Genomic DNA, 87,325 nt, shown 5'->3' with positions numbered 1-87,325 from the left:
CTCTAGGGTTCGCTTCCGATTGGTGTTCTGCGTAAGGGAATCGGGCGGGCGCGATTAGCCTTGTCTTGAAGGGGTGGGGTGCGGGAATTTGTCCGCGTTTCCGAAACTAGGAAAAATCTGTTTGCTGACGGAAGGTTGGGCCGCGCTTCCGCGTCGGGGCTTCGGGTTGTCCTCCTTACGTTGTGGTTTCGCCTTTCCGGCGACTTCCATTTTTGCTGGCGCAGAAAAAAGGAAGCAAAAACTGCGCTATTGGTGCTGCCGCGCGGAAGAGGCCCCAAGAGCCCGAAGGCGGCTTTCTCTGGTTTGATAGATGTCTGCTGCGCAGACTCGATCAAAGCTGCGCGTCCGCTCGCCGGACACGGGCTCGAGGGTTCGCTTCCGATTGGTGTTCTGCGTAAGGGGGTTGGGCTGGCGCAATTGATCCGGTTTTGGGGAGGAGTGGGGGCGGAATTGGGGCTGCGCATTCGTGGTGCGAGAATGCGCGAGAGNCGCAATTGATCCGGTTTTGGGGAGGAGTGGGGGCGGAATTGGGGCTGCGCATTCGTGGTGCGAGAATGCGCGAGAGCGAAAAATCGCCATTAAAAATGGTGCTGCGTACTCGTCTTACAAAAAGTAACCGCGTCCCGCCCAACAACAGTTCCACCCGCAACACCCCCCGGCCCCCCTCCTGGAGCGCCTCGGGTGCTCCGCACCCGACAGCGGCTCTCATCGGTCTCCCGGTCATGGCAACTTCCCTCGCGTCCCCCCACCCCTCTTCACCACGCCGAACGAGCCCTGGATCGAGCGTTAGAAGCCGACCGCGAAGGGGCGGCGGCTCCTGTTCCAGCGGGAGCCGGACCGCGTTAAAAGGAAAGGCTCCGCTCCGGGAACCGCACTATATCTTTAGACAGAGGGAGCCGCCCCAAGCGGATCGGATTCTTGCGCTCGATCCCCCGGGCGGCCGCGTCCCCTCCAGGGCCCTTTTTTTCGTCCTTTTTTTGGGCCGGCAAAAAAAGGACCCCGCCGGGAGGGCATGGAGCGAGTGCGGGGCAAAGCCCCGCACGGCGGCTCTCCAAAAGCGGAGGTGGCTTCAGCCGCCTCACTGGCTCTCGCGCCGTGCCGCACCCGCACCACAGAAACGCACGCTCCTCTATCGCGTGACGCCCCCCGCCCAGACGTAGCAGAATCCGGCGCGCGGCGGCAGAATGAAGCTCGCATCCAAACCCAGCAGGCTGGGCTTGTACGGCTCGGCGGAGTCGAGCGTATTGTACGGATTGTCGTCCGGATAGAGGTCGCGGCGGTAGGTGACTACCGTGCAGTCGGGGTCGAGACCGGCCAGCGAGCGGGCCTTGGCAAAGGCGTCCTGGATGTAGCCGATCTGGTCGATGAGGCCGATGGATAGGGCCTGGTTCGCGGTGAACACACGGGCGGTCTTGACCGTCTCCAGGTGCGCCGGGGTCAGGTGGCGATGCTCCTGGACCAGGGCGTAGAACCGGGCGGCCATGTCGTCGATGATGCCCTGGAAGAGCGCCTCCTCCTCGGGGGTGGTGGCCCGGAAGGGCGAGCCCATGTCCTTGTCGCGGCCGGATTTGGAAACCTCCACGTCCACGCCGACCTTGTCCATGAGCCCGTTCAGCTTGGGCCGCATGAAGACCACGCCCACGGACCCGGTGATGGTCGTGGGGTGGGCCACGATCCAGTCGGCGGGCAAGGCCGCGTAATAACCGCCCGAGGCGGCCACGTCGAACATGGCCACGACCACGGGCACGCCGGTGCGCTGCTTGAAGGCGGTCAGTTCATGGTAGAGCACGTCCGAGGCGGTAGTGGTCCCGCCGGGGGAGTCGATGGCCACGACCACGGCCCCCACGTCCTCGTCGGCCTCGGCCAGCTTGAGATCGTTGACCATCTCCTGCACCGGGCTGGGCTGGGAGCGGAGCATGCCCCGGGCCGGTTCGGTGGTCAGGAAGCCGCGCAGGTGGATGAGCGCGATTTTTCCTGGTCCCTCGCCGTCCACCACGTATTCCTTGAGGGGTTCGGTGGCCTGGGAGGCGAATATCTTGATTTTGGGCGCGCAACCGGGCAGCGCCAGGAACAGGGCCAGAAGCAGGGTGGACGGGAGTATGAATCGGGTCGGCATGGAATCCTCCGGGATGTCGGTTTACGGGAACATCCTACCGAGGCCGGGGGCTCTTGCCAAGGCACAATGAGCGGCCCGACACGCCTCTCTTCCCTCCATGCGGGAGATGCCGCCGGGGCGGGGGGCGCGGCGAACGGCTACATGACCAGGGCGAACCCCAGACCGGCGGCCAGTTCGCCGAGGATCACGGCGCAGCCCAGGAAATCGCCGTTGGCCCCGCCGACTTTCTCGGCCAGGCGGAACAGGCCGAACAGAAGCAGGGTGACGATGATCGTGGAGGCCAATGTGGCGGCGAGCCCGATCATGATCCACCCGGCGGCGAACGTGATCAGGGTGGCGGCAAGGGCCACGCCCAGGGTGGCTCCGTCGATGTAGAGTTTGCCCAGGCCGGGGCGGACCAGATGGCGCACGTGGTAGGCGAGCCAGACTGCGGCCGCCCGCCCCAGGACGAAGGCCCAGGCCACGGCCCAGTACTGGCCGTGGGCGAGCATGGTGTGGAACAGGATGACCTGCCCGGCGAGGGCCATGACCAGGCCCATGGCTCCGAAGGCTCCGGTGCGGCTGTCCTTGACCACCTCCCAGAACCGCGCGGGGTCGGTGTGGGTGGTCACCGCGTCGCAGACGTCGGCCAGGCCGTCCATGTGCAGCCCGCGCGTCAGGTAGATGGAGGCCGCGACCACGAGCCAGGCCTGGACCCACGGGGAGTCGGCGAACAGGCCCAGGCGCAACGGCAGGGCGATGATCAGGCCGAGGACCAGTCCGGCCAGGGGCATCCAGCGGATGCACCGGTTCATGGAGGATTCCGGGATGACCCGCGCCGGAGCGAGACGGGTCAGGAAGCCTAGGGTGTCGAAGAAATCGTGCGGCACGTTATGCCTCCCAGGCCAGTTCCACGGGGTCGCCCATGGACAGGCCGAATCGTTTCGCGGCGGACCGCTGGTTCACGGCCAGTTCCAGAAAACCCTGGCTTCCTTCAAGCAAGCCGGGTTCGCCCTCGGGCATGTCGGCGTATTTGATTGCGTAGGCCAGGGGGCCGCCCGACGGGGATTCCATGTGCAGGCCGTCCGGGGTGCCCAGACTGCCCGCTTCCAGGTTGAGCACGCAGTTGCCGAAGCGGTCGATGTGGACCACATGGCCCAGGGCCCGCCCGGCCTCCACTTCGGGATGGGACCAGGTCTGGGTGACCAGGTCCGCGGGATCCATTTCCGGGCCCACGCCCTCGGGCCTGCCGCCCAGGGCGAGCCAGGCGGCCAGGGGCGCGAACACATCCCGCCCGTGGAAGGTGTGCGAGATCTTTTTGGGCGCGTCCATGGCCCGGGTCAGGTCGAAGGCGCGCACCTCGGACCAGGTGCGGTTCAGGGCCAGGGAGAGCAGCCCGTTGTCCGGGGCCACCAGCATCCGGTTGCCGATTTCCAGGCAGGCGATGCGCCGGTCCGTACCCACGCCGGGATCGACCACGGCCAGGATGACCGCGTCCTTGGGGAAATGCTCGTAGCTGGCGGCCAGGAAGAACCCGGCCTGGGCCACGTTGAACGGAGCCACGCCGTGGGAGATGTCCACCACCTGGCAGCCCGGTGCCTTGCGCGCCAGGACCGCCTTGATCTGGCCCACATAGGGGTCGGTCAGGCCGAAGTCCGTGATCAGCCCGATGGTCCGGGGCGGGCGGGTTTCCGTCTTTTCGGAGGAGAAGATCATCTAATACACCTTCCTCGATGAGAATCCCTGGCCCTGGACGTGGAAGCCCGAGCCCATGATGAAGAAGGCGTTCGGGTCGATGGTGTAGACCTGTTCCTCCAGTTCCTTGAGCTGAATGGACGAGATCATGGTCATGATCACTTTGCGCGGCTCGCCGGTGTAGCCGCCCGTGCCCTCCAGGATGGTCACGCCCCGGTCCAGGTCGGTCAGGATGGCCGCGTTGATGGCCGCGAAATGGTCCGAGACGATCATGACCATCTTGCGCTCGGAGAACACGCCGAGCACGTACTCGATGCCGAAGGCGGTGACGAAGGTCATGGCGATGGAGTAGAAGACGATGTTCATGTCCAGGTAGACGAAACCGCCGATGAAGCCGAGCATGTTGAACCAGAACTCGAAGGAGCCCATGGACATGTTGAACTTTTCCTTGCAGATCACGGCCAGGATGTCGGACCCGCCCGTGGAGCCGAGCGTTCTCAGGGCGATGCCCACGCCCGCGCCCATGATGCCGCCTCCGGTGATGACCGCCAGCCAGACGTCGTTGATGTGCAGGGAGTAGGGGATGGCGTCGATAAACACGGACGAGGCGACCATGCCGTATAAGGAATAGAAAAAGAACCGTTTGCTGACGAAGACCCAGCCGAGCACGAACACGGGCAGGTTCAGGGCGAAGTACCATTGGCCCGTGGTCAGTCCGCCGAAGGCGTAGTAGCACAGCAGCGCGATGCCGGACATGCCGCCGGTGAGCAGACCGTGGGGTACGGCGATGGCCTTGACCGAGAAGGCGATGAGGAAGGAGCCGAGCGTGAGCATGGCTATGTTCCACGGGACCCCGAAGGTCATGGCGCGCAATTTGTCCTTGAACGTATTGGTCATTGTCGATCTCCGCCCCAGATTCTAGCGGGTTTTCCCCGGAGTGAAAACCAAAAACCGTGCGTGGCGCATTACTTGCGAAGCCCGGAGATTCCCGGTAAATGAGATGGATTTTCGCCTGAACAACCTTAGAGGATAATTCCCATGACGCTCAAGGATCTCGTACCGGAAGAGGAATTGGTCAAGCTGCAGCGGGAGCTGCACGACCGCTTCGGCCTGAATGCCGATATCATGGACGGGGAGGGCCACCGGCTCTTCGGCTCCACCTGGGGCAACGACCTGTGCCGGGCCATCCGCGACGACGACAAGGGCTTTTCCTCCATTTGCGCCACGGCCGGGCAGATGTTCACCCAATTGCTCAAGCAGGGAAAGCCGTTCGTGGAATATTGCGATGCGGGCATGATACGGGTCAGCGTGCCCGTGGTGGTTGATGGCGAGGTCGTGGGCGCGGTGGGCGGTTGCGGCCTGGTCCCGGCCGACGAAGAAGTGGACGAGTTCGCCGTCGGCATGATGAGCGGGCTGGGGGACGAAGACATTGCGGAAAAGGCCAAGACCGTGAAGAGCGCCGACGAGGCTCGCCTGGCCGAGATCCAGGCCTTTATCGCCGAACGTCTGGAGAAGCTGTTGCCCTAGCGTCTGGCCCCGGTTCCCTTGAGCCGCCGCAAGGCTCCTTTTCGTCCGCCCGCCCCTTGCCGGGGCATTTTTCCCTTGGCGGCGGGTCGTCCGCCGCAAAAGAAATAATTGCTCGGTATAATGACCCGTGACTAGGGGGAGGAGAACCGGCGGCAATGAGCGGAGGGGGGCTGATGGCTCACAAGGTAAAAAAGCGGGGCTTGTCCCGCGGCGCCGGGGGAGTGCTCTTTCCCGTCGTTGCCGTATGGTTGCTCGTCCTGTGCCTGGTCGGGCCTGCCTGGGGCGGCCCCCGGGCGTTGCTGATCAGTTCCTACCATCCCGGTTTCCCGACATTCTTTCGCCAGATTGAAGGCGTGTCCTCGGTGTTCCGCCCGGCGGATGTGGCCTTGGATGTGGAGTTCATGGACTCCAAGCGGTTCGGCGCGCCCTCCGACGTCCGCGCCTTTCATGACCTCTTGGTCTCCAAGCAGGCCCGGCTGCCGCGCTACGAAGTGATTCTGACCGCGGACGACAACGCCCTGCACTTCGCCATCGACAACCGCTCGGAGTTATTCCCGGACACCCCGGTGGTCTTTTTCGGAGTCAATGATCAAGGCCTGGCCCATGCCCTGGACATGGACGCTTATTTCACCGGGGTCGTCGAAGCGGTCTCCATGGAAGACACCCTGCGGGTTGTATTCCGGCTCCAGCCCAAGGTGCGGACCGTGTACGCCGTGGCCGACGACACCCCCAGCGGCGGGGTGGACCTGTTGACCTGCGTGGCCGCGCGTCCCCGGTTTCCGGATCGGAAGCTGGCCGTCCTGTCCCTGGCCCAGCTGACCTGGGAGGGGCTGGCGGAGCGGTTGCGCGGGCTGGACCCGTCCTGTGCCGTCTTGCTGCTCTCCGCTTTCCGCGATGCCGCCGGCGAGACCGTGTCCTTCGAGGAAGGGCTCAAGCGGATTCTCGCGAGCGCGCCGGTTCCGGTCTACAGCCTGTGGGAGCACGGTCTGGGGCAGGGCGTGCTCGGCGGCCGGATCATTTCCCATTTCGAGCAGGGGCGGCGGGCCGCGCACATGGCCTTGGACATCCTGGGCGGCACGCCCGTCCGGGACATCCCGGTGGTCGAGGGCGGCGATGCCAATCGATACGTTTTCGACGCCCGGGTTCTCGACCGGTTCGGCATCGACCCGGACGCTCTGCCCGAGGACAGCCAGCTTTTGCACCGGGCGCCCTCCCTATGGGAAACCTACCGCCTGGAGTTATCCTTGGGATTGGCGGTCCTGGCCGTTCTGCTGGCGCTGATCGGTTTGCTGTCGGCCTACGTGACGCGGCTGCGCCGGGCGCGGATCCGGTTGCGGGAGAGCGATGAACGGTTGCAGATGTCCCTGGAGGCCACCAGCGACGGGCTGTGGGATTGGTCCATAGACGCGGACAAGATCTATTTCAGCCCCGGATATTTCACCATGCTCGGCTACGAAGTCGGTGCCTTCCCGGCAACCTACGAGTCCTGGGTCTCACTGCTCCATCCCGACGAGCGGGAGGCGGTTTTGCGCGAGGTCTCCGCCCGTATCCAGTCCGGCAGGGAGTTTCGCTCCGAGCTTCGGCTGCGCAACAAGAGTGGGGGCTGGACCTGGATTCTGGCCCGGGGCAAGACCATCGCCTGGACCCGGGCGGGGCGGCCCCGGCGCGTGGTCGGCACGCATACGGACATCACCGACCGCAAGCGGTTCGAGGAGAAGCTGGTCCAAGCCAAGGAAGCCGCCGAGACGGCCAACCGAGTCAAGGACGAGTTCATCGCCAATATCAGCCACGAGGTGCGCACTCCGCTCAACGGCGTCATGGGCATGCTCCAGTTGCTGCAGGCGGCGGGCCTGCCTCCCGAACAGCGGGAGTTCGTGGACATTGCCCTGCATTCCTCGCGCAACCTCCTGCGCGTGCTCAACGACCTGCTCGATTTCAGCAAGATTCAGGCGGGCAAGCTGGACATCCGGGAAGGCCCCTTCGACCTGGTCGAGCTGGTGGGGAACAGCCTTGATTTCTTCCAGTTGCAGGCGGGCGAGAAGGCGCTGGAACTGCGCGCCGACATCGACCCGTCGGCGCGCGGGCGCTATCTCGGCGACGCGGGCCGGCTGCGCCAGATCCTCTTCAATCTGGTGGGCAACGCGGTCAAATTCACGGAGCAGGGAAGCATCATCGTGGAGGTGTGCGAGCTGTGGCATCCCGCGCCCGGCCGCAAGCGGCTGCTCTTCACCGTCCGCGATACCGGCATAGGCATCGCCGAAAAGGACCTTTCGCGCATCTTCGCCCCGTTCTCCCAGGTGGACGGCTCCCTGACCCGGACCTACCAGGGAACGGGCCTGGGGCTGCCCATCGTCCGCAAGCTGGTAGAGCTCATGGGCGGCAATTGCGAAGTGGACAGCGAGCCGGGCAAGGGCACGTCCATCCGTTTTTTCCTGGTGGTCGGTACGGGAACGGAAGCGGACGCTCCGGCCTTTCAGTCTCCAGCTCCCGGCCCGAGCCGTTCCCTGAACCTGCTCCTGGTGGAGGACGAGCGCGTCAATCGGATCATGGCCCGCCGTCTGCTGGAGGGCATGGGCCACACGGTGACCGAAGCCGGAAACGGTCGGGCCTGCCTGACATTATTGCTCGAACAGCCCGGATTCGACGCCGTGCTCATGGACATCCAGATGCCGCTGCTGGACGGCCTGGAGGCGACCCGGGCCATCCGCACGGCCCCGGAATTTGTCCACGTCGCCAACATCCCGATCATCGGCCTTTCGGCCCACGCCTCCCGCCAGGACCGCAACCGCGCTCTGGACGCGGGGATGAGCGAATACCTGGTCAAGCCCTTCGAGCGGGTGGACCTGGAGCGGGCGCTGCGGCGGATGACGAACCAGGCATGACCGCCGCAGTCCGCGCAGAAGCGGCCCTGTCCGGGGGGACAAGGCCGCATTGCGGGACGGGCTCCCGACGTTGTTTTCCCTTGAGAGGCGGGGACTATCCGAACCGGCACTCCGGCTGCTTGCGCCCGATGGGCGAGAACAGGAATTGCCAGAGCTGGATGTCCCGGGCGCGGAAGGCCCCGGCGCAGGATTGGAGGTAGTACTCCCACATGCGTTTGAATCTGTCACCGTAGCGGCCGCGCAGGGCGGGCCAGGAACGGCGGAAGTTGCGCAGCCAGCTCATCAGGGTGCGGTCGTAATCGGGGCCGAAGTTGTGCAGGTCCTCCATGACGAAGTGTTTTTCCGTGGCCCGGGCGACTTCGGCGATGGATGGCAGGCACCCGTTGGGGAAGATGTAGGTGGCGATCCACGGGTCCAGGCCAGGTCCGGAGGTGTTGCTGCCGATGGTGTGCAACAGGAACAAGCCGTCCGGCTTGAGGCAACGGGCCGCCGTGTGCATGAAGGTGTCGTAGTTCTTGGGGCCCACGTGCTCGAACATGCCCACCGACACGATCTTGTCGAAGGGCTCGTCCAGGAGCCGGTAGTCCTGTTCGCGGATTTCCACGGGCAGTCCGGCGCAGAAGTCGCGGGCGAATTCGATCTGCTGTTTGGAGATATTCACGCCCACCACGGCGCAGCCGCGTTCCTCGGCCATGAATCGGGCCAGGCCGCCCCAGCCGCAGCCGATGTCCAGGACCCGGTCGCCGGGCTGAAGGTCCAGCTTGTCGCAGATGAGACGCATCTTGACCCTCTGGGCCGCTTCCAGGTCGCGGGCTACCTCCTCGTCGGATTGGGCGTCCGGGCTGCCGTCCCTGCCCTTGTAATAAGCGCAACTGTACTGCATGAACGGGTCCAGGAAGCCCTGGAACAGGTCGTTGCCCAGGTCATAGTGGCGCTTTGCCACCACCTTGGCGCGCGACAGGCTTTGCAGGTTGCAGACCAGGGCGGGCAGGGCCTTGACCACGAGCCGCCATGAATCGCGCAACCTGTTTTCCGCGCCGGTTTTGAGGACGCGGCAGATGAACTCGTCCACGCGGTCGCAGTTCCACCAGCCGCGCATGTACCCTTCGCCCAGGCCCAGGTTCTTTCGGAGCAGGATGTCGTGAAAAAGACGTTCATCCGAAACCCGGATGTCCCAGGGATGGTCGCCATCCACTGCCACGCCGGCCTCGGTCAACAGGTCGGCCAACACCTCTTTGCTTGCATACATGTCGAATAACTCCTTACGCATGCGCCCGGCCCTACCTCCCGCCGGGCATGTATTTACGTTTGCGACAAACGTAGCATCTCGCCCTACGGGGCGACAAGGGGGATCGCAAAAAAATGGTGTGCGATTGGGAACAGGCCTGAAAAGACATACTCTTCGTGCAAAAAATAAGGTTGGAACGAGAGCGATAGGCTTTTCGGGGCCGTCATTTCCGGTCATCGCCCTCCGTTGCCACCGTCCGGCGAGCGCCACCCATATATATTGGACAGGCAGGGACAAATACCTTACAAGACCATTCCGATGCCCGAGGAGGGGTCTTAGCCCTTGCCCGGAGAAAAATTCCCATTTGAATGGAAATCATGAGTAAGATCGACAAAATACGCAATTTCAGCATCATCGCCCACATCGACCATGGCAAGTCCACGCTGGCGGACCGCATTCTCGAGATCACCGGTATGGTCGGCGACCGCGAGAAAAAGGACCAGTACCTGGACAAGATGGAGCTGGAGCGTGAGCGCGGCATCACCATCAAGGCGCAGACCGTGCGTATCCCGTACACCGACCACGACGGGACCAAGTACATCCTCAACCTCATCGACACGCCCGGCCATGTGGACTTCTCCTATGAGGTCTCGCGTTCCCTGGCCGCCTGCGAGGGCGCGCTCCTGGTGGTGGACGCCACCCAGGGCGTGGAGGCACAGACCCTGGCCAACGTGTACCTGGCGCTGGACCACGACCTTGAGGTCATCCCGGTGCTGAACAAGATCGACTTGCCCAGCGCCGAGCCCGAGCGCATCGCCCGTGAAATCGAAGAGGTCATCGGTCTGGATTGCTCCCATCCGATCATGGTTTCGGCCAAGACCGGCAAGAACGTGGAAGAGGTCCTGGACGCGGTCATCAACCTGCTGCCGCCGCCTTCCGGCGATCCGGACGCGCCCCTCAAAGCGCTCATCTTCGACTCCTGGTACGACTCCTACCAGGGCGTGGTGGTGCTGTTCCGGATCATTGACGGCACGCTGAAGAAGGGCGACCGCATCAGAATCTTCTCCAGCGGCAAACGGTTCGAGGTCACCCGCCTGGGCGCGTTCATGCCCGAGGCCAAGGACATCAAGGCAATGGGACCCGGCGAGGTCGGCTTCCTGTGCGCCTCCATGAAGGAACTTGGCGATGCGCCCGTGGGCGACACCATCACCCTGGCGGACAACCCTGTGGCCGAGCCGTACCCCGGATTCAAGCCGGTCAAGCCCATGGTCTTCTCCGGCCTCTACCCGGTGGAGCCGAGCGAGTACGAGACCCTCAAGCAGGCGCTCGAAAAGCTCCAGCTCAACGACGCGGCCTTCACCTACGAGCCCGAGACCTCCCAGGCGCTGGGCTTCGGCTTCCGCTGCGGCTTTCTGGGGTTGTTGCATATCGAAATCATCCAGGAGCGGCTGGAGCGGGAGTTCGAGGCGAGGCTGATCACCACGGCCCCGTCGGTCATCTACGAGGTCCTGACCGTGACCGGCGAAGAGTTGACCATCGACAACCCGTCCAAGCTGCCGGACCCGACCCGCATCAAGGCCATTCGCGAGCCCTACGTGCGCCTGGAGGTGCACGTGCCCAACGAGTTCGTGGGCGCGGTGCTGGCCCTGTGCGAGGAAAAGCGGGGCATCCAGAAGAATATCGCCTACCTGACCTCGACCCGCGTGGTCATCACCTACGAGATGCCGTTCGCCGAGGTCATGTACGACTTCTTCGACAAGCTCAAGTCCTCCACCAAGGGCTACGCCTCCCTGGACTATGAGGTCATCGACTACCGCGAGGCAGACCTGGTTCGGCTGGACATTCTGATCAACGGCGACCCCGTGGACGCCTTCTCCTGCATCGTGCACCGTGAGAACTCCGCCCGCATCGGCCGCTCGCTCGCGCTGAAGCTCAAGCGCAGCATCCCGCGCCAGATGTTCGAGGTGGTCATCCAGGCCGCCATCGGCAACAAGATCGTTGCCAAGGAACGCAACGCCCCCTTCCGCAAGGACGTCACCGCCAAGTGTTACGGCGGCGACATCACCCGGAAGCGGAAATTGTTGGAGAAGCAGAAAGAAGGAAAGAAGCGCATGCGCCGCATGGGCAACGTGGAAATCCCTCAGGAAGCGTTCCTGTCCGTATTGAAAGCCGACGAGGACTAGTCGGCGCTGCCAACAAGGAATCCCATGACTCAAAGTTCGCTCAAATCTTTTCGTGATACCCTAGAGGCCGTCGTCGTGGCCTTGTTTCTGGCCTTCATCATCCGGGCCTTCATCGTTCAGGCTTTCAAGATCCCGTCCGGGTCCATGCTCGACACCCTGCAGATCGGCGATCATCTGCTGGTCTCCAAGTTCGCCTACGACGTGCGCCTCCCGTCCGATATCTGGTTGGACACCACCGACGGCAAGGTGCTGATGAAAACCGGCGATCCGCAGCGCGGCGACATCGTGGTCTTCCTCTTCCCGGAGGACGAATCCAAGGACTTCATCAAGCGCGTCATCGGCCTGCCGGGCGAGACCCTGGAAGTGCGCGACAAGGTGGTCTACATCAACGGCCAGCCGATCGACGAGCCCTACGTGTTGCACACCAAGGCGGACACCCTGCCCGTGCGCGACAATTTCGGTCCGGTGGTCATCCCGGAGGGGCAATACTTCGTCATGGGCGACAACCGCGAGGGTTCCTACGACTCCCGCTGGTGGGGCCCGGTCAAGCGGAGCAAAATCGTGGGCAAGGCCCTGGTCATCTACTGGTCCTGGGGATCGTTGACCGACATCCGGTTCAACCGCATCGGCACCCTGCTGAATTAGGTCCGGCCGTCCCGGGAAGGAAAAAGCCGCTCTCCGGAGCGGCTTTTTCGTGCGGGCTTGCCAACCGGGCTCCCATGCCTTACTTGGACCTTGCGTGCCCACGACGCGGGAGCGATCAATGAATAGCGCCATACGGACCATTTTGGTGGACGACGAACCGCCGGCCCAGGACGAACTGAACTATCTGCTTTCGATCCACGACGACATCGATGTGGTCGGTACGGCGGGCAATGCGGCGGACGCGGTCGGCACCATCGTGGCCAAGCGGCCGGACCTGGTCTTTCTGGACATCCAGATGCCGGGGCGCGACGGGTTCTCCGTGTTGCAGGACCTCTTGGCCATGGAGCACCGCCCCCTGGTCATCTTCGTCACCGCCTTCGACGAGTATGCCATCCGCGCCTTCGAGGAGAACGCGGTGGACTATCTGCTCAAGCCCGTGGACCCCAAGCGGCTGGCCGGCAGCCTGGATCGGGTGCGCGCGCGACTGGCGGCCAGCGAAAAACGCGATCCGAGCGAGGTCCTGCGCAAGCTGCTGGCGGGCGCCGGGCTCAACAAACCCGGGTTGACGCGCATCAGCGTGGAACACTCGGGCCGCAATATCCTTCTTTCCCCCCAGGAAATATTCTATTTCAATTACGAGAATCGCCGGGTCCACGCCGGGACGCGCGGCGCGGTCTATCCTTGCGCCGGGGAGCTGACCCTGGACCGCCTCGAAGAGCGCCTGGCGGGCTTTCCCTTTTTCCGGGCCAATCGCTCCCAACTGGTCAACTTGGCTTTGGTCCGCACCTATGCCCCGTGGTTCAACGGCAAGTACGTGCTGACCATGCGTGACGAGGCCGAGACGGAGATCTCGGTCAGCAAGGCCCGGGTGCGGGACTTCAAGGACGCCATGGCCTTGTAGGAGTATGCGGTGAACACTTATGAAATCATCCTGACCCTGGCCGAGCGGTTCGGGCTCATGGTCGGCGTGGTCTTTCTCTTTCTGACCACCATGCCGGTCCGGCGCATGCACTTCACCAGCGAGAATTCGCGCCTGCGCACCACCCTGGTGACCATCCTCTTCGGCATGCTCGGCATCCTCGGCACCTATACCGGCAACGCGGTCTTCGACTCCGTGGCCAACCTGCGCGCCATGGTGGTCATCACCGGCGGCCTGTTCGGCGGGCCGGTGGTCGGCATCGGCGCCGGGCTCATCGCCGGAGTGCATCGCATCGTCTTCGATCTGCACGGCTTCAGCGCCTACCCCTGCGGCATCTCCACGGCGCTGGAAGGCTTCGCCGCGGGCATGATCGCCTGGAAGTACGGGGAGCGGGCCATGAACTGGCGGATGGGGTCGGCCCTGGCCCTGGCCGGCGAATCCATGCACATGGGGCTGCTCCTGCTCCTGTCCAAGCCGTTTCCCGAGGCCTGGGAGCTGGTCAAGCTCATCGCTCCGCCCATGCTCCTGGTCAACGCCTTCGGCGCGGCCCTGTTCGTGGAGGTCATCAACCTCTTTTCCCGCGACCTTGAACGGCGCGAGTCCCTGCACGCCCAGATCATCCTGGACATCGCCAACATGGCGGTCAGCTACCTGCGCCTGGGGCTGTCCCTGGAGACCGCCGCAGCCACGGCCGAGATTATTTATACCCGGGTGGGCGTGGCCGCCGTGGCCATCACCGACACCCGGGACGTGCTCGCCCACATCGGGGCGGGCGACGACCATCACCTGGCCGGGTGCGAGATCCGCACCAACGCCACCCGGCAAGTCCTCAGCACGGGCCGGCCCACCTTTCTGCACAGCGCCGAGGACATCGGCTGCAACGAACCCGACTGCCCCATGACTGCGGCCATCATCGTGCCGCTCAAGAAGAACGACGAGATTGTCGGCACGCTCAAGTTCTACGGCAGCCGCGAACGGCCCCTCAACGCCACTCTGTTTGAAGTGGCCAACGGGTTGGCCAACCTCTTTTCCACCCAGGTGGAGCTTGAGGACATCCAGATTAAGGAGCAGATGCTGGCCCACGCCGAGATCCGTCGGCTGCACGCCCAGATCAACCCCCATTTCCTGTTCAACTCCCTGAACACCATCACCTCGTTTTGCCGGACCAACTCCGAGCGCGCCCGGGAACTGCTCATGGACCTGTCCCTGTACATGCGCCGGAACCTGGATTTGAGCCGGGGGTTCATCCCCCTGAGCGAGGAACTGGAGCAGGTGCGTTCCTACCTGGCCATCGAAAAGGCCCGCTTCGGCGACCGCATCCGGGTGGAGTCCGAAGTGGAGGAGGGGTGCGGGGACTGGCCCATTCCGCCGCTGATCATCCAGCCCCTGGTGGAGAACGCCATCCGCCACGGCGTGCTCGGCCGCGAACAGGGCGGCACGGTCAGGCTCCGCGCGCACCGCGAGAACGGTTTTCTCGAAATCCGCGTGTCCGACGACGGCGTGGGCATGGACCGGGAAACCTTGGACCGGGTGCTCAACAAGGAGTGCGCCGACTCCGTGACCGGGGGCATCGGCATGCGCAACTGTCTGAGTCGCATGGAACACATTTACGGCCGCCAGTATGCCCCCAGGGTGGACAGCACCCCGGGCCGGGGGACCACCATCACCCTCCAGATACCCCGGCGTTCCTGACCGCTGAAACAAGGGATACGGTTTTTCAGACCGGAAAACGGTCGGTTCGAACAAAAACCGTCGCATCGCCTTTCCCGAACCTCCTATAGAAAAGTTGCCGCCCGGCGGCGTAACTTTTCATCGGAGGTTGTGAAACATGCTATTTTTCTTTGGTTGCATAGCTCTGCTCATTGCCGGTTACTTCGTGTACGGCACGTTTGTGGACCGTATTTTCGGTTCGGATGAGGACCGCGTCACTCCGGCCATCGCCATGGCCGACGGCATCGACTACATGGTCATGCCCAAGTGGAAGCTCATCTTCATCCAGGTGCTCGACATCGCGGGCATCGGCCCCATCTTCGGCCCCATTCTCGGCGCCCTGTACGGCCCGGTGGCCATGATCTGGATCGTGATCGGCTGCATCTTCGGCGGCGCGGTCCACGACTATTTCTCCGGCATGCTTTCGGTGCGCAACAACGGCGCGTCCATCCCCGAGGTCGTCGGCGAGTACCTCGGCATGCCCGCCCGCCAGGTCATGCGTCTGTTCTCCTTCATCCTGCTCATGCTCGTGGGCGTGGTCTTCGTCCTTTCCCCGGCCCAGCTCCTGAACGGCCTGACCGGCATCAACACCGGCCTGCTGGTGGCCTGCATCTTCGGTTACTATTTCCTGGCCACCATCCTGCCCATCGACAAGATCATCGGCCGCATCTACCCCCTGCTCGGCTTCCTGCTCCTGGCCATGACCACCGCCCTGTTCGTGGCGCTGATGTTCTCCGGCCACCAGGTCCTGCCGAATCTCGATTTCAGCAACATGCACCCGGCCGACAAGCCCATCTGGCCGCTGCTTTTCATCACCATCTCGTGCAGCGCCATCTCCGGTTTTCATTCCACTCAGTCGCCGCTCATGGCCCGTTGTATCGAGAATGAGCGCCAGGGACGCGCCGTGTTCTACGGCTCCATGATCATCGAAGGCATCATCGGCCTGATCTGGTGCGCGCTGGGCATTTCCTTCTACGACAATCCGCAGGCTCTGCAGGCCGTCATCTCCGCCGGCTCCCCGTCCGCGGTCGTGGCCGAGGTCTCGCATTCCCTGCTCGGCACCATCGGCGGCGGCCTGGCCATCCTGGCCGTCATCGTCCTGCCCATCACCAGCGGCGACACCGCCTTCCGGTCCACCCGCCTGATCGTGGCCGAGACCTTCAAGGTCAAGCAGAACGTCGCCGCCAAGCGGTTGATCATCTCCGTGCCGCTGTTCGTCATCGGCTACGTCATCTCCACCCAGAACTTCTCGACCATCTGGCGTTACTTCGGCTTTTCGAACCAGTGCCTGAGCGCCCTGGTCCTGTGGGCGTCGGCCGCTTACCTGGCCCAGCGCGGCAAGCTGCACTGGATCGCCACCCTGCCCGCCGTGTTCATGACCGCCGTCTGCCTGAGCTTCATCGCCAATGCCAAGATCGGCTTCGGCCTGTCCTACGACACCTCCGTGATCATCGGGCTCGTAGGCGCCGCCGTGATCTTCGCCTGCTTCCTGTTCAAGTACGTCTTCTCCGGCAAGACCCCCGCCGAGACCTCCGCCTAGCCCCGCAACGGCTTTACAGGCATTGCAATAGAAACGGCCCGCTCCATGTGGAGCGGGCCGTTTCGCGTGGCGCGGTTAGTTCGATGCCGTCTGCCGAAGGATGTGCCTGGCGAATTCCGTTCCCCGGGACCGGGTTTCGGCGGTCATGTCGCCGGGTTCCGTGCATTCGCCTATGTGCAATTCCCCGACAAGCCTGGTTTGCAGGGCGGCGGCCGTTTTTTGAAAGGCCGCGAAGACAAGCTTGTTGTTTTCATATATCCCGCCGCCGGTAGCCAGCAAGGCGACGGGTTTGCCCCGCACCAGAGAGTTCTGCTCCGGTTCGCCGTACCGGGTGATGAGCGCGTTGGTCCGGTCCACCAGCGCCTTGAGTTGGGCGGTCATGCCCCAGTAGTAGACCGGGGTGGCGAACAGGATCATGTCCGCATCGATCATTTCCCGCAGAACTTCCACGGCATCGTCCTGTTGAACGCAGGCGATCCGGTCGGGAACCTTCCGGCATGCGTTGCATCCGAGACAGCCGCCGATCCGCTTGCGGGCGACGTGAATCCGGCGCACGCCATGTCCCTGCTTCCTGAATTCCGATTCGACGGCTTCCAGCATCGTCGCCGTATTCCCTTTGGCCCTTGGGCTGCCAAGCAAAGTCAATATGTTCATTCTATCTCCTTGCCGCGTTGCGGTCTGTGTGGGTGAGAATCGATTGACGGCAAGACTAAGGCTGTCTATTGGATATGTTAAATGAATTGTTTTTTTTAAAATGATGAAGAGAGATCATCATAATGCAATTGCCGACCGAATATTTGCGCACCTTCCTTGCCGTTGCCGCCACCCGGAGCTTCACCCGCGCGGGCGCTCAGGTGAACCGTTCCCAGTCTGCGGTAAGCGTGCAGGTCCGGAGGTTGGAGGAAGAGGTGGGCAGGCCTTTGTTCATACGGGATGGAAAGACGGCCCGGCTCACCCCGGAGGGGAAATTGTTGATCAGCCATGCGCGGGATATCGTTCAGCGCCATGACGATGCCGTCCTGTCGCTCACCGATGCGCGGCTCGAAGGGGTTATCCGCTTCGGTTCGCCCGAGCATTACACCATGGGACTGTTGCCGAGGCTGCTCGCCGGGTTTGCGCAGAACCACCCGGACGTCATCGTGGAGATGCATTGCTGGACGAGCGATATGGTCAAAAGGGGACTTGACGAGGGCGAGCTGGATATAGGCCTGTGCACCGACGCCTATGCGGGCGGGCAGGTTGTTTGTCGGGATCGGCTGGTCTGGGCGGCGCGGCCCGGATTCGACCTGAATCGGCCCGGCCGCCTTCCCTTGGCCGTGGAGGAGGGGTGCGTTTTTCGCGACTGGGCGTTGCGCGCCCTGGCGGAGGCTGGGCTGCCCTATCGAATTTTCTACGTGAGTCGGGGGGTGTCCGGCGTTCTCGACGCGGCCCGGGCGGGGCTGGCGGTGACGCCTGCCATAGAGCGGACGCTCCCCCACGATCTGGTGGGTCTCGATACGCGGCACGGCCTGCCCGCGTTGCCGCCGTCAAGCGTTGTCCTGCATACGCGGAACGCTCCCGTCTCGGCTGCTGTGGCCTGCTTCAGGGAACACCTCGTCGCCGCCTTTCTCGAAGAGGACGAGTCCGCCCGCCGATAGCGCCTTCGCGGCCGTTTTTACGCGCGGCGGGAAGAGCATGGGAAGCGCGCGGCGCGGTTATCGCTGGATGTCCAGTTCGCGTTTCTTGGTGTAGATGAACCGGACCATCTCGTATTCGAAGGGCGAGCCGGTGGAGTGGTAGCTGAAGGCGGTGTTGGCGCGGATGTTCAGGCCCCGGAGGATCAGGTCGGTCAGGTCCAGGGGGCGGGTGTCGTCCATACCCGCGGCCTGGTAGATCATCTCCACCTCCACGTAGAGGATCAGGATGTCGCCGCCGAAACCTACCGTGTCGCGCACGCTGGACGGGCCCATGACCGGCATGACGAAGTACGGGCCCGGGCCAAGTCCCCAGTAGCCCAGGGTCTGGCCCACGTCCTCGTTCTGGCGCGGCAGCTTCTTGTTGCGCGAGGCCAGGTCGCGCACGCCGAGCAGGCCGAATGTCGAGTTGATCAGGAAGCGCGTGAAGGAGATGGCCGCCTTTCGCATGCGCCCCTGGAGGATGCTGTTGAGCGCGGTGGGCATCTCGTTCAGGTTGTTGTAGAAATTTCGGACCCCGGTGCGAATGGGCTCGGGGATGAAGACCTTGTACAGGGTGGCCGCCGGGTACATGACGTACTTGTCCAGGCTGGCGTTGACCTCATACAGGTTGCGGTTCATGGGCTCCCACGGATCGTAGACGTTCAGGAAGCGCAGGGAGGGGGAATCTTCCGTGGGCCAGTGGTGGACCGTGGTCCGGAATCCGGCGGGGTCGGGCCCGGCCAGCGGATCGGTCACGTTCATCACCTTGGGGCCGCATCCGCCCATCAGGGGGAGGACCAGCGTGGCCAGCAGGAGCAGGACGGCCGCGCGCATGCTCACAGGCGCACCTTTTCCTTCAGCGCCCGGACAAAGGTCGGGTGCATCATGTTTCCGCAGTGCCCGCCGTGCTCGAAGAGCACCGCCCGGCCGTGGCTGAAAACCGTTTCCAGGAATTGTTCGTCCTTATAGCTCAGGATGACGTCGTCCTTTGTGCCCACCACCACGACCTTGTCCGTCTTTTCGAGCCAGCCCCGGATGGACTCCAGGCTGGACTGCCGAATGACCTGGGCCCGGGTGATGGTCGGATTCCGGTAGCGCAGGTAGGGCAGCATGTACTCGTCCAGGTATTGTTCGAAGGAGATGTCGAAGGCCTGCCGGGCATAGTCCAGGAGCGGAGTGGCCGTTTTGAGCGGGTATTGGTCCGGCGGCACCAGGTATTCGGCCTGCAGGCAGACGTCGGAACTGAAGATCATGGACGCGGACGAGACCCGGAAGGCGGCCCCGATGAGCGTCTTGAAGTCGCGCTTGCTCAGGCCGATGTCCGTGATCATGTCGTACATGAAATCGTCGTCCAGGTCGGTTACCTCGGCGTGCAGGTAGTAGTCCGAGAAGCGGTCGATGAAGCCCGCGATCTCACGATGCACCGTGGTACGGCCCAGGTTTTCGTCGGTTACCCAGGAGTCCAGCCGGGTCACCGAGCGGTACAGGGAGACCGGCGGATTGATCATGAGCACGTGCCGGAAGTCGAATTCGTGCGTCTCGGCGTCCCGCTTGGCCAGGAAAGCCGCGTGCAGGGCGCCCAGGCTGTACCCGGCAACGCTGTATCCGGTGATCTGGCATTCCTTGACCAGCTCCTCGCGGATCCAGCCCATGACCCGATTCAGGTCGGTCACGTCGTAGGGGACGTATCCCGGCACCGCGTGCTGCGAGGCGCTGACGACGAAATTCATGTGCGTGGGCGAGGACAGGGCGACCACGTGGTATCCGGCCTCGTGGAAGACCTGGGTCAGGAAGGACATCTTGCCGGAATTGTGTTCCGCTCCCGTGCCCGCGATGACGAAGATGAGCGGGGCTGCGTGGTCCTGCAGCGCCGTGGTGAAATTCATGTCCCGGCTGTATTCGAAGACCTCCGGCACCTGTCTGCCCTCAATGCGGATGGCCCGGACGTCCGGCAACACCGGGGCCGCGAACTGGTAGCGCGCCGTGGCGGGCGTGCCCAATACCGTGGCCCGGTAGGGGTCCGTGAAGGGATAGGCCTGCTCCTCCGCCGCCGCCACGGATGGCAGCAGGAGGAGAATGAGGAATATGTAGGCGTGGACTCTTCGCATGGGGCTCCATTGTCAAGCCGTACAGGACGGGCAATACGGCCTATTAGCTTGTCGCTCCAGGAAAAGCAATGTTTCCGCGGATACCCGGAGTTCCGGGGGGCGGGAAAGCGCTTTCCCTTTCGCCGGGCACCCACATCTTTCAGCGCAGCAGGTCCTGATGGACGGTCAGGAAATCCTCGATGGTCCGGGCCATGTCCTGCCCGGCCTGGTACATCAGCCAGTGTCCGGCTCCCTTATAGCGGGCGAGCCACGCGCCGGGGATGAGCGCGGCGGCGTCCAGGGCCTGGTCCGGGGGCGTGACCCGGTCCGCCTCGCCCACGATGATCAGGGTTTGCCGGTCGAGCGCGGCCAGGCGGTCGCGGGTGCCCGGCCAGGCGTCCAGGGCCCGGTATTGCTGTCGGATCACGTCCGGGGAAGGCGCGATTGCGGGCGCGGGCAGGCGGGAATAGATGTCGGGATGGGCGGTCCTCCACGGCTCGGGGAAGAGCCGGGCCAGGAAGTCTTCCGGCGCCAGGGTGCCCATGTCGTCCAGAGCGGCCATGACCGGGGCCGGGTCCACGGCCGTGCCGTAGAGGATCAGCTTGCCGACTCGTTCCGGGTGGGTCAGGGCCATTTCCTGGGCGATGATCGACCCCATGGACCAGCCCATGACGTCGGCCCGCGCAAGGCCGAGCGCATCCAGCAGGGCCAGGGCGTCCGAGGCCATCAGGTCGATGGTCAGGGGCGTTCCGTCCGTGCCGGAATACCCCATGCCCCGGTTGTCGAAAAGAATCACGGTCCGGCTCCGGGCCAGTTCGGCCACCAGGGGGCCGTCCCAGACGTCCATGGTCCCGGCGTAGCCCATGATGAGCAACAGGGGCGGGCCGCTGCCCAAGGTGCGGTAGGCCAGGGACACGCCGTCGGCCTCGACGATGCGGACCGGCGTGTCCTGCGGCCCCCGATGGATGGCGCAGGCGCAGAGGAGGGACAGCAGGGCCGCGCAGAGCAGACGGAGAAGTGGTCTCATGGAGCGTCGCATGGCGTCAGGCCGGTTGCGCTTCGCCGGGCGCGCGTTCCGGTTCGGCCAGGGGTTCCACCTCCACCCGGTTGCAGTGGAATGCGCACGTATTGCCCATGTCCGTCAACCGTTGGCTGGTGAGCTGGTTGGAACCTTGACCGGGCACGGCGTTGGGCCAGTGCAGCCCCTCGGCCACGAGCAGCTCCGGGCGGGTGTCCTCGGTGATCTCGGCCCGGGCGGTGTTCGAGCCGCGTGCGTTGAACACGCGGACGGTCGTGCCTTGGGCGATGCTCCGCGCGGCGGCGGTTTCCGGGTGGATGAGCACCCGGGGGCCGCCGACCCGCTCCCGGATGGCCTCGACCTCGTTGAAGGCGGAGTTGAGCAGCAGGGGGTGGGGCGGGGTGATGTATTCGAGCGGGTACGCTTCGCCGCCCTCGGGGTCGCGCACGGGCGTGCCGTCGGGCAGGGGGTCGAGCCCCTGGTCGGCCATGGCCTGTGAGAAGAATTCCACCTTGCCGGACGGGGTTCTGAATCCCCCGGCAAAGGGGTTGGCCGGGATGTTCAGGCGTACAGGGTCCCCCCGGCGCAGGGCGTCGAGGTCCACGCCATTCATGTAGGGCGAGTCGGCTTCGGCCAGGATGCGTTCGATGCACTCCTCCTCGGTCAGGGAGAAGACCTCCTCCGTGTATCCCATGCGGGCGGCCAGGGCCTGGAAGATGTCCAGGGTGGGGCGGCTGTCGCCCACGGGCTCGATCACCGGCCGGGCGATCTGGATGTAGTTGTGGCCGTAGCAGCGGTAGATGTCGCCCACTTCGAGGAAGCTTGCGCCGGGCAGGATGACGTCCGCATATTGGGCGGTGTCGGTCATGTACAGCTCCTGGACCACGGTGAACAGGTCCTCGCGGGCCAGTCCGGCCATGACCTGCGCCGACTGGGGGGCCACGGCCGCGGGGTTGGACAGGTAGTTGTAGAAGAGCATGACCGGCGGGTCGGCAAGTTCGGTCAGGGCGTGGCCCAGGTGGACCATGTTCACGGTACGCGTGCCCTCGGGGCGGAGATCATCGCGCAGCAGACTCGCGGTCTTGCCGGGCGCGCCGCCCAGCGAGCGGGTGATGCCGCCGCCGGGCTTGGCGAAGGCGTTGACCAGGGCCGGGAGCAGGGCGATGGTCCGCATGGCCATGCCGCCCGCCAGTTGCCGGGCCGGGCCCCAGCCGGTGCGGATGTACGGCGCGCGGGCCGTGCCGTAGGCGCGGGCGAAGGCCGTGATGTCGGCCTCGCTCAGGCCGCAGGTCTCGGCGGCCCGGGCGGGCGGCCATTCCTGGGCGCGCTCCCTGAGCCGGTTGAAGCCGACGGTCTTCGAGCGGATGAATTCGTGATCGACGAGATCCTCGGCGATGAGCACGTGCATGACCGCCAGGGCCAGGGCCGCGTCCGTGCCGGGCCGGAGCATGAGGTGGGTGTCCGCCTCTCTGGCCGTGGGGTTGCGGTAGGGGTCGATGACCACGATCCGCGCGCCGTTTTTGCGCGCGCGGGTGAAGTGCGGCCAGGCGTGGACGTTGGTGACCAGGGTGTTGTTGCCCCAGATGACGATGAGGTCGGATTGGGCGGCTTCCTGGATTTCAGTGCTCGGGCCGCCTCCCAGGGAGGCCTTGAAGCCCGCCGTGGCCGCCGGGCCGCAGATGGTCTGGTCCAGGCGGCTGGCGCCGAGCTTGTTGAAGAAGGCGTTGCCCGAGTTGCGGTGGACCATGCCCATGTGTCCGGCATAGGAGTAGGGCAGTACGGCCTCGGGCCCGAATTCCTCGGCCACCCGCTTGATGTTGTCGGCCACTTCGTCCAGGGCCTCGTCCCAGGAGATCGGCGCGAACCGGCCGCTGCCCTTGGGGCCGGTGCGCCGAAGCGGCGTGGTCAGCCGCGCCTCGCCGTGCACATGTTCCGGGAACCGCGCTCCCTTCTTGCAGATGAATCCCTGCGTGTAGGGATGGTCCGGATCGCCCTTGACTTGAGTGATCCGGCCGTTCTCAACCCGGACCAGCAGGCCGCAGGTGTCGGGACAATCCTTGGTGCAAACCGCGCGCTTCCACATGATGCGCCTCCGTCGTGGCATTGAAAAAGTGTCGGATACGGCCCCGCAGGGAAGGCGGCGGGACGCCCACGCAGGATTGCATGAATCGGGAATGATTACCAGCAGGAAAGTGGGAACACCCTGGTTCGGGCCGGCCGTAAGGATGGAGATAGTGTTTGAAGTTTTCCACCGGCGTGTCTATGGTTTTCATGTGGAGTTGGGCCGTTGAGCCCATGTTTCAGCCCAATACGCCAAACAAACCGGAGGGAAATCCCATGGATACCCTGAACGTCTGTTGTCCTCGTTGCGGAGAAGTTATGATACGCCTTGAAGGGGTTGATGATGCCTTCCACCATCCGGGCATCCCTCCGCTTTCTCCCCGGCCGACAGACAAGGCTTCACTGGGGCGCGGCTTGCGGAATTTGCCGGAATCCGTCGGGAATACGTGGCGTGAAGTATATTATTGTCGATACTGTAAAAAACCTTATTACCAGTCATGAAGGGGGAACGGGACGAGACTTTGCAAGATGAGCTGAAGCCGGTTGACGGAGAGATCGAACGGCTGATTCTCGCCAGCCTGAGAGTAGCCAAGCAGGATCGGCAGCACCAACTGACGCATCTTCAGACCTTCTCCACTGTCTTGATCGCGGCGAATCTGGCAGTCATCAGCCTCCTTGGCGGTTTTTTCAAACCGTCCGTTGGGACCGGGGACTTCGTCTATTGCGCCTATTACGCATCCCTGGTTTTTTTGTTGGCATCGCTGCTGATCGGCTTGGCGGTTCTGCGCCCGCGGTACCGGGCCACTTCGCTGAAGGAGGCCACGGACAATCCCTATGAACAGCACCTCCGGCAGGAGGCTTTGCTGTTGGGGCGGCAACGCTGGCTCGGCGTGGCGTACTGGTGCCTCTGCGGCGGTCTGGCCTTGGGGGGTCTCGCCCTTGTTTCGCCGTAGCCGGGCCGGGCCGCCCGGTCGATTTCGCATCGCGCCATCCCGAAGTGGACACCCGGTCCCTTTGCGCGTATTCCAATGAAAATCTTGAATTTCTCTACAGATGACGGATTGCTATGGATAAGCAGAATCTTTTCGCTGGGATACCCGAGGTGTTGGATGAACGGCGGTTCGCCCACGGGGGGAACCGGCGGCGCATGGCCGAGACGGCAGGGTGCGCGCCGGAGGATATCCTCGATTTTTCGGCCAACGTGAATCCCCTCGGGCCGCCGACGTGGCTCGGGCAGGTGGTCGGCCAGGCCCTCCAGGAGGTGGACGCCTATCCGGATCCGGACTGCACCCGGCTGCTCATGGCCGCGGCCGAGCGCTACAAGGTTTGGCCCACGCAGGTGACGGCGGGCAACGGCGCGTCCGAATTGCTTTTCGCCATCGCCGCCCTCAAGGGATTTCGCCAGGCCATCATCCCTTCGCCCACATATGTGGATTATGCCCGGGCGTGCCGGGTCCATCGTTTGCCCGTGGTGGAACCGCCGCTCGCCGACGACTTTACCGTGAACTTCCCGGCCATGGGTACACTCCTGGCCACGCCCTCCCTGGTCTTCCTGTGCAGCCCCAACAACCCCACCGGCACCGTGGTCTCGGCCAACGACCTGCGCGAGGTGGCGGCCATGTTTCCCCGGTCCACCTTCGTGGTGGACGAGTCCTTTGCGGAATTTTTGCCCGAGGGGGCGGACCGGTTGACCCGCGACCGGCCGTCCAACGTCATCTGCGTCCTCTCCCTGACCAAGACCTACGCCATTCCCGGCCTGCGGCTGGGGCTGGCCTTCGCCGACCCGGACGTGATCCTGCGCATTCACCGCAATATGCCCGCTTGGTCCGTGAATACCCTGGCCCAGAAGGTCGGCGAACGCTGCCTGAAGGACGCGGCCTACCTGGCCGAAACCCGTGAGCAAACCAGGTTGCTGCGCGAATCCCTGGCTTCGGGGCTCCGGCAGGTGCCGGGCCTCAGGGTCCTGCCGGGCGCGGCCAACTATCTCTTCTGCCGCGTGGATCGCGTGGGTCAGGATGCCGCCATGCTGCGGGACCGTCTGCTCCGCGAGTATCGCATCGGCATTCGGCTGTGCGGCAACTACACCGGCCTGGACGACAAGTGGTTCCGGGTGGCCGTGCGCGGCCGCGCGGACAACGAGACGCTCATCCGGGCCATGGAGGGGGTGGCGGGCACGGCGCGCGGTCCGGTGGTCAAGCGCACCCGTCGGACTCCGGCCCTGATGATCCAGGGGACCAGCTCCAACGCGGGTAAATCCGTGCTGGCGGCCGCCTTCTGCCGTATCCTGTTGCAGGACGGTTTCGACGTGGCCCCGTTCAAGGCCCAGAACATGTCGCTCAACTCCTACGTCACCGACCAGGGCGGCGAGATGGGCCGCGCCCAGGTGACCCAGGCCATGGCCTGCCGCCTGAACCCGGATGTGCGCATGAACCCGGTGCTGCTCAAGCCCGGCTCGGACATCGGCTCGCAGGTCATCGTCATGGGGCGTCCCGTGGGCAACATGAGCGTGCGCGAGTATGTGGAGTACAAGCCGCGCGCCTGGGAAGCGGTCAAGGCGGCCTACGACTCCCTGGCCAACGAGCACGACGTCCTGGTCCTGGAAGGGGCGGGCAGCCCGGCCGAGGTCAATCTCAAGCACCACGACATCGTCAACATGACCATGGCCGAGTACGCGGGGGCGCGCGTCCTGCTCACCGGGGACATAGACCGGGGCGGAGTCTTCGCCTCCATCGTCGGGACCATGAGCTTGCTTACGGCCGGAGAGCGCAGCCGGGTGGAGGGCTACGTCATCAATCGTTTCCGGGGCGACGCCTCGCTGCTGGACCCGGCCTTCGGCCAGATGTTCGAGCGCACGGGCAAGCCGGTGCTCGGCACGGTGCCGTATATCCACGCCCTTGGCCTGCCCGAAGAGGATTCGGTCTCGTTCAAGGACGGGTTCCGGCCCGAGGGCGACAAGCTTCCCGAGGATCGGTGCGTGGACATCGTGGTTCTGGACCTGCCGCGTATTTCGAATTTCAACGACATCGACCCGCTTTACGCCGAGCCGGACGTGCGCGTGCGCGTGGTGGCCGACGCCCGCGACGTGGGAACGCCCGACGCGGTGATCATTCCCGGCTCCAAGTCCACGGTGCCGGACATGCGCGCCCTCAAGGGCACGGGCATGGCCGCCGTCCTGCGCGAACTGGCCGAGGGCCGCACGCGCATCGTCGGCATCTGCGGTGGATTCCAGATGCTCGGCCGCATAGTGGACGACCCCTATGGCCTGGAGTCCGAGACCACCCGCGTGGAGGGTTTCGACCTCTTGCCGGTGCAGACCACCCTGAGCCCCGAAAAGACCCTGACCCGGACTTTCGGTACCCATTCGGCCTCGGGCCTGACCGTGCACGGCTACGAGATCCACCACGGCCGCACCGAGCCGCTGTCCGACGATCTGCGCGTGGCCCTGCGCGACAACGCGGGCGAGCCGTTGGGATACATGCGTCCGGACGGGCGGGTGCTCGGCACCTATCTGCATGGATTGTTCGACGCCGACGGGTTCCGCCGCTGGTTCATCGACCAGTTGCGCATGGACAAGGGGCTCTCGCCCCTGGAGGCGATCCAGACCGTCTTCGGCCTGGAGGACGCCCTGGACAACCTGGCTTCCGTGGTGCGCGAGGCCGTGGACATGGACGCGGTCTACCGGGCGCTCGGCCTGTCGGGCGGATGTGCCCAGGCCCCGCTTTTCCGCCGTCCGGGAAGGTGATCTCGCCGCGGGGTCAGGCGTTCGCATGGCGCGGTGAACCGGCCATGGTGCAGGTATTCTTGCCCTTGGATTTGGAGACGTACATGGCCTGGTCCGCGTTTCGAATCAGGGTTTCGGCGGAATCGCCGTGCTCCGGGTACACGGCCACGCCCACGCTGGCGCCGATGGTCGTCGAACCGGCCTTGAGCTGGATGGGCTCGTGCAGCACGGACACGATCTTCTCACCCACCAGGGCCGCAGCCTCCACGTTGGCCACCTCGTGTAGCAGCACGGCGAATTCGTCGCCGCCCAGCCGGGACACGGTGTCGGATTGGCGCACCGTGCCGGACAGCAGGGTGCCCACTTGCTTGAGCAGTTCGTCGCCCGCGTCGTGTCCCATGGTGTCGTTGACCGACTTGAAGCCGTCCAGGTCGATATAGAGCAGGGCCAGCCTGCGTTCGTGCCGGGCGTTCAGCGTCAGGGCCGCCTCCAGACGGTCGAAGAAGAGCTTGCGGTTGGGCAGCCCGGTCAGGGCGTCGAACAGGGCGGCTGCCTCGAGTTGTTTCTGGTACAGTTGGCGCCGGGATATGGCCAGGGCCAAATGCCAGGCGCCGAAGGTCATCAAGGCGAAGAGCAGGCCGCCGCTCATGAGCAGCTTGAAGAGCAAAGAGTGGGCTTGTTCGTCGAGGATGGCGGGGGGGACCAGGGAGACGAGGACCCAAAAGCGGGGCGATTCATGCCTCGCTTCAAAGATGGTTTCGGTCGGGTCGTGCAGATGCAGGCTGAATGCCTGCATCTCCGTCAGGGGGCGTTCGACGGAAAAGGTAAACAGGCCCGGGCCGGTGCGGAACTGTCCGTGCTCTTCGTCCAGTATCCGTTTCCACTCCAGGGGTAGTTCCTTGTCGAAGCGGACGTCGCGCATCTCCGGCCACATGAATCCCCATTCCTTGCTCTTGTCCGGGTTCAGGATCCAGTAGCCCTGGCAGTTGATGAGCATGCACCCGCCCTCGGCCGGGTAGCTCGCGCGGTGGATGCGGTCCAGCAGGGCCTGGGCGTTGTAGTTGATCAGGATGATGCCCCGCTTGCGGCCCGAAGTATCGAAGACCGGGGTGCCGATGCGCAACACGGGCCTGAACGGGCGTTCTATCACTCCGTTTTCCACGTTGAGGTCCAGGGGGGAGAGGTAGATGTCTCCCCGGGCCAGGGGGATGCAGCGCTTGAAGTAGTACCGGTCGCTTTTGTCCTGAAGCTCCGCCAGGGGCACGACCCGGGACTGGCCGTCGCGATGGTTGACGCGGACCCGCTCCACGCCCTTGGCGTCGATGTAGCGGATCTGATCGTAGTTCGGGCGGTTTTTGGCCAGTTGCTCGTATTCCCGGCCCATGTCCCGGATCGCCTTCCGGTCGCCGGTGTCGAGATGCAGGGTGAGTTCGTTCTGTTTGGACAGGTACAGGATGTCGGCCACGATGCGGTCCAGCTCCCGGGCCATGGCCGAGCTTTGCAAGGCTATCGCACTGCGTTCCGAGAAACGGATTCTTTCGAGGAAGTCTTCCCGCTCGGTGTGGTAGATGAGCATCCCGCCGCCGAAGAGCAGGGCTCCGACGACCAGTGTGAGAACAAGAAATATGCGCATGCCGCCAAGGACGACCAGGTGGTTTTCCTCGTCCTTCGCGCCCTCGGCGTTTCGGTGTTTGATCTTGAAAGTCATGTGCCCGTTCCCGTGGCCCGCTCCATTTTTCCCCCTTATAACTGTGCCTTGGAAATCAGAAAAGTCAAGTGCCGAGGCGGTGTTGCCCCGCTGGCCAGGGTTCGAAACGGGTGGCTTTCGGTCGTCGATATCGTATCCCTCTCGTTAAAACAGGCTATTTCGTATGTGCTCGCCGTTTGATGGGGCTGTCGGGAAACCGCCGGGCGCGGCGCGCCGGGCACGGTTTGAATTGCGCCATGCAAGGAAAACGTGTATCCAGCCGGGACGAATACATGTCATTTATGCAACACAGAGCATGCGCTGCACTGCCAAGGAGGAATTCATGTACGTCGGACTGAAAATGCTTCGCGACTTCGTCAAGGTCACCCCCCAGACGCTGGTCAAGGACGCCCAGAAACAGCTTGAGGACAACAAGCTCTGGATGCTCCTGGTGGTGGACGACGAAGGCAAGCTGGTCGGCTACGTGCGCAAGGAAGATGTTTCAGCGGCCCTGCCCAGCATCATGACTTCCCTTGAGAAACATGAGATCACCTACCTGATGAGCAAGCTCACGGTGGAGAAGATCTACCGTACGGACATCAAGACCGTGGCCCCGGAGACGGAGATCGAGGGCGCGGCCGACATGATGTACGAGATGAACCTTGCCGGGCTGGCCGTGGTCGATGCCGACGGTGAACTCATCGGCTACATCAACCGCAACGTCATGCTCGACGTCCTGGCCGAGCAGATGGGCTACCGTGAGGGCGGCAGCCGCCTGACCCTTGAGGTCGAGGACCGTTCCGGCGTGCTTTACGAGGTCGCCGGGGTCATCGCCAACATGAAGATTTCCATCATTTCCACCGGCACCTTCTTTTACAACGGGCGCCGTGTCGTGGTCGTCCGTATGGACGCCGAGGACCCGTCCCTGGTCGCCGCCGCGCTTGAGGACCGGGGCTATAAGGTGGTCACTGCCGTGGATTTCGAGGAGGAGTGGACCTAGGTCCGATCGGCCTGGTCCGGGCGCGTTTCGGCTTTTACCGGCGGACCGCACGAAGGCCGGCGGGAACCTCGGGTTTCCTGGCCGTGATAGAACGGGGCCAGCTTGCCCCCCTTGTCTACAAAGGCGTTGCTTCGCTTGAGGCCGCGCCTTTTTTCGTGGCGCGGGAACCCCGCGCGCCCCGGACCGGTTCTGGAAACGCTCCCCTCGCATGGACGGCTCGCCGGAATTTCCTGTGGAAAGCGGGACGCGGAGAGTGGTGGAAAAAACAGCGCATCTGTCGTAGCGTGACAAGAACAGAGCCGGGCGGACCGTTCCGTACGCGACGGCGCGACGACAATTTTCCAACGGGATTCGGGGGCGCATCCATGTACTATACCGAATATGAAACGGAGCCGCGCGAGAAGCGGATGAAGCGCAAGTGGAAAGGCGTGAAGGACGTGCTCATGGCGGCGGAGCGGTCTTCGGGCGAGTTCCAGGCCCGGCTGCGGAGCCTGGGGGCGTGCGCCAAGGATTTCAAGGACTGGGACGACTACGCCAAGATCCCGCCTCTGCGCAAGAAGGATGTCGTCAAATGGCAGCGGGAGCATGGCATAGGTTGGTTTTTGGCCGTCCGGCCCGGGGAGCTTTCGCGCATCTATCAGTCGCCCGGCCCGATCTATGATCCCGAGGGCCGCGAACCGGACTACTGGGCCTGGTCCGAGGGCTTTTTCGCGGCGGGCTTCCGGCCCGGAGACCTTGCGCAGATGACCTTTTCCTACCATATGACCCCGGCCGGACATATGTTCGAGGAGCCGTTGCGGGACATTGGCTGCGCGGTCGTCCCGGCCGGTCCGGGCAACACCGGCGAGCAGATCGAGCTGCTGACCCGATTGCCGGTCAACGCCTTCATCGGCATGGCCAGCTACCTGAAGATCATCGGCGAAAGGGCCGTGGCCACCGGGCTCGATCCGCTGGAGGATTTCCATCTGGAGAAGGCCTATGTGGCGGCCGAGCCGCTGTCGGAAAGCCTGCGCGCCGAGTTGGAGGCGATGTTCGGCATCACCGTCCGCCAAGGATACGGCACGGCGGATGTGGGCTGCATCGCCTACGAGTGCCGGGAACTCGGCGGCATGCACCTGTCCAACTACCGGCACGTGGAGATATGCGACCCGGACACCGGCCTGCCCGTGCCCGACGGCGAGGTGGGCGAGGTGGTCGTCACCCCGTTTTTCACCGATTATCCGCTGGTCCGCCTGGCCACGGGCGACCTGTCGTCCATGGACCTGGGGCCATGCGCGTGTGGGCGCACGGCCAGAAAACTTGCCGGATGGAAAGGCCGGGCCGACGATACGGCCAAGGTCAAGGGCCAGTTCGTCTACCCTGGTCAGGCCGCTGTGGTTTTTTCTCGATTCCCGGCCATTTCCGGCTGGCAGATTCAGGTCAAACGTGTTAATGACAACGACGTAATTGTGGTTGTGGCCGAAACGGCGCAACCTTTCGATACGGAAAGCTTTGAGGCCGACTTCCAGGCCTCGATGAAATTGCGACCTGTCGTCGAGACCTGCGTTCCCGGCACGCTGCCGGAGGATGCCCCCCGTCTCGTCAATGAAAGAACTTTCGATTAAACCCGGCTGTCAGGGCCGGGATTGCGGTCCTAATCGAAGTGGGCGGTGCCATGCGAGCACCGCCCTTTTTCTTGTGGCGCGGCTTGCGATAGCGGGTGTCCGCACGCTTCCCGGGGGGGCTCATGCACGCGGGGGACACTGCGGTCGCTCTCCCCTCGGGAGATGCGTATCCGTCCCCTCCGCCCAAGCTTGGCGGCGCGCGGGTGCGAAGGGGTGAGCTTGTGAGCCGCTGCCCGGGTGCAGGCTGGGCCCCGAAGGCGTTCCAGGGTGGATGGGGGCTTTCCCGTTTGAAAGCCGAAGGACGTAGCGGGGAGGCCTTTCCGATCGGAAAGCACCGGCCGCCCCGTTCGGCCCGCGTTCTGGCCGATCGGCCTTTGGGAGTGGTCCCGTCAGCCGCAAGACGCAAAAAAAGCCCGGGACCGAAGCGTATTGCAATACGCGAGGGTCCGGGCTTTTTCCGCGACGTGGCGGATGGCGTCGTTGCGGGCTAGCAGCCGCAGGAGCCGGTGCCGCAGGAGGAGCATCCGCAACCCCCGCCGCCGATCTGGTTTTCGGAGGAGACCTGGAAGCCGTAGGGGGTCATGTCGATGGACACGGCGCCCGAAGCCTGGACCAGTTCTTCGTTGATCAGGAAGGTGAAGTCTCCCTGCTCCACGGACTTGTCGCCTTCACGCAACTCGTCCAGGGCCAGGGACAGGCGCGGGCCGGAGCAACCGCCGTCGGCCAGATGCACCCGGATGGGCTGCACATCCTTATCCTCGAAATATTTGGTCAGTTCGTTCAGAGCCGATTCGGTAACTGTAATCATGTCGTTTTCTCCTGGGGTGGGTTTCGTTACCCAAGACAATAAGGATACTCTATTCGATGTAAAGAGAAAAACGATGCAAGATCTTTGGAAACCACCTCAACCTGCCGAAATCCCGCCCAAAAAAATCCGAAATTTTGTTCCGACGACCCGTGCGACGACCACCCGGCTTCCGGACGGAGGCGGGCCGAACGGCGGGAAGCTTCCCCGCAAGACGCGAAAAAAAGCCCGGGACCGAAGCGTATTGAACATACGCGATGGTCCGGGCTTTTTGTTATCCATCCGGGGCGCAGGGGTGTGTACGGCTCGAAGACTCGCCGACAATTCTCCCGGCGCGGCGGATCGCCGCTTGTCGCCGGCTAGCAGCCGCAGCCGCCGGAACCGGCGGAGGAGCAGGAACTCGATGAGGAGCAGGAGCAGCTGTCGCCGCCGCTGACCGGGTTCTGGGACTCCACGACGAATCCGTAGTAGGTCATGTCGATTTTGATATCGCCGGTCTGAGCCAGCAGGTCCTTTTCCACGAGGAAGGTGAATCCACCGGCCTCGGACACCTCGTCCTTGTCGTTAGGCTCATCCAGAGCCAAAGTCAGGCGCGGGCCCGCTCAGCCGCCCGCCGCGAGGTACACGCGGATGGGGGTCGCTTCCTTTTCCTGGAAGTAGCCTTCGAGCTGCTTCCGGGCAGCATCGGTGACTTCAATCATTATAATGCCTCCTAATTTGGGTCGGGGAATGAAGAGGTAAGATCAATAACATCCTTTGTCAAATCGAAACTGTCCATGGTCGGCGGCGGAGTTGACCGTACATGGGGGATGGGCTAGTTTTCTACGTTCCTTCAACCGCCAAGCCCTGTGAGGCCGAGATGATGAAAGACTGCGGTACCATATTGTCCGAAAAGGAGATGAGCCGGACCCTGGAACGGCTGGCCATCGAGATATACGAGCGCCGGGGCGACGACGCGTCCCTGGCCATCCTGGGCATCCAGCGCCGGGGCGCGGATCTGGCCGAACGGCTGAAAAAGCTGCTGGACGAGCGGCTGGGCCGCAAGATCCCCCTGGGCAAGCTGGACATCAACCTGTACCGCGACGATTGGACCACCAATCTGGAGTTGGCCCCGACCATCAACTGTTCGGAGATCGGCTTCGAGGTGGAAGGCACCTCCATGGTGCTGGTGGACGATGTGCTCTATTCCGGCCGGACCATCCGGGCCGCGCTGGAGGCCATCCTCGACTACGGCCGCCCCAAGCGGGTGGAGCTGTTGGTCTTGGTGGACCGGGGACACCGCGAGTTTCCTATACAGGCGGACTATGTGGGCAAAAAGGTGGATACCCTGGGCGATGAACACGTCAACGTGCTGGTGACCGAGCGCGACGGCGAGGATCGGGTCTGCCTGGTACGGGGCGAGTAGGATGTCCTTCACTCCGATCCAGCGCGAGGAGGTCAAGCGGCCGTGCATCACCTTGGTGGGCATGGCCGGGGCGGGCAAGTCCACCCTGGGCGGGCTTTTGGCCCGGCGGCTCGGCTGGAGCCAGCTCGACACGGACCGCTACATGGAGTCCTATTACGGGCTTTCCCTTCAGCGGATCATGGACACATACGGCCTGGAGGATTTTTTGCGCATCGAGGAACGGCTCGTTTCGGAGCTGACCCTGACGCGCACGGTCATATCCACGGGCGGCTCGGTCATCTATGGCCCCGAGGCCGTTCAGCGTCTCAAGGAACTCGGCCCGGTCGTCCTGCTCGACATCGACGAGACCACATTTTTCGAGCGCGTGGGCGACGGCGAGAATCGCGGCCTGGCCATCGGCCCGGGCAAGACCATGCGCGACCTGTACAATGAACGGCTGCCGTTGTACCGCAAGGCCGCCGACCTGACGGTCCGCACGGACCAATGCGCTCCCGAGGAGTGCGTGGACCAGATACTCCAACATATCAAGATCGCATGAACAAACTGACTCCCAAGGCCGCCTTCCGCAAGCTGGCCGCCATATACGACAAGATGGTCGTCCGCTACGACGAGGTGGCCGGACCCATCGGCATGACCTGCGACGGCTGTGGCGACAACTGCTGCCTGTCCTTCTTCCAGCACCACACCTACGTGGAGTGGGCCTATATGTGGGAGGGGCTGAACCGCCTTCCGGCCGACCGCCTCGAAGCGATCAGGGAGCGCGCCCGGGACTACGTGGACCGGGCCCAGCTCGCCCTGGCGCGCGGTGAGCGTCCGCACATCATGTGTCCGCTGAACATCGACGAGAAGCAGGGCATTTGCGGCCTGTACGACCATCGGCTGATGATCTGCCGCATGCACGGCGTGCCCAATCTGCTGACCCGCAACACGGGGCAGGAAGTCCGCTTTCCCGGCTGCTACCGCTGCCAGGAATTGACCGGGGATATGGAGGAGGTTCCGTTTGTGGACCGCACCCCCCTCTACAGGGACCTGGTCATGCTGGAGATGCAGTTCGTGGGCAAGAACCTGCGCGTACTGCCGAAAGTGGACCATACCATCGCCGAAATGATCATCATCGGACCGCCGCGATTGAAATAATTCCCCGCAGGCGAAGCGGGTAAGGCCGTCGGAAGGAGTTCCGGCGGCCTTTTTTTGCGTGGTCTGGATTTTTTCCGCTTCCGGGAGTAGGGGAAAATCATGAGGAAAGTGCTCGTCTGCATCGCCCTGTTGCTCGCGCTGGCCGTCGGAGCCGCGGCCGACGAACGGCCTTTGCCCGTGGCGGCATTTCCGTCCGTGGCGGCGGGCGAGTACCACGGCAACCGCAATTCGCGCATCTTTCATCGACCGGGTTGCCGGTATTACAACTGCAAACATTGCGTCGTGGTCTTCGTCTCGCGGCAGGCCGCATTGGAAGCCGGTTTCCGGCCGTGCAAGGTCTGCAAGCCGTAGGCGCTCAGACCGACAGCGGAAAGCCCGCCTTGGCGAAGGTGAACTGGCCCGCCTGGAGCAGGGCTATCTCATTCTGGCGGGCGGAAATCTGGAGTTCCTTTTCGTCGTCGGGCAGTGCGGAATCCCAGATGTGGACGATCTCGGCGCGGACCACGTTGATGCGCGCCTCCAGCCGGTCCAGGGTGAAGGTGCCGTGCTTGATGGGCTCGATGGCCGCCTCGCGGAAGGCCCGGATGGCCTCGTCCGATATTTCGATGGTGTCGCCGGGCCATGCCTGTCCCGGTTCCTGTTCGGCCGTTTCGGGCCACGGCTCGAAGATCGAACCGCCCTCGATTTGCGTGGTGTCCATTTCTATGTACATGACCTTCCTCCGTGATGGTCGCGTACAGTTCCTATCGGACGTCTCTCGATAAAACTTGATGTTCAATGTCGGGCCGGGTTGACGACGGGCTCACTCGGGGCTACCCCCATGATCGTGCGCTCTTGGCCGCGCCAAACGGTTTTGCCCTGTCGCCGCGTCCGGCGATCCCCATTCCCCCGCACTCGGAGCGAGTCATGAATACTAGGTCGTGTGACATCTCGTCCCTATGGGGCGACGGCTACAAGATTCCCTGGAACGATCCCGCGTTCAGCGCGCGCATCCTCAAGGAACACCTGTCCCAGGCGCATGACCTGGCCAGCCGCAAGCGGGCGTTCGTCGAGACCCAGTCGGCCTGGATAGCGGACCATTTCCCGGTGCCCAAGCCCACCGTGCTCGACCTCGGTTGCGGCCCCGGCCTGTACGCCCAAATCCTGGCTTCGCGCTGCGCCCGGTATGTGGGGCTGGACTTCAGCCCGGCCTCCATCGACCACGCCCGGCGCAACGGACCGGCCAACGGGGAATTTCGCCTGGCCGACGTGACCGAGGCGGATTTTGGCGGCCCCTTCAACCTGGTGATGATGTTATATGGCGAGTTCAACGTGTTCCCGCCGGCCCAGGCCCGCGCCTTACTGGCCAAGGCGCACGACGCCCTTGCTCCCGGTGGCCTGTTGCTCGTCGAGCGGCAGCGTTTCGCGGCCGTGCGCGACGTGGGCCGGGGGGCCGACAGCGAGGTCCGCGCCCCCGGGGGCGGGCTGTTCGCGGACGCCCCCTACGTCTGCCTGACCGAAAACCGTTGGTTCGAGGAGGAGGGCGTGGCCCAACAGCGTTTTTTCGTGCGCGTGGAGGGCCGGACGGAGCCGTTGCGCTACCGCTCCACCACCAAGGCGTGGACCGGGGAGGAGATGGCGGCCCTGCTCCGCGAGGCGGGCCTTTGCGGCGTGACCGTTCACCCGGACTGGCCTCAGCCCGGTGGCGACATGGCCCTGGTCACGGCCCGCAAGCCGTCCTGACCGCGCAGGCCGGCGGGGGCATCCGTCAGATCTCGTGAAGTTGGGCGGGGATGTCCCCTTGCAGAAAGCCGATGAAGTCGGTGACGCCGTGCCTGCGGGCATAAACGTAGTTGGCGGTCCAGGCCGCGAAAGTCATCCGGCGGCCGTAGACCTTGTATCGTCGCCCCGGTCCGGCGAAGTCCCAACCGAAGAAGGTGGCCACCGAGGGGTGGATGGGCTGTTCGAATTCCGGGAACGGGTCGCCGAGGGCCGCCAGGGCGTCGGCGTCCGGCCTGGGCAGACCGAGTTCGCGCAGCACGCCGCGCGCCGCATGGTCCATGAGCCGGGCGCCGGGATGGTTGACCGTGTTGAAGAGCTGCTCGCGTCCGTGGAATTCCTCGATGAGCGACGTGTACTTGACCGGGGTGAGGGCCTCGCGTTCGCGCTCTCGGCGCAGGCTCCCTTCTCGGAGCGCCGCCAGGTCGAGTTTGGTGACCAGATTGGCGCGCAGGTAGAGCAGGGTGGCCTCGTCCGCGGTCAGCCCTGCGTCGATGTAGCCGTCGAGCAGTTCGCAGCGGTAGTCGAACCCGGCCCGGCCCGACCAGGTGGGCCAGTAGCCCTTGAAGAACATGTTCGGCACGCACAGGGCGCGGGCATGATCCGGCAGTTTGCCGATCAGCGTTTCCGAAGCCAGTTCGCCCCAGGTGGGGCCGAGGTACTGGTAGAGGAACAGCGAACAGCGGGTCAGGTCGGCTTCGGGAATGGGCTCGCGCACGTAGTTGGTATACAGGCGGCATTCGTAGCGTTCGCGGAACGCCGGACAGCAGTCCAGTCGCGCCTGGAGCGGTTCGCCCTGGCAGTTGGCATGGATAAGGCAGAGTTCCCGGGCCATGGATGTCCTCAAAGTTGAGATAAATTGCCGAACCTTTTCATATGGATAGCATGTAATCGGCGACGGCGCAACGGGCCTTGCGGGTTTACAGCCGCCTATTGGCCGGTGTATGCCTCCCGGACTGAAAAATAACCACCAAGGAACGCCCCATGGAAGCAGCATTCAAGCGGATACTCGATGAAATCACCCCTGTGGACCGCACCCCCGAAGCCGGGGGCCAGGCCCATATCGACAACCTGACCAAACCCGTGGGCAGCCTTGGCCGACTTGAGGAGCTGGCCTTGCAGCTCTACCTCATCCAGGGCGGGCAGCCGCCCCAGTCCGATCCCATGCGGGTCTATACCGTGGCCGGGGATCATGGGGTCAATGCCGAGGGCGTGTCGCCCTACCCCCAGGAGGTCACCCGCCAGATGGTCCTCAATTTTCTGGCCGACGGCGCGGGCATCAACGTCCTGGCCAAGACCGTGGGAGCCGAACTCTTCGTGGTGGACGCGGGTTGCTGCGGCGGCCCGTTTGACGACCATCCGGCCCTGATCCAGGCCAAGGTCGCGCCCGGCACGGCCAATCTGGCCCAAGGCCCTGCCATGACCCGCGAACAGTGCCTTGAAGCCCTGCTTCTCGGCGTGTCCCTGGCCGACCGCGCCCACGCGGACGGCGTCAAGGTGCTCGGTACCGGCGACATGGGCATTTCCAACACCACGCCGTCCACGGCCCTGTACGCGGCCTATCTCGGCTTGGACCCGGCGAGCCTGACCGGTCCCGGCGCGGGCTTGGACCCGGCGAATCTCCCGGCCAAGACCGCCGTCATCCGGCGCGGGCTTGAAGCCAACAAGGCGGCCGTCGCTTCCGGCGATCCCGTGGACATTCTCGCCGCCCTGGGCGGGCTCGAAATCGCCGCTTTGGCCGGACTGGTCCTGGGCGGGGCCAAAAATCACCAGCTCGTCTGCGTGGACGGCTTCATCTCCACCGCCGCCTACCTGGCGGCCTGGAAGATCCGCCCGGCGGTCAAGGACTACTGCCTGCTCAGTCACGCCTCGGCCGAGCCCGGTTATGCCGCCGTCACTCGCGCCATGGGCGTCACTCCCTACCTTCACCTCGGCTTCCGCCTCGGCGAGGGCACCGGCGCGGCCTGTGCCATGTTCCTGGTCCGCGCCGCCGCCAACGTCTTCAACCAGATGGCCACCTTCGCTTCAGCGGGCGTGTCCGAGAGCCGGTAGGCCCCGGCCGCCCGGAATCCCCGCCCCGGCCAACGGCCGGAGCGGGGCGAGGTCTTTACCTATTTCCAGACCGTTGCGGCAAGTTCCGTGATAAAACGGATTTTCGCCCACTGTTGTTCCTCGCTCAGCGTGTTGCCTTCCTCGGTGGAGGAAAAGCCGCATTGGGGGCTGAGGCAGAGTTGGTTGATGGGGACGACGGCCGCCGCCTCGTCGATGCGCGCGAGCACGTCTTCAGCCTTTTCCAGCTCGCCGGTCTTGGAGGAAACAAGCCCCAGAACCACTTGCTGGTCGCGGATGTGCCGCAGGGGGGCGAAGTCCCCGGCGCGGTCCGTGTCGTATTCGAGGAAGAAGCCGTCCAGGCGCCCGTTGGCGAACAGTTGCGGGGCCACCGGCTCGTATCCGCCGCTGGAAAACCAAGTGGAGCGGTAGTTGCCCCGGCAGATGTGCATGGTCACCGTCATGTCGGCCGGGCGTTCGGCTATGGCCGCGTTGAGGATGTCCACATATCGTTCGGCCAGCCCGTCGGGGTCTATGCCCCGTTCTCGCATGGCCGCCCGTTGTTCGACGGAGCAGAGGGCTCCCCAACTGGTATCGTCCAATTGCAGGTAGCGGCATCCCGCGTTGTAAAAGGCGGCCACGGCGTCGCGGTACGCCTGGACGATGCCCTCGGTGAAGGCGTTCTCCGTGGGGTAAAAGGCGGGCCGGGCGAACCGCTCGTCCCGGACGGCCAGCACGAAGTGAAGCATGGCCGGGGAGGGGATGGTCATCTTGGCCGTGTGGGTTCCGGCGCAATCCCGCAGGAAGGCGAAATGTTCCAGCATGGGGTGGGCGCCGAACCGGATTTCATCCACCAACTCCACGCTCTCCGCCCGGGTGTGGACGTCGTGGAAGGCGAACCCCGTGCTGGTCGTCTTTTTCCGCAGGCCGTCCAGCCCGGCGAAGAAGTCCAGATGCCACCAACTGCGGCGGAATTCGCCGTCCGTGACGGCCCGCAGGCCGCAGGCCTTTTGTTTCTCCACCAGGTCCCGGATGGCCGCGTCCTCCGCGGCGCGCAGGTCGTCTTCGGATATTTCCCCGGCCTGCAGGCGCAGACGGGCGGTCCTGACGGATTCCGGGCGCAGGAAACTGCCGACGTGGTCCGCCCGGAACGGGGGCAGATCGCGGGTCGTGGCGGATGCGAATGTTTTGGTCATGGTCTTTTCCTTTTTGTCTTGAGTTGTCGGACATGGACCCCGATTGCGTGCCGATCCTTGCGGACGGCGGCATGCCGGGGCGGCATCAGGGTAAGCCGCAAGACGGGAACGGGCTTCCGCGCGTCGGGGGCGGAAGCTGACGGATGGTTTTCATCGACTTTTTCGGGGACCGCCCATACACGGAGCCGCCCCTTCCGCCGACCTCGCGTCGGCTGTCGTGACAAGACGTCTCCTGACTCCCGGCCCGTGCGGGCCTCGCCTTCCCGCCTCGTGGGCAGTGGCTTCGGCCGGGCAATATCGGTTACAGTGGCGTGTCCGCAGCGGATTCTCACCGCTTTCCGTTTCTTGTCTTACTATATCTATATATATTGATATAGTGAAGCGCAAAGACTGTCAAGGGGGCCGTTCGTGCCTATTGACGGGCGTCATCCAAAAAATAAGGGCCGATCGGAATTTCCGGTCGGCCCTTATTCTTTGGATGAGTCGGTGCGCACTACGCATCCCCCAAGTCGGTGGAGACGGCTTGAACGATGTCGCCTCGAGTGTTGTATGTGCCCGTGGACTCGACCTTGACGAGTTCGCGGGCCACCTCGGGATTCTCCAGCACCTCGCGCTGGAGACGAACCTTGCGAATTGACTTGATCTGTTCGGACAGATTCGGGCCCTGGGTTTCCAAACCGGCAATTTCCATGATTCGTACCTCCTTCCATGGAGCATTGAACATATTTCTTGCCGCTTTTATCGGTGAATATTGGGAAACCTTTAGGGCTTTGAGCGGTCCGCGCGGCTGGCGCTCACCTAACAATTTTATCTTGTTGACTTTTTTCATATAAAGAAATGCAAATATTTATCGATGGTAGAATCGTCGTTGTCGCTTCGGCTACTTGGTTTCCCGGGCGTAGACCTCGTCGAGGATGGCCTTGCCGCCCGCTTCGAGCACCCGCCCGGCCAGGATCATGCCCAGGTCCCAGGCGTGGCGAACGTTGCCTTCGACCGTGCGACGGATGGGCGTGGAGCCGTCCACCTCCGCGACGTAGCCGGTCAGCTGGAGGGTCTCGCCTTCAATCTCGGACCAGGCCGCGATGGGCACCTGGCAGCCTCCGTCCAGCCCGGTCAGGAAGCCCCGTTCGGCCAGGACCTGATAGCGGGTGGGAGCGTGGTCCAGGAAGGCGAGCAGGCCGCGCACCTCATCATCGGCCGAGCGGAACTCGATGCCGAGCGCGCCTTGGGCCACGGCGGGCAGAAACTCCGGCGGCCCCAGGATTTCCTGCTTGGGCGCGGACATGCCCAGCCGCTTGAGCCCGGCGGTGGCCAGGACGATGGCGTCGTAATCGCCGTTCAACAGCTTGTTCAGCCGGGTGTCCAGATTGCCGCGCAGGGTTTCGATCTTGAGGTCCGGGCGCAGGGCGCAGAGCTGGGACTGGCGGCGCAGGCTCGAAGTGCCGACCACCGCGCCTTGGGGCAGCCCCTTGAGGCCGTCGTACTTGACCGAGAGCAGGGAGTCGGTGGGTTCCTCGCGTTCGGGGATGATGCCGACTTCCAGGCCTTCGGGCAGTTCGGTGGGCACGTCCTTCATGGAATGGACCGCCAACTGGGCGCGGTCGTCGAGCAGCGCCTCCTCGATCTCCTTGACGAAGAGTCCTTTGCCGCCGACTTTGGCCAGCGGCACGTCCAGAATCTTGTCTCCTCTGGTCTTGATCTTGAGCAGGTCCACGGACAGACCGGGGTGTTCGGCCTCAAGCCGGTCCTTGATGTGGTTGGCCTGCCACAGGGCCAGGGCGGAGCCTCGGGTGGCGATGGTGAGCTTTTTCATGCTGTATGTAACCTTGATCTGTGAAAGGAGAACGCTAGCCGCAACTGGAGCAGTTGCCGCCGGAGCAACCCGCGCAGCCGGATGAGGGCGCGCTGGGCGCGGCCGGGCCGGAGTCGCCCCCGGTGTCGGGTCGGAAACCGCCAACCTTGGAGCGAACGGCGCTCATGAGCTTGCCGGTGTCGGTGGATTGGCATTTGGGACAGGGCGGACAGTCGTCGCGGTCGAAGACGAGTTCCTCGAATTCGTTGCCGCATGCGTTGCACTTGTATTCGAAAATGGGCATGGCGTGCTCCGAAATGGTGTTGTGATGGGCCGGACGTTCCCGGCAGAGGGTTTCCATAGCTGAAAAGGACCGGACTGGCAACGTCGCCCCCGGCCGGCCATAAGGTAAGTCCGCATCGCGCGGTGTCCACCCCCCGGAGCGCTAAATCCGGCCTTTACACCGCGCCCCGCACCCGGCTAAGAAGATGATTGTGTGAACTCGGGGTCTTTTGCTCCGTTAAAGCCGCAGCCGAGGATTCATGAAAGACGATTTTTTTGCCCTGCATCTCGATAACGGGGACGGCGGATTGGCGTCCCCCCGGCCGTCCGGCCGGGCCTACATGGCGGGCGGCCTGGTCCGTTGCGTGTTTTCGACGGCCACCCATGTGAGAATGGGCATGGGCGCGAGCAGCCGTATCCGCGAGACCCAGGTCTTCCGTTTCGTGGAGCAGACCGGCGTGGACGATTTCGCCGGCCGTCTGCTCAGCGACCGCCACCTGCCCGTGGGCGAGGTCCAATTAATCACCCTGGACGAACTCGTGGAGGACTACGCACCCGAGCTGGCCTACTTTGAGGCACAGGCCGTTCCGGCCCTGCGCGCCCGGGGCATCCCGGAGGACGGCCCGGCCTCGGTCATCGACGCGCACGTGTTCAACGGCCTGTTCGGCCTGGGGCTGGTCTACCTGGAGCGCGGCAAGCCTGCACGGGCCTCCGCCTTGTTCTCCGACCTGGCCCGGATTTCGACCGATTTCGAGGGCAAGGACCAGTTCCTGTTCAACGACTTCGGCATCGCCCTGCGCAAGTGCGGCCTGTTCGACGAGGCCATCGCCTTTTTCCTGCGCGCGTTGGAGTTCGTCCCGGACGACGAGAACCTCTTCTACAACCTGGCTCGGGCCCACTACGAGAACGGCGACTGGACGAGCTCCCTGGATTACCTGATCCAGTCCCACAAGTTCAATCCGTCCCTGCCCGCAGCCAACGACCTGCTTGAACTCATGGTCGGTCTGGAGGGGGACGAGCGGTTGCTGGCCCGCTACGCCAAGCCGCCCGTGCCGTCCGCCGTGGCCGCCCGCGCCCGCCAGCTTTTGGCCGCAGGGTCCGGCAGGCTCAAGCTCGACGACACCCTGGTCGGCCGCCCCGTGGAGCCTGGCCGCGCCCGTTCCGGCGGCTTGGGCCACGTGGAATTCAAGCGCCACGGCGACGACGACTAGCCCGCACCGTTCCGGTTGTACGCGCCCGCATCCGAACCGTAGAGGGGGCGCGTGGCGCCGGGATGATTCCCGGCCCGCATCGCGGTGGGGCCTTCGGCTTTCCGGCCGCGACACGGCGGTTTTTCATCAAGCGGGGTGTTGTGGACTTCTCGGCTCGACATCCTCCCCTGATACGGCGTATCTGTTCTCATAAGCGCCCGTTCGACGTCTCGAGCGGCACCTATCCGCATATCCAAGGAGAACATATGCTATACCGAATTCTCTTATTCCTTCTGCTTTTCGCGCTCATGGCCGCGCCCGCCATGGCCTGCACGGATTTCGTCATCCAGGCCAAGGACGGCACGGTCGTGGGCGGGCGTTCCATGGATTTCGCCGTCGACCTTGAGGCCAAGGCGACCGTCTACCCCCGGGGGAAACAATGGACCTCGGAAGCGCCGGGCAAGAAACAGGGCTTTCAGTGGAAACAACAGTATGGTTTTGTGGGCTTTTCCGTCCTGGGCCAAGAAGCATCCACGGACGGCATGAATGAAAAGGGCCTGTCGGCCAAGCTTCTCTGGCTTCCCTCGGTCGGCTATCAGACCGTGCCCAAGGGGCAGGAGGCAAAGGCCCTGGATGTCGCCCTGGTGCCGGATTGGATCCTGGGCAGTTTTCAGACCGTGGCCGAAGTCAAGAAAGCCCTGCCCCATATGTTCGTCTGGGGCCGGGAACTCCCCGGGCTGGACAGTGTCCCGGTGCTGCACCTGGCCGTGCACGACGCGCAGGGCAACAGCATGGTGGCTGAGTGGATCGACGGCAAGTTGAACGTCTACGACAACCCGCTGGGCGTCATGACCAATGAGCCGCCTCTGCCCCACCAGTGGGCCAACCTGCGCAACTACGTCAATCTTTCGCCCATGATGCAGCCTTCGCTTGAGTTGGACGGTGTCAAGATTTCCGGCACGGGCAACGGTTCCGGCCTGCTCGGCCTGCCGGGCGACTGCACGCCGCCTTCCCGCTTCGTGCGCACCGCCGTGCTCAAGCGCTTCGCCTACCAGCCGGAAACCGGGAAGGACGCCGTGATCCTGGCCCGGCATCTGTTGCAACAGGTCGATGTCATGCCGGGCGTCAGCCGGGAGAAAACGCCCCGGGGCGAAGCCGCCGACTATACGCAGTGGACCGCCATCGAAGACCTGACCAACCGTGTGGTTTATTTCGCCGACTACAAAGATCAGACCCTGCGGGCCATCGACCTCAAGAAACTTGACTTCACCCGCTCGGACTACGCCTCCATTCCCGTGTCCATCCCCTCGGGCAACGCCATCAAGGACGTGACGCCCCGCTAAGCGGCAGCCGTCCCGACGCCCGGAAAAAACAGGGCCCGGACCATAACGGTCCGGGCCCTTTTCGTTGCGGAGAGAGGGGGGCTACTTGGCCCTGGCCAGGGGCCAGACCTCGTCCACCTTTTCGATGGTCTTGATGGTGATGCGTTTGCGCAGTTCGTCCGGGATTTCGGCCAGGTCCTTTTTGTTCTGGGCCGGGATGAGCACCTTCTTCATGCCGCGCGACACGGCGGCCAGGATTTTTTCCTTGATACCTCCCACGGGCAGGACGCGGCCGCGCAGGGATATCTCGCCGGTCATGGCCAGGTCCGGCGAGATCGGGGTGTCGGTCAGGGCGGAGATGAGCGCGGTGACCAGCGTGACGCCCGCCGACGGACCGTCCTTGGGGGTGGCCCCTGCCGGAACGTGCACGTGGATGTCCAGCTTGTCGGCGAAGTTCGGGTCGATGCCGTAGTGGTCCGCCCGGGCGCGCGCGATGGAGAGGGCGGCCTGGGCCGACTCCTTCATGACATCGCCGAGCTTGCCGGTCAGGATCAGCTTGCCCTTACCCGGCATGGTCGTCACCTCGATATGCAGGATTTCGCCGCCCACCGGGGTCCAGGCAAGGCCGACCGCCACGCCCGGGGGCAGGGTCGGCTCCTTCTCGTCGTCCAGGAAGCGCGGCGGCCCGAGGAGCTTGTACAGGTTGTTCACCGTGATCTTGAACGGCCCCTTTTCGCCCTCGGCCTTCTTGCGGGCCATCTTGCGGCACAGGGTGCCGATCTCGCGCTCCACGTTGCGCAGGCCCGCCTCGCGGGTGTACTCGCGGATGACCTTGGCAGCCAGCTTGTCGGAAATGACCAGCTCGCCTTCATTCAGGCCGTTCTCCCCGATCTGGCGCGGGATGATGTAGCGCCGGGTGATGACGGTCTTTTCCTGCTCGGTGTAGCCGGGGATGCGGATGACCTCCATGCGGTCCATGAGCGGGCCGGGGATGGAGTCGAGCATGTTGGCCGTGCACACGAACATGACCTTGGACAGGTCGAAGGGCACGTTCAGGTAATGGTCCGTGAACGAGAAGTTCTGTTCGGGGTCGAGCACTTCGAGCAGGGCCGAGGAAGGATCGCCCCGGAAATCCGAGCCGAGCTTGTCGATCTCGTCGAGCATGATCACCGGGTTGCGCGTACCGCACTGCTTGATGGCCTGGATGATGCGGCCCGGCATGGCCCCGATGTAGGTCCGCCGGTGGCCGCGTATCTCGGCCTCGTCGCGCATGCCGCCGAGCGACATGCGGTGGAACTTGCGCCCCAGCGAGCGGGCTATGGACCGCCCGAGCGAGGTCTTGCCCACGCCCGGAGGCCCCACGAAGCAGAGGATCGGGCCCTTCATTTTGGGGTTGAGCTTGCGCACGCTCAGGTATTCGAGGATGCGCTCCTTGACCTTTTCCAGGTCGTAGTGGTCGGTATTGAGAATTTCCTCGGCTTTCTTGATGTCCAGCCGGTCGCGGGAGAGCTTCTTCCACGGCAGGTCGATCATCCAGTCGAGATAGGTGCGGATGACCGTGGCCTCCGAGGACTCGGCGTGCATGGTTTCCAGCCGCTTGAGCTGCTTGAAGGCCTCTTTCATGACCTCCTTGGGCATGCCGGACGCGGCCAGTCCCTTGCGCAGCTCCTCCATTTCCTCGGACTCGTCGGCGTCGTCGCCGAGTTCGCGCTTGATGGCCTTGATCTGCTCGCGCAGGTAGAAGTCGCGCTGGGCTTTGTCCATGCCTTCCTTGGCCATGGTCTGGATCTTGTTCTGCATGGAGGCCACCTCGACCTCCTTGAGCAATTGCTCATTGACCAGCTCCAGCCGCCGGAAAGGCTCCACGCACTCCAGGATTTTCTGGGCCGCCTCCACCTTCATACGCAGGTTGGAGGCGATCAGGTCGGCCAGCCTGCCCGGATCGGACACGCTGTTCAGCACGGACATGATGTCCGCGCTGGAAATGCCGCGCAGGGTCAGGATGCGCTCGGACTGTTCGCGCGAGGAGCGCACCAGCGCCTCCTGCTCGGAGGAGAGTGTGCCCGCCTCGGGCTCGATGATCGGGCTCAGCTCGGCGATGTGGTACGGGTCGTTGGACGAGAACCGTTTGACCTTGGCGCGGGCCAGTCCCTGGACCAGGACCTTGAGGCGTCCGTCGGGCATCTTCAGCATGCGCATGATCATGCCCACCGTGCCGGTCATGTACAGGTCGTCGGGGGTCGGATCCTCCACGTCCTCGTCCTTCTGGGTCAGGATAAGGATGTAGCGGTCCCCGGCCAGGGCCGCGTCCACGGCCCGGACCGATTTTTCGCGGCCCACGAAGAGCGGCAGGATCATGTAGTTGAAGACCACGATGTCGCGTACGGCCAGCACCGGCAGGACCTGCGGAATGTCCGCGGGATTGTGTCCGGTCAAGTCGTCGCCGTCTCCGAACAACGTGGCCCCGGGGCCGGTGGTCAACGCCTCGATGATTTCGGGGATGTCTTCCTCGTCCTTGCCGGGCGCGTCGGATTTCGGGGTCTTATCAATGTCCACGTCCGCCTTTTTGCGTTTGATGTGCGAGGGACGGATGGGGGATTTCTTCTTTTTTTGGCTCAAATGGATATCCTCTGATTCATGTGCAAACAGATGGTGTTACCCTACATATGTCGTCAAACCGAGTTGGCAAGTCCATTATTATGGTAAATTCATCCCGCTGGTCCTTGCCGGACTGGAAGGCCAACGGCCGGGCTGCGGCCTGGAGCGGGAACGGGGAGAGGGAGCGGTGGTCCGAGTCGGCGTCGCCGCGTCAGCGGCGCACGCTGAAATCCGAAAGCGGGGCGTCGGCCATGGCGCGTTGGACCTTTACGGCGGTGACGCGGGCCAGCGGGGGGCCTTGCCGGAGGCTTTTCTCAAACCGGTCGAGCTGTTCGTCGCTGCCGTGGGCCAGGACTTCGACGGCTCCGTCGGGCAGGTTTCGCACCCAACCGGTGACGCCGAGGGCGCGGGCGACCTCGCGGGTCCAGCCTCGGAACCAGACGCCCTGGACCTTTCCCTGGATCACGGCCGTCAGCTCCCGCATCTAGAGCCTCCCGAATTCGTTGAAGCTGTAGTAGTCGTGATCGGTGACGATGATGTGGTCGCGCACGGCGATGTCGAGGCTGGCGCAGGCCTCGGCCACCTTGGCGGTGAGCAGGATGTCCTCGGCGGACGGGTCGCTGCCGCCCCCCGGGTGGTTGTGGACGAGGATGATGTTGGTGGCCGACAGCCGCAGGGCGGCCGCCGCGATCTCGCGCGGGAAAATGGCGGTGGCGTTGGTGGTGCCCTTGCTCATCCGCTCCCAACTGATGACCCGGTTCTTGGTGTCCAGGAAGACCGCCCAGAATTCTTCGATGTCCTTGTGCCCGAGCCGGGCCATGGCCGCCCGGGCCAGGGTGTCGGGGTCGCTGACGGTCTGGCCGCGCCGGGCATTCGCCTCGCCCAAGCGGGCGTGGAGTTCCTGGAGCAGCATCCATTGGGCCTGGACGGCCGGGCCAAGTCCCTTGATCCCGTCGAGTTGGTCGGGCTCGGCCAGGATCGACTCCTTGAGGGAGCCGAAGCGCTCGATGAGCGCCTTGGCCATGGGCTTGGTGTCGCGGCGGGGCAGGGTCAGAGCCAGGAGCAGTTCGAGAATTTCATAGTCGGCCAGGCCGCGCGGATTGTCCGCGAGGCGGTCCTTGAGGCGTTGCCGGTGGCCGATATAGTGGGGCGTTTCCCTGGGGGTGTCGGACATATCAGTACCGGCGCGTCTGGGGTTTGGGCCGGAAGAGGTCGATCAACCCGGCCATGAGCATGTCCAGGGCCTCCTCGTACTTGCGTTCGCCGGTCTTCAGGGAAAGCTCGGCCTCCATGGCCAGGTCGATCATGCGGGCGATGCCGCGCGCGCCCAGGCGTTGGGCCACCGGGGCTTTCTTCTTGAGCATATACGGGCTGCCCGCGGCCTTGCCGCCGTGCGCCAGGAGCCAGTACATGCGGGCCTGTCCGGCCAGGAAGCCGATGAGGTTGAAGAGCATCTGGTCCTTGGCGGACTTGGCGTGGTCGTCGATGACCCGTTTCCAGACCGAGGCCTCGGCCCCGGGCCGCCCCAGGGCGTCCATGAGGTCGAAGAAGGGCATCTCGCCGGTGGGAGCCACCAGAGCGACGTGCTCCTTGCGGACGACCTTGTCGTCTCCGGCGGCCAGCTCCATCTTGTCCAGCTCCAGGCGGGCGGCCACGGCGTCCGTGGGCAGGGCCTGGGTCAGGGCCTGTCCCGCGCCCGGTTCGAAGGTCAGTCCGGCCTTGGCGGCCCAGGCCTTGACGAAGTCGGTCAGGGAACGCTGGTCGAGCCCGGCGGATTCCCAGACCCAGCCTTCTTCACGCGCCTTCTTGTAGAGCTGGCGGCGGGACAGGGCGGGCGGTATCGGGGCCTTTTTGCCCTTCCATTCCCCTTCGAGGCAGAAGATCGGGTAGATGTCCGCGCTCAGGCCCCGAACCGAGGCGTCGAGCTTGTCCCACTGGTCCGCCTTGAGGGCGTGGGCGCGGCGGACCACCAGGGCCTTGGGCTGGGGAAAGAGCGACTTGATGGTCAGGTCGGTCCAGAAGCCCGGGGGCAGGGGATCGTCGTCATCGCCCCAGAACGGCTTGGTTTCCCAGCCGTCCTGGCCGGACTGCTTGAGGCGCTGGTCCACCTCGCCCTTGATCAGTTGAGGGTCGGGGCAGACGAGAAAGAGATATCGGGGCCGGTTCGCCATGATTCGTCCGGGGCTAGTAATCCTGGGTCATGCGGTCAGCCAGCCGCTGGATGCCGCGCCGGGTGACCTCCATGTCCGCTTTTTCGCCATTGCCGTAGTCGAAGGGCCAGCTTTCTTCAATTTCGCCCGATCTCCAGAGCTCGGATTCGTCCGTGGTGGAGCGGATGACCGCGTCGAATCGGAAGATGGCCGTGGAGAGCCGGGTACGGTCATCCTTGTCCGCCACGGCGGTGGGGCGATAGTAGCGGTCGATGATGATGGTGATCAGTGCGTCGGCCTTGGCCGTGTCGTCCACCCAGGTGATGGTCCCCCGGTTGTGCAGTTCGTCGCGCAGCAATTTGCGCAGGCGCGGTTCGAGCCAGGACAGGGTGGTCGGGTTCTCGATTTCGCCCACGGCCAGGGTGCGGAACTGGGGTTTGAGCACGGAATTGCCGCCTTCGCCGAAGGAATAGCCGCAACCGGCCAGGGCGAGGAGCAGGAGGATCGACGTGTATCGCAGCAGGGGCATCAAGTTCTCCAAGGGTTCAGTGATGTCGAACGATAAAGGGATTCGGGGCAAAGGTCCAGCCGTCGGACGGCGAGTTTCGCCACGGTCGGGCGCGGCGCTTGCGTATCACGCTGAAATAAAAATTGATCCGTGGGCCGCGATGAGGCGGCGCGGCAAATTAATTGACCCGCCGGCCCTAAACAAAACGGTCCGGCCACCGATATATAAAGGGAAGCGTCGGGTCACCCCGGCCTTCGGCATTTGATCACAAGGGGCATGTAGGCCCCGTCAACCCCGCATGGATGCGGGAGGGAGACCACGCTATGGCCATGGACGGCGATATGCTGTTTTCAATCATCACGCCCACGGCCGGAAACCGGCCGAACGCCCTGCAAAACGCGGTGGCATCCGTGGAAAGGGCGGCCCGGTTCGCCGGGCTGGAAAGCAATCAACTGGAAATACTCGTCGGCTTCGACGGCACCCGGGGGGCGGCCCCGGACTGCGCCTACCCGGTGCGGACCTTCAGCCTGCCCAATGACCACAACCGGGGACGGGGGGTGCGCGATACCCTGCTCAAGCTCTCGGGCGGCGATAAAATCGTTTTTTTGGACGACGACAATGTGCTCAAGCCGTGCAGCCTGAGCCGCTACCTCCGTCACTTGGACGCCGAGATGGTCATCGGCCGTATCGACGCCCAGCTTACCCTCGGGCAGCCCTGGCTGCCGGTCTGCGACGACGGCCCCCTGGTCCGGCCGGGCAATCTGGACCTGCTTTGCCTGTGCCTGTCGCGCAGCCTGGTCGTGGACCGTTGCGGCGGCTGGCAATACCGGACCGCCCCGGATTCCTGCCACCGGAACATGGCCGAATGGCACCGCCGGGCGCGCAGCGTGACCGTCATCGAGGAGGTGGTCGGCATCTTTGACGCCGGGCGCAGCCTGGACCGCGCGGCCTTGTCCTCGCGCCAAGCGGCCCTTCTGGATGGACTTGCCGTCGAGCGCGGCGCGTCGCCGGTCCGGCCCGCCGTCCGGCGGATGCCGAGCCTGGCCCTGGCCTGATCCGGGCCGCCTTTCGCATCGCGGCCAAGGCCGTTCGTCGCCCGGGTCCGACCGGGCGGCGCACGCCTCTTTCCTTTTTTCGCGATCCGCGTACAATGCGGCCAACCTATATTCGCGAACAAAGGAAGCCCTGCATGCCCCAGACCAGCAAGGCCCGCCTGCGCAACCGGGCGTGGCGGATTCTCCTGCTCCAATGCGGCCTGTCCTCGGCCGCCGTCGTCCTCGTCCTGCTCCCGGTTTTCCTGTTCCGGACCCGCGCCTGGACTCTGGCCGCTCCGCCCGCCGCCGCAATCCTGGTCCTCGGCATCACCCTGTTTTGCGCTTCGAGGTCCCTGCGCCTGCTCGATGGGGTTTACGACGAGATCGCCGTCCTGACCTCTCACGACGACCTGACCGGTCTGCTCAACCGCCGCCGGTTCTTCGACCGGCTGGACGCAGAGATCGACCGCGCCGAGCGGTACGGCAACAACCTTTCCCTGATCATGGTCGATCTGGATCACTTCAAGCGGGTCAACGACACCTTCGGCCACCCGCTGGGCGACCTGGCCCTGGCCGAGGTGGCCCGGCTGCTGGCCGCCAACATCCGCACCTCGGATGTGGCCGCGCGTTACGGCGGCGAGGAGTTCATGATCATCCTGCCCGAAGCGGACGCGGCCCAGGCCGCCCAGGCCGCCGAAAAGCTACGCATGGTCGTGGAGGTCAACGATATCAGCCTGGAGGGGCCGGAGATCAAGGTGACCATATCCTGCGGCGTGGCCGACCTGGCCTCGGTGCGTCCGGGCCGGGGGACCGTGCGGGACGCCCTGGTCCTGGCCGCGGACCAGGCCATGCACGAGGCCAAGCGGAACGGCCGCAATCAGGTACTCGTGCGCGTGGCCGGACGCGAACGCCAGTTGACCCTGGTGTGACGGGGCGCGCCGCCGCCCGCTGGGAACGGCGGTCTTCGAAGGGCGGCCTGCAAGGCGTATTCATAACTATCTGATATGCGTACGCTTTATGCGCTGAATTTTCCCCTTTCCCCTCGGAGTCATTTACGTTAAGTACATTGGTTCCCCGCCGGATGGCGAGGGGCGCGCGTTTTTCCGCGCCCGTCAGGGTAAATCATCATCGAGGTAACAGCATGTCCCTTTGCAAGATCGAAGAAGCCATTGAGGATATCCGCCAGGGCCGAATGGTCATCATGGTGGATGACGAGGACCGCGAAAACGAGGGCGATCTGGTCTGCGCCGCCGAGGCGGTTACGCCCGAAGCCATTAATTTCATGGCCACTTACGGGCGTGGGCTCATCTGCCTACCCATGTCCAACGATATGGCCGACGCCCTGGGTCTGGAGCTGATGACCAAGAAAAACGAGTCCGGCTTCGGCACCAACTTCACGGTGTCCATCGAGGCGCGCGAGGGCGTTACCACCGGTATTTCGGCCAAGGATCGGGCCACCACCGTGCTGGCCGCCGTGGCCGACGGGGTCGGTCCCGAAGCCATCGTCACCCCGGGCCACGTCTTCCCCCTGCGGGCCAAGGACGGCGGCGTGCTGGTCCGTGCGGGCCAGACCGAGGGCGGCAGCGACATCGCCCGGCTGGCCGGCTTCAAGCCCGCTGCGGTGATCTGCGAGATCATGAACGATGACGGGACAATGGCCCGCATGCCCGACCTGGAGAAGTACGCAAAGAAGCACGGGCTGAAGATCTGCTCCGTGGCCGACCTCATCGCCTACCGCATGAAGTTCGACGGCAAGTCCGTAACCAAGGTGGGCGAAGCGCACCTGCCCACCCGCTGGGGCAATTTCGAGTCCGCGGCGTTTTACTCCGAAGCCGACGGCAAGACCCACATCGCCCTGTACATGGGCGACATCCATCCCGATGACCCTACCCTGGTCAGGGTCCACTCCGAGTGCCTGACCGGCGACGTGTTCGGCTCCCTGCGCTGCGACTGCGGCCCCCAGCTTCAGGACGCCATGTGCATGATCCGCAACGAGGGCAAGGGCGTGCTGGTATATATGCGCCAGGAAGGGCGCGGCATCGGCCTGGGCAACAAGATCCGGGCCTACCACCTGCAGGATCAGGGGCTGGACACCGTGGAGGCCAACGTCAAGCTCGGCTTCCCGCCGGACATGCGCGAGTACGGCACCGGCGCGCAGATCCTGGTGGCGCTCGGCGTTTCCAAGATGCGCTTGATGACCAACAACCCCAAGAAGATGATCGGCCTGGAGGGCTACGGCCTGCAAGTGGTCGAGCGCGTGCCCATCGAAGTCGGCGCGTGCGAGCTCAACGAGCGCTACCTCAGGACCAAGCGCGACAAGATGCACCACCTGCTGAAGGTGGACGAGAAGTAGGGCCCCAAGTTGACTTTTGGGGAAGCGATAACATATTACACCGCTATATATTTCATACAGTAGGGAGAATACATCATGTCCGTGAAGACCATCGAAGGGCTGCTGGACGCCAAGGGACTCAAGATCGCCATCGTGGCCGCCCGGTTCAACGACTTCATCGTTGACCGCCTCATTTCCGGGGCCGTGGACTACCTGGTCCGCCACGGCGCGTCCGAGGACGACTTGACCCTGATCCGCCTGCCCGGCGCCTTCGAGTTGCCGCTGGCCGCGCAGAAAGTGGCCCGTTCCGACAAGTACGACGGCATCGTCGTGCTCGGCGCGGTCATTCGCGGCGGCACCCCCCATTTCGACTATGTGTGCAGCGAATGCGCCAAGGGCATCGCCCATGCCTCCATGGAGTCCGGCCTGCCCATGGGCTTCGGTCTGTTGACCTGCGATTCCCTGGACCAGGCCATCGACCGGGCCGGAGCCAAGGCCGGCAACAAGGGCGTGGAAGCCGCGTCCGCCATGCTTGAAACCATCCGCGTGATGGAGCAGCTCTAGTCCATGGCTTCGAAATCAAAGGGCAACAGACCCGGAATTCGCAGGGTGGGGCGCACCCTGGCCTTCCAGGTGCTTTACTCCACCCATTTCCTCGACAAGGAAAATCCCCTGGACATGGATACCCTGTTCGACATCAACCCCATGGTCGTTGAACAGGAGTCCGAGACCGCGCGCGCTTTCGCCCGCGACCTGATCCGGGGCGTCAGCGTGAATCTGCGCGACATCGACGGGACCATCGAGGAACACTCCCAGCATTGGAAGATCGAGCGCATCGCCATGGTGGAGCTGTCCATCCTGCGCCTGTCCCTGTACGAGATGCTGTTCACCGACATCCCGGTCAAGGCGGCCATCAACGAAGCCATCGAGCTGTCCAAGACCTTCGGCGACGAGAAGTCCCGTTCCTTCGTCAACGGCATACTGGACGGCGTGGCCAAGACCCTGAAGCGAAATTGACCGCCCCCATGGCACGGCTCCGCCGCGCCTTCCGGCCCGCCGTCGGGGACGAAACGATCAAGTAGGAAACATCGACATGGCATTAGGCAAATACTCCCCCGAGGACATCGAGAAGAAATGGCAGGCCATCTGGAAGGAGTCCGGCTGCTTCCAGGTGGAGACGGATCCGTCCAAGCCCAAGTACTACGTGCTGGAGATGTTCCCCTATCCGTCCGGCAAGATCCATATGGGCCACGTGCGCAACTACTCCATCGGCGACGTGGTCGCGCGGTTCAAGACCATGCAGGGGTTCAACGTCCTGCATCCCATGGGCTGGGACGCCTTCGGACTGCCCGCCGAGAACGCGGCCATCAAGCACGAGACCCATCCCGCCACCTGGACCTATCAGAACATTTCGGAGATGCGCGAGCAGTTGCAGCGGCTGGGCTATTCCTATGACTGGCGGCGCGAAATCGCCACCTGCCGCCCGGAATACTACAAGTGGGAGCAGCTTTTCTTCCTTAAGTTCCTGGAAAAGGGACTGGCCTACCGCAAGGATTCCCCGCAGAACTGGTGCCCGACCTGCAACACCGTGCTGGCCAACGAACAGGTCGAGGACGGCCTGTGCTGGCGCTGCGATTCCGAGGTGGAGCAGAAGGACATGGAGCAGTGGTTCCTGCGCATCACCGACTACGCCGACGAGCTGCTTCAAGACCTGGAGAAGCTGGAGGGCGGCTGGCCCGAGCGCGTGCTGACCATGCAGCGCAACTGGATCGGCAAGTCCTACGGCGCGGAGTTGACCTTCCAAGTCAAGGGCATGGATGAGACCATCGACGTCTTCACCACTCGGCCCGACACCCTGTTCGGCGCGACCTTCATGTCCGTGGCCGCAGAGCATCCGCTTGTGGAGCGGCTCATCAAGGATGCCCCGAACAAGGCCGAGATCGAATCCTTCGTGACCAACATCCGGAACATGGACCGCATCAAGCGCGGGGCCGAGGATCTGGAGAAGGAAGGCATCTTCACCGGCAAGTACTGCGTCAACCCGGTGACCGGCAAGGATATCCCCATTTTCGTCGCCAACTTCGTGCTCATGGGCTACGGGACCGGCGCGGTCATGGCCGTGCCCGCCCACGACCAGCGCGATTTTGAGTTCGCCACCAAGTACGGTCTGCACAAGCAGGTGGTCATCAATCCCCCCGAGTTGCACGCGAAGGGCGAACAGCTGGACGCGGCCGATCTGACCGAAGCGTATTCCGCCCCCGGTTTCCTGATCCATTCGGGCGAATTCGACGGCATGCCCAACGAAGACGCCAAGAAGGCCGTGGTCGAACATCTGGACGCCTCGGGTAAGGGGAAGATGGCCGTCAACTACCGTCTGCGCGACTGGAACGTCTCCCGTCAGAGGTTCTGGGGCGCGCCCATTCCGATCATTTACTGCGATGACTGCGGCGTGGTCCCGGTGCCGGAAAAGGATCTGCCGGTCCTGCTTCCCGAGAACGCCCAGGTGCGCAAGGACGGCAAATCGCCCCTGCCGACCATGGACGAGTTCGTCAATTGCACCTGCCCGAAGTGCGGCAAACCCGCCCGGCGCGAAACCGATACCTTCGACACCTTTTTCGAGTCTTCCTGGTACTACATGCGCTATTGCGACCCGCGCAACGAGAGCGAGCCGCTGGGCGCGGAGCATCTGGACTACTGGATGAACGTGGACCAGTACATCGGCGGCATCGAACACGCCATCCTGCACCTGCTCTATTCCCGATTCTTCACCAAGGCCCTGCGCGACTGCGGCTACGTCAAAAATAGCGAGCCGTTCGCCAATCTGCTGACCCAGGGCATGGTTCTCAAGGACGGCGGCAAGATGTCCAAGTCCAAGGGCAATGTGGTCGATCCGGGCGCCATGATCAACCAGTACGGGGCGGACGCCACCCGCCTGTTCATCCTGTTCGCTTCCCCGCCGGTCAAGGAGCTGGAGTGGTCCGACCAGGGCATCGACGGCGCGTATCGCTTCCTGTCCCGCCTGTGGCGGCTGGTGGAGGAGCTTGAGGACGTGCTCACGCCCATGACCCCCGGCTCTTGCGACAAGCCCGTTTCCGAAGCGGCCAAGGGGTTGCGCTTCAAGGAGCACGACACCATCCGTCGGGCCACCCGCGACATCGAGAACGAGTTCCAGTTCAACACGGTCATCGCGGCCATCATGGAGTTGGTCAACGAGCTCTATCAGGTCAAGGACGAACTCAAGTCCTCCGAACCCGCGGCTTTGTCCTCGGCCATAGCAACGGCCGTGACCCTGCTTTCCCCGGTTGCTCCGCACATCTGCGAGGAGTTGTGGGCCGCGCTCGGCCACACGGTTCACATGACCGCCCAGCCCTGGCCCGCCTATGACGAAAAGGCCCTGATCCTCGATGAGGTGACCATGGTTGTCCAGGTCAACGGCAAGGTGCGCGGTAAATTCCAAGCCCCGAACAACGCCCCGCAGGCCGAGGTCGAAAAGCTTGCCACGGATTTGGAGAACGTGCAGAAGTTCATGGAGGGCAAGACGATCCGCAAGGTTATTGTCATCCCCAACAAGCTGGTCAACATCGTGGTTGGTTAGGTTTTTATCCTACGGAATAAAAAGGCCGGGAGGTTTGTCCTTCCGGCCTTTTTTGTTTTGTCCGCGCCTCCGGGGCCAGGAGAAATTAGGTTTGTTGGCGGGCGGTTGGGCCGCGCTTTTGCGTCGGGGGGTTGGGTTGTCCTCCTTACTTTGTTGTTTCGCCTTTACGGCGACTTCCTTTTTTGCTGGCGCAGAAAAAAGGAAGCAAAAACTGCGCTGCGGTGCTGCCGCGCGGAAGCGGCCCCAAGAGCCCGTAGGCGGCTTCCGCTGGTTTGATAGATGTCTGCTGCGCAGACTCGATCAAAGCTGCGCTTCAGCTCGCCGGACACGGGCTCTAGGGTTCGCTTCCGATTGTTGTTCTGCGTAAGGGGATTGGGCGGGTGTAGTTAATCTTGTTTTGAAGAGGAGGGGCGCGGAGGTTTTGTCCGCGCGTTTGCGGTGAGAAAATAGCGGGTTGCCCTTTGGCGGTGCGGGGAGAGTGGCCGCGCTTTCGCGTCGGGGGTTTGGATTGTTCTCTTTACTTTGTTGTTTCGCCTTTTCGGCGACTTCCTTTTTTGCTGGCGCAGAAAAAAGGAAGCAAAAACTGCGCTATTGGTGCTGCCGCGCGGAAGCGGACCCAAGAGCCCGTAGGCGGCTTTCGCTGGTTTGATAGATGTCTGCTGCGCAGACTCGATCAAAGCCGCGCTTCAGCTCGCCGAACACGGGCTCTAGGGGTCGCTTCCGATTGATGGTCTGCGTAAGGGGGTTGGGCGGGTGCAGTTAACCCTGTTTTGAAGAGGTGGGGCGCGGAAACTTGTCCGCGCCTCCGGGGCCAGGAGAAATTAGGTTTGTTGGCGGACGGTTGGGCCGCGCTTTCGCGTCGGGGCTTTGGGTTGTTCTCTTTACATTGTTGTTTCGCCTTTCCGGCGACTTCCTTTTTTGCTGGCGCAGAAAAAAGGAAGCAAAAACTGCGCTACGGTGCTGCCGCGCGGAAGCGGACCCAAGAGCCCGTAGGCGGCTTCCGCTGGTTTGATAGATGTCTGCTGCGCAGACTCGATCAAAGCCGCGCTTCAGCTCGCCGGACACGGGCTCTAGGGTTCGCTTCCGATTGTTGTCCTGCGTAAGGGGATTGGGCGGGCGCGGTCAGCCCGGTTTTGGGGAGGTGTGGGGACGAAATTTTGTCTGCGCGTTCGCGGTGCCGAAATGGTGGGAGGACGAAAAGTCGCCATTAAAAATGATGCTGCGTACTCGTCTTACAAAAAATAACCGCGTCCCGCCCAACAAAAGCTCCACCCGCAACACACCCCGGCCCCCCTCCTGGGGCGCCTCGGGTGCCCCGCACCCGACAGCGGCTCTCCTCGGTCTCCCGGTCATGGCAATTTCCCCCCGCGTCCCCTCATCCCTCTTCACCACGCCGAACGAGCCCTGGATCGGGCGTTAGAAGCCGACCGCGAAGGGGCGGCGGCTCCTGTTCCGGCGGGAGTCGGACCGCAGTAGAAGGAAGCGTCTCGACCCGTGAACCTCGCTTTATCTTTAGGCAGAGGGAGCCGCCCCAAGCGGATCGGATTCTTGCGCTCGATCCCCCGGGCGGCCGCGCCCACTCCAGGGCCCTTTTTTTCGTCCTTTTTTTGGGCCAGCAAAAAAAGGACCCCGCCGGGAGGGCCTGGAGCATTGGGCGGGCTTCAGCCCGCCCAGCGGCTCTCAACGTCGGACGCGGTTCTCACCAAACACACGAGCAAAACCACAATCATCCCGCGTTTTGCCGCCGCAACCGCGCCGCCGCAATCCGGCCAAACAAAAAGCACACCCGAAGACGTGCTTTCCTTTCCCGCCGCCAAGCGCGGGACATACGGAAGGATCCCCCGGCTAGAAGCCGTTCTTCCGCAAAAACTCCATGGTGATCCCGCCGCCGGATTGCGGGGCCTCACCCCCGCCGGTCCACGGCTGGACCATCCGCTCCACATACTTGCCGATGACGTCGGTCTCCATGTTGACCTTGGTGCCGGGCGTCCAGCCGGAGATGGTCGTGACCTTCTGGGTCTCGGGGATGATGTTCACCTCCAGCCAGGTGGGGGCGCAGTCGTTGACGGTCAGGCTGATGCCGTCCAGGGTCACCGATCCCTTGGGGATGACGTAACGGCCATGTGCCGCGTCGAAGGACAGGCGGTATATCCTGGATTCGCCCTCCGGGCGCACTTCGGCCACTTCGGCCAGGCAGTCCACATGGCCCGCCACGATGTGCCCGCCGAAGCGGTCGCCCATGGCCATGGCCCGCTCCAGGTTGACCGTGCTGCCCGGGCGAAGGAACCCCAGGCTGGTGACGGACAGGGTTTCGCGGCTGGCGTAACAGGTGAACCAGCCGTCGGCAAAGGTCTCCACGGTCAGGCACGCGCCGTTCACGGCGATGGATTCGCCCAATTGGATGTCGGGCAGGTCGAATAGAGGGCGGATGCGGAAGCGCGTCTCGGCCCCCCTGGCCTCGGCGGCCTCGATGCGGCCCATGCCGAGTATCAATCCGGTGAACATATGAAATACCTCGTTTCAGGCGTTGGATGGGCCCGTTGTAGCAGGCTGGGGAGCGGGTGTAAATCCGCGCTGGTCCCGATAGGCGTCGAACCGCCGCCGGTAGGCGGGCCGGGTATCCGTCCGAGATGTCCCCGCGCGGGGAGCCCGTCGGCAACTCCTTAATATCGGCGGGGAGTGTCTGCGGCTGTGGCGGTCCTTGCGGGCGATGCACACGGAGCGCGCACGTGAACGCCCCGTTCGGGGCATGGTGTCCCCGCGGCGATCTCTTTGCGGAAGATGCTGCGGGCGGACAAGAGGCCATCTATGGCAGGAGAAACCGATGTGGTGAATTGGGCCGCGTCAATCCAGGTACCACTTGAGCAGCCTCCGGTAGACGGGGCGTCGGGTGACGGCGTCCAAAGCCCGCTGGAAGCGTTTGATCAGGGCTTCCGGGGTGTTTTTGGCAAAGGCATAGTACAGGGGCTCGGCGCACAGGGTCATGATCGGCTTGAACTCGCCGGGAGGGAGTCCTAGTTGGGCGGAGAAGTGGTGGAATTGGAGGGCGTCCATGGCCACGGCGTCCACCCGGTCGCGTTCGAGCATGCGGATGGCCGTGTTCGGCGAGCTGGAGCCGGTATAGGGCAGTCCCGCATCCCGCAGGATGTTGGCCGAGGCCACGTCGCGCACTGCGGTCAGCCGCCATCCGCCGAGATCCCGGAGCGAGCGCGCGCTCAGTTTCCTGGAGCGCAGGGTGAATACTTCGGTCTTGCCCCGGACGATGGGACCGACCCACTTGAAGTCCGCTTCCCGGCCCTTGGTCCGGTACATGGCGAAGAGCACGGTCCGGGAATCGACGCGGCTCATGTCGTACGCCCGGGGCCAGGGCAACAGGTGAATGGGCTGTTCCGGCACGCCCATCTCCTGCCAGGCGAGCTTGAGCAGGTCCACGGACAACCCCGTGAGCCGTCCGGCCCGGGTGTAGTTCATGGGCCAGTATTCTTCGGTTACGTAAGTCAGATTTTCGGCGGGATCGGCGCCGCTGTTGCCTTGGGCGGGGATGGCTGCGAAGAGGATGACGGCGAGCAGGAACGCGGGCAATGGAAAGCGGTGCATTTCGAAAAAAGTACGCATGAACAGGGGGAAAGGCAAGACGGAAGAGGAATTCCAGCCCCCGGGGGATGGAGCGTGCCCAATGTTAATTTATATAGAAATTGAGTAGGTTCCGGTAGAGCGGCCGCCGGGTGACCGCGTCCAGGGCCCGCTGGAAGCGGGCGATGAGGGGGTCGGCGGTATCCCGGCTGAAGGCGTAGTACAGGAAGTCTTCGCTCAGGACCCAGACGGTCTCGAAGGTGTCCTGCGGAATACCCATGGCCGTCGTGGCTCGGCGGAAACGGAAGATGTCCATGGCCACGGCGTCCACGCGGCCCGATTCGAGCAGTTGCACGGCATGTTCGGCGCGGGAGGCGTAGGTGGGGGCAAGCCCGACTCTGAGTATCTTGATGGTGGCGGCGGTGTCGCGCAGCGAGGCGATCCGCCGTCCGGCCAGGTCACGCAGGGAATTGACGGCGAGATGCCGGACGCGCAGGGCGAACAGGGCCAGCCGTCCCTGGACGATGGGCCCGACCCATTTGAAGGATTTTTCCCGTTCCTCGGTGCGGTAGACGGAAAAGATCATGGTATGCCGGTCGAGTTGAGCGGCGTCGTAGATGCGGGCCCAGGGCATGACCCGGATGGGCTGTTCCGGTACGCCCATCTCCTGCCAAATCTGCTTGAGCAGGATCACGGCAAGGCCGGTGGGACGGCCGTTTTCCGTATAGTTGAAAGGCCTGAACTCCTCGGTCAGGTAGGTGAGCCCCTCGGTGGGGTCGTCGGACTCATGCGCCGAGGCGGGCGCTGCCGACAGAAGGAGCCCGACCAGCAGGGGCAGGACCATTATACCAGTGACCATTATAGATCAATGATAGCCAAATGACGAGTTCAAGGCAAGCCCAGCGGTTCCGGACGGCGGCTAGGGGCGGCGCAGGGTGAGCATGAGGTCCGCGCCCACGGGCTCGAAGTCGGCGATGCGGAAATCCAGGGCCTGGGCCATGGCTGCGGCTTCGCGGCCGGAATAGGCGGATGGGGCGGATTCGTCGCCGAGGATGCGCGGGGCCACGAAGTGGATGAGCTCGTCGGCCAGCCCCTGTTCGATGAGGGCCATGGCGAACCTGCCGCCGCCCTCGCACAGGGTGTAGTGGCAGCCGCAATCGTAGCGCAGGCGCTCGAAGCCGCAGGCCAGGACCAAGGCTCCGGCCCGGCCGGGCATGGGCCAGACCGAAGTGCCGCGCCGCCGCAGGGCATCCGCCCGGGGGCTGTGGGCCGCCGTCTTGGATGTCATGAAAATGGCCCGCTCGGGGCGGTCGTGCAATAGGGTGAATCGGCTCGGATCCTCGGGCAGCCGCGAGGTGACCACCACGCCGAAGGGTTGGACGAAGTCGGCGGGCAGGCCTGGCATGCGGCAGGTCAGGCTGGGGTTGTCGGCGTAGAAGGTATTGCCGCCGACGATGACCGCGCCCACGCGGGAGCGCAGGTCGTGGACCCGGGCAAAGGACTGGGCGCAGGAAATCGGTTCGGGGCGGCGTGTGCTGGCGGCGATCTTGCCGTCCAGGGTGGCGGCCATTTTCAGGATGTTGTAGGGCGAGTGGGACCCTTGCCAGAGTAGGAAATCGGCGATGAGGTCGCGGCAGGTTTGGCCGAGCACGTCTTCGGTGACCTTGATGCCGTGGGCCCGGAGCCTTTCCATACCGCCGGCGGCCACCGGATTGGGGTCGCGCGCGCCGACGACCACTTCGGCCACACCCGCGTCGATGAGGGCGTCGGTGCACGGCGGGGTCTTGCCGTGGTGGTTGCACGGCTCCAGGGTGACGTACATGGTCGCGCCGCGCGGGTCCACGCCCTTGCTTCGGGCGTCGGCCAGGCATTCGCGCTCGGCGTGGAGTTTGCCGAATTGCGTGTGCCAACCCTCGGCCGCCACCTTGCCGTCGCGGACCAGCACCGCCCCCACGCACGGGTTCGGGGCCGTGGCTCCGCGGCCGCGCCGGGCCAGCTCCACGGCCCGGGCCATGAAGGCCTCGTTAGCGGAAGTCGCCTTCCATGAAGACATGATTCACTCCGGCTTCCTGCAGCATGGCCTCGGAAAGCTCGTCGGGATAGTTTTCGGCGTAATAGATGTTCTGCACACTGCAGTTGATGAGCATCTTGGTGCACAGGATGCAGGGTTTGGTGGTGCAGTAGATGTCGCATCCCTTGAGGTCGAGGTTGTTGGTGGCCGCTTGGATGATGACGTTCTGCTCGGCGTGCAGGCCCCGGCACAATTCGTGGCGTTCGCCCGAGGGAATGCCGAGTTGATCGCGCAGGCAGCCGACCTCCTCGCAGTGGGCGATGTTGGTGGGCACGCCGTTGTAGCCGGTGGCCAGGATGCGCTTGTCGCGCACGGCGATGGCCCCCACCGCGCGGCGGGTGCAGGTGGAGCGCTGGGCCACCAGATGGGCGATGCGCATGAAATATTCCGGCCAGGGCAGTCTGTCGGGCATGGGGCTCCTCGTTCGTTCGAAGTGGAGGTCGGTTCGGTTTCCCTATCACTTCTTGTTCTGAAAGGGAACGGCCGGGGCGCACGGGATCCCGCTTCGGGCCACCCCGTGGAGCGTGGCGTACCGACCGCGAACGGACTGTCGGGGGGACGAAAAAACGGCCGCTGGCGCGGCCGGATGATGCGTGATGGAATGCGCCCCGACCGGGGCGCGGGCTAGACGCCTCAGCCGCCGGAGCCGCAGCCGTACTCTTTCAGGGCTTCGAGATTGGGCCCGCCACCATCCACTTTGGCGGAGCAGGCGCTCATGAGCTTTTCGGTCTCGGCGGAACCGCACCGGGGGCAGGGCGCGGGAGCTTCGGCTTTGAACACCAGCTCCTCGAATTCGTGGCCGCACTGCTTGCAGATATATTCATAGATGGGCATGACCTTGCCTCCGCGCTTCATATAGGTTGCCGATGGCCAACAAGTTGTGTCGAGTCGGGCCGTTGTCAAGGGACAATCTCTTGCACATTGCACAGATTTTGTGCAGAGTCTGTGCAGTAAAATGCACAAAAGATGTGCATTTATCCGAATCGGCGATTAGAATAGCGATGAATTCAAACAGCTTGCGATTTTGGCACGGGCTGTGCTTTCTGAAGAGACAAGAAGATCACACACTCTCTTCTTCCTGTTGCATGAAAGTATAACCGCCAGGAGGCACCCAATGTCCAAAAAGAACATCACCATTTCCGCTTTGGCGGCCGCTCTCGTCCTGAGCATGGCCGCGTTCGCCGTGGCCGGCCCTGGCTACGGTCGAGGCGCCAACGGCGTTTGCGGCGCCCCCGGTTACGGTCCCGGTGCCGCGTACAGCCAGTTGACCCCCGAGAAACAGGCCGAGGTCAAGGCCGTGGTGGACAAGTACGAACCACAGTTCGAGACCGTTCGCACCCAGATCTGGGCCAAGCGGTCCGTGCTCCAGGCCATGATCAACGGCGGCAAGGCCGATGAACAGGCCATCACCAAATTGGTGACCGACATCTCCAGCCTGCGCAACAAGATGCGTGACCTGCGTGCGTCCATGGCCGAGGAACTGGTCAAGACCACCGGTATCGCCGCCTTCGGCTCCTGCCCCGGCCCCCGTTTCGGGCAGGGCGACGACGATGACGGCCCCGCCCAGGGCCGCGGTATGTACGGGCACGGCATGTACGGACGCGGCATGGGTCGAGGGATGTACTAAGTCATTGAACTGAACAGATATTTCCGATAACCCGGAAAACAGGATATTGCGGGACAGGTGGCGTGGGGCCGCCTGTCCCGCAAATGATCATCTGCAGGCGATGGCGGGCATGCAGGGGATCCACGGCAATGCTTCACTTCTCGAGGAGGTCCTTGGATGTTCCGGAAAATCACGTCCCTTACCGCGCTTCTTTCGTTTCTTGTCACGCTCCTTACCAGTGTGGTCCTGTACATCGTGCCCGAGGGCCGTGTGGCGTACTGGGCCGATTGGCATCTGCTGGGCATGACCAAGACCCAATGGGGCGACGTCCACACCGCCGTGGGCACGCTCTTCCTTCTTGCGCTGCTCCTGCACACCTGGCTCAACTGGAAGCCGATTACACATTACATGAAGAACCGGGCCCGCGAATTCGTGGTCATGACGCCCTCCATGATCTTCAGCTTCATCCTGGTCTTCCTGGTCTTCGCGGGCACCCTCATCAATCTGCCGCCCATGAGCACACTGCTCGACTACAGCGCACGGATCAAGGAGGAAGCCACCGAGGTCTACGGCAATCCTCCCTACGGCCACGCCGAGACCAGCCCGCTGAAGAAATTTTGCGGATTTCTCGGTCTGGACGTGAATATGGCGCTTTCCGCCCTGCGCGAAGCCGGGTTCGACCCGTCCATCGACGAGAACACCCTGGTCCAGGACATCGCCCGGTCGCGCGGCGTCAGTCCGCAGCACGTTTACGACATCATCCGTGCCAGACAGGGCGGCGACCCCTTTGCCCTGATGCCGGTCCAGCCCCCCGAGGGCACCGGCAAGTTGACGGTCACTGCCGTGTGCACGACCTACGGCCTGGAGTTGGAAGAGGTCCTGGCCCGGCTCAAGAACGCGGGCATCGACGCCACTCCGGAAAGCTCCTTCAAGGATCTGGCGGGCGCGCACGACATGTCGCCCAAGGGCATTTACATGATCGTCAGGGGCGAGTAGGGGAACCATGGAGGTCGTCCATCCGGAAGGCAGGGAGAAAGGCCCCCTGGTCGCCCTGGTCCTGGCGCTTATCGTGCTGGGGTTGGGCAGTCTCTACCTGACCTGGCAGTCCATCGCCCAACAGCGTAAGATTGTCGAGGACCACATGGTCATGACCGGCAATTCCATCCTGCGCGGCGTGGACAACAACATCTTCCGCATCGCCCGGACCCTGCGCATGGGCGGACAGTCCTCGACCCTGTTCCGGACGATGACCGAGGAGCTTTTCACCGAGTTGGCCAAGTCCGACGACATCGAGTTCGTCACCCTGTTCGACCGTACCGGGCATCCCATCGTCACCTCGGTCAAGAAGAACAACCACCCCATCTTCCAGTTGCCCGACGCCGTGGCCGAGGATATCGAACCCGGCCGCGCCTGGCACGTCATGGCCGAAGTGGACAAGACCAGCGTGCTTTTGTCCGGGCTCCAGGTCCGCGCGGGCGTCGCCTCCCTCCTCGGCCTGTCCCCGGACGAAGGGGGGCAGGGGCGCAACGGTCTGGGCCGGGGGCTCGGGCAGGGCATGGGCCCGGGCATGATGTTCGACGAGGACGTCCAGTCCAAGGTCTACCTGGTGGTCGGCCTCAACGCCGAAAAGCACATGCGCCAATTCCGCCAGTACCGGCAGGCCGCCACGTACCAGACCGGCTACGTTTTCTTGGCCGCCGTGGTCCTCTGGTCCCTGGCCTTCGCCTACTTGCGCAGGCGGGGCGCGAGCCGCAAGCTCATCCGCCTGGAGCGGTTCCAGAACAAGCTTTTGGACAACATGCCCGACGGCCTGGTCACCCTGGCCGAGGACGGCGAAATCCTGGCCGCCAACCGCTCGGCCCTGGAGCTGCTCGCCCCGATGCCGGACGAGGAGTCCGGGGATACGGACGGCCTGGAGGACTCCCCGGACGCGGGCGGCAAGGAAGGGAGCGCCAAGGGACGGGGCAAGGACGGGAAAAAAGGCGGCGACGCGCCCGTGCCGCCCGAGATCATCGGCGCCAATTGGCGGGATTTCGACTTTGGCCGCCAGACCAGCGAGAACCCGCCGTCCGGCCCGGTGGAGTGGGAACAGTTCGACTATCAGGGCCGCCAGTTGGAGATCCTTTTCCTGCCGTTCCAGGAACACGACGAGGACGACGGCCCGGAGCAGGCGCAGCGGCTGGTCCTGATCCGGGACCGCACCGAGATCCGCTCCCTGGAGGAGGACCTGAACGAGGCCAAGCGGCTGGCCGCCATCGGTTCGCTGGCGGCGGGCGTGGCCCACGAGGTGCGCAACCCGCTTTCCTCCCTGCGCGGCTTCGCCCAGCTCTTCGCCACCAAGCTCAAGGGCCAGGCTCCGCTGGATCAGTACGCCACGGCCATGGTCCAGGAGGCGGACCGCCTCAACCGCGTGGTCACGGACCTGCTTTACCTGGCCCGGCCGCGCCAGTTGGATCCGGTCTTCATCGACATGTTCAAGGTCGGCGACTCGCTTCGGCAGCTCATGCGCTTCGACTTTGAGGACAAGCAGATCGAGCCGGAGTTCGACTTCGGGCCCGAGCCGGTCTGGGCCGACCCGGACGCGCTCCGGCAGGTCCTGCTCAATCTTATTTCCAACAGCCTGGACGCCATCCAGGGGTGCGCCGAGTGCGACAAGCCCGGCCACGTCCGGCTGGTTTCCATGCGCGGCCACAAGGGCGTCTGGATCATCGTGGCCGACGACGGCCCGGGCATGAATCCGGACATCCGCGACGACGTCTTCAAGCCTTTCGTCACGGGCAAGAAGACCGGTACCGGACTGGGGCTGGCCATTGTCCAGAACATCATGCGCGCCCACAAGGGCCGGGTGCTTATCGAATCCGAACCAGGCCGGGGGGCCGAGATGAAGTTGTTCTTCCCCGACCCGCCGCCTGCGGCAGACAAGGAATAGATTCATGAATGAAGAACGTATCGCGTTGATTGTGGACGACGAACCGGGGCACCGGATGATGGTCCGCGCCGTGCTCGAAGACGACGGTTGGACCGTGCTCGAAGCCGAATCCGGCGAACGCGCCCTGACCGTATTGGCCGAGGAGGCCGAATCCGACACCTACCCCGACGTGGCCATGGTGGACATGAAGATGCCCGGCATGGACGGCATGCAGTTGCTCAAGGAGCTCCAGGTCCGGCGGCCTTCCATGCCTGTGGTCCTGCTGACCGCATTTGGCTCCGTCGGCTCCGCCGTGGACGCCATGAAGCGCGGAGCCTTCGACTATCTGACCAAGCCCGCCGACAACGACGAGTTGACCGCCGTTCTCGGTAAAGCATTCGAATATCACAAACTTTTGGATGAAAATGCCCGGCTGCGCGCCGAAGTGGGCAGCGAGCCCGACTTCATCGGGGGCAGCCCCGGCATCGAGCGGGTCCGCGACCTCATTGCCCAGGCCGGGCCCACCGAGGCCACGGTGCTCATCCTCGGCCAGAGCGGCACCGGCAAGGAATTGGTCGCCGAGGGGCTCCACCGGGCCAGCCCGCGGGCCGACAAACCGCTCATCAAGGTCAACTGCGCGGCCCTGCCCGACGACCTTCTCGAATCCGAGCTCTTCGGCTACGAAAAGGGCGCGTTCACCGGCGCGGTCAAGGACAAACCCGGCCGGTTTCAACTGGCCGACGGCGGCACCCTGTTCCTGGACGAGATCGGCGAAATGCCCGCCGCCCTTCAGGCCAAGCTTTTGCGCGCCCTCCAGGAGAAAACCATTGAGCCGCTCGGCTCGGTGCGCACCCTCCAGGTGGACGCCCGGATCATCGCGGCCACCAACCGCAATCTCAAGAGGGAGGTTGAGGCGGGCCGTTTCCGCGAGGACCTTTACTACCGTCTGGCCGTGCTCGAAATACGCATCCCGCCGCTGTGCGAACGCAAGGAGGACCTGCCGCTTCTGGTCAGCTTCCTGCTTCGCCGCCTGGGCAACAAGAACAACAAGATCATCCGTACCGTGACCCCGGCCTTTCTCGACGCCTTGTCCGGCTACGAGTGGCCAGGCAACGTGCGTGAACTGGAAAACGTCCTGGAACGCGCCTTGATCCTCTCCCGGTCCGATGCGCTCGGCCCGGATCTCCTGCCGCCCCAGATCACCGGGGCCCGGGAAAACGTCATCGACATGGAGTTTTCCCACGGCGGGCGTCCCCAGCCGACTCCCGCCAATCTCGAAGAAGCCGAGAAGCAGGCCATCATCCAGGCCCTCGAAGAAAACGGCAACCACCGCGAACGCACGGCCGAGGCCCTGGGGATCAGCCGCCGCACGCTGCAATACAAACTCAAGAAATATGGACTTACGCGGCGTTAGCGGCCACTAGCGACAGGGCTCCTTCTCCATGCATAAAGCAAAAAAAACGGGCCGCCTCGACCATAAAGGACGGGCGGCCCGATTTTGGGTGTTGTTCAGCGTTGTGAAAGTGGTAGTGCCCTTAGCGAACGGGTTAAAGGAAAGCCTAATCGCAAGGCCTCGTGGGGCGGCGTGAAAACGTTTCCCTTTGAGCTGTCGCCTACACAGGCTTACAACTTCTCCGCGTTTTCTGTTTCGGCAAGGGGTTGTTCAGAGGATGGAACGGGTTTTAGTAGTGCCGAATGGAGTTGCGGGTCTTGAGTGATCTTCGTAACAATGTCGGTCATCGCCTTGATCAGAGCCGCTCGTGCATTTTTACCGCTTGCGAGCTGTATGCTTTCCTCAACGCCGCCGCCTTCGTAAGATTTTGAGAAGACTAATTTCCCGTCTTCACGGACTTCGACTTGGACTAAGCCGTCGGCAACTGCGCTGCCGGACCAAAAACCCATCTTAAAATCGTTATACAGACGCATTAATTTTACGTTGATATTTTTCCCCTCATCGCCGATCTTGAAGCCTTCGTTTGCAAGTTCGAACGCAACACCATCCGCAACCGTTTGGGCGATATCGTTAGTAGCTACGATCTCGGCCATTTCCATGCCGTAGCCATTCTTTTTGGTGCCTACACGATCCTTGTACACGGTACGCTTGTCTTCGTGCGTGACAGTGATGGGAACATTCTCAGCACCTTCAACAATCGTAATGTTCGCAGCACCTTGGTAAGGAACGTCGATCTTATCGACCGTCATCGCGCAACCGGATAATACAAACAACGCAAAGAGAGGAGCTAGTATCTTCATTTTAATTTAATACCTTTTGGTTTTTCTATTTCTTCTGGAAGATTGTTGGCTGGCAATACACGTTGATATTGTCCATTTATTTGAACCATGACTCTGTCGTTGATCTCAAGAATGGTATCTTTTTCGGAAACATTCTGAGCTACGGTTATCGTCTTTCCATTTTGTAGGACCACCGTATATTCAACGCCGCCACGCCTTCTGATGGCTTGCTCAAGTCCCGAGCCAAGGGCCGCGCCGGCTGCTGCTCCAGCAACTCCACCGGCAACACTGCTGAATCCGTTTCCCGTGCCGGCCCCCAGGGCCGCCCCTCCGGCCGCACCGGCGAGAGCTGTCGCTCCGCTATTTTCTCCATAGATATCGATATCCCTTACAGCAACAACCGTACCGAATTGAACAACCTGAACCTGGCCGACTTCAGAATAATTATATCTGGTCTGTGTGGAGTACTGACAAGCGCATAATGAAATGAGCACCAAAGCGGCTAACACAGCACTTGTCCTTTGTTTGTTCACCATGCTAATTCCTTTTTGCGGTGGACCAGAGAAATAATTGAAGAATGTTCATATGAGCAGTTGGTAGGTATCGCCAAAATGGTACTCTGGCAATGATAAAATTGTCAGTTGGTTGAGCGACCCGTTCGGCGGGGTCATTGAGGACACCAACCCGCCCCTGCGTCTGCCCATCGGCTTCGTCGGCGGCCTGCACGGCCGGGATCTCGGCTTCGTCCGTTTCGGCTGGCGCGGCTATGACGTAAAACCCGGGAGATGGACCGCGCCTGATCCTAATTGGCGACACGGGCGGCGATTCGGCTAGCTCAGCGCGTGCGCCCGTATCTCGTCCAGGCGGGCCAGGTACTCGGTTCGGTAAAACGGGCCGTTGTCGGTGAAGGCCTCGGCGGCCGGGCGGTGGGTGTCGCAGAAGGTCGCCAGCAGCGGGTTCTTGAAGATGCGGCCGTAGGCCCGGATCATGTGCAGGGTGTTGTGGCACACGGGCATGAATTCGCCGGATGCGGCCAGCAGGGGGGTGCGGTCTCGCGAAAGGTCCATGAAGAAGCTGCCCACGGCTTCGGCCCAGGGGTAGTTGCGTTCGCTGGCGAACCGGTCGATGACGGCCTCCTCGTCCAGGACCGTGGGGTGCCATGGCCGGTTCCATTCCGGAGGCACGGTCTCCCGCGCCTCGTAGCGGATTTCCCCGGTCTTCAGGAAGGCGGCGACCTTGTCGGCCAGCCTGGCCCACAGCGGGCCGACGTGCTCCACGTCGCGTGAGGCGCGCACGCCGACCACCGCGCCGTCCCGTTCCGCAAGCTCGATCTTGAGAAATGGGCAGTGGGGCTCAATGGCACCGTCCGATTCCCGCCAGATACCGCCGAATACGCGGTTCACGTCGAGCGGGCGCACGTTCAGTTCGCGCTCCCAGAGCGCGTAGTGGGCCGGGGCTTCACGGCTCAAGTCTTCCCAATTTTCCAGGTAGGAGTGGGGCGTCGGGCCGAAGGCCGGATAGTGGTTGAGGCGGGTGGCCAGGAGTATCGGCGTGTTGGCGAAGCGTTCGCGGACGAGCGCCAGGAACTGCCCGAACCGCTTCAGGTACGTGGCCGGATTGGGCGCGATGCGTCGGCAGTTGGCGTCCATCCAGGCGGCCAGGGCGGGGGCGTTGCGCCAGGCCGCCGGATTCATGTGAAAGATGAAGCCGTCTTCGGTGTGCAGGAAGAGTGGGCTGGTCTCGTGGAAGAGATTCAAGACCAGCAGGGCGGGCGGCTCGCCGTCGGGCAGGCCGAACTGGCACTCGGGCTGGCGGCCGTTGAAGGCGTCGGCGAGACCGTGCTCGCGGACGAGCCGGTCCAGCGCGGACGGAACCCCCGCGGGGTGGCTGGCATGGGTCATGGGCGAGGCCAGTTCCCGGTGGATCACGGGCAACCCCAGTGCGGCCGCGGCCCGGGACAGGAAATCCATTTGACAGTTGCCCAGGAAGTGCAGCATTCTTATCCTCGCGAAATCGTTAATGTCATCTATTGCATACGCATTGAATCGAGACAGGGCAAGCCATGGCGATACTGACCATAGAAACTTTCATCCTCGGTCCGGACGAGGCCAACAGCTACCTGGTGAGCATGGACGGCCGTGCCGTGGTTGTTGACGTCGGGATGGAGCCGGGGCGGCTGATCGAACGCATCACGGCCCTGGGCCTGACTTTGGAAGGCGTGTTCCTGACGCATTTTCACCTGGACCATATCGGCGGGGTCAAGGAACTCCTTGAGGCCGTTCCCGCCCCGGTCTTCGCCAGTCCCGAAGATGAATTCCTCAGGGAATTTTCCTTCGAAGCGGGGGGCAACCGGGAGTTCGCGCAGTACATCGACTTCCCCTACACGGCCATCGGCCCAGGACGGCGCACCGTGCTGGACCAGCCTATGCTCGTCCTGGACACCCCCGGGCACACGCCGGGCGGCCTGTCCTACTTCTTTCCGGCCGCCGGGTGCGTGTTCGTGGGCGACCTGCTGTTCATGATCGCCGTGGGGCGTACCGACCTGCCGCGCGGCAGCTCCTCGGAACTGCTCGCCTCCATCCGTTCGCGCATTTTTACCCTGCCCGACGCCACCCGCGTTTATTCCGGCCATGGTCCCATGACCACCGTGAGCCATGAAAAAGCGAACAATCCGCATTTTATTTTTTGAAAAATCAGCCTGTTGCGGAATGGAAGCCGTTTCCCCGCGTGTGTGGCGGCTGTGGCGAATCCTTACGATACCCTCTTGCTTGGGAGGGCGGCGGGAACGGCTGTCAAGCTCGCCTGCGGCTGCAATACGATTTCCAGCTGATCTAGGCCGCGCGTCCCGTTTGCGGGAAAAAACGCTTTAAACTCTACGTCTCTTCTATTATGGTGCAGGCGGCTGGCTTCCATAACCATTGAGGATCGACAGATGGCAGAAGAGAGCGTCCCAGGGAAGGTCGAAATCCCGATCGCGCCCGCAACAGTTGAAGCGGCGAAAAAACTGCTGACCAAACGATTCCGGTTCATCCGGAAGCCGGACGACGCCCTGAAGCGGCTGGCCCGTCTCGGGGTCCGGCACGTGGCCAAGGATATGTCCGTGAACCCGCATCGGTACGGGCGGCTTGAGGGCCAAGCCCGCCTGGCCGAGGTCCTGCCCCTGGACCCGTTGGACATCCTGCGCCACGACCACCAGCTTCCGGCCCTGCCCCAGGTTTTTCTCGAATTGCAGCAGGCCATCGGTTCCCGGTCCACGTCGGCCGACGACCTGGCCGAGATCATCAGCCAGGATCCAGGCCTGACGGCCTTTCTCCTGCGCATGGTCAATTCCGCCTTTTACTCCCTGCCCATGCAGATCGACACCATCTCCCGGGCGGTCACCGTGGTCGGCGTGAACCAACTCTCCACCCTGGCCGTGGGCACTTCGGTCATGTCCCTGTTCAAGGACGTGCCCGCCGACGTCATCGACATGGAGCAGTTCTGGAAGCATTCCATCTGCTGCGGGCTCATCGCCCGGCGGCTGTGCCGCATGACGGGCAAGGGCGATCCGGAACGCGCCTTCGTCTCCGGCCTGCTGCACGACATCGGCCAGCTCATTCTCCTTCAGGTGGAGCCGGAGCGGGCCACGGCCGTGCATGCCCATGCCCGGGCCAAGGACGAGGTCCTGTTCGTCGAGGAAAGGGCCCTGCTCGGGTTCGATCACGCCACCCTGGGCGGCATGCTCCTGCGCAAATGGAATTTCCCCTACGTCCTGGTCTCGGCCGTGCTCGAACATCACCAGCCCAAGCCCGGGCACAAGGAGGCCGAGCCGCTTCTGGTTCACTGCGCCGAGACCATCGCCACCGGCCTGGGCGTCGGTTCCAGCGGCGAATTCTTCGTCCAGCCGCCTTCCGCCGAGGGGTGGGCGTCCATGAATTTTACCCCGGAGCGGATGGACGAGATGGTCGCGGATCTGGATGAGGAACTGGAAGAGGCTTTCGCCGTTCTTCTCACCCGCTAGGCGACTCCCAAAAACCGGCGTCTTTGGCTACCCTGAAATTCCAATGGTCCCGGTGCGCCGGGTTTGACAATGCGCGCACCAGGCCGTAGATGTTCCGTCCGAACCCGAATCAACGGAGGTTTTGTCATGCAAGAAAAAGTGGAAGCCGTGCTCGACAAGGTTCGCCCCATGCTCCAGGGAGACGGCGGCGACGTGGAACTGGTGGAGGTCACCGACTCCGGCATCGTCAAGGTCCGCCTGACCGGGGCCTGCAAGGGCTGCCCCATGTCCCAGATGACCCTGAAAAACGGCATCGAGCGGATCATCCTCAAGGAAATCCCCGAAGTGAAGGGCGTCGAAGCCGTGTAGCGGCAGAGGTGCCCCCGGCCCCCATCCCCTCTCTAAACTTTTTGGGTCGCTTCGCGAGGGGATAGCAACGGGGAATAGGCCGGAAGGCGTCATTCGACATAGTGCATAAATAAAAAAACGCCGCGTTCGCACCATCCGCGAAGCGGCGATAAAAAGTTTTGGAGGGTCCAGGGAACCTTTTTCAAAAGGTTCCCTGGCCGCCGGAGGCATTGCCATGACCAAGGTCGTTTCCCGTTTCGCGCCGAGCCCCACCGGGTTTCTGCATATCGGCGGTGCGCGCACCGCGTTGTTTTCCTGGCTCCTGGCCCGGTCCATGGGCGGCGAGTTTCGCCTGCGCATCGAAGATACGGACCGCGAACGGTCCACGCAGGAGGCCACGGACGCCATTATCGACTCCATGCGTTGGCTGGGCCTGGCCCACGACGGCGAGATCGTCTTCCAGTCCGAACGCGCGGCCCGGCACAACGAGGTCATCGACCAACTGTTGGCCTCGGGCCACGCCTACTATTGCGACTGTAGCAAGGAGGCCGTGGACGCCATGCGCGAGAAGGCCATGAAGGAAGGCCGCAAGCCCAAATATGACGGCACCTGCCGCGACAGGGGGCTGACCTCGGGCGTGGTCCGGCTGAAGGCTCCGCAAGAGGGCGCCACGGGCTACAAGGATCTGGTCAAGGGGTTCATCTCGGTGGAAAATACCGAAATGGACGACATGATCCTGCGCCGCTCGGACGGTACCCCGACCTACAACCTGGCCGTGGTGGTGGACGATCACGACATGGGCGTGACCCACGTGCTGCGTGGCGACGACCACGTGAACAACACCCCGCGTCAGATTCTCATTTACCGCGCCATGGGTTGGGACGTGCCCGAGTTCGGCCATGTGCCCATGATCCTCGGCCCGGACAAAAAGAAGCTTTCCAAGCGCCACGGCGCGTTGTCCGTCATGGAATACGAGAAGATGGGCTACCTGCCCGAGGCCGTGACCAACTACCTGGCCCGACTCGGCTGGTCCCACGGCGACCAGGAACTGTTCACCATGGATGAGATGGTTGAATTGTTCACTCCGGACGGCCTGGGCAATTCGCCGTCGGTCTTCGACCTGACCAAGTTCGAGTGGGTCAACGGCCAATACATGCAGAAGGCCGACCCCGACCGGCTGGCCGGGCTGTTGTGCGACTTCCTGGCCCGCGAGGTGGGCGAGGACCAGGCCAAGGCCGTCAGCCGCGCGCAGTTCGCCAAGATCGCGCCGTTGTTGCAGCCTCGGGCCAAGTCCCTGGTGGACATGCTGGAGCAGGCCCGTCCGTTCATTCAGGACGCCGCATCCCTGGCCTACGACGAGGCGGCGGTGAAGAAGTTCCTGACCGGGGAGACCAAGCCGCTGCTGACCGAGATCGCCGACCGCATGGCCGGGCTCGACGAATTCACCGAGGCTGCCCTGGAAGACCTGCATCGCGGGTTCATCGAGGAAAAGGGCATCAAGTTCAAGGCCATCGCCCAGCCTCTCCGGGTGGCCATCACCGGCAAGACCCAATCCCCCGGTCTGTTCGAAACCATGGTCGTGCTCGGCAAGGACCAGACCCTCGCCCGTATCGGCAGGGCCGTGGAACTGTAGGTCGCGCTCCGACATGCGCAACAAGGGAAGGGCCCCCGCCGGAAACGTTCCGGCGGGGGCCCTTTGCATGGGGAGGTGTGTATATGTCCTAGCTGTTGCCGAGCTCATCCTGCATGGCGCGGTACGTCTCCCGGTCGATTTCACCGGCTGCGTAACGGCGCTTGAGGATGTCGTGCGGTGTGCCCGGTCCCGAGTGTGTGGCGGGCTTGCGGATCAGGCGCACCGTGAAATAAATGATCAGGCCGATGACCAGAAGTTGGAAGATCCCTCCGAGAGGGAAGGCCATTCCCAGGGAACCGCCCCATCCCCCGAATCCGCCGCCGTGCCACAGTCCCGGACCGGAACACCAGTTGCCGAATGCGGTTAAATACTCCATGTCGCCTCCAGATCGTGTTTACGGTGAGGTAGCATGGGGCGTGCCAAATGAATTATACAAAAAAATTAATTAGTTATAGAATTGTACTGAAGAGAAACCATGTGCAAGTGTGCAAAAGGCTGCGCCCGGGAAGGCAAAGTCTTGCACAGTGGGCGCGCTGTCGGCCGATAGGGGATTGGACGCAAAAAAGCTGCCACCGGCTATGGCCGATGGCAGCTTGGCACTTGATGCCGAAATGAAATGCGGGGCTTAGGCCTCGGTCTTCTGGGAGGCCACGGGCTTGACCACGGCACCATTGCGGATGCAGCGGGTACAGGCCTTGATGCTGACCACCTGGCCGGACTCAAGCTGGTGCCGGACCTTCTGCAGGTTGGGCATGAAGCGGCGCTTGGTCTTGATGTGGGAGTGGCTGACATTATTGCCGGTCTGGGGACCCTTTCCACAAATATCGCAAACCTGAGACATTGCGACCTCCTGATGTATTCTAAGGAAATAGTTTATTTTCGTTTGTTCAGTGCTGCCGGGTCGTGGTAGCTTCTCCGAACAGCGGGAGAGAATTCTTACCGAGCCCCGCGACAAATGGCAAGGGTTTTTTTCTTGACAGGAGAATTTGTTACCATATAGGAAGCACCGGTTGTCCGGCCGTGGAGCCGGAGACCCCAGCCCGGGGAAACCGGAGCTTACGGAGAGGATCATGGTTGAATTCTGGCTGACGATCAGCGATGTTGCCGCAGAGGGCAAGGACTTCACCTTCGACGACCAGACGTTCTGGCGCGATGCGTGGCGCGCGTTCAAGCTGGGCGTCCGTCCCGGCCGCGATCTGGTAGCCGAGTTTACGGTCCTGCCCCAGTCCGAGGACGGGGCGCTGGTGCGCGGTACCCTCGCCGGGTCCGTGCAGCTTGTCTGCGACCGTTGCGCCGAGCCTTTCGAGTATTCGATCGACACGAGCTTCGACGCCTTCGAGCAGTTGCCCGACGGCGAGGAGAGCGAGGGCGAGCCGCGCGTGCGCGTGGAGAACGGCCAGTTGCAACTGGACATGGGCTCCATCCTCTGGGAAGAATTCGCTCTGGCCCTGCCGTTCAAGCCCCTGTGCTCCGAGGAGTGCGGAGGCATCTGCCCCGGCTGCGGCGCGAACCTCAATACCGGCGAGTGCACCTGCAAGCCGGAAGAGGGCGATGAAAGGCTTGCGGTTTTCCGCGACTTGAAGATAAAGTAACGCCCCTTGCTCGGAGTTTTACTTCGGGCATCCGGTTGAGAACAAATCAATACGAGGTATATATCATGGCTGTCCCCAAGAAGAAAACGTCCAAGTCCCGTAAGGGCATGCGCCGCGCTCACGACAAAGTCGCCACTCCCAACGTCATCTACTGCGAGTGCGGTGAACCCACTCTGCCCCATCGCGCCTGCTCCGTTTGCGGCTCCTACAAGGGCCGTCAGGTGATTGATGGCAAAGATGCCTAGCACCGAATCCGTCCAGGCTCCACGCATCGCCGTGGATGCCATGGGGGGAGACTTCGGTCCCCGCATCGTCGTGCCCGCCGCCGTGGCTGCCGCGCGCGAGGGCATTTCCATCGTTCTCGTCGGTGACGCGGAGCGTGTCCGGGCCGAGCTCGCGAAATGCGACGCCAAGGGGCTGGACATCGACGTCGTGCATGCCTCCCAAGTGGTGGAAATGGGCGACAAGCCCGCCGACGCGCTCAGGCGCAAGAAGGATTCGTCCATCCAGGTGGCTTGCCGCCTGGTCAAGGACGGCAACGCGCATGGCGTGGTCTCGGCCGGACATTCCGGCGCGACCGTGGCCTGCGGCATGTTCGTTCTGGGGCGCATCCCCGGTGTGCTGCGTCCGGCTCTGGCGGGTATCATGCCCACCGAGAAGAAGCCGGTGGTGCTCATCGATGTGGGTGCCAACGTGGACTCCAAGCCCCAGCACCTGCTCCAGTTCGCCCTCATGGCCGACGCCCTGGCCCGGCATGTCCTGGGTTTCAAGGACCCGTCCGTGGGCATCCTGTCCATCGGCGAGGAGGAGGGCAAGGGCAACGCCGCCGTGCGTGAAGCCTTTGATCTGCTCAAGCGTTCCCAGTTGCGCTTCATCGGCAACGTCGAGGGCCGCGATATTTTTACCGGCGAGGTGGATATCGTGGTTTGCGACGGTTTTGTGGGCAACGTGGCCCTGAAGCTTTCCGAAGGCCTGTCCCGTTCTCTGAGTCGCATCCTCAAGGACGAGCTCAAGTCCAGCCTGCTGTCAATGCTCGGCACGCTGCTTTCCCTCGGCGCTTTCAAGCGTGTCAAGAAGCTCGTGGACTACGCCGAGTACGGCGGAGCGCCGCTTCTGGGGTTGCGGGACATCGTCATCGTGGCCCACGGCAAGTCCAACGAGCTGGCCATGACCAACTGCATTCGCATGGCCGCTACCAGCGTGCGCAACAACGTGCACGGCCATCTGGCCGAAGGCCTGGCCGCCCACAAGGAACTGGCCGCAAAACCCGACAGGGACGCGGCCTGACCCCTCCCGCGCCCCGCGGGATGTGAAAAAACTTGCGCAGCTTGACCGCGCATTGCCATTGGCATAAACACCCAATCCATGATCAGCTTTATCCTTCGTGGCTTTGGCCTGTATGCTCCTGAGAAGATACTGACCAACGCCGATCTCGAAAAAATCGTCGATACCTCGGACGAGTGGATCACCACCCGCACGGGGATCAAGGAACGGCACTTGGCCGCCGAAGGGCAGGCCGCTTCCGACTTGGCCTTCGAGTCCTCGAAGCAGGCCCTGGCCGACGCGGGCGTGGATCCCTCCGAGTTGACCCACATCCTCTGCGCGACCTTCACTCCGGATTCCATGATTCCGTCCGCCGCCTGCCGCTTGCAGGAAAAATTCGGCCTCACCGGACAGATGTGCATGGACGTCGCGGCTGCCTGCTCCGGATTTCTCTACGCATTGCAGACCGCGCGCGGCCTGCTTTGCCTGGAGCCCGAAGCCAAGATCCTGGTGGTCGCCAGCGAGATCGTCACCCGGCGCATGAACTGGGAGGATCGGTCCACCTGCGTCCTGTTCGGCGACGCCTCCGGCGCGGCGGTCCTGACCGCGGGCGCGCCCGGCGACGGCCCCGAGGTCCTGGACGTCATGCTCGCGGCCGACGGTTCGCTCGGCGATCTGCTCTCGGTCAACGGCGGCGGTTCGGCCTACTCCTACAAGTTGGGCGAGGCCGTGGGGCCCGAATATTTCGTCGAATTCCAGGGGCGCGAGGTCTTCAAGCACGCCGTGCGCAACATGACTGACATTTCCGAGGCCATCCTGAAGCGCAACGGACTGCAAAAGTCCGACGTGGACGTGCTCCTGCCGCACCAGGCCAACCAGCGCATCATCGACGCCGTGGGCCGCCGTTTCGACATCCCCGAAGAACGCGTCTTTTCCAATATCCACAAATACGGCAACACCTCTGCCGCCGCCATCCCCGTGGCCCTGGCCGAGGCCGTGCGCACCGGCTTCATCAAGCCGGGGAACCTCGTCCTTATCCCGGCCTTCGGCGGTGGGTTCACCTGGGGCGCGGCCCTGATTCGGTTCTAGATTTTAAAACGCCTGTTTGTTTGCTTTTTGCGGACGAATAGGGAATAAACTTGCTGGTTCCGACCCCGAGGCCAATTTGCAGTCCGTGATCAATTGGTATATGGGGTCCTGACCATAAGCGAACGAGACGAGGATATCTGATGAGCGATCTTCCCAAAGTCGCCCTGGTTACGGGCGGTTCCCGTGGCATCGGACGAACCGTGGCCGAAAAGTTGGCCTCCGACGGTTTCGAGGTTTTCCTGACCTATGTCAGCCGTCCCGAGTCCGCCGAGGACGTGGTCAATTCCATCCAGGCGGCGGGCGGCAAGGCCCGAGCCTTCCAGCTCGATTCCGGCGACCGCGATGCCGTGGCCGCATTCTTCAAGGACGAGATCAAGGGCAAAGCCGAACTGCACGTTCTGGTCAACAACGCGGGCATCACCCGCGACGGCCTGATGATGCGCATGAAGGACGAGGACTGGGACAAGGTCATCGAGATCAACCTCACCGGCTGCTTCGTCTTCCTCAAGGAAGCGTCCAAGATCATGGGCAAGCAGCGTTTCGGGCGGATCGTCAACATCACTTCCGTGGTCGGCCAAATGGGCAATGCGGGCCAGGCCAACTACGCGGCCGCCAAGGCGGGCCTCATCGGCCTGACCAAATCCGCCGCTCGCGAACTGGCCGGGCGCAACATCACGGTCAATGCCGTGGCCCCCGGTTTCATCGAGACCGACATGACGGCGGCATTGCCCGAAAAGGTTGTCGAAGCCATGCTCGAACAAATTCCATTAAAAACCCTCGGGCAGTCCGAGGATATCGCGGCCGCCGTCTCCTTCCTGGCTGGCCCCGGAGCCGGGTACATCACCGGCCAGGTGCTGGGCGTGAATGGCGGCATGTACATGTAATTAAGCAAAAAACTCATTTGGTAGTGGAGGAAATCATGTCCGACGTAGCAGCGAAAGTGAAAGAGATCATCGTGGATCAACTGGGTGTGTCCGAAGACGAAGTGGTCGAAACCGCCGCTTTTGTCGAAGACCTGGGCGCCGACTCCCTGGACCTGACCGAACTGATCATGGCCATGGAAGAGGAATTTGACCTGGAGATCGATGACGAAGACGCCCAAAAGATCCTCAAGGTCGGCGACGCCATTTCGCACATTCAGAAGGCCCTGTAGGCTTGATCGAATAGAAAATTATACACTGCGAGCGTCTTACGCACCATGGCGGTGTAAGACGCTCCTTTTGTTGCACCAAACCAGACCTAACGGGCAGGTACTATGAACAGGGTAGTTGTTACCAGTGTTGCCGCCGTCACGCCTCTCGGCAACGACGCCGAAACCAGCTGGCAGAACCTCCTGGCCGGGAAATCCGGTATCGGCCGGATCACCAAGTTCGACAGCGCGGACTACGCCACGACCATCGCGGGCGAGGTCAAGGGATTCGATCCCGATCCGTACATCGGCAAGAAGGAAGCCAAACGCATGGAGCTGTTCACCCAGTATGCGGTGGCCGCTTCGCGCATGCTTCTCGACGCCGCCGGCTGGACCATCCCCGAGAACGAACGAGACCGCGTCGGCACCATCATCGGCGTGGGTCTGGGCGGCCTTGAGGGTATCGAGGAAAGTCACGAGAAGCTGCTGAGACGGGGACCGAGAAAGGTTTCGCCCTTCTTCATCCCCACCATCATCGCCAATATGGCGGCCGGACAGGTGTCCATCGAGACCGGAGCCATGGGCCCCAATATCTGCACCACCACGGCCTGCGCCTCCGGCACTCACGCCATCGGCACGGCCTATACCGACATCGTCATGGGCCGCGTGGATGCCATGATCTGTGGCGGGGCCGAATCGACCATCTCCCATCTCGCTGTGGCCGGATTCAACGCCATGAAAGCCCTGTCCGTGCGCAACGACGAGCCGGAAAAGGCCTCACGCCCCTTTGACAAGGATCGCACCGGTTTCGTCATGGGCGAGGGGTGCGGCCTGTTGCTTCTGGAATCCCTGGAGCACGCCAAGGCGCGCGGCGCGGAAATCCTGGCCGAAGTTGTCGGCTACGGCGCGTCCGGCGACGCCTACCACATGACCGCTCCGCCGGAAGATGGTTCGGGTATGGCCTACGCCATGGCCGCCGCCGTCCGCGAGGCCAAGGTCGATCCCTCCGAGATCGACCACATCAACGCCCACGGTACCTCCACCTACCTGAATGATTTGTGTGAGACCCGGGCCATCAAAAAGGTCTTCGGCGACCACGCCTACGACATCAAGATCTGCGCCAACAAGTCCCAGATCGGGCACCTGCTGGGCGCGGCGGGTGGTGTGGAAGCAGTCTTTGCCGTCAAGACTTTGTCCGAGGGCATCATCCCCGGCACCGTGAACCGCGAAACGCCCGACCCGGAATGCGACCTCGACATCTGCGTCGACGGACCGCAGGAGATACAGGCCGAATACGCCCTGTCCAACTCCTTCGGCTTCGGCGGCACCAACGGCTGCATTCTGTTTAAACGATTCGACGGATAATGACATACCGCTGAAGGAAAGGGCCGCGCAAGCGGCCCTTTCTTTTGCCTGTCCGTTCCCTCTTGCAGGCAAAGCGTCTGTCAGCGCCGTATCCTTTAGGGAACTATCCCCTTAACTCTCTGGGAAAAACCAGGTGTTGAAGGTCGCTTTGCGGCGAAAATTAAAATAATTTCGCCTCCGGCGGGCAAGGACTCGCGCCCTTGCATCCCATTTTTACCTTAGGCGCGAAAGGGCGAGGTCGCTTTGGGGGATTTGTCGCGTCGGTTCTCTCTTTCATAAGCGGGAGATCACGTAACAACTTCCAATCGCTGGTGGTTCTCTTTTCGGGAGCTCAATAGGGCGAGCCTTCCCGCCGGGCCACGGCCGTCGGTTTGTCCGTTTCCCACCCTGTTTTTTGGGGCGGCGTTTCACGGGCGGAAGGGAAGGAAATTCTGTTTTTGGCCCAAACTTTCTTGCCTTACCCTATATATGCCGGATACAAGGGGCGGGCGTGAGGGGGGCCTGCGCCCCCCCGCGAAATGGATATGGCGGGGGGCATGCACATCCCTCTCGCAGCACAACCGGGACAGCTTGAACGAGTGTTCCGTATTGATATAAGGACGGATCTCCAGTGCACGGGGCACGGCGGGAGCGCCTGCCGGGAGCGGTGAAAAAGCCGTAACCGTCGAGGTGGCGCGAGGATCGCCAAACTCCCCGCTTGGACTGGGAAGCCATTCGCATCCACATTTTACTTCAGAGGATACCACCATGGAAGAGCTGTTTATCCAGGACCCGGCGGTCGCCGCCGCCATTACCGACGAGATCGACCGCGAGGTCTCCAAGCTGGAACTCATCGCCAGCGAGAACTTCGTGTCCACGGCCGTGCGCCAGGCCCAGGGCTCGGTCATGACCCATAAATACGCCGAAGGGTACCCGGGCAAGCGCTGGTACGGTGGCTGCGAGTTCGTGGATGAGGTCGAGGACTTGGCCCGCGATCGCGCCAAAGAGCTGTTCGGCGCGACCTATGCCAACGTCCAGCCCCACTCCGGCTCCCAGGCCAACATGGCCGTCTACTTCGCGGCCTGCAAACCCGGCGACACTGTGCTCGGCATGGACCTGTCCCACGGCGGGCACCTGACTCACGGTTCCCCGGTGAACTTCTCGGGCAAGCTCTTCAACATGGTGCACTACGGCGTGGACCGCGAGACCCAGACCATCGACTACGACGCGGTCGAGGCCTTGGCCAAGGAACACCGGCCGACTATGATCATCGCGGGCGCGTCCGCCTACCCGCGCATCATCGACTTCCCCCGCTTCCGGGCCATCGCCGACGAGGTCGGGGCCAAGCTCATGGTCGACATGGCCCACATCGCGGGCCTGATCGCCGCAGGTGAGCATCCGTCCTGCATCGAGTACGCCCACTACACCACGACCACGACCCACAAAACCCTGCGCGGCCCGCGCGGCGGCATGATCCTGAGCACCGACGATCTGGAGCAGGAACTGAACTCCAATATCTTCCCCGGCATCCAGGGCGGCCCGCTCATGCACGTCATCGCGGCCAAGGCCGTGGCCTTCGGCGAAGCCCTGTCTCCCGGTTTCGTGGAGTACCAGCAGCAGGTGGTCAAGAACGCCAAGCAGTTGGCCGCTTCTTTGACCGAGGCGGGCTACAAGCTCGTATCCGGCGGCACCGACAACCACATGATGCTGCTGGACCTGTCCGAGAAGGACTACACCGGCAAGGATGCCCAGATCGCTCTGGATAAGGCGGGTATTACGGCCAACAAGAACACCATCCCGTTCGAGACCAAGTCCCCGTTCCAGACCTCGGGCATCCGTTTGGGCACCCCGGCCCTGACCACCCGCGGCATGATCGAAGAGGACATGATCGTGGTTGCCGAAGCCATCGTCGCCGCGTTGGACAACATGAACGACGACAAGGCCCTGACCAACATCGCCGACGAAGTCGAGGAGTTCGCCCGCGAATTCCCGCTCTTCGCCTGGTAGGCCTCGGGTTAACCGAAATCAGGCCGCCCCGCCGACGTCTGTCGGCGGGGCGGTTTTTTTGGGGGGACTTTTAACTCCCTTTTCATAGGCGAAAAGTCGCGTGGAGGAAAAAGGATCGCGCCGGAGGCGCAAAAACGGGATGCAAGGAGCGAGTCCTTGCCCGCCGGAGGCGAAATCATCTTGCTTTTCGCCGCGAAGCGGCTTTCAACGCCTGTTTTTTCCCAAGACATTAAGGGGATAGTACCCTTTTTGGTGTCCGGCAACTCGGCGCCACCCCCGCCCGGCGAGGCGAAGAGCCCGCCTCGGGGGCATATTCCCCCTTTGTGCATGTCGGCCGCCGTGGAGCATGCCGTCAGCGTACAGGAAAGTCGAAGTAGGTCTCCGGGTAAGGCTCGTCCTTGAGGGTGAAATGCCACCATTCGGTTTCGATGGGCTGGAAGCCGTGCTTGACCATGACCGCGCGGAGCAGGGCGCGGTGGGCGCGGACCCGGGCCGGGAAGCTGGGGTGGTCGGGCCAGGATTCGAGGCCGAAGAAGTCGAATGGGGTGCCCATGTCGAGGGCGCGCCCGGTGGCCTTGTCCACGATGGTCAGATCCACGGTGGAACCGCGCGAATGGCTGGACCTTGCCGCGATGTATCCGTCGCGGAACAGGTTGCGCTTGTCCACATCCGGGTAGTGGACGGCCTTGGTGCGCGTGTCGTCGAGATCTTCGGCCCAGCGCACGAAGTGGTCCACGGCCGTCTGGGGGCGGTAGCCGTCAAAGAATTCGAGACTCAGGCCAAAGGGAGCCAGGTCCGCCTGGACCGCCTTCAGGGCCGTGGCGGCTTCGATGGTCACCAGGACCTTGGGGGCGCGGTAGCCGTCCACGCGCGAACCCACGAAGTTGTCGCCCGTGTAGTATTTCACGTCGTAGACCGCGTCCGGCAGAAAATCGTTGAGGGTGACGAATCCTTCGGGGCGTTCCTGGGCCAGGGCCATGCCCGCGAACAGCAGACAGAAAAGGACCGCAAAGCGGGGGATAAGCGTTGCGTTGCATCGTTTCATGGCCGTTTCTTAGCCCCTTTTCGCGGGTGAGGCCAGGGGGGACCGTGTACGATCCCCCCGAGGCGTTATTGCAGGGTGTGGGCCAGGAATTGCGTGAGCCGCGCCCAAGACTTCTCGTCCGCGTCCTTGCGGTAGCGGTCCGAGCCAAACACGGTGAAGGCGTGGGGAGCGCCGCCGTAGGTGGTCATTTCATGAGGGATGCCCGTGGCCTCCAATTCGTCGGCCAGGGCCGCGAATTGGCTCATGGGCACGGACTGGTCCGCCGAGCCGTGGAAGACCAGAATGAACCCTTTGGTTGCCTTGTAGTCCTGTCCCTCGGGCGTGGCCAGGCCGCCGTGGAAGGAGACGAAGGCCTTGAGGTTAACCCCGGACCGGGCCAGCTCCAGGACGGCCGTGCCGCCGAAGCAGTAGCCCATGGCCACGGCCTTCGACAGATTGGCACCCAGATCGGCGGCCTTGTTCAACCCGGCCATGAGCCGCGTGCGCATGGTCTGCCGGTCGGCGTAAAGCGCTCCGGTCAGCCGTTTCTTGTCCGACGTCGCGGTGGGCCGAATGCCCTTGCCGAACAGGTCCACGGCGAACACGGCATACCCCAGGTCGGCGAGCATCCCGGCCCGCTTGACCTCATAGTCGGTCAGCCCGTCCCAGTCGTGGACCAGGAAGACCAACGGCGCCCTGGCTGCCGGGCTGATGTAATATCCCTCGAAGAACTGTCCGTTGATCTCGTATTCCACCGCCTGTCCGGAAGCGGCCAAAGCGGAGTGGGGGATCAGCAGCAACGACAATATGATGAGCAGGTTTTTCATGGCGTTCTCCTTGGTTTGGATAGGGTCCGGTGCTAGGAGAATACCACAGGCAGGTCGGCGGGTGTGAGGAAAATCGCGTTTTAGTACCGGGCTTCAATTCGTTCGAAGGTTCCGTCTTCGCGCATTTCCCGGATGGCTTTGTTTATCTGTTTGATTATGTTGAGATAATGCATGTCCTTGGTGAATCCGATGTAGTTTTCGTCGCGGATGACAGGCGGGTTTAGGACGACGAAACGGTCGCGGTGTTCCATGAGGATCTTGTCCCGGTCAATGGCGAACTGAAGCGGGGTCGGGCCCGGACCGATCAGGGCCGCGTCGATGCGGCCGGCCAGGAGCATGCGTAGACGGCAGACCGTGCTGGAGTCCTCGCTGGGAGTGAATATGCGGCCCTTGGCCCGGTCGAATTCGTCGCCGTAGGACGCCCCGCGCGTGACCCCCAGAACCTTGCCCTCGAGGTCTTTCATGGTTCGGTAGGGGAATTCGTGTCCCTTGAGCACCACCAGGCGCAACTCGTCTGTGAACACGACCTCGGAGAAGTCGAACAGGATGTTGCGCATCCGGTTCCGGGACATGCCGATGAGGCCGCCCCGGCTTTCCAGGGCGTTCATGTAGGCCCGTTTCCATGGCATGAGCCGGATGTCGAAGCGCAGGTTGGTGCGTGCCTCGATTTCGTGGAGAATGTCCGCCAGGGCACCCCGGGTGTGTCCATTCTCCAGCCAGGTCTTGGGCGGGTTGGTGTCGTTGGCGAAAATGACGATGGGATCGGCGGCGAGAGCGGGAATCGGGAGCAGAAAGGTGCAGAGGCTGAGCAGAAGAACGAGAGAACGCATATAAAGTCCTTGTGCAATCTATTGTCCGGGCGGCGCTTCCAAACCACAACCGGCACACTGCCCGCAACCTCGGGCCGAGCAACCTGGGCTGACCTTGGCCAACTTGGCGCGCTCCCATTCTTTCCTCAAATACTCGCGCTTGACGCCGATGTCCACGACTTCCCAAGGGAACCGCTCGTCCCGCTCACGCTCGCGGTCAAGTATATTCGCGGGATCGCCGTCCCACAACTTGAGGGCTTTTTTCCAGCCGCCATGGTCCGCCGCGAGCAGGATGAACTCGGCCAGTTCCTCGCCGCCGCGCGCCAGCAGCCCCTGGAGCCGGGCCTGGAACGGGTCGTCGTGTTGCAGGGTGACGCCTTTGTAGGGCTTGACCAGCTTTTCCAGCCCTTTCATGCGCGCGTTGAGGGCGTTTCCGGACAGCATCGGGGCCCATTGGAACGGGGTGAACGGTTTGGGTACCAGCGAGCTGACTCCGATGGTGATGCGCATGAACTGTTTTTTGCGCCCGCCGGGCTCCTCGCTCCGGATGCGCATGACCTCCCCGAGGAAGTCGGCCAATTCGGCGTAGTCCGCATCGGTCTCGCCCGGCCAACCGGCGATCATGTATATCTTCAGGTGGTTGACGCCGTACCGGGCGCACAGCCGGACCGCGTTCAGAAAGTCTTTGGGGTCGAGTTTCTTGCTCATCATGTTGCGCAGCCGTTCGCTGGCGCCTTCCAGGGCCAGGGTGATGGTGCGGATGCCGCGTTCGCGCAGGTAGATCAGCAGTTCCTCGGTGATGCCGTCGGCCCGCATGGACGACAGGGAAAATTTCTTTTTGCGCTCGTGCAGCCACTTGAGGAAGGGCAGCAGGTCGGGCCAGTCGGTCAGGGCCGTGCCTACCAGTCCCACCTTGGGAGGGTCGGACAGTTCCACGATGCGTTCGAGTTCGGCCAGGTCGGCATGGCGCGGCGGGCGGTAGATGTAACCCGCGGCGCAGAAGCGGCAGCCGTAGGGACAGCCCCGGTTGACTTCAAGCAGCAGGGTGTCGCGAAAGGCGGCCTTGTTCGAGATGAAACAGGAGAAGGCGGGGTCCACGAGTGCGCCCGGGCCGCTGGAAACGATGCGTTTGACAGGGGTTCTGGACCGCCCCGGCGCATACACGCCCGGCAGGTCCTTGACCGCGTCGAGAATGGCGTTTTTGTCCGCGCCGTCGAAGACCATCCGGCGCAGGGTATCGAAAAAATCGAGGAAGCGGTCTTCGGCCTCGCCCACCCAGAAACAATCCACGAAGGGGGCGATGGGGGCTGGATTGAGGAAGGCGACGGGCCCCCCGACCACGACCAGAGGGAGAGATGGGCGTTCCGCCGCAAGCGGCGGAACGCCCGCTGCCCGGAGCGTTCGAGGGAGGCTGAGGAAATCCTCCTCGAACGTGATGCTCCAGGCTATTACAGGGAATGAGGATAGTGGGCTTTTTGATT

At 63.4% G+C, this 87,325-nt stretch carries 82 protein-coding genes and 1 riboswitch (1 of these 83 running past the window's edge); of the genes, 43 read left to right on the top strand and 39 right to left on the bottom strand.

Annotated elements, in window-relative coordinates; genetic code table 11:
- Positions 1–1,129: 1,129 nt before the first annotated feature.
- From sppA to J0909_RS07705, 4 genes are all read right to left on the bottom strand, one after another.
- On the bottom strand, positions 1,130–2,116 hold the full coding sequence (gene sppA, locus J0909_RS07720) for a signal peptide peptidase SppA (protein ID WP_207261838.1): 987 nt from the start codon (positions 2,114–2,116) through the stop codon (positions 1,130–1,132).
- A gap of 137 nt (positions 2,117–2,253) precedes the next feature.
- The gene (locus J0909_RS07715; RefSeq protein WP_207261837.1) at positions 2,254–2,985 is read right to left on the bottom strand and encodes an adenosylcobinamide-GDP ribazoletransferase; all 732 of its coding nucleotides are present in this window, start codon (positions 2,983–2,985) and stop codon (positions 2,254–2,256) included.
- 1 nt (position 2,986) lies between these two features.
- A complete protein-coding gene (locus J0909_RS07710) occupies positions 2,987–3,811 on the bottom strand; it encodes an SAM hydrolase/SAM-dependent halogenase family protein (protein ID WP_207261836.1) in 825 nt (274 codons plus the stop codon).
- The gene (locus tag J0909_RS07705; protein WP_207261835.1) at positions 3,812–4,687 is read right to left on the bottom strand and encodes a YitT family protein; all 876 of its coding nucleotides are present in this window, start codon (positions 4,685–4,687) and stop codon (positions 3,812–3,814) included.
- Between the two features lie 141 nt (positions 4,688–4,828).
- Here J0909_RS07705 and J0909_RS07700 point away from each other — a divergent pair, with 141 nt between their 5' ends.
- Together J0909_RS07700 and J0909_RS07695 are read left to right on the top strand one after the other, a co-directional pair.
- Positions 4,829–5,317, top strand: coding sequence for a PocR ligand-binding domain-containing protein (locus J0909_RS07700; RefSeq protein ID WP_207261834.1), 489 nt, complete (start codon positions 4,829–4,831; stop codon positions 5,315–5,317).
- Between the two features lie 173 nt (positions 5,318–5,490).
- Entirely contained in the window at positions 5,491–8,199 is a 2,709-nt protein-coding gene (locus J0909_RS07695; RefSeq protein WP_207261832.1) for an ATP-binding protein, read from the top strand.
- A gap of 94 nt (positions 8,200–8,293) precedes the next feature.
- Here J0909_RS07695 and cfa read toward each other — a convergent pair whose 3' ends face one another.
- On the bottom strand, positions 8,294–9,448 hold the full coding sequence (cfa, locus tag J0909_RS07690) for a cyclopropane fatty acyl phospholipid synthase (RefSeq protein ID WP_207261830.1): 1,155 nt from the start codon (positions 9,446–9,448) through the stop codon (positions 8,294–8,296).
- 356 nt (positions 9,449–9,804) lie between these two features.
- Here cfa and lepA point away from each other — a divergent pair, with 356 nt between their 5' ends.
- From lepA to J0909_RS07665, 5 genes are all read left to right on the top strand, one after another.
- Entirely contained in the window at positions 9,805–11,610 is a 1,806-nt protein-coding gene (gene lepA / locus J0909_RS07685) for a translation elongation factor 4 (RefSeq protein ID WP_207261829.1), read from the top strand.
- Positions 11,611–11,634: 24 nt separating this feature from the next.
- Positions 11,635–12,255 carry a signal peptidase I gene (lepB, locus tag J0909_RS07680; protein WP_207261828.1) on the top strand — a complete coding sequence of 207 codons (621 nt, stop codon included), beginning with the start codon at positions 11,635–11,637 and terminating at the stop codon, positions 12,253–12,255.
- Positions 12,256–12,373: 118 nt separating this feature from the next.
- Positions 12,374–13,156 carry a LytR/AlgR family response regulator transcription factor gene (locus J0909_RS07675; protein WP_207261827.1) on the top strand — a complete coding sequence of 261 codons (783 nt, stop codon included), beginning with the start codon at positions 12,374–12,376 and terminating at the stop codon, positions 13,154–13,156.
- 9 nt (positions 13,157–13,165) lie between these two features.
- Positions 13,166–14,866, top strand: coding sequence for a LytS/YhcK type 5TM receptor domain-containing protein (locus tag J0909_RS07670; protein WP_207261826.1), 1,701 nt, complete (start codon positions 13,166–13,168; stop codon positions 14,864–14,866).
- Between the two features lie 136 nt (positions 14,867–15,002).
- Positions 15,003–16,424: a carbon starvation CstA family protein gene (locus J0909_RS07665; protein WP_207261825.1), complete on the top strand. Its 1,422-nt coding sequence runs from the start codon at positions 15,003–15,005 to the stop codon at positions 16,422–16,424.
- Positions 16,425–16,499: 75 nt separating this feature from the next.
- Here J0909_RS07665 and J0909_RS07660 read toward each other — a convergent pair whose 3' ends face one another.
- The gene (locus J0909_RS07660) at positions 16,500–17,078 is read right to left on the bottom strand and encodes a flavodoxin family protein (RefSeq protein WP_207261824.1); all 579 of its coding nucleotides are present in this window, start codon (positions 17,076–17,078) and stop codon (positions 16,500–16,502) included.
- Positions 17,079–17,200: 122 nt separating this feature from the next.
- Here J0909_RS07660 and J0909_RS07655 point away from each other — a divergent pair, with 122 nt between their 5' ends.
- Positions 17,201–18,061 (top strand): LysR substrate-binding domain-containing protein, encoded by an 861-nt coding sequence (locus J0909_RS07655; RefSeq protein ID WP_207261823.1) that lies wholly within the window; start codon positions 17,201–17,203, stop codon positions 18,059–18,061.
- 57 nt (positions 18,062–18,118) lie between these two features.
- Here J0909_RS07655 and J0909_RS07650 read toward each other — a convergent pair whose 3' ends face one another.
- The 4 genes from J0909_RS07650 to J0909_RS07635 form a co-directional block, all read right to left on the bottom strand.
- Positions 18,119–18,913 carry an MlaA family lipoprotein gene (locus tag J0909_RS07650; RefSeq protein WP_286181878.1) on the bottom strand — a complete coding sequence of 265 codons (795 nt, stop codon included), beginning with the start codon at positions 18,911–18,913 and terminating at the stop codon, positions 18,119–18,121.
- 2 nt (positions 18,914–18,915) lie between these two features.
- Positions 18,916–20,187: an alpha/beta fold hydrolase gene (locus J0909_RS07645; RefSeq protein WP_207261819.1), complete on the bottom strand. Its 1,272-nt coding sequence runs from the start codon at positions 20,185–20,187 to the stop codon at positions 18,916–18,918.
- Positions 20,188–20,326: 139 nt separating this feature from the next.
- Positions 20,327–21,193 carry an alpha/beta fold hydrolase gene (locus J0909_RS07640; protein ID WP_207261817.1) on the bottom strand — a complete coding sequence of 289 codons (867 nt, stop codon included), beginning with the start codon at positions 21,191–21,193 and terminating at the stop codon, positions 20,327–20,329.
- 16 nt (positions 21,194–21,209) lie between these two features.
- Positions 21,210–23,267 (bottom strand): molybdopterin-containing oxidoreductase family protein, encoded by a 2,058-nt coding sequence (locus tag J0909_RS07635; protein ID WP_207261815.1) that lies wholly within the window; start codon positions 23,265–23,267, stop codon positions 21,210–21,212.
- Between the two features lie 499 nt (positions 23,268–23,766).
- Here J0909_RS07635 and J0909_RS07630 point away from each other — a divergent pair, with 499 nt between their 5' ends.
- Together J0909_RS07630 and J0909_RS07625 are read left to right on the top strand one after the other, a co-directional pair.
- Positions 23,767–24,198: a hypothetical protein gene (locus J0909_RS07630; RefSeq protein ID WP_207261813.1), complete on the top strand. Its 432-nt coding sequence runs from the start codon at positions 23,767–23,769 to the stop codon at positions 24,196–24,198.
- Positions 24,199–24,311: 113 nt separating this feature from the next.
- The gene (locus J0909_RS07625; protein WP_207261812.1) at positions 24,312–26,987 is read left to right on the top strand and encodes a cobyric acid synthase; all 2,676 of its coding nucleotides are present in this window, start codon (positions 24,312–24,314) and stop codon (positions 26,985–26,987) included.
- 13 nt (positions 26,988–27,000) lie between these two features.
- On the opposite strand, the gene J0909_RS07620 is transcribed toward J0909_RS07625, so the two are convergent.
- A complete protein-coding gene (locus tag J0909_RS07620) occupies positions 27,001–28,674 on the bottom strand; it encodes a sensor domain-containing diguanylate cyclase (RefSeq protein WP_207261811.1) in 1,674 nt (557 codons plus the stop codon).
- A 322-nt stretch (positions 28,675–28,996) separates the two neighbouring features.
- Between J0909_RS07620 and J0909_RS07615 the strand changes: the two genes are divergently transcribed.
- Together J0909_RS07615 and J0909_RS07610 are read left to right on the top strand one after the other, a co-directional pair.
- Positions 28,997–29,653 (top strand): CBS domain-containing protein, encoded by a 657-nt coding sequence (locus J0909_RS07615; protein ID WP_207261810.1) that lies wholly within the window; start codon positions 28,997–28,999, stop codon positions 29,651–29,653.
- A 365-nt stretch (positions 29,654–30,018) separates the two neighbouring features.
- Positions 30,019–31,257, top strand: a complete 1,239-nt coding sequence (locus J0909_RS07610) for a phenylacetate--CoA ligase family protein (RefSeq protein ID WP_207261809.1) — start codon at positions 30,019–30,021, stop codon at positions 31,255–31,257.
- Positions 31,258–31,744: 487 nt separating this feature from the next.
- On the opposite strand, the gene J0909_RS07605 is transcribed toward J0909_RS07610, so the two are convergent.
- Positions 31,745–32,065: an IscA/HesB family protein gene (locus J0909_RS07605; protein ID WP_207261808.1), complete on the bottom strand. Its 321-nt coding sequence runs from the start codon at positions 32,063–32,065 to the stop codon at positions 31,745–31,747.
- A gap of 356 nt (positions 32,066–32,421) precedes the next feature.
- On the bottom strand, positions 32,422–32,763 hold the full coding sequence (locus J0909_RS07600; RefSeq protein WP_286181866.1) for an IscA/HesB family protein: 342 nt from the start codon (positions 32,761–32,763) through the stop codon (positions 32,422–32,424).
- 161 nt (positions 32,764–32,924) lie between these two features.
- Between J0909_RS07600 and pyrR the strand changes: the two genes are divergently transcribed.
- From pyrR to J0909_RS07580, 4 genes are all read left to right on the top strand, one after another.
- Positions 32,925–33,467, top strand: a complete 543-nt coding sequence (pyrR, locus tag J0909_RS07595) for a bifunctional pyr operon transcriptional regulator/uracil phosphoribosyltransferase PyrR (protein ID WP_207261850.1) — start codon at positions 32,925–32,927, stop codon at positions 33,465–33,467.
- A 1-nt stretch (position 33,468) separates the two neighbouring features.
- On the top strand, positions 33,469–34,005 hold the full coding sequence (gene thrB, locus J0909_RS07590) for a homoserine kinase (protein WP_207261805.1): 537 nt from the start codon (positions 33,469–33,471) through the stop codon (positions 34,003–34,005).
- Positions 34,002–34,604, top strand: coding sequence for a hypothetical protein (locus tag J0909_RS07585; RefSeq protein ID WP_207261803.1), 603 nt, complete (start codon positions 34,002–34,004; stop codon positions 34,602–34,604). Before thrB ends, J0909_RS07585 begins: the two co-directional genes overlap by 4 nt.
- A gap of 99 nt (positions 34,605–34,703) precedes the next feature.
- Positions 34,704–34,955, top strand: coding sequence for an Ada metal-binding domain-containing protein (locus tag J0909_RS07580; protein ID WP_207261801.1), 252 nt, complete (start codon positions 34,704–34,706; stop codon positions 34,953–34,955).
- A 4-nt stretch (positions 34,956–34,959) separates the two neighbouring features.
- Here the strand turns inward: J0909_RS07580 and J0909_RS07575 are convergent, their stop codons facing one another.
- A complete protein-coding gene (locus tag J0909_RS07575) occupies positions 34,960–35,316 on the bottom strand; it encodes a hypothetical protein (protein WP_207261799.1) in 357 nt (118 codons plus the stop codon).
- A gap of 194 nt (positions 35,317–35,510) precedes the next feature.
- Between J0909_RS07575 and J0909_RS07570 the strand changes: the two genes are divergently transcribed.
- Positions 35,511–36,326 (top strand): class I SAM-dependent methyltransferase, encoded by an 816-nt coding sequence (locus J0909_RS07570; protein ID WP_207261797.1) that lies wholly within the window; start codon positions 35,511–35,513, stop codon positions 36,324–36,326.
- A gap of 25 nt (positions 36,327–36,351) precedes the next feature.
- Here J0909_RS07570 and J0909_RS07565 read toward each other — a convergent pair whose 3' ends face one another.
- Positions 36,352–37,197, bottom strand: a complete 846-nt coding sequence (locus tag J0909_RS07565) for a WcbI family polysaccharide biosynthesis putative acetyltransferase (RefSeq protein ID WP_207261795.1) — start codon at positions 37,195–37,197, stop codon at positions 36,352–36,354.
- Between the two features lie 149 nt (positions 37,198–37,346).
- On the opposite strand from J0909_RS07565, the gene cobT reads away from it, so the two are divergent.
- Entirely contained in the window at positions 37,347–38,414 is a 1,068-nt protein-coding gene (cobT, locus tag J0909_RS07560) for a nicotinate-nucleotide--dimethylbenzimidazole phosphoribosyltransferase (protein ID WP_207261793.1), read from the top strand.
- A 59-nt stretch (positions 38,415–38,473) separates the two neighbouring features.
- On the opposite strand, the gene J0909_RS07555 is transcribed toward cobT, so the two are convergent.
- The 4 genes from J0909_RS07555 to J0909_RS07540 all read right to left on the bottom strand — a co-directional run bounded on the left by J0909_RS07555 (position 38,474) and on the right by J0909_RS07540 (position 41,703).
- On the bottom strand, positions 38,474–39,607 hold the full coding sequence (locus tag J0909_RS07555) for a 5-methyltetrahydropteroyltriglutamate--homocysteine S-methyltransferase (protein ID WP_207261791.1): 1,134 nt from the start codon (positions 39,605–39,607) through the stop codon (positions 38,474–38,476).
- Positions 39,608–39,814: 207 nt separating this feature from the next.
- Positions 39,815–39,975, bottom strand: a riboswitch (cobalamin riboswitch).
- 125 nt (positions 39,976–40,100) lie between these two features.
- Positions 40,101–40,298 carry a hypothetical protein gene (locus J0909_RS07550; RefSeq protein ID WP_207261790.1) on the bottom strand — a complete coding sequence of 66 codons (198 nt, stop codon included), beginning with the start codon at positions 40,296–40,298 and terminating at the stop codon, positions 40,101–40,103.
- Between the two features lie 189 nt (positions 40,299–40,487).
- Positions 40,488–41,420, bottom strand: coding sequence for a hydroxymethylbilane synthase (hemC, locus tag J0909_RS07545; RefSeq protein ID WP_207261789.1), 933 nt, complete (start codon positions 41,418–41,420; stop codon positions 40,488–40,490).
- 34 nt (positions 41,421–41,454) lie between these two features.
- Entirely contained in the window at positions 41,455–41,703 is a 249-nt protein-coding gene (locus tag J0909_RS07540; protein WP_207261788.1) for an FmdB family zinc ribbon protein, read from the bottom strand.
- 238 nt (positions 41,704–41,941) lie between these two features.
- On the opposite strand from J0909_RS07540, the gene J0909_RS07535 reads away from it, so the two are divergent.
- On the top strand, positions 41,942–42,892 hold the full coding sequence (locus J0909_RS07535) for a tetratricopeptide repeat protein (RefSeq protein ID WP_207261787.1): 951 nt from the start codon (positions 41,942–41,944) through the stop codon (positions 42,890–42,892).
- A 245-nt stretch (positions 42,893–43,137) separates the two neighbouring features.
- Positions 43,138–44,214, top strand: a complete 1,077-nt coding sequence (locus tag J0909_RS07530) for a linear amide C-N hydrolase (RefSeq protein ID WP_207261775.1) — start codon at positions 43,138–43,140, stop codon at positions 44,212–44,214.
- 81 nt (positions 44,215–44,295) lie between these two features.
- Here J0909_RS07530 and lon read toward each other — a convergent pair whose 3' ends face one another.
- The 5 genes from lon to lptE all read right to left on the bottom strand — a co-directional run bounded on the left by lon (position 44,296) and on the right by lptE (position 49,470).
- The gene (lon, locus tag J0909_RS07525; RefSeq protein WP_207261774.1) at positions 44,296–46,812 is read right to left on the bottom strand and encodes an endopeptidase La; all 2,517 of its coding nucleotides are present in this window, start codon (positions 46,810–46,812) and stop codon (positions 44,296–44,298) included.
- 190 nt (positions 46,813–47,002) lie between these two features.
- Positions 47,003–47,275, bottom strand: a complete 273-nt coding sequence (locus tag J0909_RS07520) for an acylphosphatase (protein ID WP_207261772.1) — start codon at positions 47,273–47,275, stop codon at positions 47,003–47,005.
- Positions 47,276–47,965, bottom strand: a complete 690-nt coding sequence (radC, locus tag J0909_RS07515) for a RadC family protein (RefSeq protein ID WP_207261771.1) — start codon at positions 47,963–47,965, stop codon at positions 47,276–47,278. It lies immediately after the preceding gene.
- Position 47,966: 1 nt separating this feature from the next.
- Positions 47,967–48,962, bottom strand: a complete 996-nt coding sequence (locus J0909_RS07510; RefSeq protein WP_207261770.1) for a DNA polymerase III subunit delta — start codon at positions 48,960–48,962, stop codon at positions 47,967–47,969.
- 13 nt (positions 48,963–48,975) lie between these two features.
- Positions 48,976–49,470: an LPS assembly lipoprotein LptE gene (gene lptE, locus J0909_RS07505; RefSeq protein WP_207261769.1), complete on the bottom strand. Its 495-nt coding sequence runs from the start codon at positions 49,468–49,470 to the stop codon at positions 48,976–48,978.
- 320 nt (positions 49,471–49,790) lie between these two features.
- On the opposite strand from lptE, the gene J0909_RS07500 reads away from it, so the two are divergent.
- The 6 genes from J0909_RS07500 to leuS all read left to right on the top strand — a co-directional run bounded on the left by J0909_RS07500 (position 49,791) and on the right by leuS (position 56,410).
- Positions 49,791–50,504, top strand: a complete 714-nt coding sequence (locus J0909_RS07500) for a glycosyltransferase family 2 protein (RefSeq protein WP_286181865.1) — start codon at positions 49,791–49,793, stop codon at positions 50,502–50,504.
- Positions 50,505–50,638: 134 nt separating this feature from the next.
- Positions 50,639–51,412 (top strand): GGDEF domain-containing protein, encoded by a 774-nt coding sequence (locus J0909_RS07495; RefSeq protein WP_207261767.1) that lies wholly within the window; start codon positions 50,639–50,641, stop codon positions 51,410–51,412.
- A 212-nt stretch (positions 51,413–51,624) separates the two neighbouring features.
- Positions 51,625–52,836, top strand: a complete 1,212-nt coding sequence (locus J0909_RS07490; protein WP_207261766.1) for a bifunctional 3,4-dihydroxy-2-butanone-4-phosphate synthase/GTP cyclohydrolase II — start codon at positions 51,625–51,627, stop codon at positions 52,834–52,836.
- Positions 52,837–52,911: 75 nt separating this feature from the next.
- Positions 52,912–53,379: a 6,7-dimethyl-8-ribityllumazine synthase gene (gene ribH, locus J0909_RS07485; RefSeq protein ID WP_207261765.1), complete on the top strand. Its 468-nt coding sequence runs from the start codon at positions 52,912–52,914 to the stop codon at positions 53,377–53,379.
- 3 nt (positions 53,380–53,382) lie between these two features.
- Entirely contained in the window at positions 53,383–53,832 is a 450-nt protein-coding gene (gene nusB / locus J0909_RS07480; RefSeq protein ID WP_207261763.1) for a transcription antitermination factor NusB, read from the top strand.
- A gap of 76 nt (positions 53,833–53,908) precedes the next feature.
- Positions 53,909–56,410, top strand: coding sequence for a leucine--tRNA ligase (gene leuS / locus J0909_RS07475; RefSeq protein WP_207261761.1), 2,502 nt, complete (start codon positions 53,909–53,911; stop codon positions 56,408–56,410).
- 1,845 nt (positions 56,411–58,255) lie between these two features.
- On the opposite strand, the gene J0909_RS07470 is transcribed toward leuS, so the two are convergent.
- The 6 genes from J0909_RS07470 to J0909_RS07445 all read right to left on the bottom strand — a co-directional run bounded on the left by J0909_RS07470 (position 58,256) and on the right by J0909_RS07445 (position 62,888).
- Complete coding sequence (locus tag J0909_RS07470) at positions 58,256–58,915, bottom strand: riboflavin synthase (RefSeq protein ID WP_207261759.1); 660 nt, start codon at positions 58,913–58,915, stop codon at positions 58,256–58,258.
- 339 nt (positions 58,916–59,254) lie between these two features.
- Positions 59,255–60,007, bottom strand: a complete 753-nt coding sequence (locus tag J0909_RS07465; protein WP_207261756.1) for a substrate-binding periplasmic protein — start codon at positions 60,005–60,007, stop codon at positions 59,255–59,257.
- An 82-nt stretch (positions 60,008–60,089) separates the two neighbouring features.
- Positions 60,090–60,842 (bottom strand): substrate-binding periplasmic protein, encoded by a 753-nt coding sequence (locus tag J0909_RS07460; protein ID WP_207261754.1) that lies wholly within the window; start codon positions 60,840–60,842, stop codon positions 60,090–60,092.
- Between the two features lie 60 nt (positions 60,843–60,902).
- Complete coding sequence (ribD, locus tag J0909_RS07455; protein WP_286181864.1) at positions 60,903–62,036, bottom strand: bifunctional diaminohydroxyphosphoribosylaminopyrimidine deaminase/5-amino-6-(5-phosphoribosylamino)uracil reductase RibD; 1,134 nt, start codon at positions 62,034–62,036, stop codon at positions 60,903–60,905.
- Complete coding sequence (locus J0909_RS07450; protein WP_207261752.1) at positions 62,008–62,466, bottom strand: deoxycytidylate deaminase; 459 nt, start codon at positions 62,464–62,466, stop codon at positions 62,008–62,010. Before J0909_RS07450 ends, ribD begins: the two co-directional genes overlap by 29 nt.
- 221 nt (positions 62,467–62,687) lie before the next feature.
- Positions 62,688–62,888, bottom strand: a complete 201-nt coding sequence (locus J0909_RS07445) for an FmdB family zinc ribbon protein (RefSeq protein WP_207261750.1) — start codon at positions 62,886–62,888, stop codon at positions 62,688–62,690.
- A gap of 280 nt (positions 62,889–63,168) precedes the next feature.
- On the opposite strand from J0909_RS07445, the gene J0909_RS07440 reads away from it, so the two are divergent.
- The 4 genes from J0909_RS07440 to J0909_RS07425 all read left to right on the top strand — a co-directional run bounded on the left by J0909_RS07440 (position 63,169) and on the right by J0909_RS07425 (position 67,982).
- On the top strand, positions 63,169–63,681 hold the full coding sequence (locus J0909_RS07440; RefSeq protein ID WP_207261748.1) for a Spy/CpxP family protein refolding chaperone: 513 nt from the start codon (positions 63,169–63,171) through the stop codon (positions 63,679–63,681).
- Between the two features lie 156 nt (positions 63,682–63,837).
- Positions 63,838–64,656 (top strand): DUF4405 domain-containing protein, encoded by an 819-nt coding sequence (locus J0909_RS07435; protein ID WP_207261746.1) that lies wholly within the window; start codon positions 63,838–63,840, stop codon positions 64,654–64,656.
- 7 nt (positions 64,657–64,663) lie between these two features.
- A complete protein-coding gene (locus J0909_RS07430; protein ID WP_207261744.1) occupies positions 64,664–66,589 on the top strand; it encodes a two-component system sensor histidine kinase NtrB in 1,926 nt (641 codons plus the stop codon).
- 4 nt (positions 66,590–66,593) lie between these two features.
- Positions 66,594–67,982 (top strand): sigma-54-dependent transcriptional regulator, encoded by a 1,389-nt coding sequence (locus J0909_RS07425; protein ID WP_207261742.1) that lies wholly within the window; start codon positions 66,594–66,596, stop codon positions 67,980–67,982.
- Positions 67,983–68,191: 209 nt separating this feature from the next.
- Here the strand turns inward: J0909_RS07425 and J0909_RS07420 are convergent, their stop codons facing one another.
- The gene (locus tag J0909_RS07420; RefSeq protein WP_207261740.1) at positions 68,192–68,821 is read right to left on the bottom strand and encodes a YajG family lipoprotein; all 630 of its coding nucleotides are present in this window, start codon (positions 68,819–68,821) and stop codon (positions 68,192–68,194) included.
- A complete protein-coding gene (locus tag J0909_RS07415; RefSeq protein WP_207261738.1) occupies positions 68,818–69,336 on the bottom strand; it encodes a hypothetical protein in 519 nt (172 codons plus the stop codon). Before J0909_RS07415 ends, J0909_RS07420 begins: the two co-directional genes overlap by 4 nt.
- Positions 69,337–69,445: 109 nt before the next feature.
- Between J0909_RS07415 and J0909_RS07410 the strand changes: the two genes are divergently transcribed.
- Positions 69,446–69,634, top strand: a complete 189-nt coding sequence (locus J0909_RS07410; protein WP_286181862.1) for a hypothetical protein — start codon at positions 69,446–69,448, stop codon at positions 69,632–69,634.
- Here the strand turns inward: J0909_RS07410 and J0909_RS07405 are convergent.
- Positions 69,631–70,797, bottom strand: a complete 1,167-nt coding sequence (locus J0909_RS07405) for an SGNH/GDSL hydrolase family protein (RefSeq protein WP_207261736.1) — start codon at positions 70,795–70,797, stop codon at positions 69,631–69,633. The two genes, J0909_RS07410 and J0909_RS07405, sit on opposite strands and share 4 nt — an antisense overlap.
- 65 nt (positions 70,798–70,862) lie before the next feature.
- On the opposite strand from J0909_RS07405, the gene J0909_RS07400 reads away from it, so the two are divergent.
- The 4 genes from J0909_RS07400 to gltX all read left to right on the top strand — a co-directional run bounded on the left by J0909_RS07400 (position 70,863) and on the right by gltX (position 74,760).
- Positions 70,863–71,489, top strand: coding sequence for an MBL fold metallo-hydrolase (locus J0909_RS07400; protein WP_207261734.1), 627 nt, complete (start codon positions 70,863–70,865; stop codon positions 71,487–71,489).
- Between the two features lie 243 nt (positions 71,490–71,732).
- A complete protein-coding gene (locus J0909_RS07395) occupies positions 71,733–72,800 on the top strand; it encodes an HDOD domain-containing protein (RefSeq protein WP_207261732.1) in 1,068 nt (355 codons plus the stop codon).
- Positions 72,801–72,926: 126 nt separating this feature from the next.
- Positions 72,927–73,148 (top strand): NifU family protein, encoded by a 222-nt coding sequence (locus J0909_RS07390; protein WP_207261730.1) that lies wholly within the window; start codon positions 72,927–72,929, stop codon positions 73,146–73,148.
- 214 nt (positions 73,149–73,362) lie between these two features.
- The gene (gltX, locus tag J0909_RS07385; RefSeq protein WP_207261729.1) at positions 73,363–74,760 is read left to right on the top strand and encodes a glutamate--tRNA ligase; all 1,398 of its coding nucleotides are present in this window, start codon (positions 73,363–73,365) and stop codon (positions 74,758–74,760) included.
- 88 nt (positions 74,761–74,848) lie between these two features.
- Here gltX and J0909_RS07380 read toward each other — a convergent pair whose 3' ends face one another.
- Positions 74,849–75,136, bottom strand: coding sequence for an SHOCT domain-containing protein (locus tag J0909_RS07380; protein WP_207261727.1), 288 nt, complete (start codon positions 75,134–75,136; stop codon positions 74,849–74,851).
- A 249-nt stretch (positions 75,137–75,385) separates the two neighbouring features.
- Positions 75,386–75,601 (bottom strand): 50S ribosomal protein L28, encoded by a 216-nt coding sequence (gene rpmB, locus J0909_RS07375; RefSeq protein ID WP_207261725.1) that lies wholly within the window; start codon positions 75,599–75,601, stop codon positions 75,386–75,388.
- A 229-nt stretch (positions 75,602–75,830) separates the two neighbouring features.
- Here rpmB and J0909_RS07370 point away from each other — a divergent pair, with 229 nt between their 5' ends.
- From J0909_RS07370 to glyA, 8 genes are all read left to right on the top strand, one after another.
- The gene (locus tag J0909_RS07370; RefSeq protein ID WP_207261723.1) at positions 75,831–76,352 is read left to right on the top strand and encodes a YceD family protein; all 522 of its coding nucleotides are present in this window, start codon (positions 75,831–75,833) and stop codon (positions 76,350–76,352) included.
- Between the two features lie 65 nt (positions 76,353–76,417).
- Entirely contained in the window at positions 76,418–76,597 is a 180-nt protein-coding gene (gene rpmF, locus J0909_RS07365; protein ID WP_207261721.1) for a 50S ribosomal protein L32, read from the top strand.
- Positions 76,590–77,639, top strand: coding sequence for a phosphate acyltransferase PlsX (plsX, locus tag J0909_RS07360; protein WP_207261719.1), 1,050 nt, complete (start codon positions 76,590–76,592; stop codon positions 77,637–77,639). Before rpmF ends, plsX begins: the two co-directional genes overlap by 8 nt.
- 78 nt (positions 77,640–77,717) lie before the next feature.
- Positions 77,718–78,704, top strand: coding sequence for a beta-ketoacyl-ACP synthase III (locus J0909_RS07355; RefSeq protein ID WP_207261717.1), 987 nt, complete (start codon positions 77,718–77,720; stop codon positions 78,702–78,704).
- Positions 78,705–78,844: 140 nt separating this feature from the next.
- On the top strand, positions 78,845–79,588 hold the full coding sequence (gene fabG / locus J0909_RS07350) for a 3-oxoacyl-[acyl-carrier-protein] reductase (protein ID WP_207261716.1): 744 nt from the start codon (positions 78,845–78,847) through the stop codon (positions 79,586–79,588).
- A gap of 35 nt (positions 79,589–79,623) precedes the next feature.
- Positions 79,624–79,857 carry an acyl carrier protein gene (locus tag J0909_RS07345; protein WP_207261714.1) on the top strand — a complete coding sequence of 78 codons (234 nt, stop codon included), beginning with the start codon at positions 79,624–79,626 and terminating at the stop codon, positions 79,855–79,857.
- A 102-nt stretch (positions 79,858–79,959) separates the two neighbouring features.
- The gene (fabF, locus tag J0909_RS07340) at positions 79,960–81,198 is read left to right on the top strand and encodes a beta-ketoacyl-ACP synthase II (protein WP_207261712.1); all 1,239 of its coding nucleotides are present in this window, start codon (positions 79,960–79,962) and stop codon (positions 81,196–81,198) included.
- A gap of 747 nt (positions 81,199–81,945) precedes the next feature.
- Complete coding sequence (gene glyA / locus J0909_RS07335; RefSeq protein WP_207261710.1) at positions 81,946–83,184, top strand: serine hydroxymethyltransferase; 1,239 nt, start codon at positions 81,946–81,948, stop codon at positions 83,182–83,184.
- Positions 83,185–83,536: 352 nt separating this feature from the next.
- On the opposite strand, the gene J0909_RS07330 is transcribed toward glyA, so the two are convergent.
- From J0909_RS07330 to J0909_RS07315, 4 genes are all read right to left on the bottom strand, one after another.
- Positions 83,537–84,229, bottom strand: a complete 693-nt coding sequence (locus J0909_RS07330) for a M15 family metallopeptidase (protein ID WP_207261709.1) — start codon at positions 84,227–84,229, stop codon at positions 83,537–83,539.
- A gap of 65 nt (positions 84,230–84,294) precedes the next feature.
- On the bottom strand, positions 84,295–85,035 hold the full coding sequence (locus J0909_RS07325) for a dienelactone hydrolase family protein (protein ID WP_207261708.1): 741 nt from the start codon (positions 85,033–85,035) through the stop codon (positions 84,295–84,297).
- Positions 85,036–85,115: 80 nt separating this feature from the next.
- Positions 85,116–85,865, bottom strand: a complete 750-nt coding sequence (locus J0909_RS07320) for a substrate-binding periplasmic protein (protein ID WP_207261707.1) — start codon at positions 85,863–85,865, stop codon at positions 85,116–85,118.
- Between the two features lie 18 nt (positions 85,866–85,883).
- Positions 85,884–87,325 carry the 3' portion of a radical SAM protein gene (locus J0909_RS07315; RefSeq protein WP_353616743.1) on the bottom strand. It continues 199 nt past the right edge of the window, so only the last 1,442 of its 1,641 coding nucleotides appear in the window; its start codon lies beyond the right edge, outside the window; it ends in the stop codon at positions 85,884–85,886.

The organism is Desulfovibrio sp. Huiquan2017, assembly GCF_017351175.1.
Classification (GTDB): Bacteria; Desulfobacterota; Desulfovibrionia; order Desulfovibrionales; family Desulfovibrionaceae; genus Pseudodesulfovibrio.
The sequence above is the reverse complement of the archived record's forward strand: the minus strand, read 5'-3'. Positions and strand labels throughout refer to the sequence as shown.

Coding starts and splice junctions, on each gene's coding strand:
- J0909_RS07465 (WP_207261756.1), bottom strand. CDS start 60,007: ATGCACCGCTTTCCATTGCCCGCGTTCCTGCTCGCCGTCATCCTCTTC.
- lepA (WP_207261829.1), top strand. CDS start 9,805: ATGAGTAAGATCGACAAAATACGCAATTTCAGCATCATCGCCCACATC.
- J0909_RS07435 (WP_207261746.1), top strand. CDS start 63,838: ATGTTCCGGAAAATCACGTCCCTTACCGCGCTTCTTTCGTTTCTTGTC.
- J0909_RS07555 (WP_207261791.1), bottom strand. CDS start 39,607: ATGACCAAAACATTCGCATCCGCCACGACCCGCGATCTGCCCCCGTTC.
- J0909_RS07570 (WP_207261797.1), top strand. CDS start 35,511: ATGAATACTAGGTCGTGTGACATCTCGTCCCTATGGGGCGACGGCTAC.
- J0909_RS07460 (WP_207261754.1), bottom strand. CDS start 60,842: ATGGTCACTGGTATAATGGTCCTGCCCCTGCTGGTCGGGCTCCTTCTG.
- J0909_RS07580 (WP_207261801.1), top strand. CDS start 34,704: ATGAGGAAAGTGCTCGTCTGCATCGCCCTGTTGCTCGCGCTGGCCGTC.
- J0909_RS07470 (WP_207261759.1), bottom strand. CDS start 58,915: ATGTTCACCGGATTGATACTCGGCATGGGCCGCATCGAGGCCGCCGAG.
- J0909_RS07430 (WP_207261744.1), top strand. CDS start 64,664: ATGGAGGTCGTCCATCCGGAAGGCAGGGAGAAAGGCCCCCTGGTCGCC.
- J0909_RS07645 (WP_207261819.1), bottom strand. CDS start 20,187: ATGCGAAGAGTCCACGCCTACATATTCCTCATTCTCCTCCTGCTGCCA.
- J0909_RS07320 (WP_207261707.1), bottom strand. CDS start 85,865: ATGCGTTCTCTCGTTCTTCTGCTCAGCCTCTGCACCTTTCTGCTCCCG.
- J0909_RS07325 (WP_207261708.1), bottom strand. CDS start 85,035: ATGAAAAACCTGCTCATCATATTGTCGTTGCTGCTGATCCCCCACTCC.
- pyrR (WP_207261850.1), top strand. CDS start 32,925: ATGAAAGACTGCGGTACCATATTGTCCGAAAAGGAGATGAGCCGGACC.
- J0909_RS07620 (WP_207261811.1), bottom strand. CDS start 28,674: ATGACTTTCAAGATCAAACACCGAAACGCCGAGGGCGCGAAGGACGAG.
- sppA (WP_207261838.1), bottom strand. CDS start 2,116: ATGCCGACCCGATTCATACTCCCGTCCACCCTGCTTCTGGCCCTGTTC.
- J0909_RS07490 (WP_207261766.1), top strand. CDS start 51,625: ATGTCCCTTTGCAAGATCGAAGAAGCCATTGAGGATATCCGCCAGGGC.
- J0909_RS07420 (WP_207261740.1), bottom strand. CDS start 68,821: ATGAAGATACTAGCTCCTCTCTTTGCGTTGTTTGTATTATCCGGTTGC.
- glyA (WP_207261710.1), top strand. CDS start 81,946: ATGGAAGAGCTGTTTATCCAGGACCCGGCGGTCGCCGCCGCCATTACC.
- J0909_RS07550 (WP_207261790.1), bottom strand. CDS start 40,298: ATGGAAATTGCCGGTTTGGAAACCCAGGGCCCGAATCTGTCCGAACAG.
- thrB (WP_207261805.1), top strand. CDS start 33,469: ATGTCCTTCACTCCGATCCAGCGCGAGGAGGTCAAGCGGCCGTGCATC.
- gltX (WP_207261729.1), top strand. CDS start 73,363: ATGACCAAGGTCGTTTCCCGTTTCGCGCCGAGCCCCACCGGGTTTCTG.
- J0909_RS07655 (WP_207261823.1), top strand. CDS start 17,201: ATGCAATTGCCGACCGAATATTTGCGCACCTTCCTTGCCGTTGCCGCC.
- leuS (WP_207261761.1), top strand. CDS start 53,909: ATGGCATTAGGCAAATACTCCCCCGAGGACATCGAGAAGAAATGGCAG.
- J0909_RS07355 (WP_207261717.1), top strand. CDS start 77,718: ATGATCAGCTTTATCCTTCGTGGCTTTGGCCTGTATGCTCCTGAGAAG.
- J0909_RS07540 (WP_207261788.1), bottom strand. CDS start 41,703: ATGCCCATTTTCGAATACAAGTGCAACGCATGCGGCAACGAATTCGAG.
- J0909_RS07585 (WP_207261803.1), top strand. CDS start 34,002: ATGAACAAACTGACTCCCAAGGCCGCCTTCCGCAAGCTGGCCGCCATA.
- J0909_RS07705 (WP_207261835.1), bottom strand. CDS start 4,687: ATGACCAATACGTTCAAGGACAAATTGCGCGCCATGACCTTCGGGGTC.
- J0909_RS07530 (WP_207261775.1), top strand. CDS start 43,138: ATGCTATACCGAATTCTCTTATTCCTTCTGCTTTTCGCGCTCATGGCC.
- lptE (WP_207261769.1), bottom strand. CDS start 49,470: ATGCCCCTGCTGCGATACACGTCGATCCTCCTGCTCCTCGCCCTGGCC.
- J0909_RS07520 (WP_207261772.1), bottom strand. CDS start 47,275: ATGCGGGAGCTGACGGCCGTGATCCAGGGAAAGGTCCAGGGCGTCTGG.
- J0909_RS07440 (WP_207261748.1), top strand. CDS start 63,169: ATGTCCAAAAAGAACATCACCATTTCCGCTTTGGCGGCCGCTCTCGTC.
- J0909_RS07415 (WP_207261738.1), bottom strand. CDS start 69,336: ATGGTGAACAAACAAAGGACAAGTGCTGTGTTAGCCGCTTTGGTGCTC.
- J0909_RS07665 (WP_207261825.1), top strand. CDS start 15,003: ATGCTATTTTTCTTTGGTTGCATAGCTCTGCTCATTGCCGGTTACTTC.
- cobT (WP_207261793.1), top strand. CDS start 37,347: ATGGAAGCAGCATTCAAGCGGATACTCGATGAAATCACCCCTGTGGAC.
- ribH (WP_207261765.1), top strand. CDS start 52,912: ATGTCCGTGAAGACCATCGAAGGGCTGCTGGACGCCAAGGGACTCAAG.
- J0909_RS07500 (WP_286181865.1), top strand. CDS start 49,791: ATGCTGTTTTCAATCATCACGCCCACGGCCGGAAACCGGCCGAACGCC.
- J0909_RS07445 (WP_207261750.1), bottom strand. CDS start 62,888: ATGCCCATCTATGAATATATCTGCAAGCAGTGCGGCCACGAATTCGAG.
- J0909_RS07450 (WP_207261752.1), bottom strand. CDS start 62,466: ATGCCCGACAGACTGCCCTGGCCGGAATATTTCATGCGCATCGCCCAT.
- J0909_RS07710 (WP_207261836.1), bottom strand. CDS start 3,811: ATGATCTTCTCCTCCGAAAAGACGGAAACCCGCCCGCCCCGGACCATC.
- J0909_RS07495 (WP_207261767.1), top strand. CDS start 50,639: ATGCCCCAGACCAGCAAGGCCCGCCTGCGCAACCGGGCGTGGCGGATT.
- J0909_RS07395 (WP_207261732.1), top strand. CDS start 71,733: ATGGCAGAAGAGAGCGTCCCAGGGAAGGTCGAAATCCCGATCGCGCCC.
- J0909_RS07425 (WP_207261742.1), top strand. CDS start 66,594: ATGAATGAAGAACGTATCGCGTTGATTGTGGACGACGAACCGGGGCAC.
- radC (WP_207261771.1), bottom strand. CDS start 47,965: ATGTCCGACACCCCCAGGGAAACGCCCCACTATATCGGCCACCGGCAA.
- lepB (WP_207261828.1), top strand. CDS start 11,635: ATGACTCAAAGTTCGCTCAAATCTTTTCGTGATACCCTAGAGGCCGTC.
- J0909_RS07675 (WP_207261827.1), top strand. CDS start 12,374: ATGAATAGCGCCATACGGACCATTTTGGTGGACGACGAACCGCCGGCC.
- J0909_RS07650 (WP_286181878.1), bottom strand. CDS start 18,913: ATGCGCGCGGCCGTCCTGCTCCTGCTGGCCACGCTGGTCCTCCCCCTG.
- fabF (WP_207261712.1), top strand. CDS start 79,960: ATGAACAGGGTAGTTGTTACCAGTGTTGCCGCCGTCACGCCTCTCGGC.
- J0909_RS07330 (WP_207261709.1), bottom strand. CDS start 84,229: ATGAAACGATGCAACGCAACGCTTATCCCCCGCTTTGCGGTCCTTTTC.
- J0909_RS07700 (WP_207261834.1), top strand. CDS start 4,829: ATGACGCTCAAGGATCTCGTACCGGAAGAGGAATTGGTCAAGCTGCAG.
- ribD (WP_286181864.1), bottom strand. CDS start 62,036: ATGTCTTCATGGAAGGCGACTTCCGCTAACGAGGCCTTCATGGCCCGG.
- J0909_RS07635 (WP_207261815.1), bottom strand. CDS start 23,267: ATGTGGAAGCGCGCGGTTTGCACCAAGGATTGTCCCGACACCTGCGGC.
- J0909_RS07510 (WP_207261770.1), bottom strand. CDS start 48,962: ATGGCGAACCGGCCCCGATATCTCTTTCTCGTCTGCCCCGACCCTCAA.
- J0909_RS07605 (WP_207261808.1), bottom strand. CDS start 32,065: ATGATTACAGTTACCGAATCGGCTCTGAACGAACTGACCAAATATTTC.
- fabG (WP_207261716.1), top strand. CDS start 78,845: ATGAGCGATCTTCCCAAAGTCGCCCTGGTTACGGGCGGTTCCCGTGGC.
- rpmB (WP_207261725.1), bottom strand. CDS start 75,601: ATGTCTCAGGTTTGCGATATTTGTGGAAAGGGTCCCCAGACCGGCAAT.
- J0909_RS07380 (WP_207261727.1), bottom strand. CDS start 75,136: ATGGAGTATTTAACCGCATTCGGCAACTGGTGTTCCGGTCCGGGACTG.
- J0909_RS07400 (WP_207261734.1), top strand. CDS start 70,863: ATGGCGATACTGACCATAGAAACTTTCATCCTCGGTCCGGACGAGGCC.
- J0909_RS07575 (WP_207261799.1), bottom strand. CDS start 35,316: ATGTACATAGAAATGGACACCACGCAAATCGAGGGCGGTTCGATCTTC.
- J0909_RS07660 (WP_207261824.1), bottom strand. CDS start 17,078: ATGAACATATTGACTTTGCTTGGCAGCCCAAGGGCCAAAGGGAATACG.
- J0909_RS07615 (WP_207261810.1), top strand. CDS start 28,997: ATGTACGTCGGACTGAAAATGCTTCGCGACTTCGTCAAGGTCACCCCC.
- cfa (WP_207261830.1), bottom strand. CDS start 9,448: ATGTATGCAAGCAAAGAGGTGTTGGCCGACCTGTTGACCGAGGCCGGC.
- J0909_RS07405 (WP_207261736.1), bottom strand. CDS start 70,797: ATGCTGCACTTCCTGGGCAACTGTCAAATGGATTTCCTGTCCCGGGCC.
- nusB (WP_207261763.1), top strand. CDS start 53,383: ATGGCTTCGAAATCAAAGGGCAACAGACCCGGAATTCGCAGGGTGGGG.
- J0909_RS07610 (WP_207261809.1), top strand. CDS start 30,019: ATGTACTATACCGAATATGAAACGGAGCCGCGCGAGAAGCGGATGAAG.
- J0909_RS07640 (WP_207261817.1), bottom strand. CDS start 21,193: ATGAGACCACTTCTCCGTCTGCTCTGCGCGGCCCTGCTGTCCCTCCTC.
- J0909_RS07390 (WP_207261730.1), top strand. CDS start 72,927: ATGCAAGAAAAAGTGGAAGCCGTGCTCGACAAGGTTCGCCCCATGCTC.
- J0909_RS07535 (WP_207261787.1), top strand. CDS start 41,942: ATGAAAGACGATTTTTTTGCCCTGCATCTCGATAACGGGGACGGCGGA.
- plsX (WP_207261719.1), top strand. CDS start 76,590: ATGCCTAGCACCGAATCCGTCCAGGCTCCACGCATCGCCGTGGATGCC.
- J0909_RS07625 (WP_207261812.1), top strand. CDS start 24,312: ATGGATAAGCAGAATCTTTTCGCTGGGATACCCGAGGTGTTGGATGAA.
- J0909_RS07370 (WP_207261723.1), top strand. CDS start 75,831: ATGGTTGAATTCTGGCTGACGATCAGCGATGTTGCCGCAGAGGGCAAG.
- J0909_RS07695 (WP_207261832.1), top strand. CDS start 5,491: ATGGCTCACAAGGTAAAAAAGCGGGGCTTGTCCCGCGGCGCCGGGGGA.
- rpmF (WP_207261721.1), top strand. CDS start 76,418: ATGGCTGTCCCCAAGAAGAAAACGTCCAAGTCCCGTAAGGGCATGCGC.
- J0909_RS07565 (WP_207261795.1), bottom strand. CDS start 37,197: ATGGCCCGGGAACTCTGCCTTATCCATGCCAACTGCCAGGGCGAACCG.
- hemC (WP_207261789.1), bottom strand. CDS start 41,420: ATGAAAAAGCTCACCATCGCCACCCGAGGCTCCGCCCTGGCCCTGTGG.
- J0909_RS07345 (WP_207261714.1), top strand. CDS start 79,624: ATGTCCGACGTAGCAGCGAAAGTGAAAGAGATCATCGTGGATCAACTG.